At 44.7% G+C, this 115,343-nt stretch carries 108 protein-coding genes, 1 pseudogene and 1 other annotated feature; of the genes and pseudogenes, 81 read left to right on the top strand and 28 right to left on the bottom strand.

What is annotated here, in order from left to right; translation table 11 throughout:
- Positions 1–162 precede the first annotated feature (162 nt).
- The 4 genes from PTQ21_RS24850 to PTQ21_RS24835 all read left to right on the top strand — a co-directional run bounded on the left by PTQ21_RS24850 (position 163) and on the right by PTQ21_RS24835 (position 3,982).
- The gene (locus PTQ21_RS24850) at positions 163–1,230 is read left to right on the top strand and encodes an ankyrin repeat domain-containing protein (RefSeq protein ID WP_274567485.1); all 1,068 of its coding nucleotides are present in this window, start codon (positions 163–165) and stop codon (positions 1,228–1,230) included.
- Positions 1,231–1,528: 298 nt separating this feature from the next.
- Positions 1,529–2,833, top strand: a complete 1,305-nt coding sequence (locus PTQ21_RS24845; RefSeq protein WP_063563132.1) for an SPFH domain-containing protein — start codon at positions 1,529–1,531, stop codon at positions 2,831–2,833.
- Positions 2,833–3,576 (top strand): hypothetical protein, encoded by a 744-nt coding sequence (locus tag PTQ21_RS24840; RefSeq protein ID WP_072733357.1) that lies wholly within the window; start codon positions 2,833–2,835, stop codon positions 3,574–3,576. The genes PTQ21_RS24845 and PTQ21_RS24840 overlap by 1 nt, the downstream gene beginning before the upstream one ends.
- Positions 3,577–3,682: 106 nt before the next feature.
- Positions 3,683–3,982 carry a hypothetical protein gene (locus PTQ21_RS24835; protein ID WP_274567484.1) on the top strand — a complete coding sequence of 100 codons (300 nt, stop codon included), beginning with the start codon at positions 3,683–3,685 and terminating at the stop codon, positions 3,980–3,982.
- Positions 3,983–4,468: 486 nt separating this feature from the next.
- Here PTQ21_RS24835 and PTQ21_RS24830 read toward each other — a convergent pair whose 3' ends face one another.
- On the bottom strand, positions 4,469–6,007 hold the full coding sequence (locus tag PTQ21_RS24830) for a hypothetical protein (protein WP_274567483.1): 1,539 nt from the start codon (positions 6,005–6,007) through the stop codon (positions 4,469–4,471).
- A gap of 165 nt (positions 6,008–6,172) precedes the next feature.
- On the opposite strand from PTQ21_RS24830, the gene PTQ21_RS24825 reads away from it, so the two are divergent.
- From PTQ21_RS24825 to PTQ21_RS24810, 4 genes are all read left to right on the top strand, one after another.
- A complete protein-coding gene (locus PTQ21_RS24825) occupies positions 6,173–6,979 on the top strand; it encodes a helix-turn-helix transcriptional regulator (protein WP_090807291.1) in 807 nt (268 codons plus the stop codon).
- 127 nt (positions 6,980–7,106) lie between these two features.
- Positions 7,107–8,060, top strand: coding sequence for an aldo/keto reductase (locus PTQ21_RS24820; RefSeq protein WP_274570568.1), 954 nt, complete (start codon positions 7,107–7,109; stop codon positions 8,058–8,060).
- Positions 8,061–8,286: 226 nt separating this feature from the next.
- Entirely contained in the window at positions 8,287–8,871 is a 585-nt protein-coding gene (locus PTQ21_RS24815) for a cupin domain-containing protein (RefSeq protein WP_090807289.1), read from the top strand.
- A 170-nt stretch (positions 8,872–9,041) separates the two neighbouring features.
- Entirely contained in the window at positions 9,042–9,713 is a 672-nt protein-coding gene (locus PTQ21_RS24810) for a hypothetical protein (protein ID WP_072733353.1), read from the top strand.
- Positions 9,714–9,821: 108 nt separating this feature from the next.
- On the opposite strand, the gene PTQ21_RS24805 is transcribed toward PTQ21_RS24810, so the two are convergent.
- Entirely contained in the window at positions 9,822–10,709 is an 888-nt protein-coding gene (locus PTQ21_RS24805; RefSeq protein WP_063563125.1) for a LysR family transcriptional regulator, read from the bottom strand.
- A 112-nt stretch (positions 10,710–10,821) separates the two neighbouring features.
- Between PTQ21_RS24805 and zwf the strand changes: the two genes are divergently transcribed.
- The 8 genes from zwf to PTQ21_RS24765 all read left to right on the top strand — a co-directional run bounded on the left by zwf (position 10,822) and on the right by PTQ21_RS24765 (position 21,435).
- The gene (zwf, locus tag PTQ21_RS24800; RefSeq protein ID WP_274567482.1) at positions 10,822–12,339 is read left to right on the top strand and encodes a glucose-6-phosphate dehydrogenase; all 1,518 of its coding nucleotides are present in this window, start codon (positions 10,822–10,824) and stop codon (positions 12,337–12,339) included.
- 42 nt (positions 12,340–12,381) lie between these two features.
- Positions 12,382–13,047 carry a fructose-6-phosphate aldolase gene (fsa, locus tag PTQ21_RS24795; RefSeq protein ID WP_063563123.1) on the top strand — a complete coding sequence of 222 codons (666 nt, stop codon included), beginning with the start codon at positions 12,382–12,384 and terminating at the stop codon, positions 13,045–13,047.
- A 60-nt stretch (positions 13,048–13,107) separates the two neighbouring features.
- A complete protein-coding gene (gene gndA / locus PTQ21_RS24790; RefSeq protein ID WP_064637026.1) occupies positions 13,108–14,526 on the top strand; it encodes an NADP-dependent phosphogluconate dehydrogenase in 1,419 nt (472 codons plus the stop codon).
- Between the two features lie 286 nt (positions 14,527–14,812).
- On the top strand, positions 14,813–15,913 hold the full coding sequence (locus tag PTQ21_RS24785; RefSeq protein ID WP_274570567.1) for a metallophosphoesterase: 1,101 nt from the start codon (positions 14,813–14,815) through the stop codon (positions 15,911–15,913).
- Positions 15,914–16,287: 374 nt separating this feature from the next.
- Complete coding sequence (gene licT, locus PTQ21_RS24780; protein ID WP_062328359.1) at positions 16,288–17,130, top strand: BglG family transcription antiterminator LicT; 843 nt, start codon at positions 16,288–16,290, stop codon at positions 17,128–17,130.
- A 144-nt stretch (positions 17,131–17,274) separates the two neighbouring features.
- Positions 17,275–19,194 carry a beta-glucoside-specific PTS transporter subunit IIABC gene (locus PTQ21_RS24775; RefSeq protein WP_072733348.1) on the top strand — a complete coding sequence of 640 codons (1,920 nt, stop codon included), beginning with the start codon at positions 17,275–17,277 and terminating at the stop codon, positions 19,192–19,194.
- Positions 19,195–19,253: 59 nt separating this feature from the next.
- Positions 19,254–20,717, top strand: a complete 1,464-nt coding sequence (locus tag PTQ21_RS24770) for a glycoside hydrolase family 1 protein (RefSeq protein ID WP_274567481.1) — start codon at positions 19,254–19,256, stop codon at positions 20,715–20,717.
- Positions 20,718–20,841: 124 nt separating this feature from the next.
- Entirely contained in the window at positions 20,842–21,435 is a 594-nt protein-coding gene (locus PTQ21_RS24765) for a 5' nucleotidase, NT5C type (protein ID WP_063563119.1), read from the top strand.
- A 31-nt stretch (positions 21,436–21,466) separates the two neighbouring features.
- Here PTQ21_RS24765 and PTQ21_RS24760 read toward each other — a convergent pair whose 3' ends face one another.
- A complete protein-coding gene (locus tag PTQ21_RS24760; RefSeq protein WP_079693973.1) occupies positions 21,467–22,348 on the bottom strand; it encodes an AraC family transcriptional regulator in 882 nt (293 codons plus the stop codon).
- 137 nt (positions 22,349–22,485) lie between these two features.
- On the opposite strand from PTQ21_RS24760, the gene PTQ21_RS24755 reads away from it, so the two are divergent.
- The 9 genes from PTQ21_RS24755 (at position 22,486) to PTQ21_RS24715 (ending at position 34,167) form a co-directional block, all read left to right on the top strand.
- Positions 22,486–25,197, top strand: coding sequence for an alpha-L-rhamnosidase (locus PTQ21_RS24755; RefSeq protein WP_274567480.1), 2,712 nt, complete (start codon positions 22,486–22,488; stop codon positions 25,195–25,197).
- A gap of 142 nt (positions 25,198–25,339) precedes the next feature.
- Positions 25,340–25,867, top strand: a complete 528-nt coding sequence (locus PTQ21_RS24750) for a GNAT family N-acetyltransferase (RefSeq protein WP_274567479.1) — start codon at positions 25,340–25,342, stop codon at positions 25,865–25,867.
- Between the two features lie 151 nt (positions 25,868–26,018).
- The gene (locus PTQ21_RS24745; protein WP_274567477.1) at positions 26,019–27,107 is read left to right on the top strand and encodes an acyltransferase; all 1,089 of its coding nucleotides are present in this window, start codon (positions 26,019–26,021) and stop codon (positions 27,105–27,107) included.
- A 179-nt stretch (positions 27,108–27,286) separates the two neighbouring features.
- Complete coding sequence (locus PTQ21_RS24740; RefSeq protein ID WP_090807272.1) at positions 27,287–27,847, top strand: DEAD/DEAH box helicase family protein; 561 nt, start codon at positions 27,287–27,289, stop codon at positions 27,845–27,847.
- A gap of 21 nt (positions 27,848–27,868) precedes the next feature.
- The gene (locus tag PTQ21_RS24735) at positions 27,869–28,174 is read left to right on the top strand and encodes a hypothetical protein (RefSeq protein WP_063563113.1); all 306 of its coding nucleotides are present in this window, start codon (positions 27,869–27,871) and stop codon (positions 28,172–28,174) included.
- Positions 28,175–28,861: 687 nt separating this feature from the next.
- Positions 28,862–29,701 (top strand): BglG family transcription antiterminator LicT, encoded by an 840-nt coding sequence (licT, locus tag PTQ21_RS24730; RefSeq protein ID WP_274570566.1) that lies wholly within the window; start codon positions 28,862–28,864, stop codon positions 29,699–29,701.
- Between the two features lie 366 nt (positions 29,702–30,067).
- Complete coding sequence (locus PTQ21_RS24725) at positions 30,068–31,978, top strand: beta-glucoside-specific PTS transporter subunit IIABC (protein ID WP_063563112.1); 1,911 nt, start codon at positions 30,068–30,070, stop codon at positions 31,976–31,978.
- 34 nt (positions 31,979–32,012) lie between these two features.
- Positions 32,013–33,455, top strand: a complete 1,443-nt coding sequence (locus PTQ21_RS24720) for a 6-phospho-beta-glucosidase (protein ID WP_072733341.1) — start codon at positions 32,013–32,015, stop codon at positions 33,453–33,455.
- A gap of 313 nt (positions 33,456–33,768) precedes the next feature.
- A complete protein-coding gene (locus PTQ21_RS24715; RefSeq protein ID WP_072733340.1) occupies positions 33,769–34,167 on the top strand; it encodes a RidA family protein in 399 nt (132 codons plus the stop codon).
- 122 nt (positions 34,168–34,289) lie between these two features.
- On the opposite strand, the gene PTQ21_RS24710 is transcribed toward PTQ21_RS24715, so the two are convergent.
- The gene (locus PTQ21_RS24710; RefSeq protein WP_274567476.1) at positions 34,290–35,450 is read right to left on the bottom strand and encodes a S8 family peptidase; all 1,161 of its coding nucleotides are present in this window, start codon (positions 35,448–35,450) and stop codon (positions 34,290–34,292) included.
- A 245-nt stretch (positions 35,451–35,695) separates the two neighbouring features.
- Here PTQ21_RS24710 and PTQ21_RS24705 point away from each other — a divergent pair, with 245 nt between their 5' ends.
- The 4 genes from PTQ21_RS24705 to PTQ21_RS24690 all read left to right on the top strand — a co-directional run bounded on the left by PTQ21_RS24705 (position 35,696) and on the right by PTQ21_RS24690 (position 37,938).
- Positions 35,696–36,184: a GNAT family N-acetyltransferase gene (locus PTQ21_RS24705; protein ID WP_256337915.1), complete on the top strand. Its 489-nt coding sequence runs from the start codon at positions 35,696–35,698 to the stop codon at positions 36,182–36,184.
- 100 nt (positions 36,185–36,284) lie between these two features.
- Entirely contained in the window at positions 36,285–37,145 is an 861-nt protein-coding gene (locus PTQ21_RS24700; protein WP_274570565.1) for a Cof-type HAD-IIB family hydrolase, read from the top strand.
- A gap of 33 nt (positions 37,146–37,178) precedes the next feature.
- Positions 37,179–37,439 carry a hypothetical protein gene (locus PTQ21_RS24695; protein WP_095205928.1) on the top strand — a complete coding sequence of 87 codons (261 nt, stop codon included), beginning with the start codon at positions 37,179–37,181 and terminating at the stop codon, positions 37,437–37,439.
- A gap of 316 nt (positions 37,440–37,755) precedes the next feature.
- Positions 37,756–37,938 (top strand): YjfB family protein, encoded by a 183-nt coding sequence (locus PTQ21_RS24690; RefSeq protein ID WP_024630505.1) that lies wholly within the window; start codon positions 37,756–37,758, stop codon positions 37,936–37,938.
- A gap of 102 nt (positions 37,939–38,040) precedes the next feature.
- Here PTQ21_RS24690 and PTQ21_RS24685 read toward each other — a convergent pair whose 3' ends face one another.
- The 6 genes from PTQ21_RS24685 to PTQ21_RS24660 all read right to left on the bottom strand — a co-directional run bounded on the left by PTQ21_RS24685 (position 38,041) and on the right by PTQ21_RS24660 (position 44,562).
- Positions 38,041–38,778 (bottom strand): HAD family hydrolase, encoded by a 738-nt coding sequence (locus PTQ21_RS24685; protein ID WP_072733338.1) that lies wholly within the window; start codon positions 38,776–38,778, stop codon positions 38,041–38,043.
- A gap of 71 nt (positions 38,779–38,849) precedes the next feature.
- A complete protein-coding gene (locus PTQ21_RS24680) occupies positions 38,850–39,899 on the bottom strand; it encodes a zinc-dependent alcohol dehydrogenase (RefSeq protein ID WP_079693960.1) in 1,050 nt (349 codons plus the stop codon).
- A gap of 279 nt (positions 39,900–40,178) precedes the next feature.
- Complete coding sequence (locus PTQ21_RS24675; protein WP_024630502.1) at positions 40,179–41,417, bottom strand: aspartate aminotransferase family protein; 1,239 nt, start codon at positions 41,415–41,417, stop codon at positions 40,179–40,181.
- Positions 41,418–41,507: 90 nt separating this feature from the next.
- On the bottom strand, positions 41,508–42,716 hold the full coding sequence (locus tag PTQ21_RS24670; RefSeq protein WP_063563106.1) for an MFS transporter: 1,209 nt from the start codon (positions 42,714–42,716) through the stop codon (positions 41,508–41,510).
- A gap of 272 nt (positions 42,717–42,988) precedes the next feature.
- Positions 42,989–43,621 carry a DUF1963 domain-containing protein gene (locus PTQ21_RS24665; RefSeq protein ID WP_274567473.1) on the bottom strand — a complete coding sequence of 211 codons (633 nt, stop codon included), beginning with the start codon at positions 43,619–43,621 and terminating at the stop codon, positions 42,989–42,991.
- A 71-nt stretch (positions 43,622–43,692) separates the two neighbouring features.
- The gene (locus PTQ21_RS24660) at positions 43,693–44,562 is read right to left on the bottom strand and encodes a hypothetical protein (protein ID WP_256336318.1); all 870 of its coding nucleotides are present in this window, start codon (positions 44,560–44,562) and stop codon (positions 43,693–43,695) included.
- 159 nt (positions 44,563–44,721) lie between these two features.
- Here PTQ21_RS24660 and PTQ21_RS24655 point away from each other — a divergent pair, with 159 nt between their 5' ends.
- Positions 44,722–45,414: a pseudouridine synthase gene (locus PTQ21_RS24655; protein WP_063563103.1), complete on the top strand. Its 693-nt coding sequence runs from the start codon at positions 44,722–44,724 to the stop codon at positions 45,412–45,414.
- A 95-nt stretch (positions 45,415–45,509) separates the two neighbouring features.
- Here the strand turns inward: PTQ21_RS24655 and PTQ21_RS24650 are convergent, their stop codons facing one another.
- From PTQ21_RS24650 to PTQ21_RS24640, 3 genes are all read right to left on the bottom strand, one after another.
- A complete protein-coding gene (locus PTQ21_RS24650) occupies positions 45,510–46,433 on the bottom strand; it encodes a DMT family transporter (protein WP_274567472.1) in 924 nt (307 codons plus the stop codon).
- The gene (locus PTQ21_RS24645) at positions 46,430–47,281 is read right to left on the bottom strand and encodes an AraC family transcriptional regulator (RefSeq protein ID WP_274567471.1); all 852 of its coding nucleotides are present in this window, start codon (positions 47,279–47,281) and stop codon (positions 46,430–46,432) included. The genes PTQ21_RS24650 and PTQ21_RS24645 overlap by 4 nt, the downstream gene beginning before the upstream one ends.
- A gap of 203 nt (positions 47,282–47,484) precedes the next feature.
- Positions 47,485–48,609: an NADH:flavin oxidoreductase gene (locus PTQ21_RS24640; RefSeq protein WP_274567470.1), complete on the bottom strand. Its 1,125-nt coding sequence runs from the start codon at positions 48,607–48,609 to the stop codon at positions 47,485–47,487.
- A 230-nt stretch (positions 48,610–48,839) separates the two neighbouring features.
- Between PTQ21_RS24640 and PTQ21_RS24635 the strand changes: the two genes are divergently transcribed.
- Positions 48,840–49,424 (top strand): TetR/AcrR family transcriptional regulator, encoded by a 585-nt coding sequence (locus tag PTQ21_RS24635; protein ID WP_274567469.1) that lies wholly within the window; start codon positions 48,840–48,842, stop codon positions 49,422–49,424.
- 109 nt (positions 49,425–49,533) lie between these two features.
- Here the strand turns inward: PTQ21_RS24635 and PTQ21_RS24630 are convergent, their stop codons facing one another.
- Positions 49,534–50,787, bottom strand: a complete 1,254-nt coding sequence (locus PTQ21_RS24630) for a cytochrome P450 (RefSeq protein ID WP_072733333.1) — start codon at positions 50,785–50,787, stop codon at positions 49,534–49,536.
- Between the two features lie 97 nt (positions 50,788–50,884).
- Here PTQ21_RS24630 and PTQ21_RS24625 point away from each other — a divergent pair, with 97 nt between their 5' ends.
- The 4 genes from PTQ21_RS24625 (at position 50,885) to PTQ21_RS24610 (ending at position 54,660) form a co-directional block, all read left to right on the top strand.
- A complete protein-coding gene (locus PTQ21_RS24625; protein WP_079693954.1) occupies positions 50,885–52,042 on the top strand; it encodes a YhgE/Pip domain-containing protein in 1,158 nt (385 codons plus the stop codon).
- Positions 52,043–52,112: 70 nt separating this feature from the next.
- Positions 52,113–52,658 carry a PadR family transcriptional regulator gene (locus PTQ21_RS24620; RefSeq protein ID WP_063563098.1) on the top strand — a complete coding sequence of 182 codons (546 nt, stop codon included), beginning with the start codon at positions 52,113–52,115 and terminating at the stop codon, positions 52,656–52,658.
- 35 nt (positions 52,659–52,693) lie between these two features.
- Positions 52,694–52,993, top strand: coding sequence for a Dabb family protein (locus tag PTQ21_RS24615; RefSeq protein ID WP_063563097.1), 300 nt, complete (start codon positions 52,694–52,696; stop codon positions 52,991–52,993).
- A gap of 350 nt (positions 52,994–53,343) precedes the next feature.
- Positions 53,344–54,660 carry a nucleobase:cation symporter-2 family protein gene (locus PTQ21_RS24610; protein WP_063563096.1) on the top strand — a complete coding sequence of 439 codons (1,317 nt, stop codon included), beginning with the start codon at positions 53,344–53,346 and terminating at the stop codon, positions 54,658–54,660.
- 147 nt (positions 54,661–54,807) lie between these two features.
- On the opposite strand, the gene PTQ21_RS24605 is transcribed toward PTQ21_RS24610, so the two are convergent.
- Positions 54,808–55,248: a YhfM domain-containing protein gene (locus PTQ21_RS24605; protein WP_269055284.1), complete on the bottom strand. Its 441-nt coding sequence runs from the start codon at positions 55,246–55,248 to the stop codon at positions 54,808–54,810.
- Positions 55,249–55,471: 223 nt separating this feature from the next.
- Between PTQ21_RS24605 and PTQ21_RS24600 the strand changes: the two genes are divergently transcribed.
- The 5 genes from PTQ21_RS24600 (at position 55,472) to PTQ21_RS24580 (ending at position 60,958) form a co-directional block, all read left to right on the top strand.
- A complete protein-coding gene (locus PTQ21_RS24600) occupies positions 55,472–56,941 on the top strand; it encodes a protein adenylyltransferase SelO (protein ID WP_063563095.1) in 1,470 nt (489 codons plus the stop codon).
- A gap of 48 nt (positions 56,942–56,989) precedes the next feature.
- Positions 56,990–57,466 carry an Imm63 family immunity protein gene (locus PTQ21_RS24595; protein ID WP_274567468.1) on the top strand — a complete coding sequence of 159 codons (477 nt, stop codon included), beginning with the start codon at positions 56,990–56,992 and terminating at the stop codon, positions 57,464–57,466.
- 5 nt (positions 57,467–57,471) lie between these two features.
- Positions 57,472–57,921 carry a DMP19 family protein gene (locus PTQ21_RS24590; protein WP_274567467.1) on the top strand — a complete coding sequence of 150 codons (450 nt, stop codon included), beginning with the start codon at positions 57,472–57,474 and terminating at the stop codon, positions 57,919–57,921.
- A gap of 100 nt (positions 57,922–58,021) precedes the next feature.
- Positions 58,022–58,243: a binding site (T-box leader), on the top strand.
- 119 nt (positions 58,244–58,362) lie between these two features.
- The gene (tyrS, locus tag PTQ21_RS24585; RefSeq protein ID WP_063563092.1) at positions 58,363–59,622 is read left to right on the top strand and encodes a tyrosine--tRNA ligase; all 1,260 of its coding nucleotides are present in this window, start codon (positions 58,363–58,365) and stop codon (positions 59,620–59,622) included.
- Positions 59,623–59,813: 191 nt separating this feature from the next.
- Positions 59,814–60,958 (top strand): IS3 family transposase gene (locus PTQ21_RS24580; protein WP_274567268.1). Its coding sequence is split into 2 segments (ribosomal slippage): positions 59,814–60,087 and positions 60,087–60,958, totalling 1,146 coding nucleotides; the frame shifts between segments, so codons are not numbered across the junction.
- 105 nt (positions 60,959–61,063) lie between these two features.
- Here the strand turns inward: PTQ21_RS24580 and PTQ21_RS24575 are convergent.
- The 5 genes from PTQ21_RS24575 to PTQ21_RS24555 form a co-directional block, all read right to left on the bottom strand.
- Positions 61,064–61,342, bottom strand: coding sequence for a YxcD family protein (locus PTQ21_RS24575; protein ID WP_024630486.1), 279 nt, complete (start codon positions 61,340–61,342; stop codon positions 61,064–61,066).
- Between the two features lie 5 nt (positions 61,343–61,347).
- Entirely contained in the window at positions 61,348–61,851 is a 504-nt protein-coding gene (locus PTQ21_RS24570; protein WP_063563091.1) for a hypothetical protein, read from the bottom strand.
- Between the two features lie 99 nt (positions 61,852–61,950).
- Positions 61,951–62,517 carry a PadR family transcriptional regulator gene (locus tag PTQ21_RS24565; RefSeq protein ID WP_274567466.1) on the bottom strand — a complete coding sequence of 189 codons (567 nt, stop codon included), beginning with the start codon at positions 62,515–62,517 and terminating at the stop codon, positions 61,951–61,953.
- A 186-nt stretch (positions 62,518–62,703) separates the two neighbouring features.
- Entirely contained in the window at positions 62,704–63,267 is a 564-nt protein-coding gene (locus tag PTQ21_RS24560; RefSeq protein ID WP_063563089.1) for a beta-class carbonic anhydrase, read from the bottom strand.
- 15 nt (positions 63,268–63,282) lie between these two features.
- Positions 63,283–63,492 (bottom strand): hypothetical protein, encoded by a 210-nt coding sequence (locus PTQ21_RS24555; protein WP_274567463.1) that lies wholly within the window; start codon positions 63,490–63,492, stop codon positions 63,283–63,285.
- Here PTQ21_RS24555 and PTQ21_RS24550 point away from each other — a divergent pair.
- From PTQ21_RS24550 to PTQ21_RS24410, 30 genes are all read left to right on the top strand, one after another.
- Positions 63,492–65,006: a carboxypeptidase M32 gene (locus PTQ21_RS24550; protein ID WP_274567462.1), complete on the top strand. Its 1,515-nt coding sequence runs from the start codon at positions 63,492–63,494 to the stop codon at positions 65,004–65,006. The two genes, PTQ21_RS24555 and PTQ21_RS24550, sit on opposite strands and share 1 nt — an antisense overlap.
- 146 nt (positions 65,007–65,152) lie before the next feature.
- The gene (locus tag PTQ21_RS24545) at positions 65,153–66,157 is read left to right on the top strand and encodes an ABC transporter substrate-binding protein (protein WP_072733324.1); all 1,005 of its coding nucleotides are present in this window, start codon (positions 65,153–65,155) and stop codon (positions 66,155–66,157) included.
- A gap of 30 nt (positions 66,158–66,187) precedes the next feature.
- Entirely contained in the window at positions 66,188–66,982 is a 795-nt protein-coding gene (locus PTQ21_RS24540; RefSeq protein ID WP_072733323.1) for an ABC transporter ATP-binding protein, read from the top strand.
- Between the two features lie 38 nt (positions 66,983–67,020).
- Positions 67,021–67,812, top strand: coding sequence for an ABC transporter permease (locus PTQ21_RS24535; RefSeq protein ID WP_371129241.1), 792 nt, complete (start codon positions 67,021–67,023; stop codon positions 67,810–67,812).
- Positions 67,813–68,262: 450 nt separating this feature from the next.
- Complete coding sequence (locus PTQ21_RS24530; protein WP_063563085.1) at positions 68,263–69,240, top strand: aromatic acid exporter family protein; 978 nt, start codon at positions 68,263–68,265, stop codon at positions 69,238–69,240.
- A gap of 75 nt (positions 69,241–69,315) precedes the next feature.
- Entirely contained in the window at positions 69,316–69,876 is a 561-nt protein-coding gene (locus PTQ21_RS24525) for an outer spore coat protein CotE (RefSeq protein WP_053780858.1), read from the top strand.
- 112 nt (positions 69,877–69,988) lie between these two features.
- Positions 69,989–71,239, top strand: coding sequence for a putative amidoligase domain-containing protein (locus PTQ21_RS24520; protein WP_244552100.1), 1,251 nt, complete (start codon positions 69,989–69,991; stop codon positions 71,237–71,239).
- A gap of 199 nt (positions 71,240–71,438) precedes the next feature.
- Positions 71,439–74,243 (top strand): DNA mismatch repair protein MutS, encoded by a 2,805-nt coding sequence (mutS, locus tag PTQ21_RS24515; protein WP_072733322.1) that lies wholly within the window; start codon positions 71,439–71,441, stop codon positions 74,241–74,243.
- A 21-nt stretch (positions 74,244–74,264) separates the two neighbouring features.
- Entirely contained in the window at positions 74,265–76,481 is a 2,217-nt protein-coding gene (gene mutL / locus PTQ21_RS24510; protein WP_090807238.1) for a DNA mismatch repair endonuclease MutL, read from the top strand.
- 17 nt (positions 76,482–76,498) lie between these two features.
- Positions 76,499–77,284, top strand: coding sequence for a class I SAM-dependent methyltransferase (locus tag PTQ21_RS24505; protein WP_063563082.1), 786 nt, complete (start codon positions 76,499–76,501; stop codon positions 77,282–77,284).
- The gene (gene miaA / locus PTQ21_RS24500; RefSeq protein WP_371129240.1) at positions 77,268–78,215 is read left to right on the top strand and encodes a tRNA (adenosine(37)-N6)-dimethylallyltransferase MiaA; all 948 of its coding nucleotides are present in this window, start codon (positions 77,268–77,270) and stop codon (positions 78,213–78,215) included. Before PTQ21_RS24505 ends, miaA begins: the two co-directional genes overlap by 17 nt.
- Positions 78,216–78,449: 234 nt before the next feature.
- Positions 78,450–78,671, top strand: a complete 222-nt coding sequence (locus PTQ21_RS24495; RefSeq protein ID WP_064637103.1) for a hypothetical protein — start codon at positions 78,450–78,452, stop codon at positions 78,669–78,671.
- A gap of 234 nt (positions 78,672–78,905) precedes the next feature.
- Complete coding sequence (hfq, locus tag PTQ21_RS24490) at positions 78,906–79,148, top strand: RNA chaperone Hfq (RefSeq protein WP_017687918.1); 243 nt, start codon at positions 78,906–78,908, stop codon at positions 79,146–79,148.
- Between the two features lie 168 nt (positions 79,149–79,316).
- Complete coding sequence (locus tag PTQ21_RS24485) at positions 79,317–81,974, top strand: penicillin-binding protein 1A (protein WP_090807236.1); 2,658 nt, start codon at positions 79,317–79,319, stop codon at positions 81,972–81,974.
- Between the two features lie 283 nt (positions 81,975–82,257).
- Positions 82,258–82,821 (top strand): ribonuclease FAU-1 family protein, encoded by a 564-nt coding sequence (locus tag PTQ21_RS24480; protein WP_076289087.1) that lies wholly within the window; start codon positions 82,258–82,260, stop codon positions 82,819–82,821.
- A 109-nt stretch (positions 82,822–82,930) separates the two neighbouring features.
- Positions 82,931–83,902, top strand: coding sequence for an AAA family ATPase (locus PTQ21_RS24475; RefSeq protein WP_024630469.1), 972 nt, complete (start codon positions 82,931–82,933; stop codon positions 83,900–83,902).
- Between the two features lie 119 nt (positions 83,903–84,021).
- The gene (gene hflX, locus PTQ21_RS24470) at positions 84,022–85,308 is read left to right on the top strand and encodes a GTPase HflX (protein WP_024630468.1); all 1,287 of its coding nucleotides are present in this window, start codon (positions 84,022–84,024) and stop codon (positions 85,306–85,308) included.
- Positions 85,309–85,392: 84 nt separating this feature from the next.
- Complete coding sequence (locus PTQ21_RS24465) at positions 85,393–86,646, top strand: methionine gamma-lyase family protein (protein ID WP_090951241.1); 1,254 nt, start codon at positions 85,393–85,395, stop codon at positions 86,644–86,646.
- A gap of 83 nt (positions 86,647–86,729) precedes the next feature.
- Positions 86,730–87,143, top strand: a complete 414-nt coding sequence (locus tag PTQ21_RS24460; protein WP_063563200.1) for a MerR family transcriptional regulator — start codon at positions 86,730–86,732, stop codon at positions 87,141–87,143.
- A gap of 129 nt (positions 87,144–87,272) precedes the next feature.
- A complete protein-coding gene (gene glnA, locus PTQ21_RS24455; protein ID WP_063562869.1) occupies positions 87,273–88,601 on the top strand; it encodes a type I glutamate--ammonia ligase in 1,329 nt (442 codons plus the stop codon).
- Between the two features lie 546 nt (positions 88,602–89,147).
- Positions 89,148–89,924: a WD40 repeat domain-containing protein gene (locus PTQ21_RS24450; RefSeq protein ID WP_274567452.1), complete on the top strand. Its 777-nt coding sequence runs from the start codon at positions 89,148–89,150 to the stop codon at positions 89,922–89,924.
- A gap of 150 nt (positions 89,925–90,074) precedes the next feature.
- On the top strand, positions 90,075–90,311 hold the full coding sequence (locus PTQ21_RS24445) for a hypothetical protein (protein WP_274567451.1): 237 nt from the start codon (positions 90,075–90,077) through the stop codon (positions 90,309–90,311).
- A 160-nt stretch (positions 90,312–90,471) separates the two neighbouring features.
- Complete coding sequence (locus tag PTQ21_RS24440) at positions 90,472–90,603, top strand: hypothetical protein (protein WP_274567450.1); 132 nt, start codon at positions 90,472–90,474, stop codon at positions 90,601–90,603.
- 108 nt (positions 90,604–90,711) lie between these two features.
- Entirely contained in the window at positions 90,712–91,830 is a 1,119-nt protein-coding gene (locus PTQ21_RS24435) for a phage tail protein (RefSeq protein ID WP_274567449.1), read from the top strand.
- Between the two features lie 438 nt (positions 91,831–92,268).
- Positions 92,269–92,403 (top strand): hypothetical protein, encoded by a 135-nt coding sequence (locus PTQ21_RS24430; protein ID WP_274567448.1) that lies wholly within the window; start codon positions 92,269–92,271, stop codon positions 92,401–92,403.
- A gap of 42 nt (positions 92,404–92,445) precedes the next feature.
- Entirely contained in the window at positions 92,446–92,694 is a 249-nt protein-coding gene (locus tag PTQ21_RS24425; RefSeq protein WP_274570597.1) for a hypothetical protein, read from the top strand.
- 116 nt (positions 92,695–92,810) lie between these two features.
- Positions 92,811–92,939, top strand: a complete 129-nt coding sequence (locus PTQ21_RS31420) for a phage holin family protein (RefSeq protein ID WP_338020295.1) — start codon at positions 92,811–92,813, stop codon at positions 92,937–92,939.
- Positions 92,932–93,144: an N-acetylmuramoyl-L-alanine amidase gene (locus PTQ21_RS31415; protein WP_338020294.1), complete on the top strand. Its 213-nt coding sequence runs from the start codon at positions 92,932–92,934 to the stop codon at positions 93,142–93,144. Before PTQ21_RS31420 ends, PTQ21_RS31415 begins: the two co-directional genes overlap by 8 nt.
- On the top strand, positions 93,074–93,631 hold the full coding sequence (locus PTQ21_RS24415) for an N-acetylmuramoyl-L-alanine amidase (protein ID WP_338020293.1): 558 nt from the start codon (positions 93,074–93,076) through the stop codon (positions 93,629–93,631). Before PTQ21_RS31415 ends, PTQ21_RS24415 begins: the two co-directional genes overlap by 71 nt.
- Before the next feature lie 481 nt (positions 93,632–94,112).
- On the top strand, positions 94,113–94,271 hold the full coding sequence (locus tag PTQ21_RS24410) for a hypothetical protein (RefSeq protein WP_274567447.1): 159 nt from the start codon (positions 94,113–94,115) through the stop codon (positions 94,269–94,271).
- Positions 94,272–94,306: 35 nt separating this feature from the next.
- Here the strand turns inward: PTQ21_RS24410 and PTQ21_RS24400 are convergent.
- The 6 genes and pseudogenes from PTQ21_RS24400 to PTQ21_RS24370 all read right to left on the bottom strand — a co-directional run bounded on the left by PTQ21_RS24400 (position 94,307) and on the right by PTQ21_RS24370 (position 99,976).
- Positions 94,307–95,449 (bottom strand): annotated as a pseudogene (locus PTQ21_RS24400) (IS3 family transposase).
- A gap of 749 nt (positions 95,450–96,198) precedes the next feature.
- Positions 96,199–96,264, bottom strand: coding sequence for a hypothetical protein (locus PTQ21_RS24395; RefSeq protein WP_274570563.1), 66 nt, complete (start codon positions 96,262–96,264; stop codon positions 96,199–96,201).
- A 139-nt stretch (positions 96,265–96,403) separates the two neighbouring features.
- Positions 96,404–96,871 (bottom strand): hypothetical protein, encoded by a 468-nt coding sequence (locus PTQ21_RS24390; protein WP_072733306.1) that lies wholly within the window; start codon positions 96,869–96,871, stop codon positions 96,404–96,406.
- A 617-nt stretch (positions 96,872–97,488) separates the two neighbouring features.
- Positions 97,489–97,821 (bottom strand): zinc ribbon domain-containing protein, encoded by a 333-nt coding sequence (locus tag PTQ21_RS24380; RefSeq protein WP_139295632.1) that lies wholly within the window; start codon positions 97,819–97,821, stop codon positions 97,489–97,491.
- A 150-nt stretch (positions 97,822–97,971) separates the two neighbouring features.
- Positions 97,972–98,655, bottom strand: a complete 684-nt coding sequence (locus tag PTQ21_RS31520) for a hypothetical protein (protein WP_420800344.1) — start codon at positions 98,653–98,655, stop codon at positions 97,972–97,974.
- A 661-nt stretch (positions 98,656–99,316) separates the two neighbouring features.
- Entirely contained in the window at positions 99,317–99,976 is a 660-nt protein-coding gene (locus tag PTQ21_RS24370; protein ID WP_274567446.1) for a CatB-related O-acetyltransferase, read from the bottom strand.
- A 556-nt stretch (positions 99,977–100,532) separates the two neighbouring features.
- Here PTQ21_RS24370 and PTQ21_RS24365 point away from each other — a divergent pair.
- The gene (locus PTQ21_RS24365; RefSeq protein ID WP_274567445.1) at positions 100,533–101,834 is read left to right on the top strand and encodes an aldehyde dehydrogenase; all 1,302 of its coding nucleotides are present in this window, start codon (positions 100,533–100,535) and stop codon (positions 101,832–101,834) included.
- 112 nt (positions 101,835–101,946) lie between these two features.
- Here the strand turns inward: PTQ21_RS24365 and lexA are convergent, their stop codons facing one another.
- The gene (gene lexA, locus PTQ21_RS24360) at positions 101,947–102,573 is read right to left on the bottom strand and encodes a transcriptional repressor LexA (protein WP_024630400.1); all 627 of its coding nucleotides are present in this window, start codon (positions 102,571–102,573) and stop codon (positions 101,947–101,949) included.
- Between the two features lie 305 nt (positions 102,574–102,878).
- Between lexA and PTQ21_RS24355 the strand changes: the two genes are divergently transcribed.
- From PTQ21_RS24355 to PTQ21_RS24320, 8 genes are all read left to right on the top strand, one after another.
- Positions 102,879–103,256, top strand: a complete 378-nt coding sequence (locus tag PTQ21_RS24355) for a LysM peptidoglycan-binding domain-containing protein (RefSeq protein WP_063562863.1) — start codon at positions 102,879–102,881, stop codon at positions 103,254–103,256.
- 96 nt (positions 103,257–103,352) lie between these two features.
- Positions 103,353–103,562 carry a DUF896 domain-containing protein gene (locus tag PTQ21_RS24350; protein WP_024630398.1) on the top strand — a complete coding sequence of 70 codons (210 nt, stop codon included), beginning with the start codon at positions 103,353–103,355 and terminating at the stop codon, positions 103,560–103,562.
- 126 nt (positions 103,563–103,688) lie between these two features.
- A complete protein-coding gene (locus PTQ21_RS24345) occupies positions 103,689–104,201 on the top strand; it encodes a hypothetical protein (protein ID WP_072733301.1) in 513 nt (170 codons plus the stop codon).
- A gap of 27 nt (positions 104,202–104,228) precedes the next feature.
- Positions 104,229–105,035, top strand: a complete 807-nt coding sequence (locus PTQ21_RS24340; protein WP_072733300.1) for an HAD family hydrolase — start codon at positions 104,229–104,231, stop codon at positions 105,033–105,035.
- 575 nt (positions 105,036–105,610) lie between these two features.
- Positions 105,611–106,540: an ABC transporter permease gene (locus tag PTQ21_RS24335; RefSeq protein ID WP_371121626.1), complete on the top strand. Its 930-nt coding sequence runs from the start codon at positions 105,611–105,613 to the stop codon at positions 106,538–106,540.
- Between the two features lie 12 nt (positions 106,541–106,552).
- A complete protein-coding gene (locus PTQ21_RS24330; protein ID WP_024630394.1) occupies positions 106,553–107,422 on the top strand; it encodes a carbohydrate ABC transporter permease in 870 nt (289 codons plus the stop codon).
- A 69-nt stretch (positions 107,423–107,491) separates the two neighbouring features.
- The gene (locus tag PTQ21_RS24325) at positions 107,492–109,123 is read left to right on the top strand and encodes an ABC transporter substrate-binding protein (RefSeq protein WP_274567442.1); all 1,632 of its coding nucleotides are present in this window, start codon (positions 107,492–107,494) and stop codon (positions 109,121–109,123) included.
- A gap of 104 nt (positions 109,124–109,227) precedes the next feature.
- Complete coding sequence (locus PTQ21_RS24320) at positions 109,228–109,902, top strand: GntR family transcriptional regulator (protein WP_063562858.1); 675 nt, start codon at positions 109,228–109,230, stop codon at positions 109,900–109,902.
- 89 nt (positions 109,903–109,991) lie between these two features.
- On the opposite strand, the gene PTQ21_RS24315 is transcribed toward PTQ21_RS24320, so the two are convergent.
- On the bottom strand, positions 109,992–110,537 hold the full coding sequence (locus tag PTQ21_RS24315; protein WP_063562857.1) for a cupin domain-containing protein: 546 nt from the start codon (positions 110,535–110,537) through the stop codon (positions 109,992–109,994).
- A 178-nt stretch (positions 110,538–110,715) separates the two neighbouring features.
- Here PTQ21_RS24315 and metH point away from each other — a divergent pair, with 178 nt between their 5' ends.
- The gene (gene metH, locus PTQ21_RS24310; RefSeq protein ID WP_072733297.1) at positions 110,716–114,156 is read left to right on the top strand and encodes a methionine synthase; all 3,441 of its coding nucleotides are present in this window, start codon (positions 110,716–110,718) and stop codon (positions 114,154–114,156) included.
- Positions 114,157–114,229: 73 nt separating this feature from the next.
- Positions 114,230–115,168, top strand: coding sequence for a ribonuclease Z (gene rnz / locus PTQ21_RS24305; protein WP_090807555.1), 939 nt, complete (start codon positions 114,230–114,232; stop codon positions 115,166–115,168).
- Positions 115,169–115,343 lie beyond the last annotated feature (175 nt).

Below are 115,343 nucleotides of genomic sequence, written 5' to 3'. Positions count from 1 at the left end.
GAACTTTATGTTTCGGGGTTGGTTTGTTTGAAAGGCTTTGGACTGGAATCATGATTTTGGTAGAGGTTTGTACAAATGAAAAGGATAGCAGGTATACTAATTATAATGAGCATCACAGGACTAGTAATCATGAGATATTTAACCAGAAGGAGGTTACATCTTTTGTTCAAAATCGGAAATCAAGGTACGTTTGAAACGTTGCCTGATCACGCCATAGCGATTTACAAGGGAGATGTTATTGCTGTAGAAGAATTTATTAAACAGGGCATGGATCTCGAAAGAGAGATTACGCTGAGTAAATACATAGCGTTGACGCCATTGGATATTGCTCTAATTACCAATCAACAGGCAGTGGTCAAGCTTTTGGTAGATAACGGAGTAAACCTAAATGTGAAGGATAATCCAGCAATCCTCAAGGCGGTCAGATATGGCGGGGAAGAGATCATCCGATATTTGCATCAGAAGGGTGCCAAATTGAACGGTTTGAGCAAGGTGAAGTCGAATGCGTATGATGAAGCCTATTACAGTAACAAAAAGAACATCACAGTGCTGAAGGGCCTCGGACTGGATATTCGAAAATATGGTGGAAAAACATTAAGAAAAGCCGTTTCAAATCACGATATGAAGATGGTTCAGTATTTGCTAGACGAGGGCGTGGACATCAATTACAACGAGTCCGATATGGTGTATCCATACAAGGCTACACCACTTACGGTAGCGGCTCGCAACAACAATATGAAGATGGTTCAATTTCTGGTGGAACAGGGGGCGGATGTGACCATTCAGGAGAAGGACGGGGAACGAGCATACACGATTGCGATCAGTCAGAAGAATGCGGAAATGGCAGAGTATTTGAAAGCTCATGAGCCGCAAGACTTTCACAATCTGAGCAATAAATTGCATGTGCTCAAATCGTACAAGCTGCCGGATGCATTAATCCGTTTTCTAACGGAAGGTCCGCGAAGAATCGACTTGCCGAACAAATCGTCCGGCGTGGGATACATCGAATTCTTCCATCTGGTCGATACGGTTGAAATGAAGATGGGCAGACAGAAACTGCTGCGTATATCCTCTGACGTGGATCAGTACTCCCATATCCTGATCGTCTGGAATCCAAGCAAAAAAATGATTGGCTACGCAGATATTGAACATCAGGTGATTGGAACGATTTCGACGTTCGAAGCGTTCATGGCCGATCCCGCATCATATATGGATAATCTCCTGAATTAACCAGAGGGACTCCACTATCACAAGAACCTCTTGTATATTGTCGATATACAGGAGGTTTTTTAGTGTCTATACCATTCATCTATAGGAAAAATATCTCATGAAATATGAACTATACTAGTGCGAAAGGAGGTTATAAATGGTAAAATAGCAATGCCTAAACATGAAAAAACATTTTTGTTGAAAGATTAGCAGATAAATTAGATTTAAAATGGTTTAACTTTAGATTGTTAGAAATCGATTGTTAGTACAATTGTTTCAATGAAATTATAGTATTCTACTACTGGAGTGAGGAAGAGAAATGGCCATTATTGATGTAATCAAGTATGACGGTTCACCAGATGTATTTGCTTGGAAACATCCTGAGAATGAATTGGGAACATGGACCCAGTTGATTGTGAATCAATCCCAACAGGCGATCCTCTTTAAGGATGGAAGGGCGCTTGATATGTTCGGGCCAGGAAGACATACGCTAAGTACAGCGAATATCCCGATCTTAAACCGGCTCGTTAACCTTCCGTTCGGAGGTAAATCACCTTTTGCAGCAGAAGTGTGGTACGTCAACCAAGTAAGCGCACTAGACGTGAAATGGGGAACAGCAAATCCAATTCAGATACAGGACCCAAAATATAATATTATCGTTCCCGTGAGAGCATTTGGACAGATGGGAATAAAAATAGCAGACTCTCGCAAATTTCTGGTCAAACTTGTGGGAACACTGCCTGAATTTAACCAGGCTAATATGGTCAATTACTTTCGCGGGCTAATTATTATGAACATTAACTCCATGCTGTCTTCCTATCTAATACATAGAAAAGTAAGTGTACTGGAAATCAATGCTTATATCGCAGAAATATCACGACATTTTGCTGATACGATTGCATCTGCTTTCGAAGAATTTGGTATTGAGTTAATCAACCTGTATATCCACAATGTCAATCTGCCTGAAGAGGACCCTTCGGTCATTCGTTTGAGAGAAGCGTTGGCACGCAAAGCCGAAATGGATATTATCGGGTACACCTATCAACAGGAGCGTTCATTCGATACGCTTGAAGGTGCAGCCAAAAATGAAGGAAGCATGCAATCGGATATAATGGGTGCAGGGCTTGGTATGGGGATGGGTGTTGGACTGGGAGGATCATTCAGCAGCGAGATGTCCCAGATGTCCAAAGTGATGGCTACAACGGAAACACCTGCTGTACGCATATGCAAACATTGCAGTCATCCGAACCAGGAGCATAGTTCTTTTTGCAGCAAGTGTGGGAATTCAATTGCCGAAAAATCAGCAATGACCGGTTGTAACAACTGTGGACATGCCTTGCAAAAAGGGACCAAATTTTGTCCTAATTGTGGTGACAAATATTATGCCTGCCCATCCTGCGGGGCAGATAATGCGGAGAATGCTTTGGAATGTGTTCAGTGTCACGAACCGATGCCTAGCCCATGCCCTAAGTGCAATCATATGAATTCGGGTCAAACTAAATTTTGCGGCAATTGCGGCTCCAGTCTGTCCTTGAAATGCAGTCAATGCCAACACGAAGTGAAGCCCGGTCAGAAATTCTGTCTGGATTGCGGAAACAATCTGCAAGATGGAGGGCAGGGATAGTGATAATTAAACGGAGCAACCTTTTCATTTTGGATGCCATCTATCTGATCAGCATGCTTGTAGCCTCAGTCGTTTCTTTTACAGTGTTTAATCATGCCATTGTATCGTTTTCTTTCTGGATGAATCTTGTGGCTTCTTATGTCGCGATTACGGCGATTTGGATTTATATAAGGTATGTCATGCTACATATGGATCGCTTTAAACAATTGGTTCCTGGTTACACAGCGTTAGGCATCGTGTTGGTGATGTATCTGATTTGTGTAATGATATATTCTCTGTTTACAGGTTTAGCAGATCATGGTCTACGCTGGTTCGTTTTGTTACATACGGTAACTTTAGCTATCGCCCTCATTCTGTGTGGCATCATTTTGATCTTTATTCAAAGTACACGTCGTAATGAAGCCGTTGAGCAAACGAAATTGGTCAATCTACATTTGATTGAAAACGCTTTGCAGCAGCTGCTTCACACGATGGAGCGCCATTCCGTTCTGACTGCGGAAGAAGAGAGGAAGACCGTTCAAACATTAATAGAACTTGTGAAATATAGTGACCCGATCACTCCACATTCACTTGAATATAATGACCGCCAGATTTTGATGGATATTGAAAAGATAAATAGTGAGCTTTCAGCTCATTACGAAGCAGGGGAACTGGTGAATAGCGAGCATCTTGCTTCACAACTATCCCGATTAAAGTCCCGTTTGAAAGAGCGGAATCAACAGATCGTGACAAGCAAATCATAAATTCATAGGAGGAAAAGCTGTGAAGAAATTTTTTGGAATTATATTCATTATACTTTCATCTCTGACCATCTTATTATCTATATTATTAATATCCCAGGGAACCGAAATGGCTATTATTAGTACGATTATTCTTTTTATACCTGGCGTTATCGTACTTGTTACAGGAATTAAAATGTGTAGTCGACCTAAATTCCATCCCAAGGCTGATCATTATCACTACCATTATGACAATGAAGAGGAATATGATGATGAAGGGTATTATGAAGATGAGTACCACGATCATGAATACGAGAAACCGCAAGAACCTGTATCTGTGAATTGTTCGGGGTGTGGAGCCAAGGTAAAGGTATATCCGAATTTGTCTGCGGACTGTGAGTATTGTGGAACAACGATGAGGATCTCCTAGCTAACATAATAGACACCATGACCATTTTGTTGATTCCCGATGTGATAGAAGCCGGTTATAAAGATTTGTTTTTGAAGGAATCTTGATGTTGAGAAAGTTTTTTGGATCATTTTTATGATTTATGCAATTGGCATACCCTTTGCCTTATTCAAGTTACAATAGCAATACCGTTAGTTACACCAGTCACAATACAATCCACTATACAGAGATTAATATATCCGATGAAAAAGACGCTGAAGAAAAGGTCGAGGAACCACAAAGGAAGGTTTCGGTGAGTTGTCCGGGATGTGGTGCGAAGGCGAAGGTATATCGGAAGTAAACCACGGATTGTGAATATTGTGGAACAACTGTTGAAGCTCCGTAAAATAGTTCTGAATGGACACGAAAAAGATAAAAGCCTGATTCCTATGGAGTCAGGCTTTTATCTTAAGCTCGTTTTGCGGATAAAAGTAAGAGAAAGAACCTCTTATCTCACACATCCTGAATCTAAAAATCTCTCCTGTGTTCAAACACTTCATCCAGCTCCTTGCGATTAACTTTAATAGCACTTGTCAGGTCAATTTCCGGTTGTGATTCCAATTGATCCAACAATTCAACAAGGGCGTTATAAATTTCTTCACGTTCGATTGTTTCAATAAAGTTGGCTTTGGCCTCCATTTGGTTAAACGTCTCGGTGTACTTCTCCACTAATAACATCAGTTGTTTCTGTATAAGGTCCAAATCGCTCATATTTTGACTTAATCTTCGAATTTCTTTGAGGTGTTGTTTGTAGGTTTGAGCTGCTTTTTTGGCATACGCTGCTTTGATGTGATCCCTCCCGTCCCAATCCCGAAAAGGATTGTTGAGATTTTCGGCAAGCCATTCCGGTTTGCGTGGTTTGCCAATCTCCAGAGCGATTCGGGTTTGAGCTGCCTTTTTATAGTTTGCCTTAATGGATTTGGCGGCGTCTGAGGGAAGGCTGGTCAGCCTGAGTGTACTTAGTTCGGGAAGCTGCTCGGGGCCTGGGAAATCTTTTCCTTTAAATCCAAAAAGATCGTTCATGGATAAGGTCTGCAAAGAGGTCAATTGCTGAATTGACTGTATATTGCTTACGTTGCCGGGTTTTCCCCACAATCTTAATTCTGAAAGCTCAGGATAAGTATGTACAACAGGTTGCAAATCAAGCTCCGTAATCTCTCGAACATACAAACCTCCAAGCCGAGATAACGCTGTAATCTGAGGTACGGTCGCTGCTACATTCAACGTCATTTGGTGACCTTCTTCATAAGCATTCACATGCAAGTCAGGGGACACGTCTCCCATAAAGCTTAAAAACTCGATCCTGGAATGAAGAGTCAAGCTGTTCACACGGTTCATATCCAGCACAAGTTTGGTTAGATGTGTTTTGCTTAAATCCAGCGCGGTTTGTCCATGTTCATGAATATGAAGTTCATATATAAAGGGATTCTGCTCCAAAAAAGGAATAATGTCTTCCGTATATCCACGCATTTCGATATGTGTAAGACAAGGAAACTGGGCAAGTGCGACGACATCCTCGGCAGAGGTTGGTCTGAAGTTGCGCAGGATACTGGTGTTTTTTCTCACCATTGCATCACCTAGTGGAATTTCACTATAGTCTTCGGCAGCTTGTTTGAAGTGTTCCCTTCGTGATTCATCGATGGCATCCCATTGATGTTGCCGATACAGACTCTCTCCGATCTGCCATCCTGCGCTATAACTTCGGGTTTCTTCCGTTATGAGTGGAGCCCGATTACCTGCAAGAACATAATGCGGTGGAACCTCAGCATTCACGAAGCTGTGATTCCAAGTGCCTTTCCAAAAATAGTAATTGCAGCTCAACGGTTTCATATCCAGAAGTTCCGTTTCATCGGGCGGCTGATCTCCTGTCCAGTCCAATTGCAGGATTGCGGCAAGCTGGCGGGACCCCTTACTCCCGGTTTCTTTCAGATCAGTTACCTGGCAGGCAGCATATTGTTGTAAACTTTCGACGTATACACAGTAAATGTCTCCGATCGTTGGGACCATGTTGTGCTCCTTTCGTTCTGTATAAATCAATGCTAAGCTTTTTGTAAACTAAGGATCTTGCAAAATGATGATAAAAGAATTATATCAAAGGCGTTCAATCACATCCATTTTGGATAGAGCCGTATTTGAATTCATAGAAATCTGAATATCTAAGGGGGGTTATTTATGATTACAGGTATTAGCCGAAGTAAAACACTTGGTGAATTTTTGAAATCTCGGAGGAGCCGAATTCAGCCAGAGCAAGCCGGGATCACCGGATCGTATGGACAACGGAGAACGCCGGGATTAAGACGTGAGGAAGTTGCCGTGCTTGCGGGTGTCAGTGCAACTTATTATACGTGGCTTGAGCAGGGGAGAGAGGTTAACTCGTCTCGAGAGGTGATGGAAAGTATAGCGGGTGCACTCCAGTTAAGTGAGGAAGAGAAGGGACACCTATTTCGTTTATGGGACCCCAATGCAGAGCATGAATTCCCTGCCTCCTATTCACATCTCGAAGCGGGATGGCAGAGTATCATTAGTCAACTTGCATACCCTTCATTTATTACGAATGAAAGGTCTGAAGTACTTGCATGGAATGAGGCAGCGAATGAGAAGCTTTTTGACTTTTCCTCGATGAACGTGAACGACCGTGTCATGATGCGAATGTTATTTCTAGATGCAACGCTCCGGGAACGTATGCATAATTGGGATGAATTTGCACGGCATTCGGTAGCGGTGTTTCGTACGTACTATGACAAGTACCCGGGTGAACCTGAGTTTTACCAGATAGTGCAACAATTGATCGAAGACAGCACGGATTTTCAAAATATTTGGAGCCTGCACCAGATTAAACAGAAAAAAGTCAACCGGATCTTTCTCGAGACAACAGATCGGACGGATGGTATTGCCCATGCCTATGATATCTTTTCCATGAGCAATCTTAACGAACAGTCAGGTATTCATTGTTGTGTGTACATCCCCGTTGTGGAGTGACAAAAACGATCAGGGTGGTAATTCTAGTACTAGCATAAACAGACTGTGGTTGGGTCTTTGTTCGTGAAATAGAATGAATACAAGTTCAATATCTTTCTATTTATTAACGAAAAGAGGGAACCACATGATTAAGACAAGAACGTTGGGAAGCGATAAATTGCAGGTATCCGGGCTTGGGCTGGGCGTGATGATGATGCCAGACAACCAAGAATCCGTTCATACAATCCAGGGTGCACTGGATGCGGGAGTAACGATGTTCGATACAGCTGATCTGTACGGTGAATATGAAAAGCAGCGATTTGGAGGCAACGAAAAATTGCTTGGGCGCGCGCTCAAAGGGCGAAGAGCCGATGCTATTGTAGCGACCAAGTTCGGTATAACACATACCCAGGGGCCCAAGGGAGATCCGGCGTATATCAAAAAATCAGTAGATGCCAGTCTGTACAACCTGGGCATGGATTATATAGATCTCTATTATCAACATCGCCCTGATCCCAATACTCCCATTGAGGAAACGGTGGGAACACTTGCCGATCTGGTACAGCAGGGAAAGATCCATTATATAGGTCTGTCTGAAGCGTCTGCAGTGACTATTCGTCGTGCGAATGTCGTTCACCCCATCACAGCACTCCAAACGGAGTATTCATTGTGGAGTCGTGAGCTCGAAGATGAGATATTGCCATTGCTCGGCGAGTTGAACATTGGGCTCGTACCCTATAGTCCATTAGGGCGCGGCTTCTTAACTGGTCAGATCCGATCGATAGACGATCTGCCAGAGGACGATTATCGTCGTCATTATCCACGTTTCCAGGGTGAGAATTTCGAGAAAAATCTGGAGGTGGTGCGCCTGATCCAAGAACTGGCTATGCAAAAAGAATGCACTGCTTCTCAGCTTGCACTCGCCTGGTTACTCGAAAAGGGAGAACATATCGTTCCGATTCCTGGTACTCGCAGTTTGGAGAGAGTTCATGAGAATCTTGGTGCCTTGCACGTTTCTTTCACCAATGATGAATGGGCTGAGATTGAACGGATATCTCCCAAAGGATTTGCCGCAGGGGGAAGATACCCTGGCCTTGCTTAATATAAGCCAAGCCTATAGATAAAACACTTAACGCCCCAGACCTGTTTTAACAGGAAAAGGGTGTTTTTGTGTTCTACTTACGAGTGGATGATCTTCACCTAATTGACAAATGAAGTTACACGGTCGGATAAAAATTGCATTGGAACCGTGTCCTCGGTATTATCTCCGCTAATTAGCGCATACAGTACAACAATGAGATGTACGCCTACAAGGAGGAAACAGCGGTATGACTAATCCGATTCTACAAGCCCCGAATGTTCAGTTGGCGGCCGATTCGACAGCGGTGTTGAATTATCAGCGTGATTCGCGCAATTATATTACCCAGTTATTTGGACCGCAGCTGCCTACGATCAAAAATGGTTTCTTCAATGTACACATGAGCAAAGGAATTATTGTGCAGCCACACTGGCATACAAATGTCACCGAGATGGTCGTTCTGATCAACGGGGAAATTACCACCTCTGTCTACGATCCGTTCAAGCGGGAGCGGATAAGTTATCACTTGAAGCCAGGTCAGGTTTCGATATTCCCTCAAGGATGGTTTCACTGGTTTGTGGCGGAGACCGATGATGTGCACTTGTTGACGATTTTTGACCAACCTACACCGGACATTGTGCTGGGGGCTGACTTCCTGGCTGCAACACCGCCTGAAGTTGCCCATCGTGCATACTGTATTGATGAGGAGGCGTACAGGACGGCGGTGGCATCCATCAAAAATGACGCGATTTTGGGACCGCCGATTGGATGTGTGGATTCTGTTTCCGATCAGGCGATCAAAGCTACTAAATCATCCAAAAACTCAAAGGGATAACGTTATCTCGTTCTCCTATCAAATGACCGATTTTAGGCCCGTGACCGGAAAATTTTCCAGTTACGGGCTTAAATTTTGTTCCAATTAACACATTCCGGATTCTCTGTTAAGATAGGCATAACATTGGCTTGTTACAGTAGTAGCACTCAAAGAATGTGGAGGGACGATCCATGACTATGACTGAGCAGGAAATGCTGGAAACCGCGATGAGCTATGCACCTGTATTGATGTTTGATCGAAATGAACCCTTTTACCCGGATTTTGTAGGCGTTTCCATTCTGGATCAATCAGGACCTTCACCGTCATTTCAACGGGAGATTCATTTTCCGGTTGAGGCGGTCCAATATGTGATTGAATTTTCGATTTGGTGGGATTATGAAATTGGGCATTTGTACGAAATGGAGCATGTGTGGATATATGTGGGCCATGACGGTGAAGTCGTGGACTGTGAAGCCAGCTTCCATGGGAGAGTACTTCGGGGATTGTTGAAGGATCGAGTTAATGTGGTTGGACGCCATGTGTGTCTATACTCGCAGCCAGGCAAACATGCTTTTTCTCCAATCCCTGTGGTGTTTGAATTGTTGCCGGATTTGTATAGTGCAGCAGGCGCCAATGCGGGTTGTGACGGACTGCTCGTGAACGAGATGTTCAAAGGTTATTTCCAGACCAATGAAGAAATTGACGCCAGCGTGCGGAGTTTTCTGCAGACCAAGGCGTTTGTTCCCTCTATGGAGTTTGAGGAGTTTTTGCTTGAGCCGAGTCTATTCATGCCTTGGCAGCAACTGTTTACTATGATTCCTGAGAGAATTGAGAGCAGATTGAGAGAACTTGAATTAAGATGAGAATTGGTAGGTTGTCTACTTAGAAAAATGAATATAGCAAAAAAAGTGCTTCATCATCCTTTTGGGGTGACGAGGCACTTTTTTTGTAGACCAGTAGACCGACGAATCTTAATCCGCCTTGAAAATCAGATCCATAAACCGGTTGGCTGCCAGTGAAATTGGCATATTACGCTTTGTCATGATGCCAACATGTGAAGGGGGCAGGGCTACATCCAGCTGAATTTCGAAGAGAGAGCCTTCTTCCAGCTCTTTGGAAATAAATTCACGGGTGACATACGATATGCCCAATCCCCTACGTGCAAATTCGATTAACAAATCCACACTGCCGACCTCAATCTCAGGTTTGAGCGTGTAGCCATAGCTGTTAAAAAGCTCCGTAATTGCCATTCGAACCCGGCTGTTTCTGGAGAAAAGAATCAGTTGATGCTCCAGCAGCATTTCCAATGTCATAACTTTATCCTTCAGTTGAGCATAACGTTCGCCCGCGACAAAGCAGTCTTTGAGCTGGATACTTTCCCTGACCTCAAGTTGCGGATCAACGATGGGCATCCGTACAACACCCAAATCAATTTTGCCTTCTTTCAAAAACGTGATGACTTCCGGCGTTGTCCCATGACTTAGATGCAGCTTGATGTTAGGGTAGAGCACATGGAATTCTTCCAGATAGGAAAGCATGTAATGCTTGAACAGCGAATCACTGCCACCAATCCTTAGCTCTCCGTTGTCTAAACTCTTCAATGCAGCCATTTTCTCCTCGGCCAGCGAGATCAGAATCTGGGATTGTTCAATATAGGAATACAAACTCACACCTTCCTGTGTTAACGCAACTCCCTTGGAATTCCGGTAAAACAACGTGAGACCAAAGCTTTCTTCCAGCTGTTTGATGGCGTGGCTGACACTTGGTTGAGTAATATATAGCGCTTTGGCGGCTTGGGTCAAACTTCCTGTTTTGGCAGCCCAATAAAATACCTTATATAATTCATAATTTGTTGTCATAGATATCGTCTATAGCTCCTGTGAAATATATTAATTACTTGTATGGCTATGAAACGTATTATAGTGTAACTACAGCAAAGAAACCAGAGTTACTTGGAAGGAGAATAGTGAGATGGAACCAACGAGCATTATTTTATTTGGTGCGACTGGCGATTTAGCCAAAAGAAAAATATATCCAGCCTTATATAATTTATACATTGAGCAGAAACTTCCGGAATCCTTCTCGCTGATTGGCTTAGGACGCAGAGAATGGTCTGATGAATTCTTTCAGGCACAAGTTGAAAAATCATTAAATGAATTTTCCAGACGCCCTGCTGATCCTGAAGTTGTGAAATCATTTGTGCAGGCTTTCCGTTATAGTGTATTGAATATAAGCCATAAGGAAGATTATATAGAGCTGTTAAATTTAGTGGAACAAAGAGAGGCTGAACTTGGCATTCCATCCAATCGTCTGTTCTACCTTTCGGTTGGTCCAGAATTCTTCGAACCCATTGCAGAGAACATTCAGGGTAGTGGACTTGGATCAACTGAGGGCTGGAAACGCCTTGTGATCGAAAAGCCATTTGGACATGATCTACAATCGGCTCGTGATCTCAATCGCAAATTAAGCGAGGCGTTCACAGAAGAAGAAATTTATCGGATTGACCACTATTTGGGAAAACCGATGGTGCAGCGTCTTGAAACCTTGCATCAAAGCAATCCGATCATGAAGGCTTTGTGGAACAACCGTTATATCTCCAATGTGCAGATCACCGCTAATGAGACTGTTGGCGTGGAAGAACGGGCATCCTATTATGATCATGTAGGCGCCGTGCGTGACATGTTCCAGAATCATATGCTGCAATTGCTTATGATGATGGCGATCCAGCTTCCATATAACAGCACCACGGAAAAAGTCGGTTTGAAGAAAAAACACATTATGGAATCGATTCAGCCACTGCAAAAGCAAAACGTGGGTGCAAGTGTCATTCGCGGACAGTATGCTGCAGGAAACATTCAAGGTAAATCCGTTAGCGGTTATGCAGCTGAACCGGGTGTTGCCGAGAATACGATGAATGATACCTTTATTGCTGCCAAATTGCAGATTGATGACTTCTTCTGGCGCGGAGTACCTTTCTATATCCGTACCGGTAAACGAATGAAGGAAAAATCAACTCGCATCGTCATCGAATTCAAGGAACCATCTGGACAGGCTAACGTGGTTAACGGTTCCAAACCGAACCTGCTTGTGATTGAGATGAGTCCTGACCAGAGCATGACGCTGCAGCTGAATGCCAGCGACCCGCAAAACAAAGGGGAGTTCAAACCTGTTCATATCGATCTGTCACCAGATCGTGAGGATCTGGCCGAGGCTTATGAGAACTTGATTCATGACGCATTGCATGGTGATCCAACGTTCTTTGCCCATTGGGATGAAGTAGAACTGTCTTGGGCTTGGGTACAACCTATTCTGGATGCATTCCAGGAGAATTTGCTCCCACTTCATCTGTACCCTGCGGGAAGTTATGGACCAGCAGAGTCGGATGAGATGCTCGCTGCGGAAGGGCACCACTGGTGGTTTGACCAACCTGCCGATCAGCAGGCTGAAGTTGATATTGAAGTTCCTTTGGCTGTTAATGCAAATCTGTAACATAAAAAAACAATAAAACATATCCCTTGGAGGTAATTGAATATGAAATTTTTCATCGATACAGCAAACTTGGTAGACATCAAAAAAGCATACAAAATCGGCGTCCTGTCTGGTGTAACAACGAATCCTTCTCTGGTAGCCAAAGAAGGCGTGAAATTCGAAGACCGTATTGAAGAGATTTTGCGTGAAGTACCTGAAGTTGAATCCGTATCTGCGGAAGTAACACCAGATGCGATCACAGCTGAAGAGATGATTGCTCAAGCAGACGAACTGATCAAAATCAATAACAACGACAAAAACATCACAATCAAGCTGCCAATGACACTTGCAGGACTGGAAGCTTGCCGATACCTGACTAAAAAAGGTGTGAAAACCAACGTAACGTTGATCTTCACAGTGAACCAGGCGCTGCTAGCTGCTCGTGCTGGTGCAACATATGTATCCCCGTTCCTGGGACGTCTTGATGACATCTCCGAAGATGGTGTGCAATTGGTTGCCAAAGTTGCTGAGCTGTTCCGTACACATAACCTGGATGCACAGATTATTGCGGCTTCTGTAAGACATCCGGACCACGTTACACGTGTAGCAATGGCAGGAGCACATATTGCTACTGTTCCATTCTCCGTCATTGAACAAATCTCCAAACACCCGCTGACAGATCAAGGCATGGAGAAATTCGCAGCAGACTGGAAAAAAACAGTTCAGTAATAACGGATTGTTGATCTGGAATTTTAACCTACTATATATAAAGAGTATTGGGAGGACATAATGAGTAAACAACAGATCGGTGTCATCGGACTTGCAGTAATGGGTAAAAACCTTGCCCTTAATATTGAAAGCAAAGGATTCTCGGTATCGGTATTTAACCGTTCCCCGGAGAAAACGAACGATCTTCTCAAAGAAGCCGAAGGTAAAAACCTGACAGGCGCATTTACGATTGAAGAGTTCGTAGCTTCCCTGGAATCTCCGCGCAAAATCCTGATCATGGTTCAAGCGGGTAAAGCAACGGACGCAACCATTGAACAACTGCTGCCACACTTGGACGAAGGCGACATCATCATTGATGGCGGTAACGCATACTTCCCTGACACCCAACGCCGCAGCAAAGATCTGGAAGCCAAAGGCTTCCGCTTCATCGGTGCAGGTGTATCCGGTGGGGAAGAAGGCGCTCTGAAAGGTCCGGCAATCATGCCAGGCGGACAAGAAAGTGCGTATGCGCTCGTTGAACCCATTCTGACAGCCATTTCCGCTAAAGTAGGCGACGATGCTTGCAGCACATATATCGGACCAGATGGTGCCGGACACTATGTGAAAATGGTGCACAATGGTATCGAATACGGTGATATGCAGTTGATCGGAGAAGCGTATCATTTGCTCAAATCCGTGCTGAATGTTTCCGTTGAAGAATTGCATGCAATCTTCTCTGAATGGAACCAAGGCGAGCTGGATAGCTACCTGATTGAAATCACGGCAGACATCTTCTCCAAATACGATCCGGAAACCGGCAAACCAATGGTTGATGTCATTCTGGATGCAGCTGGACAAAAAGGAACAGGCAAATGGACGAGCCAAAGCGCGCTGGATCTCGGCGTACCATTGTCCATGATTACGGAATCCGTATTCTCCCGTTTCCTGTCTGCAATGAAAGACGAACGCGTAGCAGCAAGCAAAATTTTGAACGGACCAGCAACTGAAGCATTCTCTGGCGACAAAAAAGCGTTCATCGAAAATGTGCGCAAAGCGCTGTTTGCAAGTAAAATCGTATCTTACGCACAAGGTTTTGCTCAAATGCGTGCAGCTTCAGACGAATATGGCTGGGATCTGAAATACGGCAACATCGCCATGATCTTCCGCGGTGGCTGTATCATCCGTTCACAGTTCCTGCAAAACATCAAAGAAGCATATGACAAGGATGCAGAATTGAAAAACCTGCTTCTGGACCCATACTTCCAAAACATTGTTGAATCCTACCAAGGTGCATGGCGTGAAGTCGTGGCAGCTGCGGTAACTCAAGGAATTCCAGTTCCTGGATTCTCCAGCGCGTTGTCTTACTATGACAGCTACCGCACTGAACGTTTGCCTGCGAACCTGTTGCAAGCACAACGTGACTACTTTGGCGCTCACACATTCAAACGTGTGGACAAAGAAGGTTCATTCCACTTCCAATGGATGGACACCAACGAGTAATATGTAATTCGAGATCATTCAGCATTCCTGTGCTCGTTCATGATGTTAGTTAGTCATGAGCGGACGCAGGAATGCTTTTTTATTCAGATGACAGGCTATGGGTCGATGTATCGCCTAATATATGATTGAAATTTAAGTATTCCAAATTGTAATAAATTGTACGCATCTGAGGAATGGAAACAGATGTCCTCACCCCTTTAACTACGTTATACTTGTGCAGATGGACTGGAATTTGGTTAAGAGAAAATTCAGCAATCAACTTATTGACGTGGAGGTTAACGGAGGCATGTTCGTACTTGCAGGCATCTTGTTTTTGGTAGTGTACGGTTTATTAGTGTTTTACATAGGACGGAGCGGATGGAGCTGGATGAAGCCGGTTGTATCTGCGAGATTTCGTTGGTTTTACATCGTTGCGCTCGTATTCCTTTCAATTTCTTTCATACTGGCAAGGTTGTTTGGAAGTATTTCCTTCCTGAGTGTTATTGGTTCATACTGGCTTGCAATCTTTTCTCTGCTGTTATTAATTCTGCCCGTGGTTCATCTAACGCTATGGTTGCTTAGACTAACCCGTATTCCAAGACATTACGCTCATAAATGGGCAGGGGTGGTCACTCTCGTGCTCTTGCTGTCCACGTTGGGCTACGGTATCTATAACGCCTATAGTCCAGTCGTAAGACAATACAGCATTCAGATTGACAAAAAAGTGGAAGGTGTCAACAGCCTCAACATTGTGATGGCTGCGGATATGCACTTTGGCCTGCTGTCCGGCCCTGCTCACGCTAAACGCATGGTGGAAGAAATTAACGCACTGAAGCCGGATTTGGTGCTGTATCCTGGTGATATTATCGATGATAACCTGGATATGTATCTCAAGAGTGGGATTGCGGATATTATTAGCGACATTCAGGCTCCTTACGGGGTGTACGCCTCACTGGGCAATCACGACAAGTATAATGGTCCGATCGAGGATTTGATTGCTGCTCTGGAGAAGAGTAATATGCAAGTTCTGTATGATGATAAAATTACATTGGACGATAAGATTACGCTGATTGGACGGAAAGACCGGACAGAGAAGGATCGTGCAGAAGTAGAGACATTGATGGAGGATACCGACTTGAGTAAGCCTGTGATCATGATGGATCACCAGCCTTATGATTTGGATATTGCGGAGCAAAACCATGTAGATTTGGTTGTGTCTGGTCACACCCATCGTGGTCAGATCGCACCCGCTCAGTTTATTACTAAGGCCATCTACGAGAATGATTGGGGTTATCTGCAAAAAGGGTCCATGCACTCTATCGTGACCTCTGGATTTGGCTTCTGGGGACCTCCGATTCGTACAAGCAGTCGTTCGGAGATTGTACAGATTAATGTGACGTTTCAATAATAATTATCGATATAAATAACAGTGAGCCCTTCGGAAGAAGGGCTCCTATTTGTGCTCAAGGCAGATGAGTTTACCCCAAACGGAAAATATTTCCATTTTGAGTAGAAGACTTCTCCAGTTTGTTTCTGTATTAACATGTACATATTAAGACTGCATACCCTCCAACGTGGAACTGTAGGGAAATATTTCTTGAAAGCAAGACGAAGTAAAATAGCAGTGGTAGCATTTTGGGTTGACACCGTTTTCAGGTTGTGATAGATTATACCCGAGGCTTGTTACCGGTAATGCGGGCAAAACCACTATGGAAATGATTTTATTATTTCTATTTTGGTTTTGCCCTTTTTTAATCCTCAAAAAAAACAGGTGGGTCCATAATGATTATTAAACAGATATTTAATAACAATATTGTCAGTACCGTGGATGACAAAAACCAGGAACTGCTGATCCTCGGCCGGGGTATCGGGTTTAAGTTCAAGGCAGGCGATGAGATTGATGAAGAACGGATTGAGAAAGTATTCCGGCTTCAGGATGCATCGATCTATGAGAAGTTCAAGTCCATCGTCACGGAAGTGCCGATTGAAATTCTGCAGGCGACAGATGATATTGTGACACTGGCACGTACGCAATTGAACAAAACCATCAGTGACGGGATTTATGTCTCACTGTCGGATCACATTCATTTTGCTGTCCAGCGCCTGGAAAAGGGAATGATTACACGCAATCCGCTCTCCTGGGAAGTGCAGCATTTCTACAAGGCCGAGTTCGACGTGGCCCGGGAAGCGCTCACCCTGCTGAAGGAAAGACTGGATGTGGAGTTTCCGAAGGATGAAATATGCAACATAGCGCTGCATTTCATCAATGCGGAAGTCAATGATTCCATGAACGATGTGACTCATTTGATGCAGCTGCTTCAAGAGATCATGAACATTATCAAATATCACTTCAATGTCGAATTGGATGAAGATAGCGTCAACTATTTCCGTTTCATTACTCATTTGAAGTATTTCTGCCAACGGGTAATTACTCACTCGTCACATGACGATGCGGAGGAGTATTTATACGAGGTTGTACGGAAAAACTATCCCGAAACCTTCAAATGTATCGGCAAGATTGAGACTTTTATCCATAAGAACTATCAGTATGATATGACGCATTCGGAACAGTTGTATCTGACCCTTCATCTGGAGCGGTTAATGAAACCGAAGCGTGACCAATGAAATATCAGCACATGAACCAGAACCTAACTAAATATCAAATGGGCTTGTTACTGTTCAGTCAGGCAATACCCGAATGAATGGCACGTAGAAGACGTGGCTATTTGTTCGGGTATTTTTTATTGGAAAAATGAGGAGGGAATGATCATGAAACATCAGGAAACGGCACAGGAAATCATCAAAGCCGTTGGGGGAACAAACAATATCAACTCAGTGTATCATTGCGTCACACGACTGAGATTTGATCTGAAAAATAACGATAAAGTGGATAATAATTCACTTAAGAAACTGGATAAAGTCATGGGAACAAATATCTCAGGAGATCAATTCCAGGTGATTATCGGGAATGATGTGTCCAAAGTATTTGATGCTATGGTGAAGGAACATCCGGCAATACAGCAAAGTACAGAAAATAAACAGCCTAAACCGGAAAAAAGTAAAAATGTAATTCTTAATATTTTTGAGACGATTGCGGGTGTCTTTGCACCAATGCTTCCAGCGATTACAGCTGCGGGTATGCTCAAGGGATTGCTTGCATTATTCGTATCCCTGGAGTGGATGTCAGCAGGCACTGACACGTACCGTATCCTTTCCGCCATTGGGGATGGCGTATTCTACTTCCTTCCGCTGCTAATCGCAGTTAGTGCCGCTCGTAAATTCGGCAGTAATCCGTTTGTAGCCATTGCGCTAAGTACTGCGCTGATGTATCCCGATATGGGCGCATTGCTATCCAGCGGTGAATCGGTTGCGTTTATTGGTATTCCGGTAACGGCTGTCAGCTATGCCTCATCGGTTATTCCGATTTTGCTTGCCGTATGGCTGATGTCTTATGTTGAGAAATGGGTTGACCGCGTTATTCCAGCAGCATTGAAGTTGCTGCTTGTGCCACTGATTACCTTGCTTGTTATGGTTCCGGTAACACTGATTGCGATCGGTCCACTGGGAACATTTGTAGGTAGCGGCTTGTCCGGTGGTATTAACTGGCTGCTGAACGAAGGCGGATTAATTGCAGGGATTGTTCTGGGCGGCGCGATGGCGCTCATTATTATGACAGGTATGCACTATGCGCTCGTACCGATCATCCTGAGCAATATTGCTACATTAGGCTTCGATAAATTCTTGCCACTGACGTTCATCTCCAATATGGGACAGGCAGGAGCGACGTTAGGCGTATTCTTCCGTGCAAAAGACAAAAAGCTTAAAACCGTTGCATTGTCCACCAGCTTCACAGCTCTGATGGGTGTAACCGAGCCAGCCATGTACGGCGTAAACATGAAATATAAAAAACCGTTTGCCGCTGCGATGATTGGTAGTGCAGTGGGTGGCGGATTCGCGCTTGCTTTTGGAGCCAAAGCTTATGTGCTTGCAGGTAACGGTGGTCTCCCGGGTCTGCCATCCCTGATCGGACAAACCTTCTGGTACTCCTTTGGCGGTATGATTCTTGCCTTTGTCGTGGGTGCAATTATGTCAACTGTGTTCGGGATCAAGGAAGAAGAGGGCGATGCCGAGGCATTGGCTCAATTCTCACCAGGCGCTTCTACGACACCAGCGGCAGCACCTTCCAACAATGCTGCAACTGTGAACGTGGACGATATGGGGGCTCCAACACCAACAAGTGATGCGGTAGCCATCGCACCGATGACGGGTAAAGCGATTGCACTCAAAGAAGTTAATGATCCAACGTTTGGCGATGAATTGATGGGTAAAGGTGTGGCATTTGTTCCAACGGTTGGCGAACTGGTGTCACCAGTTACAGGTACCATCATGAATGTGTTCAAAACGAAACATGCGATCGTGGTCCGCAGTGATAACGGAATGGAGCTTCTGATCCATGTGGGGATCAACACTGTGAAACTGCGCGGTCAGTATTTTGAGGCCCATGTCGCTACGGGAGCACGTGTACAGGCCGGAGATAAGTTACTCACGTTTGAACTTGATCAAATCTCCAAGGAATATGACATTACAACGGCGATGGTCGTTACGAATACAGCAGATTACAAGCAGGTTCTGCCTGTGAAATTGGGTGCAATTACAATCGGTGAAGAAGTATTGAAAGCTGAAATTTAAAGTCTAAAGACGAACTTAAGAAGAAATAGACGACATCAATAAGAAGAGGAGAGATACGCATGATCAATCGACAAGGGTTTCCAGAAGGTTTTTTGTGGGGCGGCGCAATTGCTGCCAACCAGGCTGAAGGTGGATTTGATGCAGGGGGCAAAGGTTGGTCCACAGCGGATATGGTTCCTTATTTTGAGAAAAAGGATTACACCAACCTTAGAGAACTGATGCACGTGACCAGTGCAACGGTTGAGAAAGCGATGGCTCACCACAGTGCGAAGGGATACCCGAAGCGTTACGGTATTGATTTCTATCACCGCTTCAAAGAGGACATTGCGTTATTCGCCGAGCTGGGCTTCAAGACATTCCGTCTTTCCATCAACTGGCCGCGTATTTTCCCGAACGGGTACGACGCAGAGCCGAATGAAGAAGGATTGCGTTTCTATGATGAAGTATTCGACGAATTGCGTAAACACAATATCGAACCTCTCGTGACGCTCTCTCACTATGAAATGCCGATGTCATTGGTATTGAATTACAACGGCTGGGCAGGTCGGGAAGTTATCGGACATTTTGTAAAATACGCCGAGACCGTAATGAATCGCTACAAAGACAAGGTGAAATACTGGCTGACGTTTAATGAGATCAACACAACCATTATTGAGCCATTCACGGGTGGAGGCATCATTGAAGATCGTGTCGATAATGTGATGCAAGCTTCCTATCAAGCACTTCACCATCAGTTTGTTGCCAGCAGTCTGGTAACGCAGAAGGCGCGTCAGATTAACCCGGACTTCCAGATTGGCTGTATGCTTGCGCGCATGATTCACTACCCGGCCACGTCGAAGCCGGAGGATGTATTGCAAGCTCAGATCGATAATCAGCTGAACCTGCTGCATACTGATGTACAAGTGCGAGGAAGTTATCCAACCTTTATGGCTCGTTATTGGGCTGAACATGACATTTCCATTGCGATGGAAGCAGGAGACGAAGCGATCATGAAAGAGCATACGGTTGATTTCATCTCGTTCAGCTATTACACATCGCTGGTATCCGCAGTGAATCCGGAGGAATATGGGGTAACTGGAGGCAACCTGTACAGCACGATTAAGAACCCGAACCTGGAGCGTACAGAATGGGGCTGGCAGCTTGATCCGATCGGACTTCGTGTGGCGCTAAAAGAGCTGTATGATCGTTATCAATTGCCATTGTTTGTCGTGGAAAACGGACTTGGGGCCAAGGATACCGTAGAGGCCGATGGTTCCATTAATGATGATTATCGGATAGATTATCTGAGAAAACATATTACACAAATGAAAGAAGCAGTCATGGATGGGGTAGACCTTATGGGTTATACCAACTGGGGTGCGATTGATATCATCAGTGCGTCCACTTCGGAAATGTCCAAGCGTTATGGCGTAATCTACGTCGATCAGGACGACAACGGACAAGGCACATTGAATCGCTATAAGAAAAAGAGCTTTGGTTGGTATCAGAACGTCATCGCTACGAATGGCGAAGATTTGGGTTGATTTCGGGGGCAGTCCTTGCGCAGCAGTTATTGCGGCGCAGGGGCCGCTTTTTATTTTGAGCTCAAAAAGGATAGCGCTGTTACAACGATGATGATATACTGTGATCCTATTGGAGGGGATAAAGATGAAGAAACCTATTATTGCTGTAGATATGGATGACACCATATGTCATCTGGTCAAGCGAGCCATCTATCATAACAACATCAACTTCCCAACCCATCCGCTGCGATATGAGGATATGATACATTGGGACACATCCCATATGCGCCATCCGGAATGTACACATGATGTATTTTACGGTCGGCCAGGGCTGTTTGAGGAACTGGAGATTTACGATGAATATGTAGTAGAAGAGGTGGAAAAGCTCCATCAAGCCTATGATCTGCTAATCCTAACGGCGGCTGAGCCCAAAACGGTTGTGGAGAAGTGGAATTGGCTTCAGAAGCACATGCCATACATATCTCCAGAACAGTTTATAACCTGTAAACGGAAAAACTTGATTAACTTCGATCTGTTAATTGATGATGGAGCACATAATCTGATACCCGCGATGAATGACGGAAAAAAAGTCATCTGTATCCCTCATCCTTGGAATATAAACGAACGGGAGCAGCATCAGTTTCCGTTAATGACCTCTTGGAAAGGTGCAAAGGCTTATGTAGATCGTCTGCTTGAAACAGAACATGCAGATAGCAAGCTTGATTCGCTACAGAGATGATTCCTGGAAAAGGAACGGAAGGCAGGAACACTTAATTCAATGGTTCAGTTCTGAAGTTCCTGCGATAGCTCTGCGGGGTTTCTCCCGTAATTCGTTTAAAGACAGCGTAAAATGAATCTACATCCCGGTAACCTACAAGTTCAGCAATTAAACTGACTTTATGTTGTGAATTCTTCAGCAATTCACAGCTTTTTTGTATGCGCAAATGTTGTAGATAAGCACCAAATGTCCGCCCGGTATGGGTCACGAACATGCGCCCAATATGTCTTTCGCTCCAACCAGAAATACTCACCAGTTCGCTTAGACGGATTCGTTCGTTAACATGTTGGTCCAGGTAATGAAGGATATGTTCCATATCAGTCGCATTTTCCTTCTCTTTGCAGGTAGCTTGATGGATCTGTCTGTAAGTCGTCACGACGAGTTGGCTAACAAGCGTATACAGGATCGTGGAAGAGCCGATTCCCGGAACGGCAGATTCGCGGTACAGTTTTACCATTAATTCTTCCATCCGTTGGCTGTAATCTGTGATGGATACATAAGGAACCCGATTCTTTTCCAGGTCTGTCAGATGGTTTCGAATCTCCTGCTCCTGAATAATAATGGACAGGGTGTGGATCAGTTCGGAATTGAACAGACAGTTATAGATAATGAGTGGATGCTCTGATACATTCGCAGTAGCTGGGCGGAATACATGAGGAACGCCGACTGGAATGACAAATAACATCCCTTTGTGTACCGGAATAATATCGTCACCAATGTGATGAAAGCCCTTTCCTTCTGCCACATAACTATACTCAACAAACTCGTGTGCGTGAAAGGGAACCATAAAATCCTCGGAACATCGGTTCACGAACAGCTTCAGATTATTCTGGAAAAAGGATTCACTCTTGAACAGCTGTATGGTTGGATTCACGGAATAGCCTCCTTAGTTGGAATGACCAGATTACCGGGTTAAACTGTCCTCATTACCGGGTATTTCCGATCACAGAATCGATATAATTATATCGTAACCTTGAATTGGAAAACACGATGGAAAGGGATGTTTCTCTGATGTTGACCGTAAGTCATCTGCGTTGTGAGTATAGAGTAAATCCGATTGGACTAGATATCACGTCACCCAGATTAAGCTGGCATTTGCAATCCGATCACAGAAATTGTGTACAGTCAGATTATCAAATTCAGTTGTCACGGACGGAAGATTTTGCTCAGATGGAGTGGGATTCCGGCAAAAAAAGCTCTGATCAGTCCATTCATGTTGAACTGGAGCACTGGGTGCCCGAAGCACGAACCCGCTACTATTATCGCATTCGTGCCTGGGAACGTGCAGGAGATGAATCAGACTGGTCGGAGACAGCGTATTTCGAGACGGGATTCATGGGTAGTGAAGATGCCTGGCAGGCGGAGTGGATCACAGTCGATCCTTCCTCTCAGCAGGATGAGTCTTGCCCACGACTGCGTACCTCGTTTGAATTGAAAAAGCCTGTAGCTTCGGCCAGAATATATGTGACTGCACTTGGATTGTACGAACTTCATCTGAATAATCAGCGAGTGGGCGAAGCGTACTTCACCCCGGGCTGGACCAGTTATAGTAAGCGGTTGCAATATCAGGTTTATGATGTTACCGATCGGCTTCAGAATGGACAGAATATACTCGGTGCTTATCTGGGAGATGGCTGGTACAAAGGACATTTGGGATGGGAGAAAAAGCAGAAGATATACGGAACGAATGCAGGTTTGCTGCTGGAACTTCATATTCATTATACCGATGGTTCAGAAGAACGTATTATTTCGGATCGAAACTGGAAGAGTTCCCCCAGCGCTATTCGCAGTTCGGACATTTATATGGGGGAAACGTATGATGCACGTATGGAATCCGAATGGCAAGATTCATCCTCAGTCCAATGGTCGCCAGTACGTGTGCTGGATTACTCGAAGGAGATTATTGTTGCACAAGAGAACGTTCCCGTAACGCCAATAGAGCAAATTAAACCTATCGCTTTGCTTACAACTCCACTGGGGGAACGTGTGCTGGATATGGGACAGAATATGGTCGGTTGGGTGAGATTCAGAATTCAGGGTGAAACGGGGCATACGGTTGAGTTGCTACATGCCGAGATATTGGATCATCAGGGTAATTTCTACACTGAAAACCTGCGTGGGGCAACTCAGTGCATTCGTTATACCCTAAAAGGCGGTGCAGTAGAGACGTACGAGCCACGTTTCACATTTCAGGGATTCCGTTATGTGAAGTTGATTGGATTCCCGGATGAGATTCGGCATGAGGATTTCACAGGTGTAGTTCTGCATTCCAATATGGAGCGAACCGGTGATTTCAAAAGCTCCAGTCCACTCGTGAATCAGCTTCATCACAATATATTGTGGGGGCAAAAAGGGAATTTCGTTGACGTACCGACAGATTGTCCGCAGCGTGATGAGCGGCTGGGCTGGACGGGAGACGCGCAGATGTTTATACGAACATCCTCATACCTGATGAATACGGCGCCTTTTTTCACCAAATGGCTGAGGGATCTGCAGGCGGATCAGGGGGAGGATGGAGGCATTCCTTTCTACGTTCCTGATTTGAGAAGTTCCACGTCAGACGGATGGGGGGATACGAATCATTCTTCCGCTGCCTGGGGGGATGCCGCGGTGATCTGTCCATGGACGATCTACGAGATGTACGGTGATGTCAGGCTGTTGGCCGAGCAATATGACAGCATGAAGCGCTGGATTAATTACATTCATGCTCAAGGAGAGAATCCTTACTTGTGGAATACTGGCTTCCACTTCGGGGATTGGCTCGGGCTGGATTCCAAGCCGGACAGCTATATTGGGGCTACAGATAAGGATTTCGTAGCAACTGCATTCTACGCCTATTCTGTTTCTCTAACACGGAAGGCGGCTGAGGTGTTAGGGCAAGCGGAAGATGTAACTTATTTTGATAATCTGCATGACAACATTGTTGCTGCCTTTCAAGATGAATTTGTGACACCTGCGGGCAAACTTGCAGTTCCCACTCAGACTGCCCATGTACTTGCTTTGCATTTTGACCTATTGGATTCTGCAGCTCGGAAACGTACCATTGATCAGTTGGGAAAACTGGTTGCGGACGCTGGAAACCACTTAACCACCGGATTTGTTGGAACACCTTATCTGAATCCGGTATTGAGTGATACGGGAAATCATGATCTGGCCTATACGCTGCTCTTTCAGGAAGACTATCCATCCTGGTTATATCAAGTGACACAAGGTGCAACTACGGTTTGGGAGCATTGGGACGGAATCAGGGAGGATGGCAGTCTGTGGAGTGCAGACATGAATTCCTTCAACCATTATGCATACGGCGCCATAGGGGAGTGGTTATATCGTTATGTTGCCGGAATTAACACAGATGAGCAACAGCCCGGGTTCCGCATCGTACACATCGAGCCCAAACCAGGACCAGGACTGGAGTGGGTCGAAGCGAGTTTCGAGACCATGTACGGTTCTGTCACATCCAACTGGTATCGCCGCGATAATAACGAGATGGAGGTTCGTGTGACCATTCCTGCCAATACGACAGGCACGCTCCTTCTTCCTGGAGCAGATGTACAGACAGTTCTGGAGAACGGAAAAGCTGTGGACCAAGTAGCGGACATTCACGAAATTCAAACGCAGGGATCAGATGTACGAATTGCTCTGGGATCAGGAAGCTATCAATTCACATACAAGGTAATTAAAGCAGATCAGGAAGTGCACGCACAACAGGTGGAATCAGTATAACTGGTGTGCATTAGAGGAATAAGCAAGCAGGATCGTGAACTAATATAATAGCGAAAGCTGGACCGAGTAGAGGATCTGCACACGCAGGTTCTCTTTTTTTTACTTGGACAGAGACATTATGAGTAAGGAGGACGTATTTAGAATGAGCAAAGAAAAAGTTAGACTAGTCAAACCTTCAGCTGAATATAAAGAAACGTATGCAGCATTTTATGAAGACTGGGTTGCAAGCGGAGAATCAATGGTACCGTGGGTCATTTCGAAAGAGCCCTATCCTTTTGAAGAGATGTTAGCTTTTTTGGAACGCAGTGAACAAGGCATCGATATTCCTGAGGGCTGGGTTAGGGACAGTACATACTGGCTCGTGACGGAGAGTGATCGAGTTGTTGGAGTCGTAAATATACGACATGAATTGAATGAGAAGCTGTTCCATAGCGGAGGGCATATTGGTTATGGAATTCGTCCAGGCGAGAGGCAAAACGGATACGGTGCAGAGATCCTCAAGCTTTCCTTGGAAATTACCAAAGATCTTGGGATTCCCAAAGTATTAGTCGTATGTGACGCACATAATGAGGCATCCAGAAGAGTTATTCTTCGTAACGGGGGCATCCAGGATCAAGACTATGTAGAACCTGACGGGAATATCGTTGAGCGGTTCTGGATAAGTAAATAGCTAATGTCGAATAATGCTGAATCTTGTTGTAATTTAACAAAAATAATATAGATCATGATTGTAATACCCACGTCTGCTGATTAAAATAAAGGTTAGAATCTGGATTGCGGCCGGAAACTATCATCCTATCAGGCATAAGTGAGGTTTTATTATGAATCAACCGGTTAATCGGCCCCGGCGTATTGAGTATCTGGATCTCTATCGTGCTTTTGCAATTATGGCAGTGGTCGCCATTCATGCGACTTCAACAGCAGTTGCACATTATCCCAAGCACACGTTGGATCATAACTTTTATTATTTTTGGAACAGCTTTCTGCAATTCGCCGTACCTGCATTCCTGTTTCTGTCCTCATTGGTGTTGTTCTACAATTACAGCTCCAAGATAAAGGAAAAGGGCTGGATGCCCGCTTTTTATAAAAAGCGATTATTTTATGTTTTTGTGCCTTATCTGGCCTGGTCACTCATTTATTTTATCGTCAAACAATGGCTAGCAGGCAAAGAACCTCTGGCACATGTGAAGCAGTTCTCGGAGCAATTGTTAACCGGTACTGCACACACGCATTTATATTTTTTTCTGATTATTTTGCAATTTTATGTGGTGTTTCCAATACTTCTATCGTTAACACGTTATCGTTTGTTTAATCGATATTTACCTTTGTTCTTTATTGCTACGCAGGCTGTTTTTTACGCGTTGCATTTGCAGTTTCATTTCTCACGGATGGGGAGTTTGCTGCCCAGTTACCTAATTGTTATTGGATTCGGTGCATGGATTGGGTTGAACTTCGATGCGGCTTTGAAGAAATTGTTCTCGTACCGTTATGTGCTGATTGCTGCATTGTTGAGCGGAGGAGCAGTGTTTATTTACGGTAATACTTATATAAAAACGGCTTTCGCCGCAACTCCGGCGCTAACCTATACGTTGCTATTTCTATTCCGTAATCTGTTTACTCTCTCAGCCTGCTTACTCTTACTGATCGTATGTGAACGAATAGGTGCATGGAAACAGAATGGATCTAATCGGACAACTCGCATTCTGAACTCTTTGGGTACGGTGGCGTTTGGTGTATTCTTAATACACCCATTAGTGCTCTTGTTCTGGAGAAGAGAACTCACCGTGGAACTCGCCCCACACTTCAGTCTTGGTATTATGCTGTCTTATGTTGTGGCGATTTTGCTCTCATGGATTATTGCCATGGGACTTCGTCGAATGAAGTGGGGATGGGTTCTGATCGGACGTTAACGTTTGGCAGACTGTGTAACGATGAATATAAAGTAAAACCGAAAAAGAGATTTCAAGCCCTGAACATTCAGCGGGTGACTTGAAATCTCTTTTTTATTTGTCGAAGAGGCGTTATTATGGACTAATGTCCATAAAATTCAAGTAATGGAATACATGTTGTTAATGTCAGGAGTGGTGGAATGAAGTTCATCATTATTTTTGGTCCACAGGCTGTAGGGAAAATGACGGTGGGTCAGGAATTGGAGAAGATCACCGATCTGAAATTGTTTCACAATCATATGACGATTGAATTGGTGTCACCTTATTTCAGTTATGGTACACCTCAAGGAAAGAGACTTGTTAATCTGTTCCGTCAGGAGATTTTTGAAGAAGTGGCGAAGAGCGAGCTGCCCGGTTTGATTTTTACATTTGTGTGGGCATTCGATATGAAAGAGGATTGGGAGTACATTCGCAAAGTCTGTGCGTTGTTTGAGTCCAGAGGTGCAGAGGTATGTTATGTTGAACTGGAGGCTGATCTGGCGGAACGATTGGAGCGTAACAAGAGCCCATATCGGCTGCTGCACAAAGCAACGAAGCGTAATGTCGAATGGTCAGAGCAGGATCTGCTTTCGAGTATGGAGAAATATCGATTGAACTCCGAGCCTGGAGAAATTACGCATGAGCATTATATTCGGATTAATAACACTGACAAGAGCCCGAAAGACGTGGCACAGCTAATCCAAGAACGATTCAAACTGTAATTGAAAGTGGAGGGGAAAAGCATGTATATCATTTTGGCTTTAATAGTAGGATTTGTTCTGTGTCTTCTGATGCCATATGGTACGATTCTGGCAGGCGCGATTATATTTGCACTTGTTGCAGACAATTATCGTCAGACCATGAGTATGCGCGAGGATATTCGATCCATCAAGCATCATCTAGGATTGATGCACAAGGGCGAAGCGGAAGAGTACCAGATCGATAAACAGTTAACGGATATCGAACACTTGGATTCGGACCAGTTGAAGATCATTAATCGAAGAATCGAAGCAGAACTGGAGAAGGAAAGCAAAAAGAATAAATCATGATGAACCGACTACACGAAAAATGAAGAAATAGAGTGCCAATGGATTCGAGAGATGATATATGTCTGCAAAAAAGTGAGAAAAGCGTGACGAAATAATGATAATTAATTTTTTTTGTATGCAATTTTTCATCATTCGGACACATTAAGTCCTCCTCTAAGGAGGGCTTTTTTGTTTATTTATGATCCGAATTCAACAGAATTTCAAGAAGCATATTAGCCAAAATATAGTGAATAAGTGCAAGCACTTTTTATCTGAACTGGCGCGAAAATGTTCATGAACGTATCTATAAATTTTGGTTTATTAATGGACGAAGTGGAAGGCGAGGAGTAGGCTGAATGATACAGATCTAATACAGACAGGTATTGAAATTCTGGATCTGGAGCTCTGGGTGCAAGTATAATTCCCTGGATAAGGCGTCATGCTAAGGGAGTGCTTATAATGGGAAGGTAGATAGATACAGAATGATTATTCGCAAACAGAAAAAAATACAAAGCAGATAAACAGATTCATTTATGCAATCAGAAAGTGTTTTTTTAGGTGGAAAGCATCATCGATTTTTTTGTTGCACAATGTAGAAAAATGTAATACCATGAACGCACATATAGTTAACATTGAAGTGAAATGGGCAAGGCCAGTGACCTCATGGAAGGCACGGTTTGCCTTTTTCTGTATATTGGAGTGGATAAAGTGAAGATCGAGAAGGTGTTAAACAATAATGCTGTAGTTGCGATTAAAGATGAACGTGAAGTCATCGTTATTGGCCGGGGAATTGCTTTTCAGAAGCGAGCCGGCGATGAGGTGTCGGAGCAGCATATTGATAAGATATTTACTTTACAGAATGAAAATATTCAGGAAAATTTCAAGGCATTAATCGCGAGCATACCACTGGAATACATGAAAGTGTCTGAAGAGATTATTGCCTATGCCAAGCTGAAGCTTGGGAAAAAGCTAAACGAGAGTATCTATCTGCATCTGACGGATCATATTCATTTTGCCATTGAACGTTATCGTAACAATCTGCCCATCCGTAATGGACTGCTGTGGGAGACCAAGCAACTCTACAAGGACGAATATGAGGTAGGGCTGGAAGCGTTAAATATGATTTGTGATCAGTTTGGTGTGCTTTTGCCGGAAGATGAGGCGGGGTTTATGGCACTTCATTTTGTAAATGCAGCACTTAACGAAGAGATGCCTAACATCCGAAGCATGACTCAGGTCATGCAGGAGATTTTGACGATCATCAAATATCATTTCAAAATGGACTTTGACGAGAACTCATTGAATTATTATCGATTTGTGACTCATCTGAAGTTTTTCGCCCAACGGCTGGTAAAAGGCAATCATTATAAGAGCAACAACGACGATGAGTTATTCGAGATGATTCAGAAAAAGTATCCTGAAGCGCACAAGTGCTCGGAGAAGATTAGAAAATTCATTGAAAATAACTACACGTATCAACTGACTAACGAAGAAATGATGTATTTAACCATTCATATTGAGCGTGTGGTGCATGCCACTTCAGAGTAACGATATTACAAAATAAAGATTCTTAAAAAAACGCTTGCAAAAGATTAGAAGTTATTATATTATGAATCCATAAAGTAAGCGCATACATCAATCGGATTGTAACTGTTCAATCAGGCAATTCCGATACTTCCGACCACTCTGGGTCCGTAAAGATGGGTTGCAACTTACTTTAAGATGAAGTTGTTAATGCTACAACTGAATATCGCTGTGTACAGCCTTACAGGGTTGCAACCGTTAAGGGCAAAACCTGAATTGCTGAATATCACGACTTGTTTCCGGATTTTTCGGTGCGTTGTGTATGTTCAGTAGTTCAGGTTTTCTTTGTTTCACAAGCATCGGGAGTCTACTTAGAGAGGGAGAATTACTATGAACTACGATCAACTGGCCAAAGACATCTTGTCTGGTGTAGGCGGAGCTAAAAACGTAAACAGTGTATTCCATTGCGTAACGAGATTGCGCTTTAAACTCAAAGATGAAAGCGTTGCTAAAACGGAAGAACTTAAAAATCTGCCGGGTGTCATTACCGTCATGCAGAGTGGTGGACAATATCAGGTCGTAATCGGCAATGAAGTGCCGGATGTATATAAAGCTGTTGTAAAAGCTGGTAATCTGCCTGCTGAGGGCCAGGTTCCAGAAGAACAGGAAAGTTCTGGTAACAAGGGGAGTTTGTTTAGTCGCTTTATTGATATGATTTCTGGTGTCTTCACTCCGCTGCTTGGACTGCTGGCTGCGACGGGGATGATCAAAGGTTTTACAGCCATGTTTTTGTCCTTCGGATGGATAGCGGACACATCAGGTACGTACCATCTGCTGAATGCAACGGGCGACTGTCTGTTCTACTTCTTCCCGGTATTCCTGGGTTATACGGCCATCAAAAAATTTGGCGGCTCACCGTTCCTCGGTATGGCGATTGGAGCTACACTCGTATATCCTACGCTGTCCGGTTTGACTGCGGGTGATCCACTGTATACGTTGTTCGCAGGTACATTATTTGAATCACCAATTCACATTACGTTCTTGGGTATTCCTGTAATCCTGATGAATTACTCATCATCAGTTATTCCGATCATTATCGCTACATTCTTTGCAGTGAAAATAGAGAAATTCTTCAAAAATGTTATTCCTAAAGTGGTTAGTACGTTCCTGGTTCCATTCTTCACACTGCTGGTTATCGTTCCTGCAACATTCCTTGTAATTGGTCCAATATCCACATGGGCAGGTCAATTGATTGGTGCGGGAGCAACAGGAATCTATGAATTAAGCCCACTCGTTACAGGTTTGGTCATTGGCGGTTTGTGGCAAGTGTTTGTATTGTTTGGTCTTCACTGGGGACTCGTACCAGTCATGCTTCTGAACCTGAGTACGTCCGGTTCTGACCCAGTGGTTGCGATGTCTTTCGCCGCTTCCTTTGCCCAAATTGGTGCAGTACTCGCCGTTATGTTAAAAACCAAAAATGCCAAATTGAAATCATTAAGTATTCCAGCTTTCATCTCGGGGATCTTCGGTGTAACTGAGCCAGCCATCTATGGTGTGACACTTCCACTGAAAAAACCATTTATCATGAGCTGTATCGCAGGTGGTATTGGAGGCGGAATTCTAGGATTATTCGGATCGAAAATGTACATGTTTGGCGGACTTGGCGTATTCGGCTATCCGACCTTCATCAACTCAAAAACAGGCGTTGATTCCGGGTTCTACATGGCTCTTGTAGCTACAGCGGTTGCGTTCATCCTTGGTTTTGTTCTTACGTATGTTGTTGGTTTCAAAGACAAAGCAGACGCAGTTCCAGCGCCAACACCTGTACTTGATCCAAACCCGAACAACAGATATGAAATTTTCAGCCCAATGGCTGGTGAAGTGGTTGAACTGAAAGAGATCAATGATGTTACCTTTGCAGGAGAGCATATGGGTAAAGGGATTGCGATTCGTCCAACCAGCGGCAGAGTCGTATCTCCAATCATGGGTGTCGTACAAACGGTATATCGCACCAAACACGCCATTGGACTTGTCACTGATGATGGTGTTGAGATGCTGATTCATATCGGACAGGATACTGTGCAATTGAAAGGTCAGCATTTCACAGCTCATGTAAAAGATGGCGACCGCGTTAATGTGGGCGATCTGATCATGGAATTTGATCTGCAAGCGATCAAGGATGCCGGATATGAGACGGTTACACCGATTATTATTACGAACACGTCCAATTATCTGGATGTAGTAGGCACGAAGGATGCATCTGTGAAAGAGAAAGACAAATTGCTTACAGTGCTCGGTTAAATGAACGTTCATTATGGATAGGAGGTAGACGTGAATGTATGAAAAATTAACAGCCTTCCCGGAGAATTTTCTCTGGGGAGGAGCAACGGCCGCGAACCAGCTTGAAGGAGCCTATCTTGAAGGTGGCAAAGGGTTAACTACGGTTGACCTGATCCCCACGGGGGCTAATCGCTTCCCGATTGCTTTGGGAAATCTCAATTCATATGAGCCCAAAGATGGCGAGTTTTATCCTTCGCATGAAGCGATTGATTTCTATCATCGATACAAAGAAGATATCGCACTATTTGCGGAAATGGGATTCAAGTGCTTCAGGCTCTCTGTAGCCTGGGCACGGATTTTCCCTAATGGCGATGACGCTGAGCCGAACGAGGCGGGATTGCAGTTTTACGATGATGTCTTCGACGAATTATTGAAGTACAATATTGAACCTGTGGTCACAATCTGTCACTTTGATGTCCCTGTACATCTGGTCGAAACGTATGGCGGGTGGAAGAACCGTAAGATGATTGGTTTCTTTGAGACTTATGCCAAGACATTGTTCGATCGATACAAGGACAAGGTGAAATACTGGATGACGTTTAATGAAATCAATATGCTGCTGCATCTTCCGTACATTGGAGCGGGTATTGTTCTCCAGGAAGGTGAGAATAAAGAGCAGGTTCTCTATCAGGCAGCGCATCATGAATTGGTTGCTAGTGCTTTGGCTGTGAAAGCCTGTCACGAGATCATTTCAGGTGCACAGATTGGTTGCATGCTAGCAGCAGGCATGGTCTATCCGTACACTTCCAATCCAGACGATGTATGGAAAGCCATGGAGCAGGATCGGGAGTCGTTCTTCTTTATCGATGTTCAGTCCAAAGGAGCGTATCCTGGGTATACGAAGCGTTTCTTCAGAGAACACGAAATTGTGATTGATATGCAGCCGGAAGATGCAGATATTCTCATGCAGAATACAGTCGATTATATCGGATTCAGTTATTACGCCAGCCGCTGTACAAGTACCGATCCGGAGATTTTGAAGGATTCGACCGAAGGTAATGTGTTTGGTTCAGTGAAGAACCCGTATCTTCAAGCTTCCGAATGGGGCTGGACGATTGATCCGAAGGGTCTTCGAATTACCTGTAACCAGCTGTATGATCGCTATGGCAAACCATTGTTTATTGTGGAAAATGGGCTTGGTGCAACGGATGTTTTACTAGACAATGACATCGTTGAAGACGATTACCGCATTGATTATCTGAATCGTCATTTTGCCGAGATGGCTGAAGCCATTCAGGATGGGGTTGAGCTTCTGGGTTACACGAGCTGGGGACCAATTGATCTGGTCAGCGCGGGTACAGGGGAGATGAAAAAACGTTACGGTTACATTTATGTAGACCGGAACAATGATGGAAGCGGCTCACTTCGCAGAGTGAAAAAGAAAAGTTTCCATTGGTACAAAGAGGTTATTGCCAATAATGGAGCGCAATATTTTTAACTCCAGGTGTAGTCCCTTTCGAATATTACAAAGAGCAGTCTCGTTGACACGGGATTGCTCTTTGCTTATGAGGGATGAATTTGACTCATAATTTGTTTCATATATATAATGAAAAGATCAAGAGAATCTTGTCACTTAAGAAGGGAGGAGCATCCAATCATGAAGAAAAAATCACTTGCGTTTATATCTCCGGGATATGGATACTCCACTGCTGTCTTTTTCTAGAATCTATTCCAAGGGAGAAGTGTGCCCAAATGAGGAAGAAAACTAGGGAATATCGCAGAAAAATCTTAAGAATGACGAGGTAATCAACATGAAAACCGACAAAATTACTAGAAAAAATCCAGCTAATATGCCAGCTCCTGTAGGACAGTACACGCATATTACAAGAATTCCGAGGAATGCAGAGTTATTCGTGACATCGGGTCAAATTGGAGCAGATCGTAGCGGACACTTTCCGGACGGTCTGAATGAGCAAGTCACGAATACATTCAATAATATTAAAACAGTACTCGAATCCGAGCATTTAGATGCTGAACATATTATCAAAGTTAACGTATGGGCAACGGAGAAGATCGATTGGGATTTCTTATACGCTGAGTGGGGACAATTATTTAGTCAGGATTATCCTGCGATGACAATTGGATATATTACGGAGTTAGGTCTACCCGAAATTAAAATTGAAATCGAAATATGGGCAGCAAAAGTGTAGAACCAAATAAACTTCTTTAAACCATGGAGCTTCGATAGAAGCCCCATGGTTTTTTTGATTTCTTTATACGTGAGAAACGGAAATGGCGATGATCCATGCCATCAAGAGTGAATGTAATTGTGTTATGGCACTTGCAGACTCTGATAGGCATTCAGTCGCCCATATGTCCAGTAGACACCAGAGCCGGATACGGGATCGGATGCGAAGCATAAGGCATCACGAATCTGCGCATTAGTTTTCCCACGGGAAGCCAGCAATGCAGCTACTCCCGCTACATGGGGAGCGGCCATGGACGTTCCGCTTAGATAGGCATATGAGCCACCCAGGTATGTGGACAGAATGGTATCACCCGGTGCAGCCATATCTACCCACGATCCGTAGTTTGAGAAATTCGATTTGAGGTCGGAAGGATTGGTTGAAGCTACCGCAATGACATTGGGATAAGATGCAGGTACAATCGGATACGAAGTATTATCATTACCTGCTGCCGCGATAATGACAGCGCCCCGATCCCATGCATATTGCACGGCAGCCTGAAGAAAGGCTTCTCCCGTTGGTCCACCGAGACTCAGGTTAACGACTTGAATACCGTTGTTGGCTGCATAAACAAGTCCGTTTCCGACGTTACCCGTTGTACCTTGTCCATTGTTATCCAACACACGCAGCGGGACAATCGAAGCGAGTGGTGCCACACCTGCAATGCCAACTCCGTTATTGGTTATAGAAGCCGCAATTCCAGCTACATGGGTACCGTGTCCGTTACCGTCTTCGGGAATATTATCATAATCAACGTAATCGTATCCGGGAAGGAGCTTGCCAGCGAGCTCTGGATGGTTTAACTGCACACCAGTGTCAATGATCGCGATTTTCACCGAACTGTTACTTTGGGAAATATCCCAGGCAGCAGGAGCATTGATTTTTTGCAAGTTGTATTGGTAAGGGAAAAACGGGTCACTTGGTGTAAACGATGCCTGAAGGTAGTAGTTAGGTTCAGCGTGCTCAATGAGCACATGATCCTTGTAGTGTTTTAACATACGTTGCATTTTCTTTCTTGATTCAAGGCGATACCAGCCCAGATCTTCATACGTTTCGGCTACGTTGCATTTTGCTTTTTTATGCAGAGTGTGCATCTCGTCAGCTGTCGTACCTTCCTTGAACTTGATTAACAGCTGCTTGGGTGCGTGGGGATAAAACTTTTTGGCGGCAAGTTTATCTTCCACATAACGATAGACGAACCCAATTGCCAGCAGAGCTGCAGCAGACATTCCAAGCGATAACCACATATGTTCTTCCCCCTCGAATTTGATTGATGACACGCCTTATCGTATGCGAACCCTATCAAATCGCGCGGGCTTTCTGCTATTTTGGTTAGGAGTTTAGATAGATTGATAGGAAGAGTTTATTTCGGTAGAATTGTAAGCAGAGAGCGAACTTGCGTTTCGTTGGGTTCGTATACGGAGCTGAAACGGGCTCGAATCTAAGAATAAGGAATGTGGATTTTGTGACACAGCTTCAGGCGGTCCCGAGAGTGATAGCTATTCAAGAGCACCAAATGAAAGATGCAATTGATTTTGCCATGCGTGTACGCAAAGAAGTATTTCCAATGCTGGATCATGAGGAATTACCTGTAGATCTGGAGCAATTCAAAGAACATTATCTGGATTCAGCCGTTACTGTCTTTCTAGTTGCGGTCACGGAAGATAATGAGATCGTGGGTTCCATCGGTATCCTGCCTTATGATGGGCGTATCGAAGCTGTGAATGGACAATATCCTGAGCAGTCTGCCGCCGAAATTGTAAAATGTTATGTGGATTCTAAATATCGCAGATACGGTATCGGTTCACTCCTCGTAAGAGAACTGGAGAAAGTGGTGGCAGAGCTGCACTACACAACCTTGTATTTGCATACACATCGCTTTTTGCCTGGTGCCGTGGATTTCTGGAAACGTCAGGGATATGTGGTTGTAGTGGAGCAGGACGATGATTGGCAGACGGTGCATATGGACAAATTGCTATAAAATAAGTGATTATGACTATGATTACTTTGATGTACGAACTGCGGATACCGAAGGGGAATATAGGGTGATGCGTTTGGATTACTTTAATGGGGGATACGAGATGAGTACAACGAATCGAAAGATTGTTTTTATAGATATTGATGGCACATTGGTAGATGATGACGGCAACATTCCGGTTTCCGCACAACAGGCATGCAAACAGGCACGTGAAAATGGACATCTGCTTTATTTATGTACAGGACGATCGAAGGCGGAAATCTATGATTCTATTTGGGACGTAGGATTTGACGGTCTGGTCGGTGCTGGTGGTGGATATGTTGAATTCGGTCAGGATGTGCTGTATCACAAAAGGGTAACGGCAGAAGATGTACGACATATGGTCGATTTTTTCAATGAACACCAGATTGACTTCTACCTCGAATCCAATTCGGCTTTGTACGCCAGCGCCAATCTTCAATCTCATCTGGAACGTCGCATTTATGGGGATGTAGAGAATGATCCCGGTGCCAGAGCGAAAAAAGAACAAAAGCCACATCCGTTTATTGCTGGTTTGACATATGGTGAAGCCGATTTATACAAGGACGACGTAAACAAAGTTTGTTTTCTGGAAAGCTCTACGATTCCGTTCAATCGAATCAAGCAGGAGTTCGAAGGCAAATTTGAAGTCATTCAGTGCACAGTGCCCATCTTCGGTGAAGGAAGCGGTGAACTGATGATCCCGGGCATTCATAAAGCCATTGCTATTGCAGATTTATTGGAGCATCTGGGTATGTCACGTGAAGATACACTTGCCATTGGGGATGGCATGAATGATGCGGAGATGCTGGAGTATTGTGCTGTAGGGATTGCGATGGGCAATGCCAAGCCAGGTCTCAAAGCCATTGCAGATGATATAACAGGAACTATTGAAGAAGATGGCTTGTACCACAGTTTTGTGAAATATGGATTGATTGAGTCCTAATCAACTTCAAACGAGTGGGAAGAGGTGAAACCAATGTCGGAAGGAATAAAAGTTGAGCTAGAAATAAGTGCATTCGGTCAGGAAACAGTTCCATCGTACGATGATTCGTTTCGTAAACATGAGATCGCAAGAACTCGTACTTTACCTAAAGAGACTACACTAGCGCAACTGGAAGAGATGTTGAAGGAAATGATGGCAGAGATCAAAGAGGATTTTCAGCAGCCGGAACAGTTATTAGCCAAAGTAACCCTGAGAGCGAAGGAAACGGAGGGGGTATTAAAATACTTGGGTTAGGGACTCTTTTTCATAGAAATGTTCTAGACTCCGGACAAGGCCCAGTAGATAAATCCACCAAATAATCCGATGCAAAGTCCGGCGATGACTGATAAAAGGATAACAAATTTTTTCCCGTTCATAAACAACCCTCCCCCATGATTTTAACATATACGTATTGGTTGATGTTTTGTATTGCTATAGCATCTTCGGGGGGATTTAGGGTGGGGCGAATGTTAAGCTGATGGACATGAAGGAGAGAATTACATATTTCCTCCCACCTGACCGATATAAAATAGGTATGCCTATTGACCAGAAAACGAAAGGAGTGCAGAACATGGATATTGCAGCATTATCAATGGCTATGAGTCAAGTCTCAGTGGCGCAGTCGGCGAGCTTGCAAGTTATGTCAATGTCGAAAGACATGGCAGAGCAGCAAGGTCAACAACTAACAGAAATGTTAAAGTCGGTTCCGGCTCCTCATCCTAATTTGGGTGGAAGTCTGGATATTTCGGTCTAGACGATATTTGAGTTTGCGTTCTCGCGTTAAATTTGCAGCAAGCAAAACCCAAACGGCTCCAATTCCATTGAATTGAAGCCGTTTGGGTTATTTATTTTCGTCTTAGTTTATTTCCGACAAGCTTGGCGATCTGCCTTCCAACGGAAGTGTATCCTTGAGCGTCCATAACTCATCGTAACTGGAAATCTGAAGATCGGCTTTGGATAAGTCCTGGTCACCTGATCCCGGATTACGGTATCCGATGCAGCGCATGCCTGCACTTTTGGCGGCCTGAACACCATTGCGCGAATCCTCAATGACAAGACAGTTCGAAGGCGATGCTCCAATCATTTCAGCTGTAGTCAGGAAAATATCTGGAGCCGGTTTGCCGTTCGTGACTTCCTCACCTGTCATTCGGACCTCAAAGTATTTTCCAAGTCCGGTCTTGTCCATGATCAGATCGATCAGTGCACGTGGAGATGAAGAAGCAACGGCTATCGGAATGTGCTGCTCATGCAGCCAGCTTAACCAGCGTTCCACAGAAGGCATGGCTGTCAGCTTCGGGTGAGCCAGCATCGTCTGCATCACATTATGTTGATGGTAGGCGAGGGCTTCTTCCACGGTAGCCGTCAACTGGTGCTTGTCCAACACTTGCCGCCACATCGATTCCAGCGTAACTCCAACATAGGTGTGATGTTCTTCCTCCGTCATTTTTGCGCCAAAATGGGCAAAAGAGCTGCGTTCAATCTCGAAATAAATCGGTTCGCTGTCAATCAGTACGCCATCCATGTCAAAAATGACCGCCTGAATGCTGTCATCCTTCGACTCTCCCAGCCCGTCAAACTCCTTGTTTGCTACCATGTTGTATTCCTCCTCCAGGATTCTGTAAGCAATTATCTCTAATTTATCTCAATCATGATTAACTTGCTACATTAGATACTGGAGCCGCTGGATTGCAGCACCACTTTGATGGCATGTGAAGAAGCTTGAAGTGTGCGCCCCTGAATATCGCAGCCGAGTGTGCGGAATGCCTCTTCGTAATCCTCCAATGGGAACGAATGGGTGATAATTTTTTTCGCCGGGATAATCTGTTGCTCAATCATGTAATGTGCTGTTGCGAATGTACCCAGGGAGTCGATGGAGCCAATGATTTTCAGACTGCGGTCCACAACTTCCTTGGGATTGAACGATGTGTTTCCATCTCTCAGACCGACCAGCATGAGATAACCGCCGCTGGCGAGTTGCGAGAGCACTTGTGTGCCCACAACGCCTGTCGTATCCACAATCATATCAACCTGATTAGTTGTTGGTGCCAGCGACTCTATCGCATTTTCAAAGGATGAATGAACCTCCCAGCGATCCGGTGCAATCGAACCTGCAATAGCCAGGCGTTCTTCGGAGATGTCGACGAGACAGCCAGTGACACCTTTGGAAGCGAGGGCGTAGCTGTATAGAATACCAATCGGCCCTGCGCCGAGGATAATCGTTCTAAAATTCGGCAGCAGATGGATCTGATTAATGCCTGTAAGCATGCAGCTCAGTGGTTCAGTCAAGGTCGCTTCCTCATAGCTCACATGGTCCTTCAATTTATACAAAAAGCGATCCTCGGTTACATAATAATCCGTAAATGTACCGTCAGCACTCACACCTGTCTCTGTAACCGACTTATGTGTGCAGTGATTTTGTCTGCCTGTTCTGCACATGTCGCATTGCCCGCAATAATAGGTAGGATCGATGACAACCCGGTCGCCCGGTTGCAGTGTCGTTACAGCAGAGCCCACGGCAATGACTTCCCCGGCAGACTCATGACCCAGAATAACGGAAGGAACCGCATGATATTTACCGCTAACAATACCAAGGTCGGTACCGCACACACCCGTTGCCCGGATTCGAACCAGCACCTGATTGTCTCTTGCGATTTCTGGAACAGGCCGTTCCTCAAGCACTACATCCCAAGCCGATTTGTATACCAATGCTAACATGTTAAAACCTCCTTATAATAATATGAAATGTAACTATAGCGATTCATTTTAAAAACAGTTTCTGACAAGATACGTAAGTAGTGAAGGAGACGAAATCGATTCTGGAGAAGCGGAGCGTTCGCCTTAAAGCTTTCTGAAAGAAAGCTGCTTCGGAAGCATACGCTATCAACGGATTTTTCCCTCGGAAAAGGGAAATCAAATAAAAATCCGGGGATAACAGCGATCAGAAGAACGATTCGTAACCGAAACTACCACTTCGAGCAATGGCATTGAAATGTTTTAATGGACGCTGGCAAGTACTGAATCGAGTCGCTCTACAATTTCAACCAACTCATCTTCTGTTGTGGTAAGCGATGGTCTGACCTTAACTACGTTCCCGAAGCCGTAACGTGATCCTCTTAAAATCAGATGCTCATCCGTGAAGGCACGGTCGATAATGGCGTTGGTTTTATCCGTATCCGGTTCGTTATTGTCACCCACCATTTCCAATCCCCACATCAGGCCGACTCCGCGAGCTTCACCAATGCTTGGATATTTCATGGCCAAATCTTGCAGTAATCCACCTAAAATTTCACCTTTGCGTTTCACGTCATCCAGGAATCCGGGTTCGGATACAACCTCCAGGGTAGATTTGGCTGCGGTTACAGAGATCAGATTGCTTCCTGAGGTGAAGGAATGTTCATGCTTTTCCAGTACATTTAATCGGGACTGCATCAATACCGCAGCAACAGGCACACCGATACCACCGAGACCTTTGGCAAGGGTAATCATGTCAGGCTGGATATCGAACAGTTCGCTGGCAAACATATACCCGGTACGTCCGATTCCCGTCTGTACTTCGTCGGCAATAAGAATGATATTGTACTCATCACACAGTTTACGCAGGCGCTTGAAATAACCAGCAGGAGGAATGATATTGCCGCCATTGCCGAGGATCGGTTCAATAATCATGCAGGCGACTGAGCCGGAACTCGCATATTCTATGGCATCGGAGATAGCTTCAACGCATTGATATCCGCAGTCTCCGCTTGAGGATTTGAATGGGCAACGATAGCAGTATGGTGCAGGCACATGAACGGAGTTGGCAACAGCCGAATTTGGAAACCGTTTCCGCCGGAAGGCATTTCCCGAAATCCCTGTTGCAAACTGGGTCTGACCATGATGGGACAGGTACAGGCTGATAATGTCTGTGGATTGCGTGTATTTCTGTGCAATTTTGGTGGCACATTCATTGGCGGTTGAGCCCGTAATATCCCGCATCCATCCGGCATTAATGTCGTTTGGAGCATATTCAATCAGATGATCGAGCACTTCATCCACATACGGTTCTGTGAAGGAGGAAGACATATGCGTCAGATTGCCGACTTGTTCCTGAATTTTGCTCACGACATGCGGGTGATTGTAGCCCAGTGACAGGTTGAACGTACCGGACACACCATCCAGATATTCAACGCCTGCATCGTCAATCAACTTAATCCCTTGTCCGGTTCTGAAACGGTTTTTGGTTAAGGTTTGCATACGATTCCCTCCATAAATGTAATGTACTAGCCTGAACGAAGATCAATAATTCCGGATTACGCGGGCATCACCCCTCTCAAGAAGCAACGTTTAAATCTCTTTACTCTGATGTGCGAGAGTTCCACTTACGGCGCTGTTCCTTACATTCCAGAGATGAGAGAGTACGAGAGTGAGTAGCAAAATCAGACAAAATCCGGCCAAAATCCAGATCGTGTTCACTACAGGCCACGCACTCATGCTCCATCCGGTTACATACTGCAGAATGGCGCCACCGATACCCCCTGATGCAATCAGGATGCTAGTTGTGCGCTCAGTCATGCCCGGAATCAAAATGTTGGCATAGACCAGTGCAATACAGAACAGCCCTGACATGAACAATCCGGTTCCGAAGATTAGCAGGTATGTAGCCCATTGGCCCGTAACGAACACCATGGCAACGGCGAACAGAAGTGTACCTACCGTACTCCAGATCAGGAAAGGCATGTAGTTGACAGCTTCAGCAATTTTTCCGGAAAAAAGACGACCGATAATCATGGCAATCCATAGGATGGATACGCTGAGTGAAGCGACAGACTCCTGTAACTGCAATCGTTCGACCAGGATGGAAGGCAGGAAGTTCATCAGGCCTAACTCCAGACCCATGTAAACGAAGAAAAAGATGACGAAGATGGTGAGCAGCCCCATATGTTTTCTGGAATACTGGGCCCTGCCCGTTGCATGTCCAACGGTGTTTTCACCAGCTTGTTTCAGATAAGAAGCGGCGGAGGTGGGCATGGTCACCCATAACAGCATGAGAATAAGGGATAACGCGGAAACGGTATAAAACGTAAGATGCCAAAGATCCAGCCAAATGTATAAGGCAGCGACTGCCGGAATGAGAAGTGCTCCGAGGGCAAAGTACACATCAAGCTTGGACATTGCGACTGCTTTCTGATTTTCCGTGAATTCTATCGTAAACGCACCAACGGAGGGCTCAATGATACCAGACCCAAACCCGACAATAATGGTTAGAAGAAGAACAACTGTCCAGGATGGCAAGAATCCGAGAACGGCATAGGCGGCCACAATACAGATCAGTGCGATGGTTAACATGGATTTTCTGCCGATGCGGGCAGTCATGGAAGGAGCAACGAGCACCCCGACAAGAAAACCAAGGAACTGCAGAAACAACAAAAATCCGCCATCACTATAACCACGCTCATAATGTGTCAATAAAACGGGTAGAAGTGCACCGAGTACAACGCTGGTTATGCCGATTAACAGATAAAAACCGCAGCTTAAAGCGAAAATTCTTCTCATAAGTTGTCCTCCTAAGATGGATATAAATTTTATATTATGTAAATAATGTTTCTTTCGTATATAACTTATACCATAATTATGCAATTGTACATGCTTTTTATTGTAAAATAATGTTAAATTTTGACGAATGAATGATCTTTCTCACACAATGTTCAACCTAAAACGATTTCGTGTCGTAGCAAAAAAAAGTTTCCTTGTCTGTAATAGACAGGAAACTTCTTGACGTTCGGGAACATTAATCCGAATATGATTTAACTTAAGCTGTCGTCCTACTAAGCAGTCTGCACAAAGAAAATTCCATCCAAGGGTGCCTGAGCAGATGCGGGGCCAGTTCGTAATAACAAATATCCGTTTGCATCGGAAAGTCCCAGTATATCCTGATAGGGATGGGGGAAATCCCCGGAATAAATCTGACCAACGAATTGATAGTCCTCTAACAAATGGCTAATTCCGTTCACACCGTTTGGTAGCATGGAAGAGAAAAATGAAAAGGCAGGGAAATCCTGTTCCTCTATCTCTACTTCCGTCAATCCTACTCCGCATAAAGGAATGGATTGAATGGGACATACGGAAGTTAGTGGCTCTGAAGATACGGATACATATGTACATCCAGCGAGAATATTCTCCTTCCATTCCAGCTCATCCCCCGTATAGGTTACCTGGTCCAAAAAGTATTCCGAAGCGGAATAGGTGGAGAAGACCGAAATGTACTTCCCGGGTGGCAACGAAGGGACATGCATCTGTTGGAAAAGTGTATTGCAATCAATGGAGAACAGATGCAACAAGGGTTGGCTCTCCTGATTAAGCGGCCAATCTGTAACATATGCGATTTCTCCGCCAATCCATATGCCAGTATTCTGGTTCAGAACATCAGGGTCAATTGAAAGCTGGTTAACTTTGTGCATGGTAAACTCCTCTTTGTGTCTGGATTAAGCTGTTTAAACGGACAACACATTAATTATGACGGGCTGACCGTTCAGTCTTTGACTTGAATCGCATTTCCAAACAGCTTGCGTGCTTTGTCCCAATCGACGCCTAGTTTACCTTGCCAGCCAGCCCAAGGCATCTCCATATCAGAGCGGCCTTTGGTATTATTAAGCAGCAACTCACCGTTCAGGATATGCTCGTTGTTGGTCCAATGGTCTGTACTGAGGGAGAGAACCTGATTGGGCAGTACACCTACTCTGGACAGCGCTTGAAGAATACTTCGGCGAATCCCGGCGTGTCCTTTGACTAATTTCTCTGCAGTGAGTCGTTTCTCAAATTTCCCCGGAGACTCTTCGTCTTCAGCCTGATCCAGCATGCGAAGCAGTTGATTGAATGTGGTGATATCCTCGGGAGTCGGTTTAATTGGTCCTTGCTCAAGTATGGTGACAAACTCTGTCAGATCGGCGTATGCACCTACGCTTGTGCCACTGTAATCATAACCCTGGTGAAGGGCGTAACGGATATTGGATAAATTCTTCCAGCTCTCATCGCTATGACTGAAACCGCAAACTCTGCAAGCCAGGAACTGTTCAGTCTCTTCGTAAGCATGTGGCTCTGAGTGAATCATCATATGGTAGCTTGCGAGCGTAGATATGCCTCGAGGATAACTGCCCCCGACACCTGCAATAAATGCTTGGGTAATCGTTGACCAGGATAGACGTTCATTCTGCTGGAAAGCGATTAGTCGTTGAATGATATCATCATGGTGGACCATCTCCAGATCATTAGCCACCCAGCCCACTGAAGTCAGTATATCTTGTTCGGCAGGAGTTAGTGTATCCGTTTGATAGATCATTACTTCACGTGCTCTGTCATAATCACCATTGGCGTGAAAATATAACTTTTTAAGGACTCTCATACACTTTTTGTCCATGGTTAACTCCTTTCCATAGTTTATTTTGGATTACCTATGTACCTCCGAATAACAATTTATTTGCTTCGTTTCATTATAAGTGAGATGATGTGTGATGAAAATCAGTACAAGGTACTAACCTATTGAACAAAGTGGTGGTGGAGCATGCGAATTAACAAATACATAAGTGAAACGGGATACTGTTCCCGCAGGGAAACGAACCGATTAATTGCAGCCGGGCGCATTACGATTAATGGTAAAGTATGTGAAAAAGGAGCGGACGTGGAGCCTGAGGATATTGTGCTCATTGATGGCCAGGAGATTCCTTACAATGATCGCGAGCCTGTTTACCTTGCTCTGAATAAACCCATCGGCATTGTCTGCACCGCAGCCGAACAGGTGGAGGGAAACATCATTCAGTATGTGAATTATCCCTCGCGTATCTTTGCGATTGGCAGGCTGGATAAGGCGTCCGAGGGATTGATTTTTCTGACGAACGACGGGGACATTGTGAACAAGATGATGCGTTCGGAGCATAACCACGACAAGGAATACGTAGTAACCGTAGATAAACCAGTGACAGACGAATTCGTACGGGCGATGTCGCAAGGGGTTGAGATTATGAATGTGGTGACGAAACCGTGTGAGGTATATAAGCATAGTGAGAACGTATTTCGTATCATTTTGACTCAGGGGCTTAATCTGCAAATCCGCAGAATGTGCAAAGCCTTGGGATACAGAGTGCTCAAGCTGGAGCGCATCCGAATTATGAATGTTACGCTGGATGGACTGGAACGTGGACAATGGAGACATCTGGAGAAGCAGGAGCTGGTGAATCTTCTGTCCATGTTGAATTAGAAGTTGCATCTGCTCAATGTCCTGGCAAAATGAAGAGGCACTAATCCGTAATGGATTAATGCCTTTCTTTGAGTTTTGGACGATGAAACCATATACTATTCAAGTTCTGGCAACGTACTACGGTGGTCTTTTCTGTGCACTTTCTTCTCTGAAATAAATGATCCGAGCAACGTTAATAGAGCGCCAAGCAGCGTTATCCAGGTAATCCGTTCATGTAGAATCAGTGCAGAAGCGACGACAGTAATGACAGGCACCAAATATATGTACACACTTGTTTTGACGGCTCCCAGCAGACTCACTGCCCGGTTCCAGGTTACAAAACATAAGGCCGAGGCACCCAGTCCGAGAAAGAGAAGGTTCGAGAGGTTGGTCATGTTGGCGAAGCGCCCGAGATCGAAGTGGAATTCGAACAGGAACAAAGCCGGCAGCATGAATAATAGTCCATAAAAAAATACTTTGCGTGTAGCACCGATGGTGTGATAGGGAAGTTCACCTATTTTGCGCATGAGAACAGAGTAGATCGCCCACACAGCAGGTGCCACGAAAGCGAGCAGATCCCCCAGGGGATTCAGTTGCAGAATGAAACTGCCGTTGAATCCAATAAGGATAATGCCAGACAAGGCAATGGCGAAGCCCAAGATAAACCGCTTTTGCAATCTCTCTCCATCCAGAAAGAAATGTGCAAGGACTGCGGTAAAGAAAGGGGCAATCGATACAATAACACCTACATTAGAAGCTAAGGTGTACACCAGGGCAATATTTTCAATGAGAAAATATAACGTAACCCCGCATAATCCAGCACCGATAAACAGCATTTCTTCTCGGAGTGAGGTAATTCGCATTAACCGCGGATAGATCAGGAAGAGCACCACATAGCCAATCACGAAACGGAAAAAGAGAATCTCCACCGGCGTGAAATCGATCAGTAGCACCTTGGTGGAGATAAACGTTGTTCCCCAGATCAGGATCGTAAGTAAGGCTAGCAGGTGTCCAGTGGAAATTTTGTTCTGACCTGTCATGACAGATCATCCGCTGTGCGCTTTGGATCCACTTCATGGTTGAAGATGCGTCTGTATTGCTTGGGGGTCAAGCCAATTAGCTTTTTGAAAAAATTCGTAAAGTGACTCTGGTCACTGAAACCGGTCTGCGCTGCAACCTCAATCGGGAGCTGGCCTTGTTCCAATAGCCGTTTGGCCTGATTGATGCGAATCGTTTCCAGGTAGCGGTAGGGAGATATCCCTTTTTGACGAGTGAACAAACGCAATAGATGGTACTTGCTCAGCCCTGTTAACTCGACTAATTGGTTCAACATAATGCTCTCCATATAATGAGTCTCTATGTACTCGCATATGAGTCTAATCTCGATGGTGACGTCCTGGGCGGAAATGGGCGGTTCGGCATCGGCATATTCTCTCATCAGCTGTTCCAGCAGAAAGAGCAGCAGTTCTTCTTTGTGAAAGTCAGCTTGCTCTTCCAAGATCATCTGATGCAGCTCATGCAAAGAAGTAACATGTTCGCTCTGATAGAGAACAGGGGAAGTAAACCGTGGCAAATAATCTTGTCCGGTAATTTCCAGCACATATTGGCGCATGACCTCAGGTTGAATGTTGATGCAGCGATAATCCAGAGTTCTGCCGTCCACCTGTTCGCAGGCATGGGGATCATGCGGATTAAAAATAATCATGTCTCCAGTGTTTAGGATATATTCTTCGTTATTACATACGAGATGTCGCTTGCCTTGCTCAATAAATCCAATGACGTAATAGTCATGAAAATGATTGGGGAATTTCTGCATAATACCTTCAAATTGATAGGCTTCGAGCTGTAAATCGGTATCGAACACGACGGTTCGCACTTCGCGAGTCACCTGCTGCACCTTCTTTCTGGTAAGTTAAATGTCATTATAATATGAAAAGAAGGAACTTTCTTGGACGATATTGCTCGCTCTGTTTTGTCAAACATGTAAAAAACCAAAATACCCGCTGTCCCTAACTAGATGGATGACGAGTATTTTGGTTCAATTATAGCTCATTTAACGGATAACAATATTAATTTGAACCTAAATTATTGTTATAGCAACGTAGCAAGTGCTTCTGGCGAAAAAGCCTGAATTTCATTCACACGGCCATCACGGATTTTCACAGCCCACGCCGGATCAGCCAGTAGTGCGCGTCCAACGGCAACCAGATCAAATTCCTGCTGGTCCAAACGAAGGAGAAGATCATCTAAATCCTTGTGTCCTGCACCTTTACCTTCCGTATAGAGACTTGTAAATTCATCATCCAGACCGACAGAACCCACGGCTATCGTTGGTTTGCCTGTCAGTTTTTTCACCCAGCCGGCAAATCCAAGTTCCGAACCTTCATATTCCGGCTCCCAGAAACGTCGTGTTGAGCAATGGAATATATCGACGCCGGCCTCTACCAACACATTCAGGAATAACTCCAGCTTATCTGGTGTGTCCAGCGGTTTGACGTAATAATCACTCATTTTCCATTGCGACAAACGAATGGCAATCGGGTAATCGGGACCCACGGCAGAACGGATTGCTTGAATAAGTTCGGTAGCGAATTGCGTACGCTTGATAAGATCACCGCCGTAGCGGTCTGTCCGTGTATTTGTTCTGTCCCAGAAGAATTGGTCAACCAGGTAACCATGTGCTCCTTGAATTTCAATGCCGTCAAACCCAAGCTGTTTGGCATGAACTGCTGCGTCCACAAAAGCCTGAATGATGTTGGCGATTTCTTCGTCTGTCATCGGTTCACCCGTCAGATTTCCCTCGAGATCAATACCCGACGGTCCAATGGATGGAGCTTCCTGATGAGGCTGCGATCCCGCTGGACGAGCCATACCCATATGCCAGAGCTGAGGAAAAATCTTGCCCCCTGCTTCATGAACTTGTCTGACGACTTCTGCCCAGCCGTTCAATGCTTCTTCACCATGAAAACGGGGAACACGCGGTTCGCTGGTTGCCGCCGGATGATCAATGGTTACACCTTCGGTAATAATAAGTCCGACGCCATTTTCGGCACGTCTGCGATAATAAGCCGCTACATCGGTACCCGGTACACCATCGGGTGAGAAAGCCCGACCCATAGCGGGCATAACGATGCGAGACTGCAGGGTTAAGTTATGAATCGTATAAGGTTGAAACAGATTTTCCGTGGATTGAACTTGTTGTTGATGATTACTCAAGTCAAACACCTCCATAATAGTGCACCTCCAAGCGGGGTACGAGTGCAATATTATCAATGGAGAGTGGCTGCATCAACCGACGATTTATCCAATGTGTTGCTTAAGCGAAGCGACCATAATAATGTTGGTTTAACCCCGGATTACTTGTTGAGCTAACAGGAGCTATTTATAATAGGAGCAGAGCATTAAGAAGTTTGATTACAAGATCGATTAGAAGGGACACTTTGTATATGTCAGGTGAGTTTTCTCCAAATCCCAATGATCCACGGGTGATCCGAACCCGTCAATTAATTCAGGATGCGTTTTTTTATCATTTGAATAAAAAGGATTTCTCAGCCATCACAGTTCAGGATATTACACAAAAGGCGACGATTAACCGGGCCACATTCTATGCCCATTTTGCAGACAAATATGAACTGCTTGAATCCGTTTTGTCCTATGCTTTCCAAGAATATGTGCTCAAACAGATTGATGCAGAGGCACATTTGACAGAAGAGACCCTGAAGCAACTGGTGATCTCGTTATGTAATTATCATGATTCAAGTAACCAATGTATTAAGAAATATGAGTCCGTAGCGCCAATCTTTGAAGAAAATATTAAGGCCCAGTTAGAGAAGCTCGTTCTGGAGCTTGCCATGAGTCAAACAGATGGAGCAGAGCCACCCAAAACATTGGCGTATTTGGCAACGATGCTGAGCTGGTCCATCTATGGGGTGACGTATCGCTGGAATTTGGAGGAGAGACAGGAATCCCCGGCTGAATTGGCCGAGCGAGTGGTGCCATATATGATGAATGGAACAGGTTTACTGAATTAACGAATGTAGAAAGAAAGAGCAGATGAGATCTGCTCTTTTTGTTTTGATTTTATCCATCGAAAATATAGTGAAGATTATCAATTCATAAATGAATTTACGTCAGATGAATTTACGTATATAGCTTCAGCGGAAGGGTCGTTAAAGATTGTCCGGCCGCAGAGGCAGTCAGGTTTTCCTCCAGATTGAATCCTTCCACGGGTTCAATGCTGGTGAAGGTTTTTAAAAATGTGGTCAGTACAATTTTGGCCTCCAGACGCGCCAGTGGTGCCCCCAGACAGAAGTGAGTACCAAAACCAAATGCAAGCTGTTTATTATTGTTCGATCGATGAATATTTAAGGTGAACGGGTCTTCGAACATGTTCTCATCCATATTGGCTGCACTCATCCACGCTACGATAGCGTCTCCCTTTTTCAGTTTAACACCAAGCAGATCGTTATCCTCTTTGACCATCCGGTCCATTTTGCTGATGTGAAAGCGATATCTCAGCATTTCCTCTACCGCGGCTGGAACAAGCTCAAGGTTATCCCTGAGTTCGGCATACAATTCCGGTTGATCATACAGAAGGGCATAGAACGAGTTGGCCAGCAGGTTGCTTGTTGTTTCTATGCCAGCACCCAGAATAAACATGGTGGTTCGCACAATCTCTTCATCCGTAAAGTGCTCGCCATCCACTTCCACCTGGATCAGGTCGGATATGATATCTTCTCCCAGATTGGATCTTTTGGACACAACGAAGGGATACAAGTATTTAAAATATTCTTCGCCGGCAATCTTTTTCATTTCGTTAATTTGATCAAAGGTGGCATCGGTAGTGGGCATAAACATGGTGTCCACCCAACCCTTGAACAAATGACGATCTTTGGAAGGAACGCCAAGCAGGTCAGACATGATAATGACAGGAAACATGCTCGTATAAGCTTCAACAATGTCCACTTCTGATTGATGCTCAAACTCTTTAATTAGCTCTTCGGCCACTGCCTGTATTCTCGGTTCCCAAAGCTTGAGACTTCTCGGTGTAAACGCACTTGCCAGCAATGATCTCCGCTTGCGATGATCCGGCGGATCTACATTGTGAATATCCAGCTTGTCCGGCATGTGATGCTCGCTGTCCGCACCTTTTTCTTCACTTGAATATCCGACGTTCACAATTGATCTTTTTCTCACACTGGAGAAGTGCTCGTGATCATTAAGCACGGTTTTGACAAGATCATACTTGAATATATGCCAGGAATCGGTCTCTTCATTGTAGATGACAGGTTCCTGATTCAACATGCTGCGATACCAACGGTAGGGACTGAATTCTTCTTCTTTCGATTGGAAATTCGTGATTTCTGACAGAGAAATAATAGAGCTCTTCGTCATTCGTTTCGCCTCCTTGGTTGGTCTCATTGACAAATATAACAAATAAGAGTACTTTAATTCAAGTAGTTTAAATTAAAACAACAAGGTGGAGTAAAGAGTGAAGAACATACTGAAGCACGGCGGAGTCAAGGCAGGCATATTCATGATCGTTTTTTATCAGATTGTAATGTTGACCGTTTTTATGTCGGGATATAGTGCAATCCCCAAAAATGTAACCAATCTTACGGTGGCCATTGTCAACGAGGACCAGCAATCCGGTACTGAGTTTGTACAAAAATTGCAAGAACAATTGCCATTTAAGGTAGTAACCAACGAATCATTGCAACAGGCAAAGACAGGGCTTGAAGATCGGGATATTCATATGATCATACGTATACCGGGTGATTTTACGGAGAAACTGTCTGAACAAGGCGGTAAAGCTCAGCTCCAGTACCTGATTAATGAATCGAACCCAACAACGATCACCAGTTCAATGAAAAATGTAGCTGCTCAAATCACTGCGCAGATCGGTGCTCAGGTTCAGGCACAGAGCTTTGAGGGTGTGCTGAGCAGTATGCAGGTTCCTGCGGAGCAATCGAAACAGATTGTGGAATCGACCATGGACAAAGTATCATCCGACATCGTTCTGAGCAACCCGCAACCAGCAGGCATGCAAAATCAGATGGCACCGATGTTTATCACCATGGCGCTCTATGTTGGAGCCATGATCTATGCGATGCAAAGCATTGGCGGCATGAAACAACTGCAAGGACAGATGGGGAAATGGAAAGCATTCTTTGCAATGCGAGGAGTCAACCTGCTTGTTTCCATCCTTGCTCCACTTGTAGGGATAGGCATTTATTTTATGGTGCAAGGGTATGGCGTGGAAGCGTTTTTGAAACTGTGGATGGTGCATAGTTTGCAGTTGTTTGTGTCGATTGAGTTTACAAGTATCTTTATCATGCTTCTGGGTCAAGGCGGAATGCTGATCAATATGATATTCGTACTCAGCCAATCCATTGCAAACGGGACGTCCATGTCACCGGAGATGATGCCAGGATATTTCAAATTCGTAAGTCAAATCACACCGATGTTCTATTCAACGCATCTGGATTACAATATTCTCTTCGGTGGGGGACGAACGGTGCATTATGCTGTTGGGCTGGCATTGGTTGGTGTGGGAGCCTTTGTTATCAATACAGCCATTCATCATTTCAAAAAAGCCAAGCAAACTAGTACCACACAGGAGTCTGTACAACAGCCCGTTATGATATAAAATAGAAGATATGAGGGTAGGCGATGAAGAAGAAGCTATGCCCTTCGATTAGCAGAATGGGGGCAGTCACATGTCGATTCAAATATTTATACTCGGTGCACTAAGTGAAGGGAATTATTATCCCTATGATATTAAGAAGCGAATTGGGAAACATCTGGATCAAACGGATGCCAAGATTACCGAAGGTACCATTTATTATAATTTTGAAGTGTTGCTGAAGAAGGGTCTTATTGAGAAGGTAGAAACAATTCAGAGTGAAAATCGACCAGACAAAACGACATATGGAATTACCGAAAAAGGACGTCAGTCCCTTGAACAGAGCATATATAAGGTGTTCCAGAAGTTTACGAATGTACAGTCCTTATACGCTGCGTTGGTCCATTTGGATAAGGTGGATAATCAGAAGATCGCGTATTTGATTGAGGATATTATTGAGAAGATGAATAAGAGGCTGGAATATATTGAATCTCATACACCTCAGGAGATTGATGTGGAGGAGGATCTGAAAGATGCACTGTTGTTGATGCGAGATCACGCGTACCACTCCATTCAGAGTGATATGATCTGGCTTCAGAAACTTCTGCATCATGTTCAGAGCAGAGTATTAAAAAGCTAAATCACTACTCGTTAAAGGAATGAGGTGAAAAGATAATGTATGAACATTTGGTCGCATTCAAATTGAACGATAAAATCACTACGGTCAAACAGCAAGAATTGGTAGCTCAATTACTCGCGTTACAGGAACAGATTCCTGGAATTGTGGATCTCACCGCAGGTATTAATGTAACAGAGGAGACGGATCATATTCAGGGCTTCACACTTGGCCTGAGAGTGACATTTGAAGATCAGGAAGCGCTGCGTGCTTATGGCCCGCATCCTGCACATCAGGCATTTGTAGCCTCCCTGAATGAGTGGCTGGAGAATGTAATTGTGGTCGATTATTCGATTTGAGTCTGCATATTGTCCATATTATATTATGCATAAGAAGTCGCCATGGCGGTGGCTCTGAAATGATTAGGTTAGCCAGAATTTTCTGGCTGGCCTTTTTACGTTTTTCGATGGGGATGATCGGGAGAAGTAAAGGTGTTTCGGGATTTCATGTGAGGTAATATAACGTTAAAAGAAGCTGTGCTCATCCCTTTTTTGTACAAAATGCCCAATATAATGAGGTCTCTTTATAACCTGCAACAATTCTATGTTATGGATAATGGAACTTCCCGCAATTGTTTATATAATGTGAATCAACATAACATGATTTTTGCAGCGGTAAAGTGATTCTAAATTACAGGGGGCAGGTAGGGATGAGAGAAACCAAGAGAATGAGGATTTTTTCACTGGGAATTCAGCACGTATTGGCGATGTATGCCGGGGCCATTTTGGTTCCGCTGCTTGTGGGAAGAGCGTTAAACCTGACTGCGGAACAATTGGCGTATCTGGTATCGATTGACCTGTTAACCTGTGGTATCGCGACATGGCTTCAAGCACGTAAAGGGAAGTATTTGGGGATTGGCTTGCCAGCGGTTCTTGGAAGCTCATTTGTTGCTGTGACTCCCATGATTGCGATTGGATCACAATATGGAATTCCGGCCATTTACGGTTCCATCATAGCAGCAGGGATATTCATCGTTATATGTGCTGTTTTCTTTAGTAAAATCGTCAAACTGTTTCCTCCCGTTGTGATTGGAACAGTCGTAACCATTATTGGTCTGGCGTTAATTCCAACGGGCATCAAGAACATGGCAGGTGGAGCAAACAGTGAGAATTTCGGAAGTCTGGACAATCTGGCGCTCTCATTCGGGGTATTGCTCTTCATTCTGGTGCTGAATCGATATGCTCGCGGCTTTGTCAAATCCCTCGCAGTTCTCCTCGGTATTATTGTGGGTACCCTCGTCGCTGCCATCATGGGGAAAGTGAATTTCAGCTCTGTACAGGAAGCCTCTTGGTTTCATTTGCCCCAGCCCTTTTACTTTGGATGGCCTACCTTCGAAATCGGTCCGATCATTACCATGATTATTGTCGGCACAGTTGTCATTATCGAATCTACAGGTGTGTTTATGGCCTTGAGCAAAATCTGTGATCAACCGATTAACGAAAAGGATTTGGCACGAGGATACCGCGCAGAAGGTCTGGCATTTGTACTTGGTGGTATCTTCAATGCTTTTCCGTATAACACATTTGCTCAGAATGTCGGTTTGGTTCAGCTCTCCAAAGTGAAAACGACCAATGTGGTTGTTGCAGCCGGAGGTATTCTGATTTTTCTTGGACTGATCCCCAAAGTTGCGGCATTCGCAACGATTATTCCCAGCGCGGTACTCGGCGGGGCAACGGTTGTTCTGTTCGGCATGGTAGTCTCATCCGGGATTAAAATGCTGCAACATGTGGATTTCAGCAAGCAATCCAATCTGTTAATCGTTGCTTGTTCGGTTTCACTCGGTCTTGGCGTCACGGCTGTGCCGGATCTGTTTGCCCAGCTGCCTCAAAGTATCCGCATTATTGTTGGTGATGGTATTATCACAGGCAGTCTGTGTGCCATCCTGCTCAATGTTTTCTTTAACCTCGGATTTAAAAAAGAGAGTCTGCCCGTACAGCCTGTACAAGCTCAAGAAGCACATACTTAAGATTGTCTTGTAACAGGTATGCGATCTGAATAAATGGAACAGACCCAAGATGTATTGGTTGAGGTGGAATGATCGGAATGACTCCCCTTGCCAATGAACCTCTTGGGTCTTTATTTTGGGTAAACTGCAGAGTACAATTGGATATTTTTACTCAACATACCCCGGAAGCTTTTCACCTGTGATGAGTTCGAAAAGTTTTGCAGATTTCTTCTTAGTTAATTGAACATAAGTAGGTTTACTTTCAATGATGATTTCAACCTGATCCTGATGGGGACTGATCCAGAGGTTATAGATGACACTTTTATCTGAGGAATCTGTGTTCTTTTTCTCGAAAAAGAATTTATAATCCGGAGGTCGCACCATATCCGCTATAGTATTGTTCGACGGGATAGAGGCGGTGATGTTCCTGATGGCTTGCACCTGTGCTGGATCGGTAATTTTTCTATACAGGGTATATTGATTGGAGCTCTCAACCGGTTGTTGAACGATAACCTGATTTCCCTTTGATTGTATGTTGTCCGCTGAACAACCCGTAAGGCACATAAACAAAAGTGTTATAGACCCAATCCAATAGATGTATTTTCTCAATTTGATCACCCCTTGATCTCTAAACGGTGTCCCGGGTATGAAAGTTACAGCAGGATGAATGCAAAAGGGATATAAATATGCTAAAGTTTCATCATGAACATGCTACATGTTCTTTCCGTTGAATTTCCATGCGACTACATAAATGAGCATTGGTTCACAAGGCTAAAATAAAACGAAGGGATATCATGATATCGCTTGGTTACAGAAAAGGAGTTGTGATCACATGCAACAAGAAACGCTGAAAAAAGGGTGGCACTTCGACAACAGTTATGGACGTTTGCCACAGACCTTTTTTACAAATCAGGGTGCGGTACCTGTTCAATCACCGAAGTTGATCATCTTCAATACATCGCTTGCAGCCAGCCTGGGGCTGAATGCTGAGGCTCTTAACAGTGATGAAGGAGCGGAGGTGTTTGCAGGTAACCTGATTCCGGAAGGTGCCGAGCCTCTCGCTCAGGCCTATGCGGGTCATCAATTCGGTAATTTTAACATGCTTGGTGATGGACGGGCTTTGCTGCTGGGAGAACAAATCACGCCACAAGGCGAGCGAGTGGATATCCAGCTGAAAGGTTCGGGAAGAACCCCATACTCTCGCGGAGGCGATGGACGTGCTGCCGTTGGGCCAATGCTGCGTGAGTATATTATTAGTGAAGCGATGTATGCACTCGGCATTCCAACAACGCGAAGTCTGGCGGTTGTATCTACTGGAGAAAACATTACACGCGAAACAGAGCGACCTGGTGCAATCCTGACTCGGGTGGCTTCAAGTCATTTACGTGTAGCAACCTTCCAATACGCAGCCAGATGGGGATCGATTGATGAGCTCAGAGCATTGGCTGACTATACACTGAAACGGCATTTTCCCGATATTGCCGAAGCCGATAATCGCTATCTCCAGTTACTTCAGGAAGTCATTCGTCGACAGGCTTCACTTATCGCCAAGTGGCAACAGGTTGGTTTCATTCATGGCGTAATGAATACAGATAATATGGCCATCAGTGGTGAAACCATCGATTATGGGCCGTGTGCGTTTATGGATGCCTACAATCCAGCGACGGTATTTAGCTCCATTGACACGCAAGGTCGGTATGCATATGGAAATCAACCGTATATTGGCGGCTGGAATCTGGCTCGGTTTGCCGAGACGCTTCTGCCACTGCTGCATGAGGATGAAGAACAGGCTGTACAAATCGCTCAGGATGCGATTGCACAATTCTCTGAATTGTATCACCACCACTGGCTCTCGGGAATGCGGAGCAAGCTGGGCTTGTTTAATGAAGAGGCTGAGGATGAAGCGCTAATCAGGGATCTTCTTGAATTGATGGAGAAGCATAGTGCAGATTACACAAATACGTTTCTCGCACTGACCTTTGATACGCTCAACGGAGCTCCTTTATTCGATACTTCAGAGTTTGCGGAGTGGAATGAGCGTCGCCAGGCAAGATTAGGCAGACAGCAGGAAGGGAAAGAAGAATCGCAGCAATTGATGAGAACTAGCAACCCAGCGGTGATTCCTCGTAATCATCGGGTGGAAGAAGCACTGGACCGAGCGGAGAATCACGGAGATCTTAGTGTGATGGAGAAACTTCTTGCTGTTCTTTCAAACCCGTTTGCACATTCTACCGAACAAGCTGAGTACGCGGAACTGCCTACGCAGTGCGATACCTCCTACCGGACTTTTTGTGGAACCTGATTGAAAACTTGTTATGAAGAGGCTGCCATTGGCAGCTTTTTCATTATCATGTCAAAAGGAGATTTTATTTCCAACATACTAAGCAAAACAGAGATTGCAAAAACTCTTTTTCAGTTGCTTGAGCGGACATCCTTCCGCAGGCAGCAGATTGAGGACTATGTTAACCGCTTGTTTGAGAGCTTTAAAGGGGAAGGAGTTCCATATGTAGAGATTGAAAATGATGCATATATAGTTCGTATATACGAGCGTGGCATGGTTATGTTGGAAAAAAGAATGGAACAGACGGAAGAAGTAATCTACTGGCTGCTGGAGGATATCATTTTTACGGCAGCGCATGTGGAATTGCTGAAACGATATGGTGTGGATAATAAACAGACACACTTGAATTACACAAACGCAGTGACGCAAGAATTGACCCAAAGTGTTGAGAAGGCTTTCCAACAGCTTGGAGATCCTTACTTGTATTGGCATCAGACGGGTAAACGGCAAGATCTGGAGAGGCTGGAACCAAGAAAAGAGAGGTGATTGACATGAGTGAACAGGATATTAATGATGTGTGGTATGAGTATGCGTTCACCTTTGTGGGGAAAAAGAATGAATCCGCTCAGGGCTGGGCTGCGTTAACAACGAATGAACAGGAAATTGCTGCTTTATGGCTGCTAGAGATGGACGTCTTTAACGGTGGTTTTGTTCAATTTTTCTGCAACTGGGGCGAAGAGGTATACCTATACGCGTTGCAGGCATTACATACCATTGGTGCGACTCAAGTAATGGACATCATAAAGTCAGCATATGTCTGCATTAAGCATTTGGGAGAGGATGAAAGACTTGCTGAACTGTGGGATATTCCTACGTTTCTAACAGTAGAGGAGGAGCAACATCTTGATGTGCTGGATCAGCAATTTTGGAACAATGAAGATCAGATTGCAGAAAAGGCTTATGCATATTACCACGAGAAGTTGAACAAGATGTCTTTATAAACTTTGGCGTAGGCATTCATCTGTTGCTCTATATAAAGATTAAATACTTGGCCTTGCAATGATATTAACGTTCGGCTATACTGGCTATAAATTGAATACATGAATTACGTTGATAGAGCGCAGTAGCGGCTTTGTCCCTGTTACAGAAAGTCAGGGGTTGATGGAACCTGATACATACAAGGGCTGCGAATTACACTCTGGAGTACTTGGGTAATGCCAAGCGGAATGGCAAACGATATTTTGCTGAAAGCGGTATGGACAGCGTGTGAGTTGTTGTCTGTGCAAGTTGGGTGGTACCACGGTTATGATAATCGTCCCTATGTCTATTGAAGACAAGGCGGCGATTTTTTTGTGTCCAAAAAAGCCTCGCCCGGCTTAGCTCCTTGTGAATTAACGTAGATCATGGCCTAATACCAATGCATAGAGAAGGGGTTGTTTGTTTTGAATATTATTGATGAACTGGAATGGCGCGACGCCATTAATCAACAGACAGATGCGGAGGGTCTGCGTGAGCTGACAGAGACCACGTCGGTTTCATTGTATTGCGGAGTTGACCCTACAGGAGACAGCATGCACATCGGACATTTGATTCCGTTCATGATGCTGAAACGTTTCCAACTCGCTGGGCACCGTCCAGTCATTCTGATTGGTGGGGCAACAGGAACGATTGGTGATCCAAGTGGTCGTCAATCGGAACGTTCCCTGCAAACGTTGGAAGAGGTACAAGCCAATGTAGATGCTCTGACTGCACAAATGAAAAAGCTTTTCGTAACGGATGGCGACAATCAGGTACGTATGGTCAATAACTACGACTGGACACACAAAATCAATGTGATTGAATTTTTGCGTGACTACGGTAAGAACTTTAACCTCAACACGATGCTAGCCAAAGATGTGGTTGCGAGCAGACTGGAAGATGGAATTTCGTTTACCGAGTTCTCCTACCAGATTCTCCAATCGCTCGATTACCTGCACCTGTTCCAACATGAGGATGTACAGCTGCAAATCGGCGGTTCCGATCAATGGGGCAACATTACAAGCGGTCTGGACCTGATCCGTAAAAAAGAAGGGCCAGAAGCTAAAGCTTACGGTCTGACGATCCCGCTGATGCTCAAATCCGACGGAACGAAATTCGGTAAATCCGCAGGCGGGTCCATCTGGCTTGATGCGAATAAGACGACTCCATTCGAATTCTACCAGTTCTGGGCGAACACGGATGACCGTGATGTAATCAAATACCTGAAATACTTCACATTCCTAAGCAAAGAAGAAATTGAAGCTTTGGCTGAAAAGGTAGAAACGGAGCCCCACAAGCGTGAAGCACAAAAGGCACTCGCTGAAGAAATGACGAAATTTGTTCACGGCGACGACATGCTGGAGCAGGCGAAACGCATTACCGCAGCACTCTTCAGCGGAGACATTCGTTCCCTTACAGCTGACGAAATCGAGCAGGGCTTTAAAGAAATGCCGACCTTCGAAACCGATGGTGAAGCAAAAAATATTGTAGACTGGCTCGTGGATCTTGGCCTGGAGCCATCCAAACGTCAGGCGCGTGAGGATGTCACCAAAGGGGCCATTTCCATGAATGGTGAGAAAGTTACGGAACTGGAATTCACGGTCTCTGCAGAGCACGCAATCGGTGGTAAATTCATCATTATCCGTAAAGGCAAGAAAAACTACAGTCTGGTGAAATTGAAGTAGCCATAAGATTACATTATGAATCTTGGGAAGGTAGATGCAAAGGTTTCATCTTCCCAAGGAACACAAAAAAGGACCGTCTCCAATCATGTCAATGACGGAACTGACCCCATAACGAGAGACAAATTAAAACACCTTCAAGTGAATGAAACCTTGTCGTAAGATAAGGAGATCATCTTGGAGGTGTTTTTGCATTGGCAACTAGAGTAAGTTATCCCGTGGAACTAAAGATGAAAGCCATAGAAATGAGATTAGCAGAAGTACCCGTAAAAGAAGTTATGGAGAAACTGGGGATACGGAATGAATCACAGCTGAAAACGTGGATGAGGTGGTATCGAAAAGGAGAAGTTCATCGCCTGGAGCAACCCGTAGGCAAGCAATATAGCTATGGAAAAGGCCCAGGTCACTCCACAGAGCTCGAAAAAGTTAAAGCAGAAAACCGTTTCCTGAAGCAACAATTGGAACTGCTAAAAAAGTACAAGGAATTGGAACGGAGGTGGAAGCTGAGGTCGTCATCGCCTGGATTGAATCCATTCGAGAAGAAGTAACTATATCTGAGGCTTGTACATGGCTTGGAATTGCTCGTGCGACCTACTACCGCTGGAAGGCAGCCGTTGAGAGGAAGCGCCCAGATCCAACAGTGGAGAAAGTCATCCAACTTTGCACTCAACACAAGTTTCGGTATGGGTATCGAAAGATCACTGCCTTACTTCGATCAGAAGGTCCAATTAATCACAAGAGAGTTCAGCGAATCATGCAGTGCGAGGGATTACAATGCCGAGTGAGGATCAAGAAGCGAAAAACGACTGGGCAACCGGCACAACCAGCGGAACATCTGCTTAAACGAAAGTTTCATGCAGAAGCTCCGTTGCAAAAATTGGTGACTGACATTACGTATTTGCCGTTTGGTAACAAAATGTTGTACCTTTCAAGCATTTTGGATCTGTACAACGGAGAAATTGTCGCTTACAGTATAGCGGACAAGCAGGACACATGCTTAGTTCTGGATACATTGAATCAAATTCCAGAGCGAAGCAATATGCTGCTCCATAGCGACCAAGGTAGCGTGTACACGTCCCAGAATTACCAGGCTGTAGTAAAGGGAAAGGGCATTATCATGAGCATGTCCCGAAAAGGAACGCCCGCTGATAATGCCCCCATAGAGTCGTTTCATTCCACACTAAAGTCTGAAACGTTCTACCTCGAAGATCTGATGTCTACAACGACGGCCATCGTTGAACAGACCGTTCGAAACTACATTACTTACTATAACTCAATTCGAATTCAAACAAAACTAAATAACCAGTCTCCGATGGATTTCCGAAGACTGGCTACTTAACTTGCAAGGTGTTTTGATCCCTGTCTCACAAAAGGGGTGCAGTCCCGACATCATGGAGACGGTCCTTTTTATATTCCATCCGCAAATGGCTTATTAGTTATTCATTTATTGATTCACAATCGCTGTGATCTCTTCATCCAGATCCAGTCTTACATTCTCACGGTAAGCCCGAATGTCGTATTCACTGTGCAGATAGCGCAGGATCGCTTCAATCATGTTGGATTCGACCAGATACTGACTGCGGCCTTGAATCCAGACTTCTGCGGAATATCCCGTATCTTCTTCCCAGCTCAGTTCCACATTGACATCGGTTGGGCGAACACCCTTGCGTTCAGCCATGTGAATACAGATCGCGTTGACAATTTCATCCATGCTCAGAACCATAGAGATTAGTACCGTCCGTTTCTGTTACGGTCATCATCATCACGATCATTTTTGCGGTCATAACGACCATCTGCTGCTGGTTTACGACGATTCGTAATGGCTCTGAACAGGGCCATCGCGAGCATCACGATCAGCATAATTGCAGCTACGTTTACGAGCAATCCAAGAATGTTACCCAGAGCGCCCATGCCACCGAACAATCCGCCGAACATCATGCCAGCAAGACCACCCAGCATCATACCTTTCATAAATCCACCGCCACCGCCGAAGAATCCGCCACGGTTCGTTGTAGCTGCTCCATTGGAGTTATTATTCGTATTAGATTTGCTCACATTGCTGTTGGAATCGGATTTCTTAGGTGTGTTGGTATAGCTTTTTGTTCCCGATTTGAAACCGCCACCACGTCTAGCATCAGCAGAATCCGGATTCGCAACTCCAACTGTTGCAAACAGTAATGTAAAGGCCATGAAAACCATCATGAGATGTTTAATTCCGAATTTTTTCTTCATTGTAAAGATCGTAACCCCCCGATTAATTTGTTTGATTCGCCCAAAAATGGGCCTTACTCAAGTAATACGGTCAACTTACAGGAACGTTTCAAATTTTGTTTATCTTTCTGAAATAATTGGACAAGGGTCCTGAATTGCCGCCTGACCATCGAGTAATTGGGTTACCCAGTTACACCATTCGATGCCCGTTTGTGCGTTCATTAACCCTTTTTGTACCAGAATGTAACTTCCGAATTCCCGACTGCCTACTCGCAGATTATCCTGAGGGATACGGGACTTCAAATCCTCGAAATAACGGATGCGTTCCATGAACCAGTTTTTGCGCTCATTCAGAATGCGTCTCATGCTTCCGTCTTCTGCAATGCCGACACATAAAATGCGCAGATTGAACTCGTCACGCGTAACCGGAGCGGTAACGGGAGTGATCATCCATCCCAGCAGTTTTTCAATACCTTTCTCCGTGACTGCATACATTTTTTTGTCTGGTTTGTCAGACTGTTGCACCCAGCGGGAGGCTAAAAGCTCATCGTTTTCCATTTTGGAGAGGAGCGGATAGATCTGACTGTGCTTAGCCTGCCAATGCGGCTGGATCTTCAGCATTAGATCATAACCTGATGACTCCTCGCGGGTAAGAAGCCCGAGCAATCCGTAGGAAAGTATGTTCATGCACATGTCTCCTTAATATTAGGGCTGGGCCAGCAAAAACAATGTAAATTGCTTTCTTTGACCGCTTTCATAAAAGTGTACACTGAAACTGTATGGTTTGACAACCTGACAGAACAACTGCCTCAATTTAGACAAAAAAAGAGTGCGGACCCTGAGGTCCGCACCCGAAACCATTTAGAGAGATGTCTATTGCCCATACCCATCTGCGACAAGATCAAGTTCACCTGTGTAGGAGTCGATGACCATGCCGTGAACGGGTACAGTAGGTGGAAGCAATGGATGTTTCTTGATCACTTCCACAGTATGTTTTACCCCTTCTTCAACGCTGTCAAACCCGCGTAGCCACTTTTGTAAACGTATGCCGGAGTTCTCCAGTGTGCTCATGACTTCCTCAGATACACCCCGTTCAACCATATGTCCAATCATGGTCTCTGCGTGTAGGGAAGCCATACCGCATTCCGTGTGTCCAACAACCAGTACTTCGTCGGCACCAAGCTCATAGATGGCGACGAGAACACTACGCATAACAGACCCGAAAGGTTGAGAAATGATTGCGCCAGCGTTTTTGATGATTTTCACATCGCCATTCTTCAGGTTCATGGCCTTGGGCAGCATTTCCACCAGACGAGTGTCCATACAAGTGATGATGACCATCTTTTTGGTTGGAAACTTGCCTGCCGTATACTTTTCGTATTCTTTAGTCTCGACAAATGATTTGTTGTAAGCCAGAATCTCTTGAATGTTGTTCATGTCTATTGCCTCCTGTTATCCAATACGATGAGCACGGCCACTTGCATCAAATGCAGCTTGTCCTACGCCCTTTGGTATTTTTATTATACCACGGTCAGCAAATTGCATTATTCCTCGGTTTGGAGGAATAATGCAATTTGCATCTGTTAAAAGTTGATTATACGCATTGCAAAAAGTATCATCAATAGGAAACCAACATTTTTTTGAAGAGGTGAACGTTAACAATGGAACAACACACACAGGAACAGCTGGAATCCTTCCGTAATCTGGCTCGCAAAATCAAGAGTTATCATGAAGCCATTGGTTTGCTTCACTGGGATCTGCGCACAGGTGCGCCCAAAAAAGGTGTCCCGACACGTTCGGAAACACTGGGAATGCTGTCAACCGAAGCATTCAAACTGCAAACTTCAGCTGAGATGAAATCCTACCTGGATACATTAACAAATCCAGCCGTGCTGGAACAGCTGGAAGATATCGACCGTCGTCAGGTGGAAGATTGCCAGAAAGAATATAATCGCAGTCAGTCCGTACCACCAGAAAAAGTACAAGCGTATACCGTACTTACCGCAAAATCAGAAACGGCTTGGGAAGATGCCAAGCATAACAGTGATTTTGCAGGTTTTTCGCCCTACCTCACCGATATTGTGAAGCTCAAACAAGAGTTCATTGACTATTGGGGTGTGAAAGATACTCGTTATGATACCCTTCTGGACATGTATGAACCGGAACTGACTGTAGAAAAGGTGGATGCGGTATTTGCCCGTCTCAAAGCCCGTTTGGTTCCGCTGCAAGAGAAGATCAATGCTTCGGCGAACAAGCCGAACACGGAGTTCTTGAACCAGCTGTTTGACAAGGATCAACAGGAGAAATTCAGTCTGTTTATTCTGGGACAAATGGGTTATGACTTTGAAGCCGGAAGACTCGATGAGAGTGTTCATCCGTTCGCAACGGGCCTGAATCCAGGTGATGTGCGGATCACGACGAATTATTTGCAGGATGATGTGACGAGTGCGGTCTTCAGTTCACTACACGAAGGCGGACACGCTCTGTATGAGCAAAATATTGACGATAGCCTGGCTGGTACTCTTCTTGCCGAAGGAACGTCCATGGGTATCCACGAATCCCAGTCGCGTCTTTGGGAAAATATGATTGGCCGCAGTCTTGCATTCTGGACGCGTTATTATAAAGATTTGCAACAGCACTTCCCTCAATTAAATGAGGTTGGGCTGGAAGACTTTTACCGGGCAATTAACCGGGTTGAAAGCTCTCTGATCCGGATTGAAGCCGATGAGCTGACGTACAATTTGCACATCATCATTCGTTATGAAATTGAGAAAATGCTGTTTAACGAAGGTCTGGAAGTCAAGGACCTGCCGGAGACTTGGAATGCAAAATACAAGGAATATCTTGGCATTGTGCCGCCGAATGATGGTATGGGTGTGCTTCAGGATGTTCACTGGTCGGGTGGTGACTTTGGTTACTTTGCTTCTTACTCGCTCGGCAATATGTATGCTGCACAGATTCTACATACATTGCGCAAAGAAATGCCTGAGTTCGATGCCCATATTGCCGGAGGTAACCTGATTCCCATCAAGGAATGGTTGACTGACAAAATTTATCGTTATGGCAAAAGCCGTACACCTTCCGAACTGATTGTGGCCGTAACGGGTGAAGAGTTGAACCCAGACTATTTGGCTGATTATCTGGAAGCGAAATATGCCGAGATTTACAAGCTGTAGACAGCAATAACATCATCATCAAATTCTTGAAGAGCGGGGCATCATTGCCCGGCTCTTCTTTTTCATGCAAGTTCTTAACCTTTTGCTGGGCATCAGCATATCCATAGTAGAGAGAACAGCTGAAACCAGTGAAGGAGGGAAATATCATGAAATACACGCCCTGGTTCATCCGGGCCATCGTCATTTTGCTCATTATCATCGTGGCTCTCACCAGCTGCAATAAAGATAAGGATGAAACCAAAATTACGATTGGTGAGGTCACACGTTCTGTGTTTTACGCACCGGAGTATGTGGCCGTGGCCCAAGGTTTTTTTGAAGAACAGGGGCTTGAAGTGGACATTCAGACGACGGCTGGTGGAGACAAAACGATGGCCGCATTGCTTGCAGGCTCAGTAGATATCGCATTGGTCGGAGCAGAGACGTCTATATATGTCTATCAACAAGGCGCAGAAGATCCGGTCATTAACTTTGCTCAGCTTACACAAACGGACGGAACGTTTCTGTTTGCCCGCAATCCTGAAGGTGACTTTAATTGGGATCAATTGAAACAGAGTACATTTCTCGGACAAAGAAAAGGCGGAATGCCTCAAATGGCAGGCGAATTCACGCTGAAAAAACATGGCATTGATCCGCAGAATGATCTGGAACTGATTCAAAATGTGGATTTTGCCAACATCGCTTCTGCATTTGCTTCAGGTACGGGGGATTACGTGCAGCTGTTTGAACCTCAGGCGTCCATTTTTGAGAAAGAGGGTCGCGGCAAGGTTGTAGCCTCGTTTGGAACGGAAAGTGGTCATCTGCCTTATACGGTCTTCATGACCAAACAAAGCTATATTAATGACAACAAGGACATCGTTCAGAAGTTCACTAACGGCTTGCACAAAGCCCAAGCTTGGGTGGATTCCCACACCGCTGAAGAGATCGCTGAAGTCATCAAGCCTTATTTCAAAGATATTGATCCAGCTATTCTGGTAAGCAGTGTGAACCGTTACAAGGAACAGGGCACATATGCAACCGATCCAATCATTGATGAGGACGAATGGAATAACTTGCTAGACGTCATGAGTGCTGCGGGAGAACTGAAACAGCGTGTGGATTCTCAAACGATTGTGGATAATTCCTATGCAGAACAAGCAGCATCAGCGAAGTAACCAGGTATTCAGGAAAGGACGTGAGCATGTATGCCTGAATCCGAAACGGTGATCAAACTGGAAGGGATTTCGCAAGTCTATGTCAGCGAACGTGAAGCATCACTGGTTATTGAAAATCTGAATCTTCAGGTCGAGCAGGGAGAATTCGTTAGTCTTGTTGGCCCAAGCGGATGTGGTAAAACGACATTGCTGTCGATCATCGCCGGGCTGCTCACACCAACCGCAGGCGAGGTCAAGGTAAAAGGAAAACGCATCGAAGGTCCGTCTGCCCAGATTGGCTATATGCTGCAACAGGATTATCTGTTTCCATGGCGTACCATTTTGGATAATGTCCTGATCGGACTTGAATTGACAGGTGGGCTCAATGACGAGAGTCGCGAGCGCACACGTGAGCTGCTGGCAGGTATGGGTCTAGCTGGAACCGAAAGCCAGTATCCTTCCGAGTTATCCGGGGGCATGAGGCAACGGGTGGCTTTGGTACGTACACTAGCTACGGATCCGGGAATACTGTTGCTGGATGAACCCTTTTCCGCACTTGATTATCAAACCAAGCTGCAGCTGGAGGATCTGGTCTCAGACACACTGAAGAAATCCGGCAAAACTTCGGTGCTTGTCACCCATGATCTGTCCGAAGCTATTGCCGTCAGTGACCGCGTCATCGTGCTTGATCGTAATCCGGGGCGCATTCGGAAGGAGTTTATCATTCCCGAAGATCTGCGGAACGCACAGCCTTTTCACGCGAGGGAGCAGCCAGGGTTCAATGAGCTGTTTCAGGCGTTATGGAGTGAATTGGATCAGTCCGGTGGAGGTGAGAAGAACGGGTGAATCAGACGAACCAGAAGCAGGAAATGCGTGATGATTGGATGAGACAGCTGCACCAAAGTCATATTCAGCAGGTTGCCAGATGGCGACATAAAGTGCTGACGGTGCAGCTGTCCATGTTGGTGTTTATGTTTTTGCTGTGGGAACTGGCGGGAAGGCTGCGCTGGATTGATGTGCTTCTGTTCAGTTATCCCAGCAAAATTTTCAATCAGATCTGGAAGGACATCGTCAGTGGAGAACTATGGGCGCATGTTGGGGTAACCGTAGGGGAAACGGCAGTCGGCTTTTTGCTGGGGACACTCGTCGGAACACTGCTTGCGGTTCTGATCTGGTGGTCTCCTTTTTTGTCCAAAGTGCTTGATCCTTATATGGTTGTGTTCAACAGCATGCCCAAAGTAGCGCTGGGTCCAATCTTTATCGTCATGTTTGGTGCAGGATTTACGGCCATTGTCATGACGACTTTGTCAATCACAGTCATTATTACTACACTTGTCGTGTATAACAGTTTTAATGAAGTAGATCAGAACTATATTAAGGTTATCCGTACGTTTGGTGGTGATCGCTCCGAGATTTTCAGCAAAGTCGTATTACCCGCTTCCTTTCCTGCCATTGTCTCTACCCTTAAAGTAAATGTGGGCATGGCCTGGGTCGGTGTAATCGTGGGTGAATTTCTGGTCGCCAAGCAGGGATTGGGCTATCTGATCATCTACGGATTTCAAGTGTTTAACTTTACCCTTGTTTTATCGAGCCTGTTGATTATTGCGGCTGTAGCTACAGCGATGTACCAGCTCGTTGTATATGTAGAACGCAAGCTGCTGGCAGGACGCAGGTAATTCTGCAAAACATGCGTGTGCAAAATAAATGCTTCATGATATGTATACAATTTCACAAGAGGTGTCACGTTGCCCGAACCCGAAAAATCAAGTACCATACTAATACGAATATTCCGCGCAGTCCGGAATGAATGCGACGATTGGAGAAGAGGGCCTAGAGGCTTCTGTCGCATCAATCAAATTGCCAGCGTCCCTCATCCGGGGCGCGTTATTGAGACCGACATGCATATGCATGTCGGTTGATGCCGTTTATGACTGTAGCAGCGAATTCCGATATGCGGTTCTTCCTGAATGATTCTTTTGATTAGATAAGAAATGGTTTTTGGCAGGATGTGTAATACTAGGGATATGATATGACCATACACGCTGTCAGGCATTGGACAAGCGCTCACTTGGATAGGTATGGCTCGCTGGCTTTGACATTTTTGCAGCTTAGAGGAGAGGGAGTTAATGGGTTTTAGGGTAATTAAAACCGCAATAGCCGCGCTGATGGCCGTGCTGATTGCGGACTGGTGCGGCTTGCCCGGACCAACATCGGCGGGCTTGTTAGCCATACTCGGCGTTGATGTGACACGGAAAAGAAGTATTCGCACCATATCTGCGAGATTTTTCGCTTCCGTAGTGGGGCTTTTATTTGCAAGTGTACTTTTTCACTTTCTTGGCTTCCATTATTGGGTGCTGGCGTTCTACATACTAATTGCATTTCCGGTTATCGTTCGGGCCGGATTCAAGGAAGGCATTGTGACGGGTTCTGTCGTGGTGTTCCGGGTATTTGGCGGCGGTGAAATGGACGTACATGTGGTTTTGGTCCAAATTGGGCTATTGCTGATTGGTCTCGGTTCCGCGATGGTTGTCAATCTGGCGTATATGCCGGCTGCGGACCCGCAGATGCTGCGTATTCGCAAAAGAATTGATGAGTTATTCTCGGTTATCTTTAAGGAGTTTGCAGCTACGCTACGTAATCCGAATGAAGTGTGGGCAGGGAAAGAACTGATCGAAGCTGACAAAGCTGTACTGGGCGGCATTGAAGCAGCCAAACGTTCATTGGAGAATCAGGTCATCCATCCGAACGAGGGATGGAGTGTTTACTTTTATATGCGCAAAACGCAATTGGATTCCATCCAGCATATGATGCATCTGGTATCCCAGATCTATCAGAAGATGCCGCATGCGGAAATGGTATCGGAGCTGTTCGACCAGCTCAGTCAGGATGTACTCACTGAATCTTACACCGGACGTACAGAAAAACTTCTCGCAGATGTGCAAGAAGAATTCAAGCGAATGGAGTTGCCGGATACAAGGGAAGAATTCGAGATTCGTTCAGCTATTCTCCAGCTGTGCCGGGAACTCGCGCTGTATCTGAAAATAGCCAAGAAGGACAAAGCTCCGTCTCCGGTATCGGACCGGTCCCAATCTACAAATGAATAATAGAAAATAGTTGTCACCCTAGACGGATGCCCTGCATACACTTGTAAAGAATGATTGTATGGAGGAGGTTTAAAGATGTCATTGAGTCATAAACATCAATGTAGAGAGATCATCACGAAGGCGATCTGCGGGAAAGGTCGTAAGTTCTCTACCGTAACACATACCGTGACTCCGCCACATGGTCCGACCAGTATTTTGGGGGCTTGGATTATCAACCACCAATATGAAGCCGTATCAGCGGGGGACGGAATTGAAGTTATTGGTACTTACGATATCAACATTTGGTATTCCTATGACAAAAATTCACAGACGGATGTAGCCAAAGAAACGGTGTCGTATGTAGAACATGTGCCTTTGTCCTATCTGGACCCGAAACACCGGGCCGCCACTGTAGAGGTATCTGCGGATGCAACGCAGGAACCGAGCTGTGTGGAAGCCACGGTGTCGGCAGGTGGAGGCAGCGTAATTATCCGGGTAGAACGGGAATTCGCTGTTGAACTGGTCGCCGAGACCAAAGTTTGTGTGAAAGTGTGCACGGATGGCTGTGGAGATTATGAAGACAAGGATTATGACTTCGGTAGTGGTGATGGAGATTATGACGATCTCGATCCCGACCTGCTTGACGATGAGCTGTAAGCTCAGCGATCTGGATTCATAAACTTAAGGTATCATATGCGCCGCAAGCGGCAGTGAAGAGGGCGTAAGCCCTCTTTTTTCATTTTGGGCGAGAATTGGGAGGAGGGACAGGATGAATGTGATAGATGAGGCCGAGGAGGCGGTGCGCCGATATGAACGCATGCTCCCTCGTGAACGAGCAGATCGCCTGAAACGATCCGGGATTGAAGTGCTGGCTTCGCAGGACAGGCGTGACCGGGAGTTGGGTCTGCGTGTACGTTATGATGTAGAGATATGCTGTCTTCAAGCGATTCGCATCAAACGTAGGGACACCAGTGGCATGGGTGGAGCGCAAGAAAGTGTGCTGGATCGTGAAGCAGCATCAACGTTATTCAAACGTATTGAACGGCTTGCCACCAAAACATTGTATACGGTTGGACTGGATCACGGCGCTGTAAGACTGGAAGCATCAGGAAAGAGCGGTTGTTCTGTCATCTCGATTGACCCAAGGCCATGGAAGGGCATGACAGATCTCTCTGCCATGTACCGTGCAGGCTGGAAACAGCTTCAGTCCGAACTGGATGAAGAGCGGCATCGTAATGCAGCCCCCATACTTGGAATGGACCCTGAATTCCTACTTGTGCAAATGCCAGAATCCAAAATCGTGCCCGCCTCTAGATTTCTTGAACGAACAGGCGTAGCCGGCTGTGATTCCGTGACGATCGGTGGACGACGAATATATCCGGTAGCCGAACTGCGACCCGCTCCCAGCTCTGAGCCGCGCGAACTGCTGGCTCATCTGATGAGAGCCTTTGCGGCCGCATCTCGTAGTATTAGTGATCACTCGCTGATCTGGCAGGCAGGGGGAATGCCCCAGCGCGGATTGCCGCTCGGCGGACATATCCATTTCAGTGGCGTTACACTAAACGGGGAACTGCTGCGCGCATTTGACAATTATCTAGCATTGCCGCTTGCCGTTCTTCAGGACCCACGAGGTTCAGGCCGGCGTCCACGTTATGGGGCATTGGGTGATTTTCGGCTGAAATCTTACGGTGGATTTGAATACCGCACGTTACCCAGTTTTCTGGTATCTCCTCTGGTTGCCAAAGGTGTTGTTGCTCTAGCTGGTCTTATCGCGAGAGGTTATAATCAGCTGCGTCAACGTCCTTTGGCGAAGGCTGCTATTCATACTGCTTTTTATGAAGGAAACCGTGAGGTAATGCAGGCGCATATTCCGGCACTGCTGGATGACCTGACGCAAATGGACGGTTATGAGCGTTATGAACGTTACGCCGCTCCATTAATTAGCCAGCTAAGACAGGGTAGAACATGGGACGAGAGTCGGGATATACGTAAACTCTGGAATATTCGAGCAGGTTCATGAAGAGTGGACACTTTTTTGGTATAATGAGAAATAAGTCGATTTTAATCATCGTTACGGAAGAAATGGAACAGCAACCTGTGAGGGAAGCGGCGGCAGCCGAAACATGAGGCGGTGGCACGAATAAGGTGCCTGACCGCCTTATTGTTCCTTCCGAGACAGCTTCTCTTCCTGACAACATTGGAACGGATGGAGGATACTCATGGCTCAGTATACGCCAATGATTCAACAATATTTGCAAGTGAAGGCCGAAGCGCAGGACGCTTTTCTTTTTTTTAGATTAGGTGATTTCTATGAAATGTTCTTTGAGGATGCAGTTAATGCTTCCCGTGAACTAGAAATTACATTAACAGCACGTGCAGGTGGGGGAGAAGATAAAATCCCGATGTGCGGTGTGCCTTATCATTCGGCTGACAATTACATACAGCGCTTGATTGAAAAAGGATACAAAGTAGCCATCTGCGAACAGATGGAAGATCCAACGGTAACCAAAGGCATGGTGCGGCGTGAAATTGTACGAGTTATAACACCCGGAACGGTAATGGAAGGCAAGACCTTGGGGGACAAGTCCAATAACTATATGGTTTGCCTGACAGGGAATCAGAACACACTTGCACTGGCTGCCTGTGACTTGTCCACAGGGGAGCTCTACGTGACCTCTGTTCCATACTCACAAGAGTGGCTCAAGGATGAGATCGGAATCTACGAACCTTCTGAAATAGTGGGGGATGCTGCGTTGCTTGATACGGTGGCTACCCAGGCATCTCCAATTGGTCGACCTGTGGTGTATACACCATGGACGAAGAGTAAGGAAGATTTGGTGCGTCAGCAATTCGGAGAAGCGGTATGGGCACGTCTGGAGCCTGAACGTCAAGCCTGCATAGCGCGTCTTTTCTCCTATTTAAGTGAGACACAGAAACGTTCACTTGGACAATTGACACAGGTTTCAACGTATGAGCCGGATCACTTTATGATTCTGGACCCCTTTACTCGGCGTAACCTGGAACTGGTGGAAACCGTACGTGAACGTTCGAAAAAAGGATCGCTGCTCTGGCTGCTGGACCGCACAGAAACGTCTATGGGTGCTCGCATGCTGCGTCGCTGGGTTGATAAACCCTTGCTGCAAAAAGGAAAAATCAATGAACGTCTGGAAGCGGTAGATACGCTGTATAACCAGTTTATATTGCGGGAAGATCTGCGTGCAGAACTCAAAGACATCTACGATCTGGAACGTCTGGTGGGACGAATTGCCTTTGGTAATGCCAACGGTCGGGATCTGAATGCACTGAAGCTGTCACTAGACAAAATTCCGGGGCTTCGTCAGTATTGTGCAGGCTCGCCTTCCACGACGCTACAGCACATTGCTGGCATTATGGATGATTGCAGTGATCTGCGAGATGCAATTGGTCAGGCTATCGTTGATGAGCCGCCTGTGTCCGTGCGTGATGGTGGCTTAATTCGTGAAGGATACCACGAGAGGCTGGATGAGCTTCGGGAAGCCTCGGTGAATGGCAAGCAGTGGATTGCTGAACTGGAGGCCAGAGAACGTGAAGCGACTGGCATTCGCTCGTTGAAAATTGGCTACAACAAAGTATTTGGGTACTATATTGAAATTACCAAGTCGAACTTGGCTTCTCTGCCAGAAGGCCGTTATGAGCGGAAACAAACCCTTGCGAATGCTGAGCGTTATATTACACCGGAGCTGAAAGAAAAAGAGACGCTGATTCTGGAAGCTCAGGACAAGATGGTCGATATTGAGTACGGCTTGTTCGCGGAACTGCGGGAACGGCTTAATCAGGAGATCGCCAGGTTGCAAAAACTGGCTGAGCTGGTCGCGGAGATTGACGTGTATCAATCCTTTGCCGTCATCAGTGCAGAGCGTAATTTCGTACGGCCTACATTGACCGATGGTTACGATTTGGTTGTGGAACAGGGGCGCCATCCGGTGGTTGAAGCGGTGATGCGAGATGGTGCTTTTATCGCCAACAATACTGCGATGCAGAAGGAAGAGGCGCGCATTCTGCTGATTACCGGTCCGAATATGGCGGGGAAAAGTACGTATATGCGGCAGGTGGCGCTGATTTCGATTCTGGCTCAGATCGGCTGTTTCGTGCCGGCAGGACAAGCTGAAGTACCGATTATGGATCGTATTTTCACACGGATTGGTGCGGCAGACGATCTCATCGGTGGACAAAGTACGTTTATGGTGGAGATGGCCGACATTCAGGTCATGACGGATAAAGCAACACCACGCAGTCTGATTATTATCGATGAACTGGGTCGGGGAACGTCTACCAGTGAGGGAATGGCGATTGCCCAGTCTGTCATTGAATATGTGCACGATATCATTGGGTGCAAAGCGCTGGTATCAACTCATTTCCATGAGCTTGCTCATCTGGAAGAGAGTTTGGACAAGTTGGCGAATTACTCCATGGCCGTTCAGGAGAGCGGGGACAAGGTCAATTTCCTACGTAAATTGATTGCCGGGGCTGCCAGCAGCAGCTACGGGATCTATTGTGCACGGCTTGCAGGACTGCCGGACAGTATCATTGAGCGGGCGAATGGCTTGCTGCACGGTTTCGAGCATGCGGCGGCTCAGGTTGCGGTTGGCAGCGAATTTGCCGGGAATGACAAGCAGCAATCGGGTGATCATGCTCGAGTCGGTGCAGAGTTCCAGTCCACAGATCATTCATCGTTGATTCGGGAGCAGGAATCTACAGAACCTGTCGAACTCACTGCTGCGACTGAAGCTCCAGTACAGAAACAACAGGACAAAAAACAAAATGGCAAGCAGCAGGCAGTCTCCAAACATGCTGATGTGGTTCAATTGTCCATCTTTGGAGATGAAGAGCCAAGTGTAACTCCGAAAATGGAGGTAGTTGCCCTTGACAAGCCTGCTCGGGAGTTTATTCGTAATATGAAGGATATTGATGTAATGAACATGACACCGCTTCAGGCGATGCAAATACTGAATGATCTCAAATTAAAGGCACAGCAATTATCCTGAGTATAGGGGAGGGGAAAACCTGTGGCGAAAATTCATGTGCTTGATGAACATATTGCCAACCAGATTGCAGCAGGTGAGGTGGTCGAACGGCCTGCTTCAGTCGTTAAGGAGCTGCTCGAAAACTCGGTGGATGCAGGCGCCTCCAAGATTGATGTTACGGTGGAAGAGGGCGGACTGCTCCGTATTCGGGTCAAAGACAATGGTTCCGGTATCGAGCCGGAAGATATGGAAAAGGCCTTCTATCGTCATGCAACTAGTAAAATAGCTCATGGCCGCGATTTGTTCCAGATCACAAGTCTTGGATTCCGGGGAGAGGCCTTGGCGAGTATTGCCGCTGTCTCCAAAGTGGAAGTGTTATCGGCCAGCGGGAATGATGGGCGAGGAAGACGAATCGTGATTGAGGGAGGCAAACTTCTCTCACATGAGGATGAAACCTCACCCCAAGGCACGGACTTTGAGGTGAAAGAACTATTTTTCAATACGCCAGCCAGGCTTAAATATATGAAAACGATCCAGACCGAGCTGGGACATATCTCGGATGTTCTCTATCGTATGGCAATGTCTCATCCTAACATCTCGTTCACGCTGCGTCATAATGAAAATACACTGCTTCAGACGCTGGGCAATGGGGATCTGCTGCAAGTGGTTGCAGCGATCTATGGTACTAGTGCCGCCAAAGCGATGCTCCCCATTCAGGGAGAGAGTCTGGACTATCGAGTGAGCGGGCTGATCAGTTTGCCGGAATGGACTCGTGCCAATCGTGGTGGCATGTCGACCATTGTGAATGGACGCTTTATTCGGAATTACGGGCTCAACCAGGCTATTCTGAAGGCGTATCATACGTTGCTGCCCATTAATCGGTTCCCACTTGTCGTGGTGCAATTGGAAATGCATCCATCCCTGGTCGATGTGAACGTGCATCCGGCGAAGCTGGAGGTTCGTTTCAGCAAGGAAGCGGAGCTGTATGAGTTTGTGGAAACGACACTGCGTGGAATTTTGCGGAAGGAAGTGCTCATTCCACAGGTAACCAAGCAGCAAATCAGACGTGGAGATAACAGTTCCTTTATCCAGGAACAGTTCCTGTTCCCGAGAGGTCCTCTAAAGGAGGAAACGGAATCCGCAGGGTATGGGCAACAGGGTCCATTGGGGAAATATGCTGGACTCACTAAAATGACTTCAGAGGACGATGATCTGGATGCTCCAGCTGATGTGGCTCCGGCTGATGTGCAATCAGAGCCTGATGGTAACGGTGAGGGTCAGACGCTGCCGTTGCCTGAAGCTCCACCCGAGATACCACCATCCTATGATCCATTTGGGATGTTGAGCGGGGACTCAGGATCTAATGTTTTGAAGAATTATAGTGATGACGAAAATTCCCATAGCGATTCAGCTTCTGCTGTGAGTGGAAGTACCGGTGCTGCTACAGATCGTGCTGCGCAAGATGCCTTACCTTCAACTGAAGATAAGGGGCTATCGACTTCACAGGCTCCGACTTCTGCGTATCGTTCCAATTCGATGAATTCTCCGGTTAGAGAAGGGCGTTCATCTTATAATCCATCTGCGGTGGCTGCAAAAGGAGAGCGGAGCTGGAAAGCTCCAAGTTTACCTGACCCGGCAAGGCTGGCATCTGCCGTTAAATCGGATGTTTCTATGCCTGCGTTTCCTGAACTAAGCCTGATTGGGCAGCACCACGGGACGTACTTGATTGCACAAAATCAAGATGGTCTATATCTGATTGATCAGCATGCAGCCCATGAACGGGTGAATTATGAGTATTATTACGAGCAGTTTGGCAATCCGGCTCAGGCTTCGCAGGAGTTGCTGCTGCCCATTACACTGGAGTTCACACCATCCGAGACGGAAAAGCTCAAAACAAGACTGGCTTGGTTCGAGCAGGCGGGTGTCTATTTGGAACATTTCGGTGGGCAGACCTTCCGGGTGCGTTCCCACCCGTTCTGGTTCCCCAAGGGGGATGAGAAAGACATTATTGAAGAGATGTCTGAATGGGTGCTGAGTGAACGTAGTATTGATGTTGCCAAGATGCGAGAAGCGGCGTCGATCATGTGCTCTTGCAAGGCATCCATCAAAGCCAATCAGAAATTGACGGATCAGGAGGCGGAAGTGTTGATTCAGCGTCTTGGTTCTTGCCGTCAACCGTATACTTGTCCACACGGGAGACCGATTGTGGTGTCATTTTCAACCTATGATCTGGAGAAATTGTTTAAACGGGTCATGTAGCTATTTAGGAGGAAATTATGTATATTACAACCGGTGAAAAGGAAGCAGGCCACCTTGTGGAACGTGCACGAAACCTTGCTGAAACAACGGGAGGAACCTATGTACCACGCAAAAGGATGTCTTTACCTGCAATGATTGCACATTATGAGATTGATGAGATTATAGTTGTGCTTCAGGGTAAAGTTCGTTTGTTTCGTCCGGATTCACCGCTGCTTGAGTTTCACCCCAGTATGGGATTTGTTCGGGCCAAACGTGTGTTAAAAGGAGAAGCTGATCCGATGCTGGACGCGGGGGCGATCCTTGAAGGGGATACCGTTATCGATTGTACGGCAGGATTGGGTACAGATGCACTGGTATTCTCGGTTGCTGTAGGCAAAAGTGGTCGGGTCATCGCCTGTGAAAGCTCCCTGCCACTGTATACGTTATTAGTAGAAGGCATGTCTCAGTACGAGAGCATTAAGCCTGCGGTAAACGAAGCTTTCCGGCGCATTGAGCTGCGGCATGCGAATCATCTCGATTTGCTGCGTTCCTTGCCAGACCGAAGCTGTGACACGGTATATTTCGATCCGATGTTCCGTGAACCAATGCTTGATTCAAGCGCCATTCAGCCTTTGCGAGATTATGCGAATCCAAATGCACTGGATGAACAGAGCATTATTGAAGCGAAAAGAGTTGCTCGCAAGCGGGTAGTTATGAAAGAGAAGCGCGGCAGCGCGGAGTTCACAAGACTCGGTTTTGAAGTACATGACCGGGGCAATGCAAAAACACTGTACGGAGTGATTAATGTTGAAAGCGGAAGTTAAACCGAAGCTGCTTGTGCTGGTTGGACCAACAGCGGTAGGCAAAACAAGAATGAGTATTGAGCTTGCACAGGCGTTCAATTGTGAGATTGTTTCGGGGGATTCCATGCAGGTATATCGCGAAATGGATATCGGGACGGCCAAAATTACTCGCGATGAAATGAAGGGTGTGCCTCATCACCTCATCGACATCCATGAACCGGAATACCCCTATTCCGTGGCGGAATTTCAGGAGAGCTGCACACGTCTGATTGGGGAAATCCATGAGCGCGGCAAGTTGCCTTTTATTGTTGGTGGCACCGGTCTGTATGTGGAATCGGTATGTTACGGCTTTCAATTCTCGGACAGCGGCTCAGATGAAGCGTTCCGGGATGAACAGTTCCGTTATGCAGAGCAACATGGCCCGCAGGCGTTACATGATAAGCTGAGGGTCATTGATCCGGTTAGCGCAGAACGACTGCATCCGAATGACCAGCGCCGAATTGTTCGTGCACTGGAGATCTATCACCTTACAGGTGAGAAGTTGTCCGAGCAGCTGGCTTCCCAGAAGAAAGAGTCTCCATATGACCTGCTTATTGTGGGTTTGACAATGGATCGTCAGAAACTGTATGCCCGAGTGGAAGAGCGAATTGATCTTATGATCGAGCAGGGTTTGGTAGATGAGGTCAAGTCTTTACTGGAGCGCGGCGTAGCGAGAGGACATATCTCCATGCAGGGGCTCGGTTATAAGGAAATTGCGGCTTATCTTCAGGGTGAAGTAAGCTGGGAGGCTGCGGTAGAGTGGCTGAAAAGGGATACACGTCGTTTTGCCAAGCGACAATTGTCCTGGTTCCGGCATATGAAAGACATTGAATGGGTGGATATGACGGATACCGAAGATTTTGCAGGGAATTATGCCCATGTATGTGAGATGATCAAACGTAAGTTTGACTGAATATCGAAGGTGGAATTTGCCACCGATTAGGACTTTAGAACCTCTATCTTTTAGAAATAAAAGGTAGAGGTTTTTACTTTTTTTATATGAAATGATGTTATTAAAAGAGGGAATATTCGGAGTTCTATGTAGATTTAAGCAAAGAAATGCATTGTAAAAAAATAACATAAATATTAAAATGAATTCACATGACAGGCCATTTGATTTTGTTTGTAAGGTGAAGGGGGAGATTTTATGAGTGCAGAACCGAGCGGAGTAGCGAGTTTATATCTCTTTTTCTCAGGATTATTTGGAATTGGTTTTGCCATTGGAGGTCTTGTCGCATTAATTTGGTTAATTATTGTTCTCATCAATACCAATACATACCTCAAACTCTTAATCCATGATAGAAAGAATCGGAAAAATATGACGTTGGCCAGAGAAGAAGGGAAAACATATACAGATCCAGAAAAGTAGAAGGGAAACGTGGAAAAGGGTAGAATTTGTCCCTCTTTTGCAATTCTGACAAGCGGTGTATAATGGATAAGTCTTCTAGTTGCAAGCGAAGCTCAGGCATAGGTGCAAAATAGCAGGCAAGGGGTTTTTGTGGATTATATGAATCCGTTCATGATATAATAGCACGAAAGCTACTCAGCGATATTGAATATTACTTATAACACGAATTCAAATGAACCAATGGGGGTACGGCTAATGAACAAGTCCATCAACATCCAAGATACGTTCTTGAACCAACTGCGGAAAGAAAACATTCCAGCTACGGTCTATCTGACCAATGGCTTTCAAATCCGCGGAACGATCAAGGCATTTGACAATTTTACGATCGTCATTGACAGCGACGGACGCCAGCAAATGGTCTACAAGCACGCCATCTCCACGTTCACGCCGCAACGCAGCGTATCGCTGATGCAGCAAGATAATAGCGGCGAAGCTTAAAAAATTACGAAACCTTTTTATCAACCATTTCGTCTACATGTATAGGAATCGAAACAGAGCAACCTGAATAAGGGTTGTTCTTTTCATTCCGGGCAAAATAAGCTCAATAGGAGCTTGAGCCAGTAGACGAATAGAAATTATGCAACTGAAAGGGAGTCAGGAGGTAACATGCCAAACGATCCGTTGTCGAGGTCTAACAATCGCAACAGTAATAACAAGTCAACCAAAAAAGCGAAGCCAAAGACCTCTAAAAAGAAAAAAATTACGGGTAAACGCGTTGGATGGACACTGTTTTTCACCATGGCAATCGCCATATTTTGTGCACTGGGTGGATATTTATTTATTATGGTGAGTGGGGAAAATCTGCTCAAAGCCAACAAGGACAAAACAACAATCAATGAAACTTCAAAAGTATATGATCGTAACGGACAGTTAATGGGCGAGTTGTCCATTCAAAAGCTGGAGCCGGTCAATGAAGAAGATATTCCGGATCTAGTAAAGGAAGCTTTTGTTGCTACGGAGGACAAACGATTCTACGAGCATCAGGGCGTGGATATCTGGTCCATCGGACGTGCAGCGGTTAAAGACGTCATGGCCCGCTCCATGGTGGAGGGTGGCAGTACGCTGACTCAGCAGCTTGCGAAAAATATGTTCTTGTCCCGTGACAAGACCTTCTTCCGTAAAGCGACAGAGGTTTCCATTGCAATGGCATTGGAGCGCAAGTACTCAAAAGACGAAATTCTGACGATGTATCTGAACCGGATTTTCTTCGGTCATCAGCGTTATGGAATTAAGGCTGCGTCTGAATTTTATTTTGGAGTGTCTGACCTTAATGAGTTGAAGATCTGGCAAATTGCCACATTGGCAGCGATGCCTAAAGGGCCTTCTGCCTATAACCCGCTGAGCAATCCCAACGATTCCAAGGCACGACGTGCTGTGGTATTGCAGCTGATGTATGAGCAAGGTTACATCACCAAGGCGGAAATGGATGAAGCCAAAGAAGTAGATTATGACTATACACCGCCTGAGAAAGATCAAAAGTACCAAGCCTTTATCGACTATGTTCTTCGTGAAGCGGAAAAAGTGACTGGTAAAACGGAGGATGATCTGAATATCGGCGGGTACAAAATTTACACGACTATGGATGCTCAGGCTCAAACAGCCATGGAAAGTGCTTTCTCGGATGACAGTTTGTTTGAGTCAAGTAAAGACGATCAGCCAGTTCAAGGTTCCATGGTAATTATGAACCATGAAAATGGCAGTCTCGTCGCCTTGATGGGCGGACGGGATTATCAAACAAAAGGCTACAGCCGGGTAACACAGAGCCGCAGACAGCCTGGATCGGCATTTAAACCGATTGTGACTTATGCACCGGCTCTTGAATCAGGTAATTACAATGCAAACTCAGCTCTTAGTAATGAAAAGCAATGCTTCGGAAATTACTGCCCGGGTAACTTGCATGGTTATTCTTCAACCATTAGTATGACGGATGCCATTACAAAATCGGAGAATATCCCGGCAGTATGGCTCCTAAACAAAATTGGTGTGAATACAGGTGTTCAGTTTGCAAAAAGCGTAGGTATCCAACTTACGGATGAAGACAAAAACCTGGCGATTGCGCTGGGTGGTCTTAGCAAAGGTACGAATACGCTGGAAATGGCGCAAGCCTATAGTGCATTCGCCAATCTGGGTGAGTACCAGCAGGCGTATTCCATTAAGGAAATTAAGGATAGCGCGGGAAAAACGACCTATAAACACGATAAATCGGAAACGACACGTGTTATGAGTGAGCAAAATGCTTATTCCTTGACTAAGATGCTGCAAAATGTCGTGAATGACGGTACAGGTCGTTCAGCACGTCTGGATCGACCAGTTGCCGGTAAGACGGGAACCGTTCAAAGTGGTATCTCCGGCAACAGTGCCAACCGTGATGTTTGGTTCGTCGGATACACGCCAGAATGGACTGCTGCAGTATGGATGGGTTACGACAATCCTGATGCAACCCATATGCTCAAAAATAGCAGTAAGCTATCAGCGGCGTTCTTTGCCAAAGTTATGGGGGATGCGTTGAAAGGAGTTCCTGTGAAGGACTTCGAAGCTCCAGCAGGAGCCCAGACACCTCCACCGGAGAAAGAACCAGAGAAACCAACACTTTCAGTGAGTGGTTTGAATGGTGCGTATGATTCATCTACGCAAACTGTATCATTGAATTGGACTGCAACGGGAGATTCCTCGACACAGTATCGGATTTACAGAAAAGAGACATCTGAGGGACAGTTCACCCATCTATTAGATGCGGTTGGTTCGACCAGTGCGCAGGATCTAGGTGCACTCCCGGGTCTCACCTACGAATACTATGTGACAGCTGTTGATTCAGCTACGGGACTGGAGACTGATCCGTCCAATATCATATCGCTGATGATTGAAGCGGAGGAATTGGAACCGGAACAGCCAGATACGGGCACGGAGCCAGGGACGGAACCGGGCACAGAACAGCCTGGAACAGAAAATCCAGACAACGGTTCGCCGGGGAATGGAAGTTCTGAGGGTAACAATGGCAACGGAAATGAAAATGGCAACACTGGTAACGGCAATAATGGAAACAACGGAAACAACGGCGGGACAGGTCAAGGGAACGGACAGACCGGAGAAGGAAACACACCGCCTGGACAGGGAACAACAGAACCTGGAGGTACGGGTGAGGGTTCCAATGATGGATCTGTGACGACACCGGGCGAAGTGGTCACGCCACCAGATAGTGGAAACAACGGCAACAATGGAGAAACGAATGCACCGACAGATTCTCAAACTGGAACTGGCGGTTAACAAGAATAAGGCGCATTAAATCATTACAACCTAAAACCTGCTCCCTCATATTGGGGAAGCAGGTTTTTTGGTTTGTATAACCATTGGAGTGGAACCATAACTCTCTAATAGATGGGGCAAAGCTTGATTTTGAGTGTATAACTTAAATATGGTAAGCTGTAACTATTCGTAATACGTTGTGCAAAGCGGATTCAGGCACTTGTGGAATCGGTAATGCGGACGTTATTCGCTGTTCACCAATATCAGCAGGTCACGGACCTGTGGTCGGCAAAGAGGGGTTCGTATGAAACGGAAATTCGGGGACCGCGCGAACTGGCGCCGGATTACGAACCGACAATTTACATGCCGGTTCGTTCAATCCAAAATTTTTACGGGTTACATTACGTTGTATACGATACAAGATTTGAAAGAGCCTTTGTGGAAAACCTATGGAGGAAGCACCTTCTGCATTGCGGATAAAGGTTATTCCTGGTTGCAGTATTATCCGAAAGGCGAGCACTTTGTTGTTACGGCCATGTTTGACGATCAGGAGCGAATTGTTGAATGGTACATTGATACATGCCGCAGCCAGGGCATAACCGATCAAGGTGTTCCGTGGTTTGATGATCTGTATCTGGATGTCGTTGTCCTGAAGGATGGAGAAATATTTTTGCTGGACGAAGATGAACTTGAAGATGCTCTTTCACGTAAGCACATTACGACGGGGGATTATGATCTGGCGAACCGGACAGCCAAGGAATTGTTGCATGCCATTGATGCTCATGTGTTTCCGTATTTCCAACTGTCCTTGAAGCATAGACAAACCTTGTTTGAGAATGGGGAGTTCAGAAAAAATATTCAGATTTAAGTCATGGAAAAGTCGCAGAATTCTTCGCCATCCTTCTAATATTAGAGCACCTGATAGAATACATTAATAATCAGGAGAGTTCAGCCCGATAAAATAGAGGTGATGGCGAATGAACGGACGGGTCATGGCTGCAGGAGGGCAACCGGGAGGCAGACCATCCAGACAAATTAATGTTGTTTTGCGTAACCAGGAACCTCAGATGCTGGTCAAAGAAGAAGAGACGGCAATACAAGCGGCAAAAGGTTTAGCCAAACATGCGCATTTTCAGGAGATTCAAGGTGAATTGGAGCAGCTGGTTGGACTCGAAAATATCAAGGATTTAGTATTTGAAATCTATGCTTTCTTACAGATTGCCCAAATGCGTACCGAAGCTGGACTGATAAGTGGGGCGCACGTGTATCATATGATTTTCAAAGGCAATCCGGGAACCGGAAAAACAACGGTAGCACGAATCGTTGCGAAGCTGTTTCAGAAGATGGGTGTATTGAGTAAGGGTCATTTGATTGAAGTGGAACGTGCAGACTTGGTCGGGGAATACATCGGGCATACGGCACAAAAAACGAGGGATTTGGTCAAAAAGGCATTGGGTGGAATCTTATTTATTGATGAGGCGTACAGTCTGGCTCGCGGGGGCGAGAAGGATTTTGGGAAGGAAGCTATCGACACACTTGTGAAGTCAATGGAAGATAATAAGAATCAATTTATCCTCATCTTGGCGGGATACTCGGAAGAGATTGATTTTTTTCTGCAGACGAATCCCGGATTACCTTCCCGTTTTCCGATCCAGGTTGAATTTCCGGACTATAGCATTGATCAATTGATTCAAATCTCCGAGATTATGGCTAAGGAACGTGACTATATTCTCATGCCACAGACCATACTCAAACTAAAGCAGCATCTGCTTCAGGAAAAAAATGAATCTCTTCATGCGTTCAGCAATGCCCGATATGTCCGAAATGCCATTGAACGATCGATTCGCCATCAGGCAGTTCGACTATTGGAACAGTATACCCAGGGAAATCCGGGAAAACTAGAGCTGATGACCATCCGCACAGAGGATTTGAAGTTTGAGCAAAAGTAAGCGATAATATAATTTTTAACGCAGCCGGCCGGGTTAACCGGTTCGGCTTAAAGCATGCCATGGAACCATGGTGGCACAGAATATATGCGGAAACGTAATAGAAGGAGTGAATATACACGATGACAAATGGAACACATGATACAGATATGGTGAAGAAGGATCGCGCCGTGTTGGTGAGTCTGGTTACCGATGAGGTCAAACGTTCGGGTATTAACCCGGAGTACTCCCTTGAGGAGTTGGTAAAACTGGCCGAGACGGCAGGCGTGGAAGTGCTGAGTGTATTGTCACAGAACCTGAAAACCCGGGACACCAAATGGTTCATTGGTAAGGGGAAAGTGGAAGAACTTCGTGCAGTGGCTGAGGAAATGGGAGCAACAACAGCTATTTTTGACCAGGAGCTGTCCGGTGCTCAAGTTCGTAACCTGGAAGAAGCGTTGGATCTCAAAATTATTGACCGCACCCAGCTGATTTTGGATATCTTTGCGCAGCGCGCCAACACAAGAGAAGGTATTATCCAGGTTGAGTTGGCTCAGTTGAGCTATTTGTTACCACGTTTGTCGGGTCACGGAAAGAATTTGTCCAGACTTGGTGGCGGAATTGGAACGCGGGGTCCAGGTGAAAGTAAACTGGAGACGGATCGTCGACATATTCGTGGCCGCATAGATGACTTGAAGCGTCATTTGGAAGAAGTGACACGTCATCGCAAGCTGCACCGGGAACGTCGCAAGAAGACGGGGATCGTTCAGGTAGCCCTTGTAGGTTATACGAATGCGGGTAAATCCACCTTGCTTAAACAATTAACGGCCGCAGATGTGTATATTCAAGACCAGCTGTTTGCCACACTGGATCCAACCTCACGGACGATGGAACTGCCAAGTGGTAAAGAAATCGTACTCACAGATACGGTTGGGTTTATACAAAACCTTCCTCATGATCTGATTGCGGCTTTCCGGGCAACGCTGGAGGAAGTGAATGAAGCGGACCTTATATTACATGTGGTCGATGCATCATCTGCAATGCGTGAAGACCAGATGAGAACTGTACACACGATTTTGCAGCAACTGGGTTCAGGGGACAAGCCTCAATTGGTATTGTATAACAAAAAGGATGCTTGTACACCGGAGCAGCTTGAGATGCTTCCTTTGGATAAAGAACATATCAAAGTGAGCGCTCTAGATGCAGATGACTTGCTGAAAATTCGTGAGCTTATCCAGGCTGAATTGACTGGCGCTACCAAACGGTTCCGTATTCCGGCTGAGCGTGGCGATCTTACATCTGTACTTTACAAAATAGGCGATGTTGTTGAGACCACATTTGAAGATAATGATGTAATTTATGAAGTGGAACTGCAAAAAGGCGAATATGAGAAATTCGGTTATTTACTTGAAGATTTCATACAACTGTAACATCGATGACATATTTGTATGATAAGTTGACACGATAATTGATGTTTGACGTCAGATTCGTGCTATGAAGGGGAATGAAGCAAGATGGCAAGCTTTGATTCAGAGATTATTGAACTTCAACGACAGGTTGAACGTCAGATTGAGGGGCAATTGCAACAGATTGACCGGATCACCGATCATAACCAATGGAAAGTAATCAATGCTTTTCAGCGTAGAAAAGTCAGTGATTTTCACTTTGCGGGTTCAACGGGGTACGCTTATAACGATCGCGGGCGTGAGGTGCTTGATGAAGTGTATGCCGATGTGTTTGGTGCAGAGGCGGCACTGGTGCGTCCCCATTTTGCATCAGGTACACATACTATTGCTACAGCTTTGTTCGGTGTACTTCGTCCAGGTGACGAGTTGTTGTACATTACGGGTAAGCCCTATGACACATTGCATAAAGTCATTGGCAAGCCTGGTGATGGAACAGGATCATTACGGGATTTCGGAATTGGCTATCAAGAGACGGCTCTGTTAGAAGATGGCGGAGTAGATTGGGCGGCGGTAGAGAAAAGTATCAATGCAGCGACAAAAGTCATTGGTATTCAACGCTCCAGAGGATATGATTGGAGATCTTCCTTCTGTATTGAAGAAATCGCTGATATGGTTACACGTGTAAAGGCGATCAAGGAAGATGTCATCATATTTGTGGATAACTGTTATGGTGAATTCACGGAGGAACGTGAACCAACTGAAATCGGGGTAGACCTGATGGCAGGTTCACTGATTAAAAATCCCGGTGGAGGTCTAGCGGAAACCGGTGGATACATATGCGGGAAGGAAAAGTACGTGCAATTGGCTGCCTATCGTTTGACTGCTCCTGGAATTGGCGGTGAGGTTGGCGCGATGTTGGGAACAACTCGTGGCATCTACCAAGGACTTTACATGGCTCCGACAATTGTAGGACAGGCCGTTAAAGGGAGCACATTCGCTGCGGCGATGTTTGCTGCATCCGGATTTGTAACCAAACCGGCATGGAACGAGATGCGTACAGATCTGATTCAGGCTGTTCAATTCAGTTCGGCCGAGCATTTAATTGCCTTTGTACAAGGGATACAGCGGGCTGCTGCAGTAGATAGCCATGTAGTTCCTGAACCTTGGGACATGCCGGGTTACGAGCACCCTGTCATCATGGCGGCAGGTACGTTTATACAGGGTGGGAGCCTTGAATTGTCGGCAGATGCGCCTATCCGTGAGCCTTTTATTGGCTATATGCAGGGCGGTTTAACGTACTCTCATGTTAAATATGGCGTTTTGATGTCATTACAGACCATGAAAGAACGCAAATTATTGTGAGTTTATCTAACACATCATTGACACTTAGTAATAACTAAATGTACAATAGAGTGAAGAATAGATGACTGGAAGGTTGATGAATGATGGGTGACGAAATTCGCAGAAATATGGCCTTATTCCCGATAGGTATTGTAATGAAACTTACGGATCTGTCCGCGCGTCAGATTCGTTATTATGAGCAGCACAGTTTGATTGTTCCTGCGAGAACGTCAGGTAATCAGCGTTTGTTCTCTTTCAATGACGTAGAACGATTGCTGGAAATCAAGGCTCTGATTGAAAAAGGAGTTAACATTGCAGGCATTAAACAAGTGATGAATCCTGTATCTAAAGAGTCAGAAGAAGCGACTGTTATTACAGCCGATACGGAAGTGAAACGTAGAGAACTATCGGACTCCCAACTACACCGTCTGCTTAAACAACAACTGGTGTCAGGTAAGAGACCTGGACAAGTATCTCTCATCCAGGGAGAGCTTTCCCGTTTCTTTAATAAAAAATAAGTTCGTATAACCTCGTAAGTCAGGGGAAATCCTGCTTTTGGGTAGGAGGACTCCTTGACCCATGCAATATTCTAATGTACAAATATAACAGGCAAGCCAAATACGCAGAGAAGAAAGGGAGAGGGTATCGTGAGTTTTACTAAAGAAGACATACTACGTATCTCAAAAGAAGAAAATGTACGATTCATTCGTTTGCAATTTACCGATTTGCTTGGAGCAATCAAAAACGTTGAGATCCCTGTGAGCCAGCTTACTAAGGCTCTGGACAATAAAATGATGTTTGATGGATCTTCCATTGAAGGTTATGTGCGTATTGAAGAGTCCGACATGTACCTCTATCCGGATCTCGATTCTTGGCTGATTTTCCCTTGGGTAGCCGAGAACCGTGTTGCTCGACTGATTTGCGACGTATATCTTCCGGATGGTAATCCGTTTCCAGGAGATCCGCGTGGCATCTTGAAACGAAACCTGAAAGAAGCCGAAGAAATGGGATTCACTTCCTTCAACGTCGGTCCTGAACCAGAGTTCTTCTTGTTCAAAACAGACGAAAAAGGAAACCCGACTAACGAACTGAATGACCAAGGTGGATATTTCGACCTAGCGCCTACGGATCTTGGTGAAAACTGTCGTCGTGACATCGTTATCACACTTGAAGAAATGGGCTTTGAGATCGAAGCTTCCCACCATGAGGTAGCTCCAGGTCAGCATGAGATCGACTTTAAATATGCTGATGCTCTAAAAGCAGCAGACCAGATCCAAACGTTCAAACTCGTTGTTAAAACGATTGCACGTCAGCATGGTCTACATGCTACCTTTATGCCGAAACCGCTGTTTGGTATGAACGGTTCCGGTATGCACTGTAACCAATCCTTGTTCCAAGGCAAAGTGAACGCATTCGTAGACGAGTCGGACGAGCTGGGTCTGAGCAAAACTGCACGTCACTTCATGGCTGGAACTTTGAAGCATGCGCGTGCGTTTGCTGCAATTACGAACCCAACTGTGAACTCATACAAACGTCTTGTACCAGGTTACGAAGCACCTTGTTATGTAGCTTGGTCTGCTAGTAACCGTAGTCCAATGATCCGTATTCCAGCTTCCCGTGGTCTGAGCACACGTGTTGAAGTACGTAACCCGGATCCGGCTGCGAACCCTTACCTTGCCTTGGCTGTTTTGCTGAAAGCAGGTTTGGATGGAATCAAACGTGAGCTGTCCTTGCCAGCTCCGATTGACCGTAACATCTACATCATGTCAGAAGAAGAGCGCGTGGAAGAAGGCATTCCAAGCTTGCCGGCTGACCTGAAAGAAGCATTGAACGAATTGATCCGCAGCGAAGTCATCTGTGATGCTCTCGGCGACCACGCCCTGGCTCACTTCTATGAGCTGAAAGAAATTGAGTGGGATATGTATCGTACACAAGTCCACCAATGGGAACGCGATCAATATATCACGTTGTACTAATTGAATAAACCTTATACCTTTGGGGTTTTTTGAGGATTTAAATGGGGGACGTTTGAATGGGGATTATACTTCTATTGAGGAGTGTCCCCCAAACGTCCCCCATTTTGATTTTTCGAACCAAGAATGTTGGCGATATACTGTTCATACTTCTCAATATTGCGTTGCTCTAACTTTTTGGAGATGTGAGCATATATATCAGAGGTGATTTGCACACTTCCATGACCAAGCCGTTCTCGAACAAATCTTGCCGAACTACAGACAACGGAAAAGGACAAACTGGTTGATGCGCTCAACGAGGTTTTTACACATGTCGATGAGGGGAAAGAGCTTGTCAAAACCGCCGTCATCGTCAAAAGGGGAACGGTAGCAGGGACTTCCCCGCATTCATTCCAGCATCTCGCAGATGGCATTGAAACCATCGAAACGTCTACGGTGATTAACGGCTAACAGAAGGTATCGCGGACATACGCGGAGAGTATCGCGGCTAATGACCCGGTGTATATGTCGAAAACGTTTGAGCTAGATGTAACTATATCGGAGCGACCGATGAATGCTGTATATAAACTGTCTTGGAGTCCTGGTGGTCAATATCTTGCTTGTCCTTTCCAAACAGCTCCCTATCTCTCTATATATAAACGTGTAGGTAAGTCCTTAATCAAGTTGCCCGATCCAGATGTTAAGCCAAATGGGAGTGCAAATAGCGCAACTTTCAGTCCAGACGGAAATTATCTGGTGGTTGCTCATACCGCGTCGCCATTCGTTACTATCTACAAGAGATCGGGTGACGTTTTTACCAAATTAGCCAATCCTGCGACATTACCGACGTCCTCAGGTCGGTCGTTAGCTTTCAGCACAGATGGAACGTACTTGGCAGTCACTCATTTCTCATCACCTTATCTTTCTATCTATAAGCGAACAGCTGATACATTTACCAAATTAGCTAATCCCACCACTTTGCCATCATACATAGGTAATTCAGTTGCCTTTAGCAGAGACGGAAATATTTTAGCTCTAGGGAGCAGCAGCACTGCTCCGAATAATTTGATTTTGTATAGTCGAAATGGTGATGTATTTACTAAAGCTGACTTGACCTACACAGTACCGAGTACAACAGTTTATAGTGTAGAGTTTATAAACGTCGATGACACCGTTTATTTGGCTGCAGGTATTGCTAATGCTCCTTACGTTATTCTGTATCGACTTGTAAACAAGGAACTCGTGAAACAATCTGATATTATAGGCTTGCCCGGGACTGGCAACGGCTTGTCTGCTACTGGTAACGGAGAGTTATTAGCTGTAGGCACCCGGGAGTGCTGTACCTAACCGTGTATAGCGGTAACTACGACTACGTCAGGAAAAGTACAAATGCAGTTGCTGGCTTGGCAAAATATATGACTGGCGTAGGATATGCGCTGGAAAGCGGGAACCGAGGAGAATCAAAAGAGATTATGACGATATGGAGGTAACGATTTTATGACGAAATTTTATTTTCAGCTTGATGGAGACATTATCCGTGACGTAATCACCTATCAACATGAGGGATATACAGAAGCAGAGCTTGAGAATACATTTTTGCCCGTAGGTATTAACGCAGGCTATTACCGTTTAAAGGATGGCGTGCCGGTTCTGGATCAGGCGCTCAAGGAAGAAGCGGACCATGCCAGTCGTCCGGCAGATTACGTTGAGTTGGAACGTAGACTTGCGGCATAGGAAGCACTAAACAAGCAACTGGCCGAGGAAAGCAATGCGAACCAACTGGCACTTATGGAGCTGCACATGCTTGTGCTGAGTGTGGTGTCGCCTGATGAAGGTTAGGCTTGCAAGTCTACTGATCCGCTGGGCTGTAGCACTCATGAGGGGAGGTGAGATAATGTTAGTTGTATACGTGATGATGATCCATAAAGGCTTGATTAAGCTGGAGAAAGTACCAGCAGACAGCCGTGATCAAGTGGCAGCGGCTTTGCAGGCTGAAGACATGGACCAAAACGGCAATATCGTGTAACAGGCGTTCCGAAATCGGAGCGCTATTTTTATGCCCTTTTTCAGACCATTTAACAACCTATGAACTAAATCGTATAGACCTAATAACAACAAAATGGAGGAATTAATCATGCCAATTGAAACAAATCGTTTAAAACTGCCCCTGCCTTTGGGGAATGAAAGTGTAAGCCGTGTAGGAATCAATGCGATCTTTGAGAAGATCGATGAGGGTGTTGCAACGCGGGAAGATGTAGAAGAGCTTCGCCAATTAGTCAACCAGATGGATATTCCAGACGCGTCCTTAACTCAGAAAGGGCAGGTCCAGTTATCGAGCAAAACAGACGGCGATAGGGAAGAGGTTGCTGCTACTGAGAAAGCGGTAGGACTGGCTTTTCAATCTGGAGTTGAGCGGAAAGCGGAAGTGGTTGCCGCTCTCAACTCCATAGGAGTAACGGCATCCACATCCGAAACATGGGCGCAGCTCATACCCAAGATTAAAACAGTAATCCGAGCAACAGGGAACGCTACTGGGGCACAAGTGCTGTCAGGAGCAACATTTAGTAACACTTCAGCAAATGGATTGACTGGAACAATGGCGAACCGAGGTGCAGGAGGAACTGTGACGCCCGGTACTGCTAATCAAGCGAAAGCAGCCGGGTACTACAGTAGCGCCATCACGGTAATGGGTGACGCCGATCTGGTCGCCGAGAATATCCTCAAAGGTATTAATATATTTGGTGTCGCTGGAACGCTGGTTCCTGGTCTACTTCAACAGTTCGCTTCTAGTATCGGTGTAAACGGTACAACCAATGGCGCATCTGTCAAAAACATGGTAGCCGATATACCCACAAATAAAGTAACCATCTTTTCATCCAGCACAGGTATGGTCTTAGAAGCAATGACAGGTAACTCATCCCTATCATCGGACAATACAACGTTCAGTGGTCTTACCATAGCGGATGCCGCTAACAGCGCGGTTTCCGTAGGTCAAGCGTATTCGTCAGGTTCTGGTCAGTCCGTTCTGACTTATATTTTGACCTTAGTGATTGAACCAGCGAACCGCCGTTATCGGTATTCCTATTACACCCAAACCGATAGAACCATTCGAAACAGCGGGTGGACTAACATGCAAGCGGGTCAGGACATGAACACGTTAAAACTGATACACACTGCAGTGGTTTCAGGCACAAACTCATACCTAAGTCGCTCCCTGATCAACTTCCCGGACACCTACATGACTCAAGTATAAAGGAGGACACAGCATTGATTTTAATCAAGCACGTGCCAGCAAAGGACCAGGCAATGGTGCTGATCATCACAAATTCACCGACCCAGGAAACCCCTGGTGAAAATGAACTCCTAACAAACAGTTAAGTCCCTATTGCTGACGAAATTAGATGAGTGGCAGCTCATCATCAAAAAGGCTATGGATAGCTTGATTATGGGAGGTGCGTTGTAATGGGTGCTTATATGGGATAACGAACCATAGAGGGTGCGTTCACATATAGGTATGTAATATCTGAAAGAAACCAGACCTTCAAGAAGAGAGAATAGTATCAGTACCTAGAGGATCAGGGGAGACAGGAGTTAATTCAGGATTAAACTCACTTAGCAATATGTACTATACAAGCCCTCTGGAGTGGTCAGGGGGCTTTTCCATATTCAGATAGAGACGGGGGATTGGCGTATGGAAGCCATACCAGGAGGTGTGAATGACATGCAGGTGCAGGATGTGAATACGATTGTGGATTTGAAGGTCCAACTGGCCCAGATTGAGGAAGCATTGAAACCTTTGGCTGCTTTGGCTCCAGGATTGGCATAGGTCAGAGAAATTTCCAAAGAAGCACTGCAGACGGCACAGCAGATGGCCATTCGTATTGTTGAGGTCGAAGCGGAGCTGAAGAAGGTCGCTGACGTTGCTCATGACGCCAAGCGTAATGCAGCGGATGCATTGTCACGATTAGATAAGCATGACGCGGATCAAATATGGTTGAAACGTACGGTGTACGGTGCAGTATTAACTGTAATAACTGGTCTTCTTATTGCGGCTGTTTGGGCCGGAATCAAGTTAGGGGGGGATGTAGTGAGGAATGGGACATTATTCAAGGTTTAATTGATGGCAGGCTGCTGATCGTATGGGCGGCCTGCTGGGTGATCGGGTATGTGCTGAAGAAGACTCCACGGATACCGGACTGAACTATTATTTACATCGTTACTGGCGTTGCAATTTTGTTTTCAATCCTAATGCTCGGGCTGGCGGTTGATAGCGTAGTACAGGGCATTCTGGTTGGCGCCGTGGCGGTGTTTGGCAATCAGCTTATTAAACAGACTAAGAAAGGGGTTGAGGAAAATGTTTAAAGTTTGGATTGATGCAGGTCATGGGGGCAAGGATCCGGGAGCAGTGGCTAACGGACTTCTTGAAAAGGATATCGCGCTGAAAGTGTCGCTTGGTATCAAGGCCTGCCTGGGAGCAGCAGGATGTACAGGTGATTTTGTCGAGATCCACAGATGTATTCCTGGAGCTGAAGGAGCGGACGAACAAGGCGAACGCTGCAGGTGCTGACATCCTGGTATCCATTCACTGTAATGCTGGCGGTGGAAAGGGTGGCTTTGAGACGTTCCGTTACACGTTAGCATCTCAGGGAAGCATCAAACTGCAGGAAGCTTTGCACAAGGCTATCATGAGCAAGCTAGGCGGCACAGATCGTGGACAGAAGGCGAAGAAACTTCACATGGTTCGTGAATCCAATATGCCGGCAGTTCTGACAGAAAACCTGTTTGTCGATGTGGTAGCTGACGCAGATCGACTCAAGCAGGCCGCTGTGATCGATGCGATTATTGAAGGTCATGTCCAAGGGATTTCTGCATACTTGGGGCTGACCAAAACGAAGGCGGACAAGCCGGTGATTCAGGAAAGAGACATTAAAGTGCCAAGTAAGTGGGCTGAGACAACTTGGAAGGAAGTAACGGAGAAGGGTTTCTTCGATGGTACGCGTCCAGGTGCAGCGGTTGCACGCGAGGAGCTTGGGACCGTGGTCAGTTGTTGTTGAAATACTTTGATCAAAGAGGATAATTATGGTACTATGAATTAAAATCCGAAAGAATCGGCATGTGTCCCCACTGACAATAGCTAGCGGGGACTATTAGTTGTAGATTGACGGGGACGATGGTCTCTGGTGTAGCGGGACTGCCAACCGTCTTGTGTGCAGTAATCATAGCCCTTTTGGTTGTTATGCTTCTAAGTATCGTAAGATACGCAAGTATAAAACTAACTGAAAAGGGGGAGATGCCTATGAATAAAGGAATCTCTAAAATGAAAACATATTGGTCTGTTATGCTCGAAACAATTTGGGCTATGATAGTCAGTTATACTGCAGGCATAGTCCCCCTCCCCGTGAGTCCGCAACTTAAATTGAATTTAATACATCCGAAGTAATCGGTAAAAAGGACTCTACTGGCATAACTGGTCGAGTCCTTATTTAATGATTTGAATATTTACATAGAAGAATTGAGAAAACTTGGAGGATGGTTGTGATAACTGATTTAGCAAATTTCTTCAATTCATATTCTGCAGTATTCGGACCCCTTTTAACTGGTGCTATTGGGGGTCAACTGGTAAATAATTTAATAATATCAAAAAGAGATAAATTAAAGAAAAAAGAAGAGGCAATTAATAGATACTGGTCATAGTCCCGTGAAGTAGACAATAAAAAAGAGAAATTCCATTAAGCGGCGACTTTTTCCCTGAATTCAATCGGGGAGAGGTCGCCGAGTTTGTTTTTGAAACGTTCCTTGTTGTAAAACAAAATATACTCTGTAATTTGGTTCCTTGCTTGCTCCAGATTCTAAGGCTTCTCCAAATACAACTTCTCCGTCTTTAAGTGGGAGAAGAACGACTCAATACATGCATTGTCATAGCAGTTCCCACGCCGAGAATGGCTTCCTGTTAGCTTCTTCTCTTCAAGCAACTTGGCATAGCTCTGTGTTGTATACTGGAACCCCTGGTCGGAATGGAGCAAGGTAGGTCCACATTTCAGTTTCTTCACCGTGTCCATAACGAGTTTAAATCATTTCGCTCGGAGAGTTCACAAGCTACAATCTCGTTGTTGTATAGATCCATCACAACCGAGAGATAAGCAAAATCATCCGGACATACGTAATATCCGTCACGAGCTTCTGCAGAGGAGCTGCCGCCGAGAATTCTCTATTTAAGACATTACGGAACAGAACGGACGGTTTCCGGCCAGCAAATGGACGTTTCTTGCGAATCACGGAACGAATCTGGAGTTCTCTCATTAAGCGGCGTACCTTTTTGTGATTCACCACGAGGCCTTCCTTTCCTAACGCAGTTCGCATACGTTTGTAGCCAAAATAAGGACGAAGTCGGTGAATGCCTAAAATATGTGCTTTTAGATCCGCATCCCGATCTGCCCGTTTCTCTCTGAGGACGATATTCTTCTTCCATTTGTAGTAACCTGCACGAGAAATTTCAGCCATTTTACACAACCAAACCACAGGTGCCCACTCGCTTATTTCTCGAACGGACTGGCACCGGGTTTCGAAATCCAGCTTCCCTCTCCGTGCAAATTCGGATTGAGCTTTTTTAGATATTCTACCTGCGCTTTCAGATAGGCATTTTCTTCTTCTGCACTGCTAAAATGCTTCTTTGTCCAACGTCCAGGGTAATCCTCAAAACTCTCTCCATTTTGGCTTTTCCGTACCCAGGTAATAATCTGGCTCTCACTCTTAATACCAAACTTCTCCATGATCCGACTGTATGTCCAACCTTCTTCCAATCTCAGACGAACAGCCTCTTACTTCGTTTCTTCACTATATTGATTAAAGGTTTGGCCTTTTTTAGCTGGCATAGCAAAAATCCCCTCCGGTTTTCAGTGTTGAGTTCATTTTAACATGACCTCTTTTTTCACTGTCTACCTTGAGGGGATAATACCAAAAATCAATATTGTAATGTTTCAAATATGGATGGTATGTATTGAATTAAATCTTCCAATCCCTGAGGGAGCAATGTCTAACAAGTATATTTTGATTATGATAAAATTGCTATTCAGTGCAGTGTTAATGATATTGAAAGCCAGCTTAACGAATCAGATTCGATCCAGAAGAGAAAATTTCTTGAGTGGTTTTTAAAAAAGTATGTAATGAAAGAGTATTACGCCCAAGTCTATAGTGAGTTCTTTGATCCAGAGCATATTTGGGAAGACTCACAGGCAATATCTAAGTACTATCTATTGAGAAATATAGTTGATAACACAGAATTGGGTTACGTATTGGAGTTTGGAGAACGGCAACAGCTTAGGAGTTTACTACTTAATGATATTTACTTATCGTATTTCTCACCAAATACTACCCTGAAATATAAATACTCTATACTCAAAATGAATATGACAGTTTTCATCTTGAGAAACGTTTGGCACTTGAGTATCTTTTGGACAGTGGAGAAATCAGAAGATCAGATAACGAGTTGATAACATTATCCCTACAAAATTAGGTATTGATTTGGTCGAAAAAATAGAAACAGAATTAGATCTCTGAATATATATTGTTGATAACCAAAAGAGCCCTGTTAACCTTCAATGGTTTTCAGGGCTCTTTTGGTTTATCTACTCAATTTGTACAGGCAATACTGATTTAACGACACATCTTCCGCAGCGGCCCGCTCCACCAAATGCTGGTGCAGACTCTGGGGTATCCGCAAATTGAATTTATCTCTGTTCTCATCTCGCCGACAAAATACTACATATAAAAATGGCCCTCCTGCAAATTAAGCGGGGGAGCCATTCGAACATCTACTATAATATTATTTAGCTGTGTTTTGTAAATTGAATTGTATAAGGTTGGTTGTAGTTATTGATCCCGTTATCCATAATTCTGAAGTAAACTTTCTCACCAGGTTTAGCACTCATACCAATTGCCTCAGCGTATCCAGGCCCATTCCAGTTATCCATTTGAATGGACAGGATCGCACCGCTTGCATCCATTTTAATTACACCCATAATAATATCGAAATTAGGTGGCGGAGTAGCAATAACGCCAAATGAGATTACAGAAGATCCATTTGTGTTGTCTACAAGATAATAATCATTATCACTCATGCTATCTAAATACTGTGTTGCGCTAAATCCAGAATTCTGATTAACACTTGAGTACATCACTTCTGCTGTCTCAAAGGTATCAGCCCAACCGGTTTTAGCGAGTGCAGAACTTGAACCAAATGCCAATAAACAAGCGGTTGCCATAACAGAAATAGAGAATTTTCTTAATCTTTTCATATTCAAACCTCCCAAATATACTAGAACCAATAAAGTAGATTCTGTTTTATGTTGTTATTTGAACTTAAAGATGTCGAAGAGCCTCTTACATAATTAGGTCGGCCAACCATGGATAAATATACCATATGTAAGTTATATTTGTAAATGATATTGTTGTTAAATGTTGGATGAACAAATATTATTATGGAATTTGTGGTTTATAAGTTATTTTGTGTAGGAAGTACATGTCTTTTGTCGAATTGGTAGATTTGGTGATGAGATGAATTATACATATAAGATATTATCCACAGATATGGATTTCTTCGCAGCAAGTCCGTGTTTCTGTCTGGCATGTCCTAGGTGATCACGAACACATCATTGACTATGGGGGACAGGTAGAAGAGTATAGTCCAGTATCCATTAAAATCATGGGCGGGAGATACTTTCGAGAACAGTATGAATTTCGGGTACAAAAATAGGAGCCATTTATAGGCTCCTTTTTGATGTCAAAAATCTTTTAATATATCCAACATTGCTGACACAGTTATCATGGCAAGAGGTGTCATTTCAACAATCATAAAAATGCATCCGTGTCTTCCAATCATTTCCTACATCTATGTAATCAATCAAACTCATTTCTACCTCCTCCCCATAAAATCAGGGAGAAACTCTATTAATGCTCCTATTCCTGCTCCAAGCGTAAATACTCCTAATATAAAACAAGCTATTATAGAATCATAAATACTACTCTCTTTTCCGTAACTATGTCCGCAATTAGGACACAAAAGAGCAGATCTAGAGATGGAATGTCCACAAGAAACACAAGGTCTCAATTTTGAATTTTCACCACTGATTCTTCTCTTAATATTAATAAACATATTTAAAAACAATACTAAACTGAATCCAAAAATAATCAACAGAACACAAGCGGCCATAGAAACTACAACAATATACTCAACTTTTTCTTTCATATGTCCTCCAGTTTTGTAATCAATCCAGAATAGTCTATCAGACCTATTTGGTTATTTCCATATATTTCTTTAAAGAAAAGACTCCGTGCAATAAGCACAGAGTCGTGTAATTAGTTGGTCGTGTATTCACTTACTTCAAATGTCAAAATCTTATCGAATATCACGTAATCTGTACGCTTTGTTGTTGCCATATTTGTTTATGGCGAACTTGGCCGGGCCAGCGCCTGCATCACGAGCATCGTACCAGTTGAGGAATGCATTTACATCACTCATTGGGAGATCAAACTCTTTTTCAAGGCCTGTTGTCATCGTTACAACTAGAATGGCACGATCTGCAGCTGGATCTACTGGATCTACTGGATCAACCGGATCAGTAGGGTCAGGTGATGTATTCGGATCCTTACTATAGAAGAAGTCAAGTTCGTTAATATTAATGTCTTCTCCAGACATTGTGTACAAAGTAATGTATCTTACTTTACTTATAACTTTTCCGTTGGGTAGTGGTTCGAGTGTTCCAGTCCCACCTTTTAGGGTGAACTCACTTAAATAACCAGTCGATCTATCGTAAAAGTTAATTCTCATATTTTTTAAATCGCTGTTAATTTTAAAGGAATCAATTGTTCTATCTGTTCCTAAATCAATCATTACCATTTTATTTTTAGGAAGTAAAGCTCCTGTCGTTTCATTATTATCGGTAATTAATGTTGTTACAACTTTAGAGTCATGTGGCTTTGTAATAAAGTAGATATCAGGAATCATAATTGTGGAATCTTTGCCATTAGCATAGCCACCCGTATAAGCACTTACAGAAGATAAAGGGATAAACACAGACAAAATAAGCGTGAAAATTAATAGTAGATTGATCTTTCTTTTAATTGGTTCTTATTTCCTCCTCAGGGTTAATAAAGAATTAATATTACAAAAATTAACAAATGTTGTCTAAACAATAAATCCTACATATTCAATTAAATATGTAAAAGTGAATGAATATTTTTTCGTTACCCAGAACACCGCGAAGCATACTTGGTGCAAGAAGGACTACAAAGGAGACGGGGCAAGCCGATAATTGATAGAGCTCCAAGGGATTACTCAAGGAGCTCAGTTTTTTCCTTCTATTATATAGGGTTGTTTCGGACATATGATTTGCGATCCATCGGAGCTGTACTAACGGTTAATTTGAAGTTTAGGGGACGTCCCCCAACTCGTCCCCCAAACATCCCCCAAGTCGTGAAAAGCTATGATTATATACGAACGTTAGTTCCTGTTAATTGTCGTATATAGCGCATATATATTGAAAGAAACAATAAATATGAAGGGATCGTACATAAACCGTACACAAGTCCACACAATGGGAACGCGATCAATATATCACGTTGTACTAATAGCTGAATCCCTTGGCGCTCTAGCGCTGAGGGGTTTTTCTTTTCTGTGGGCAAGGAGATATAAAAAAAGCTAGGTAGAATATTATTCTACCTAGCTTTATGTCTATAGGAGCTCAGTCCTTAATTTCTAATAAATAATGCTCATATAACTTGTTAATTGAAGAGCTCGAAAGCAAGTGAGTGACTGCTTCAATTGATTCTCTTTTCCAATCAAACCAGCGCATTTCTTTTAACTTCATGATTTCTTCTTCTGAGAAACGCTTCTTTACCTCTTTTGCAGGATTTCCACCAACTATCGTGTAAGGGGAGACATCTTTTGTTACAACTGAGCCTGCTGCAACAATCGCACCTTCACCAATGGTAACACCAGGCATAATCATGGCATTCATGCCGATCCATGCATCGCTTTCTATAATGGTATCTCCCTTGGGTGAGAATGAACGGCTAATTTGATTAGCGAACGGATAAACCGTGATCCACTCCGCATGGTGATTGTTATTTCCTCCCATAAGAATAACGACACCGGCTGCGATACATACATAATTACCAATAATTAATCGATCTATTTGCCAACCAAATTCCTCAATCGGGTTGAATAAGCTCCTCGATTTTTCATCTCCCCATAAATATCTCACGCATCCATCTTCAAAAGATGAATGGTTATCGTAATAACCAGAGTAATAGGAGTAATCGCCAACATCAATTAATGGATTGGTTACAATGTCCTTTAAATACTTAATTTCGGACCAGTGATTAAAGTGGTTTATATTCATTTTAAATTCCTCGCTTCTAAGTTATATTTCTGAGTAACTTAGAAGCGTGATGCGGTAGCCACATTCTTTAGTTTTTTTAGACGACGAATCATCTGAATCATCCTTCCTTAAGATATGAGGGCCATTGTAGCAATGACCTCTTTTTTTGTCAATCCTATTCTCGTAAACATATGCAGTAAGTATCCTGATTCCAAGTATATATCAAGTGTATTTAATGAAGAGAAAATTCAGGAAGAAATAACATAGGCAGAAACCGTGTGCGCTATCGAGAACGATTACTATCTCACGTTGTAGTAGATCAGGGACCGAAACAAAAAAGGTAAAGGGAAAGGTATTCGTAGTGTAGATCTTGGCATCTTAGCATTGAGGTTTTAATGTAGTCAATAAGAAATAGAATGGTTAATTAAATTATGATCATATCGTTGAAGCGAGAGTGCGTTTTAATTGTTTGCTCTGTTTTTACAGTATCTATATGTTGATAGTTTCATATAATTGCGTTATAATTCATTTATGTTTTTAGAAATTAAATTTTGGACAATTAATTGGAGATGTTAATATGGAACAAGAGAAGCAACTGGTTGCCGAACAGCGGACATTTTTTTATACAGGTCAGACTAAGTCTATTGAGTACCGTATTCGTGCTCTTCAGCAATTAAGACAGGGAATTGAGAAATATCAACAACGTATTCTTGACGCACTTCGTGCGGATCTAAATAAATCTGAAGCAGAGGCTTATGGCTCTGAGATTCGGATCGTGTTGGGTGAACTAGATTTTGCATTGGAACATTTGGAGGAATGGGCTACACCAAAACCTGTGCCTACAAATTCTGCTATACCTGATGGAACAAGCTTTATTTATCCTGAACCTTATGGAGTTGCTCTTATTATTGCACCATGGAACTATCCGTTCCAACTGGCTTTCGGCCCTCTAATTGGAGCCATTGCTGCGGGTAACTGTGCCATTATTAAGCCGTCTGAATTAACCCCAGCCGTGTCACGTCTGACTTATGATTTGATTCATGAGATATTTCCTAGTGAGTACCTGGCAGTTATGGAAGGGGAAGTCGAGACGAGTACGGCATTGTTGAAAGAAAAGTTTGATGATATTTTCTTTACAGGCAGTACAGGTGTTGGCCGCATTGTTATGAAGGCAGCTGCTGAGCATTTGACTCCAGTTACGTTAGAACTAGGTGGTAAGAGTCCGGTCATTGTCCACCAGGATGCAGATTTGAAGCTGGCAGCTCAGCGCATTGTGCGCGGTAAATTCCTGAATGCTGGGCAAACCTGTGTCGCTCCAGACTATTTGCTTGTGCACGAGGAAGTACATGACAAATTATTGGAATTGATCGGTGCAGAAATTCAGGATAAATTTGGAGACGATGTGATGAGAAATGCTGATTTCCCGCACATTGTCAACGCACGTAACTTTGATCGTTTATCGGTGTTACTCCAAGATGGCAAAGCAATGATCGGTGGACGTTCTGAACGTGATCAGCTGCTCATTGAACCAACAGTACTGGGGGAAGTGGATTGGAAATCCCCAGTGATGCAAGAAGAGATCTTTGGTCCAGTTCTTCCTGTATTTAAGTATACCGACCTCAATCCCATGCTAGATGAGATTGTTCGCCGTCCAAAACCACTGGCATTATATCTCTTCACTCAGGATGAGGATCTGCAGAATCAGGTTCTGAATCAAGTATCTTTTGGTGGTGGTTGCATTAATGATACATTGTCTCATATGACATCACATTATCTTCCGTTTGGCGGCGTAGGAGAAAGTGGAATGGGTTCCTACCATGGTCAACAGAGTTTTGATGTGTTTTCTCATCATAAAAGCATTCTTAAACGCAGCGAATAATCTACTAACGTAGAACAATATAAGTTGTATAAGAAAAAAGAGGTTGTCCCGTTGAACGGGACAACCTCTTTATGTATCTTATTGTGAGAGCTCTGTACAACTTCAATACATATTAATGAATATCACGGAAAAGGCCAATGACTTTGCCCAGGATGCTAACGTGTTTCAAACGCAACGGTTCAAAAGTCGAGTTTTCCGGTTGAAGACGAATATGATCTTTCTCTTTGTAGAACGTTTTAACCGTTGCTTCATCGTCTTCAGTCATGGCTACTACGATATCGCCGTTATCTGCAGTTTGCTGCTGACGTACGATAACATAGTCTCCGTTAACAATGCCTGCTTCAACCATACTGTCTCCCACGACCGAAAGCATAAATACTTTCTGTTCGCCTACATAATGCGTAGGAAGAGGGAAGTAATCTTCGATATTTTCTGTTGCTGTGATTGGAACCCCTGCAGTAACTTTACCCACGACAGGAATGCGAGCAACGCTGTGAGCAAACTGATGTGAATGCTCTGACTCTTCCTGGCTGAGAAGTTCAATGGCTCTTGGTTTGGTTGGGTCACGTCTAATCAGACCTTTCTTCTCCAAACGATCCAGATGTCCATGTACTGTAGAGCTGGAAGCCAACCCAACGGCTTCACCAATTTCACGTACGGAAGGAGGATACCCCTTCAACCGGACTTCATTGCGTATAAACTCCAGAATAGCCTGTTGCCTGCTGGATATCTTCGACATACCGTATCAACCCCATTTTAGTAACGTTTGGGAAAATTATAACATAGAACCTCCGTTCGTACAAACATAAGTTCTAAATAAAATGCCATAAAATCAATGTTTTTTTGCAAATTAAGATGAAAATTTTCTTTTGGTCTAATCAAATACTGCAAATGACAATTCCAATACAATAGAAGAAAGATAATAGAATGTAGTATCAACAAAAAAAAGCGAACAATTGTTCTAAAAAGTTATTGTACAAAACATGTGTTCGTGTTATATTAATTTCAACAGGATAGGAACAAACGTTTGGAGGTCGATATTTAATGAGATATTCTACTTATCAAAGTATTTACGAACCGGTGCATTCAGAAGTGGTTGAAACTAACATAAGGAATTTTAAAAAGGTTTTTGCAAAAGGTAATGTCCCAACTTGGGTCTTGAAATTAATAATCGTAAGCTTAATTATACTGGTTGGATGCAGTACAGTATTGACTGTGTTCGCTGGCAATGAGAACGATCTGTTGCCTGGGGGGAAGATGGCAGTTTCACAAGGAGATACGCTATGGAGTATATCATTGGATCACAAACCTGAAACAATGGATACACGTGTATATATAGAAGCAATCAAGAAAGTGAATCAACTTCATTCAACTTCAATACAGGTGGGGCAAGTCTTAATACTGCCTCAATTCACAGATTAAAGCTGCATATCCACACGCGCTAATGCGTGTCAGCTTGACAAGCTGCCCTTAACATGTCAAAGTTAATATGACTTTGTATTTTTGGAGGGGACAAGCTTGGATATAGATAGTCTGGTAGCACGTATTAATGAATTGGCCCGTAAGCAAAAATCCACTGGATTGACAGAGGAAGAGCTCGCTGAACGTGCCAAACTTAGAGAAATCTATTTGAATAACATTCGAAGCAATTTCAGACAACAACTGGATACGATTGAAATTGTAGATGATGAGAACGATCAAGGCCACCAAGGCAAACTCAAACATTAAGGAAACCTAATGATATCATTATGATATTTAGGTTTTTTCCTGTTATCTAGAGGTTGCAAATTATAGGGGGAAATGTTGGTTTGCAGTTATGTAAGCCGATACAAAGAACATCTAAGGGGGATTCTCATGTCGCGTTCGTTCGAGAGAACGGTTCGAAAAAATTCTAAGCAGTTGAATCAGCAACGTAAAAAAAGCGGTAAACCGGTTTCTGGCACACCAGGTGAGGACGTATTTAAAGGACGCAGTCTTCTGTTTCCTATTTTTCTGATCGGACTAGCATTCCTGTACCTCTTTATGAGTACATTTCTTGTCAAAGCTCCGATGACCACTTGGGACTGGGTGACCTTGTTGCTGTATGTATTTTTGGCAGTCATCTTCATGCTCCGTCGTCCTTATGTCAAAATAGGAAGTAACCGGATTTTGACGACAAAAGGGAACCGTGAGCGTTCAATTGGAGTCGACGATATCGTGAAATTCAGAATTGAGCCAGGTACGGTTGTGATTGAGCATAATGCACGAGGTAAGAGATGGGTATTTACCAAACTACTGAATCGTTATGATACTGATGCAATTACTGAACGTCTTCTGAAATTCGCCAAAGCACATCAGATCACTGTGGAAACATACGAGAAAAAGTAATTTTGCATAAAGGGGAAGATGACCGAAATGGCGTTAAAAGCGATTTTGTTCGACCTAGATGATACTTTACTGTGGGATGAGCGCAGTGTTCGAGAGGCCTTTCATGAGACTTGCTTGATCGCAGCTCAAGAGACGGGCGTTAAACCCGAAGACCTTGAAGAAGCTGTTCGTAATGAGGCACGTAATCTGTATGAGTCTTATGAAACTTTTTCGTTTACCAAAATGATTGGGATTAACCCGTTTGAAGGTCTTTGGGCTAACTTCACGGGTGGGGATCAGCCGGAGTTTCGCCAGTTGGAGCAGCTTGCACCCGCATATCGTAAAGAGTCATGGCGTCGTGGCTTGTTAAAGTTGGGTGTTGATCGTGAAGATCTGGCGGAACAACTCGCCTTACAATTTGGGGCGGAGCGGAGATCAAGACCCCATGTCTATGAAGAAACGATGGAAACGTTGAGTCATCTACAAGGGAAGTTCAAGCTTTTGCTTTTAACCAACGGCTGTCCTGCTTTACAACAAGAGAAGCTTGACGGCGTTCCTGAATTGGCTCCTTTTTTTGACGAAATTATTATCTCGGGTTCGTTCGGTAAAGGCAAACCTGATCCTTCGATCTTCGAGCACGCATTGAGTAAGCTGGGAGTGCAACCTGAGGAGAGTATGATGGTTGGAGATAAGCTTACGACTGATATTCGTGGAGCATTGTCTGCAGGTATTCAGTCTGTTTGGATTAACCGTGAGAATAAAGAGAATACCGAATCGTATGTGCCTGACCATCAAATCAAGCATTTATCCGAATTGGAACGAATCATTGCTGAATTCTCAATGAGTGCATCATAAATCGTATTTTTAGTGTACTACACAAACATTGTTAGGTTTTATGAGATGTATTTTATCCATAAAACCTAACAATGTTTTTTTGTGTTGGGACAGCTTGAACTATATCGTAATAACAAAAGATGAATTTTTTATTAAAAGTTATTGAAATTATAGAACTGCTGATTTAGAATATAACTAACATACTAGTATGACTAGTATGCGAATGAATGTAGCGAATATCTGTTGACTTACTTGAATGAAGTGGAAGCGGGAGTTATTCGCTATAATTTTCACATTTTTTGTAAGCGCTTTACATAATCGAAGTAACCATTTAGTTCTGGAAATACAACATGAAGTGGTTAGTAAGAAAATGAGGATAAGCATCTTAACCAATATGTGTCTCTAGTGATCTCCATAATTGATATCGCTTACATTATTTGTTTTATTCTACTGGTGGGGGTGAAGTTCATCTGATTACTTGTCTTCTACAAAAAGAAGAGATGATAAGAATTGATCGAAAACGCTTTTATTTTATCAAGCTTAGGATCGGAGTGAAATAACATATGGAGTCGGAAACCTCTAAAACCACGCTAACGATGACATCTTTACGTAAAGAAAGCAGGTTAAGAACTGTTACAGCTCTGCTTCGCAAAGATTGGCAGCTGTACTCACTGTTAATTCTTCCAATTATCTATCTTATTATTTTCAAATATGGGCCCATGCTCGGTAATGTAATCGCATTTAGACGATTTGTACCGGGAGGCAGTATTTTTGGAGAGACATGGGTTGGATTCAGGTATTTTCAGATGTTCATTCAAGACCCAACCTTTTGGAAAGTATTTGGGAACACACTTATGCTTGGTGGACTTGCGTTACTTTTCACCTTCCCAGTTCCGATTATTTTTGCATTGCTGCTGAATGAGGTGAAAAGCAAACGTTTCAAAAAGTTTGTGCAGACCGCATCTTATCTTCCGCACTTCTTGTCCATCGTCATCGTTGCCGGAATGATTCTGCAATTAACGGCAGTTAATGGCTCCATTAATGGAATGGTTTCATTCTTTACTGGTGACAGCATTCCTTTCATGCAGCGTGCGGAATGGTTCAGAACAATCTATATCACCTCTGAGGTTTGGCAAGGTATGGGGTGGGGAGCCATTCTATATTTAGCTGCATTGACAACAATTGATGATTCTTTGTATGAGGCTGCGCGGATCGATGGTGCGAACCGTTGGAAGCAAACCCTCCATATAACCATACCGGGCATTTTGCCAACGATCGTTACATTGCTGATTTTGAATATGGGTAATTTCCTCGCGGTTGGATTTGAGAAAATCTTGCTCCTTTACAATCCGCTTATCTACGAGACATCTGACGTGATTTCTACTTATCTGTACCGGGTAGGTTTGCAGTCGAGCAATTTCAGCTATGCTACCGCCATTGGTTTGTTCGAATCCATTATTGGACTGATCCTGGTATTCTCGGTTAATGCCATTTCACGCAGACTGACACAACGAAGCTTGTGGTAAAGGAGGAGCAATATGCTGGAATCAAAATCATACAAAGTATTTAAAGTTTTCAATGCTATCTTTTTGCTGCTTGTGGTATTCATCACGCTCTATCCGTTTCTGAATGTCGTGGCCCAATCTTTCAGTAGCGAGGCTTATATCAATTCAGGCAAGGTAAGCATTATCCCAAGAGGATTTAATGTAGAAACCTACAAGACCATCTCTCGCGACAGCATGTTCTGGACCAACTATAAAAACACAATTATATATACCGTTGTAGGTACTTTGATTTCCATGTTCATGACGACCATCTTCGCTTATGCCCTATCCAAGAAAAGATTGATGGGACGAAAATTTTTGACGATGTTCGCCGTGTTCACGATGTTTTTCAGTGGCGGCTTGATTCCTAACTATGTCCTGATTAACTCTCTGGGCTTCAATAACACGATGTGGGCACTGGTTGTGCCTGGGGCAATCAGCATTTATAACATGTTAATTATGAAATCATTTTTCGAAAACATGCCTGAGGAGCTTGAGGAAGCGGCAGCTATTGACGGTTTGAATACGTATGGCATTTTGTTACGGATCATTCTACCGCTGAGTAAAGCTGTCATGGCAACGATGGTTCTGTTTTACGCTGTGGGACACTGGAACTCCTGGTTTCCTGCCTTCCTGTATCTCGACAAAAAGGAACTGTTTCCCGTTACGATCTACTTGCGCAACATGATTGCAGGTGCAACGGGAGGTGCTTCGGCTGGTGCTTCAGCGGATAATTTGACTCAAATTTCTGCAAATATCAAATCGGTCACGATGGTACTCACCATTTTGCCTATTTTAACGATTTATCCATTTGTTCAAAGATACTTTGTAACCGGTATCATGTTGGGATCTGTTAAACAGTAATCCTAACCCGATATAGTTCAACATCTTGATTGTAAGGCCAATCTAAACCACATGCAGGGGGAGAATTGAATGAAACATAGACCACGTAAGCTTGTAGGCAAGATGGTATTGGCAACAATGATGAGTGTCGTTCTGGCAGCATGTAGCAACGGTGCTGGTGGAGAGAAAGTTGAACCAGAATCCAAGGGGGCCATGGAATCCTATGGTGTAGGAGAGACCTTCAAAGCGGCTGAACCATTTAATCTATCTATTCTGTACAGCGACCAGCCAGCATACCCGTACAAAAAGGATTGGCTCCTGTTCCAAAAAATCACGGAAAGAACAGGAGTCACGCTGGAGCCTACCATCGTTCCGATGAGTGACTATCCCCAGAAAAGATCCCTTCTGATCAGCTCTGGAGATGCCCCTCTGGTTATTCCGAAAACTTATCCGGGTGAAGAATCTGCTTTTGTATCCTCTGGTGCGATTTTGCCAGTGAGTGACTATGTTGATTTGATGCCCAATTTCAAAGATAAGGTTGAGAAATGGGGACTTCAGGATGAACTTGAGGGTCTTCGACAAGAAGATGGGAAATATTATGTACTCCCAGGTTTACATGAAGAGGTTTGGCCGGACTATACCCTTATTGTGAGAACTGATATTTTTGAGAAAAATAACATTGCCATTCCAAAAACATGGGACGAATTGTATGATGCCGCCAAAAAGCTGAAAGAAATCTATCCAGATTCCGTTCCGTTCTCAGATCGTTTCCAATTTAACAGTACCTTGAATATTGCTGCTACCAGTTTTGGAACGAAAGCTGGGTGGGGATTTGGTAATGGTTTAACGTATAAAGAAGATAAGGATGAATTTGTATACACTTCGACTACGCCAGAATACAAGGAAATGTTAACTTACTTTAACAAGCTAGTATCGGAGGGACTCTTAGATAAGGAAAGCTTCACCCAGGACGATGACCAGGCTATTCAAAAATTTGTTTCTGGAAAATCCTTCATTATTAATGGTAACTCGCAAACGGTAGTGCTTCATCGAAATGACATGAACAAAACGTTGGGAGAAGGAAATTTCTCCATCGCTAAAATTACAGTTCCTGGTGGTCCAAAAGGTCAATTGATGTCCGGCTCCAGACTTGAAAACGGTGTCATGATATCCGGCAAAATTAAAGACAATGAGAATTTCAAAGCAACCATGCAATTTATTGACTGGTTATACTATAGTGATGAAGGTCAAGAATTTGCCAAATGGGGTGTAGAAGGTGAAACCTTCACCAAACAGGATGGCGTTCGTAAGTTGGCCGAAGATGTGAACTATAACGGATTGAATCCAAAAGGCACGAAGGACTTGCGCATCGATTATGGATTCTCCGGTGGTGTGTTTGCCTATGGAGGAACGACAGATTTGTTGCACTCCATGTTTAGTGAGGAAGAACTGAAATTCCAGCAAGACATGAAAGATATCAAAGAAGTGGTTCCTGCGGAGCCTCCAATTCCTTACTCGGATATCGATCGTGAACAGGTGACACTGCTTAGCACACCGCTTAAGGATTTCTCGGATCAAAATACGCTTAAATTCATTTTGGGAGAACGCAAACTTTCTGAGTTTGATGCATTTGTAAAAGAGCTGGAGAGCCAAGGCTTGCCTCAGTATATGCAGCTTTCCAATGACACATATAAGAAGTACAAAGAAAACAAGCAACAATAGATATAAACTGAAATTTGCCCATTGCCGTTTCATTTATGGAATTTAAGTGGAACGGCAAATTGTGCTAAGATGGATGAATATGGCTGAGAGGAAGAGGTTAAGGAATGTCACTTAATCAAAAGATTAGAGGTTCGACCCGGGCTTATTCATACAATCTGATAAAGGAACGAATTCTGCACCTTGAACTTGAGCCTGGTACCAAGATTTCCGAGAAGGAAATTGCGGATGAGTTGCAAGTAAGCAGAACGCCAGTACGTGAAGCTTTCATGAAGCTTGCCGAGGAAGAATTACTGGATATCATTCCACAGAGTGGAACTATTGTCTCCCATATTAATCTGGAGCATGTTGAAGAAGGCCGGTTTATGAGAGAGAAGATGGAGAAGGAAATTGTCACTCTGGCTTGTGCTTCTTTTCCGGAAGAATTCAGATTCAGACTTGAAACCAATATTGCAATGCAGGAAGTATGTATAGGGAAAAATAATTTCTATCGGCTTTTTGAACTGGATGAAGAGTTTCATCAGATATTGTTTCAAGGCACAGGAAAAATGAGAAGTTGGAAAATGCTACAGCAGCTCAATATTCCCTTTAATCGCCTTCGTTTATTACGCTTGTCTGAAGATTCCGATGCAGAGGTTATTATTTCACAACATAAAGAAATATACCGACTTATCACGGAACGTGAAACCGAGCGAGCTGTTGAGGTTATGGAAGCTCATCTCAGACTAGTTGTTGTTGAACAAGAGAAGATGAAGGCAAAATATCCACATTATTTTATATAGAACATCTAATGTTGTATACTATCTGAATATGCAGAAACCCCTGTTCGAATTGAACAGGGGTTTGTTGAGCAAATAATAGAATTTGCTTATTAGGCTTGTTTGATAAACGTTGGATCTGGGTAAGGATCTGCGATCCAGCCATCTTTTTCAATAAATAGACGCACGGCAATGATTTGTTTGTTCTCCATCAAAGTGAAGAAGTGTGGGGTGTTCTCAGGTACCGAGATAACGTCTCCAGGAGACAATTCTACATTAAAGTAACCTACATCATCTGTAGCTTTGATGACAAAGATTCCTTTGCCGGCTACAATTGCGCGGATTTCATCTTCAGCATGAGTATGAATCTCTTCAAATTTAGCAAGCTTCTCTTCAATATCTGGTGTTTGTTCAGACAGCGTGATTACATCCCAGATTTGGTACCCGCGACGTGCAGCCAAGTCTCTGATTTCATAGTCAAATGTGTTTAGTACTTCTTCTTTTTGTTCATCGGTGAGTCCAAAGTTGTTTTGCAGATCAGTTTTTAATTTGGACGCGTCCCATTTTTCAAATAGTACTTCATATTTGTTTAAGAAATTTCGAACATTTTCGTCTCCAGTGATACGTTCGTTCGTATTTCGGATTACAATTTCAGCCATGTTCTTTCCCTCTTTTCCACTTGGTTTAATCGCTATTATATCGGATTCCGCTATTTTTGTCGATTCACAAATTCATTCTACCTTCATAAAAACCGCCAGGGGACTGATCAAACCCGATCTTTCACATTAAGTTAGTTTCTGTTAAACTAAGATTTAACGTTTTGCGGAGGTGACGATATTGGATAAGCTTAGCCTACATGATGCATTAAAACAACGAATATTGATCCTCGACGGTGCAATGGGGACCATGATTCAACAAGTAGATCTCACAGGCGCAGATTTTGGCGGAGAAGACCTGGATGGTTGTAATGAAATGCTTGTACTTACACGTCCAGAGCTAATCCAGCGTATTCATGAGGAATATCTGGAAGCCGGTGCTGACTTAATTGAAACAAATACGTTTGGTGCAACTTCTGTTGTACTTGCTGAATATGACATTCAGGACCGTGCACGTGAAATTAATCTCGAAGCAGCCAGAATTGCAAAAGCAGCCGTGGATCGATTTTCGACACCGGAGTCTCCACGTTATGTGGTAGGTGCCATGGGACCTACAACCAAAACGCTGTCAGTAACAGGCGGAGTAACTTTTCAAGAGCTCATCGACAGTTATTTTGAGCAAGCGCTTGCTTTAATTGAGGGAGGCGTTGATGCGCTGCTGCTCGAAACCTCACAAGATACGCTTAATGTAAAAGCAGGTAGCATTGGAATTCAACAGGCATTCGAACAAAGTGGTATCAAGCTTCCTTTGATGATCTCAGGAACGATCGAACCGATGGGTACAACCCTCGCTGGTCAGAACATTGAGTCTTTTTATATATCCTTAGAACACCTTAACCCAATTTCAGTTGGACTAAACTGTGCTACAGGTCCGGAATTCATGCGTGACCATATTCGCTCGCTTTCCGGAATGGCTTCAGTTGCAGTAAGTTGTTATCCAAATGCAGGGCTTCCGGATGAAAATGGTAATTACCATGAATCGCCTGAATCGCTTGCTCAGAAGATCGGTGCTTTTGCCGAACAGGGCTGGTTGAACATCGCGGGTGGCTGTTGTGGAACAACACCTGCACATATTCGGGCAATGCGGGATACACTTGCCAAGTACCCTCCAAGAGAAATGAACGGAACACATCCACCAGCATTGTCGGGAATTGATCCAGTCTACGTTGAACAGGACAATCGCCCTTACATGGTTGGGGAACGTACAAACGTACTTGGATCACGGAAGTTCAAGCGTCTTATTGTTGAAGGGAAATATGAAGAAGCTTCGGAAATTGCTCGGGCTCAGGTGAAAAATGGGGCACATGTTGTCGACGTTTGTGTTCAAGACCCGGACCGTGAAGAAGCCGAAGACATGGAGAAGTTCCTTGAACTTGTTGTCAAAAAAGTAAAGGTGCCACTGATGATTGATACGACAGATGCAGCCGTCATCGACCTTGCACTGCAATACTCTCAAGGTAAAGCGATAATTAACTCCATTAACCTTGAGGACGGCGAGGAAAAGTTCGAGCTGGTCACTCCGTTGTTGCATAAATACGGCGGTGCTGTCGTTGTCGGAACGATTGATGAACGCGGTCAAGCCATTAGTCGTGAGGACAAGCTGGAGGTAGCCAAGCGGTCTTACGATTTGCTGGTGAACAAATATGGATTAAAAGCCGAAGACCTGATTTTTGATACCCTGGTGTTTCCAGTAGGGACGGGCGATGAACAGTATATCGGTTCGGCCAAAGAAACAATCGAAGGTATTCGTGTCATTAAAGAAGCGATGCCTGAATGTCATACGATACTGGGAATCAGTAACATTTCATTTGGATTGCCTGAAGCAGGGCGTGAAGTGCTAAACTCTGTATTTTTATATGAGTGTACCAAAGCAGGTCTCGATTATGCCATCGTTAACACAGAGAAGCTAGAGCGTTATGCATCCATTCCGGCAGAAGAGCGCAGACTCTCGGAAGAGCTGTTATATAATACGAATGACGAAACACTAGCTGCCTTCGTAGCGGCGTTCCGTAACAAAAAGGTTGAGAAAAAAGAAAAGATTTCGAACCTGTCGTTGGAAGAACGTCTCGCATCGTATGTTGTTGAAGGAAGCAAAGAAGGTTTGCTGCCCGATCTGGAGCAGGCACTCGCCAAATATAAAGCCCTTGAAGTAATCAATGGCCCGTTGATGCGGGGCATGGAAGAAGTAGGGCGACTGTTTAACAATAATGAGCTGATCGTAGCAGAAGTGCTTCAGAGCGCGGAAGTTATGAAGGCTTCGGTAGCTTATTTGGAACAATTCATGGAGAAGAATGAGACGTCAGTTAAAGGAAAGATTATTCTAGCGACGGTAAAGGGCGACGTACACGACATCGGCAAAAACCTGGTGGAGATCATCCTTTCCAATAACGGTTACCGGATCATTAATTTGGGTATAAAAGTACCACCAGAGCGAATTATTGAGGCATACAGAGAAGAGAAAGTCGATGCGATCGGTCTATCCGGTCTGTTGGTAAAATCGGCGCAACAGATGATTCTTACAGCTCAGGACTTACGCACAGCAGGAATTGATGTACCTATTATGGTTGGTGGAGCGGCATTGACACGCAAATTCACCAAGAATCGTATACGCCCGGAATATAACGGCATGGTTGTATATGCAAAAGATGCGATGGACGGACTGGATTTGGCCAACAAGCTGATGAACCCAAGCACTCGAGAAGTGATGCAGTTGGAGATGGACGCTGAAAAAGAGGCTGACGCAGCTGGCGCAGAAACTGTTAAATCCCTTCCCGAGCTAACTCGGGTAGAGCGTTCGGATATCGCAATAGACAACCCGGTTCTCGTTCCACCGGATCTGGAGCGACATGTTATGCGGAACTATCCGCTATCACACATATTACCGTATGTGAACATGCAGATGTTGCTAGGTCACCATCTTGGTTTGCGTGGCTCAGTAGAGCAGCTACTTGCTTCGGGTGATCGGAAAGCCACTGACCTGAAAGCGGTAGTGGATGATATTATGCAGGAAGCTGTTCGTGACGGGATTATTCAGGCGCATGCGATGTATCGTTTCTTCCCGGCTCAGTCCAGCGGTAACAGCGTCATCATCTATGACCCGGAGAATACAAGTAATATCTTGCATACATTTACGTTCCCTCGTCAAAAAGTTGAACCATACCTGTGTCTGTCCGATTTCTTGAAGCCAGTGGAATCTGGACAAATGGATTACGTTGGTTTCATGGTCGTAACGGCTGGGCACGGTGTACGGGAGTTATCGACAGCTTGGAAGGAGCAAGGTGATTATCTTCGCTCACATGCTCTGCAATCCGTAGCGCTTGAAGTAGCAGAGGGATTAGCTGAGCGGGTTCATCATATGATGAGAGATATCTGGGGATTCCCGGATTCAGCACAGATGACCATGAAGCAACGTCATGGAGCACGCTATCAGGGAATCAGGGTATCGTTTGGATATCCGGCCTGTCCCGATTTGGAAGACCAAGGGCCACTGTTTAAGTTGTTACAGCCTGAGGATATTGGTGTGGAACTGACTGAAGGTTTCATGATGGAACCTGAAGCATCCGTATCGGCGATGGTATTCAGCCATCCGCAAGCGAAGTATTTTAACGTGGAGAAGGCTTAAAAGTAAAAGGTCAGGCAAAGCCCTCCGCATTGTCGGAGGCTTTTTGCTGGCAGCAGAAAGAGGTGCGATCCAGATGGAACTATATTTCCTGGGAACTAACGCTGGTGTACCTACGCTTCAGCGGAATGTAACTTCCATAGGGCTGCGCATGTTGGATGAGCGCAGAGCATTGTGGTTGTTTGACTGTGGGGAAGGAACCCAGCATCAGATTTTAAGTTCTCCGCTTAAATTGAGCAAATTGGAGAAAATATTTATCACCCATTTACATGGAGATCATGTATTTGGACTTCCAGGTCTGCTCTCCAGCAGAGCATATCAGGGTGGCACTACACCGTTAACGGTGTATGGTCCGCCAGGAACTGAACGAATGATCATGACAACTATGGAGCTGAGCCAGTCACGTCTAAACTATGATCTAAGCATTGTAGAACATACAGGCGGAGTGCTTTTCGAAGATGAGAGCTTCATTGTGGAATCTGCGTTGCTGGAACATCGTATCGACAGTTACGGGTATCGGATTACCGAAAAGGATCGTCCAGGCAGCTTGGACCCTGCAAAACTGGCTGAGTATGGCTTGAAGCCGGGGCCGCTATTTGGTCGCTTGAAGCGGGGAGAAACGATTACCCTCGACAACGGGGACTTCCTTCGCCCAGAAGATGTGTTGGGTGCACCCAAGCGAGGGATGGTCATTACCATCTTGGGAGATACGCGCCCATGTGACAATGTACAGCCACTTGCACTAAATGCGGATGTTCTTGTACACGAAGCCACGTTTCTGCATGATTTGGCTGATACGGCTCATGAGTACTATCATAGTACTTCGAAGCAAGCGGCTGAGGCGGCGAGAGCGGCAGATGCAGGACAGCTGATCATGACCCATTTTAGCTCTCGCTACAAAGATGAGGATCAGTTGCAGCCACTTCTGGAAGAAGCACAGTCGATATTCCCAAATACGAAACTTGCGATTGAACACGAGCTGATTCCAGTTGTTCACCGTAAGAGCGAATCCTAATGGTGGATGTGCGAAACAGTACAGCCAAACAAGACGGGAGAACAAGCCGTTAATTGCACGGGACTGAGGGGAAGTTACTCCCGAGGTCCCTTTTGCAATCTGGCCGGAAAGCGTGTAGGATGGGCAATATGAGCAGGGAAATGATTCAATTATTTTCCGGGAAAGCGCAGGAAAT

This window comes from Paenibacillus marchantiae (assembly GCF_028771845.1).
Classification (GTDB): domain Bacteria; phylum Bacillota; class Bacilli; order Paenibacillales; family Paenibacillaceae; genus Paenibacillus; species Paenibacillus marchantiae.
This window is presented reverse-complemented; position numbering and strand designations above follow the sequence as displayed.

What these genes read in the sequence shown, in the direction of transcription:
- PTQ21_RS24845 (WP_063563132.1), top strand. Translation starts at nt 1,529, where the DNA reads ATGGCCATTATTGATGTAATCAAGTATGACGGTTCACCAGATGTATTT.
- PTQ21_RS24835 (WP_274567484.1), top strand. Translation starts at nt 3,683, where the DNA reads ATGGCTATTATTAGTACGATTATTCTTTTTATACCTGGCGTTATCGTA.
- PTQ21_RS24830 (WP_274567483.1), bottom strand. Translation starts at nt 6,007, where the DNA reads ATGGTCCCAACGATCGGAGACATTTACTGTGTATACGTCGAAAGTTTA.
- PTQ21_RS24825 (WP_090807291.1), top strand. Translation starts at nt 6,173, where the DNA reads ATGATTACAGGTATTAGCCGAAGTAAAACACTTGGTGAATTTTTGAAA.
- PTQ21_RS24815 (WP_090807289.1), top strand. Translation starts at nt 8,287, where the DNA reads ATGACTAATCCGATTCTACAAGCCCCGAATGTTCAGTTGGCGGCCGAT.
- PTQ21_RS24810 (WP_072733353.1), top strand. Translation starts at nt 9,042, where the DNA reads ATGACTATGACTGAGCAGGAAATGCTGGAAACCGCGATGAGCTATGCA.
- PTQ21_RS24805 (WP_063563125.1), bottom strand. Translation starts at nt 10,709, where the DNA reads ATGACAACAAATTATGAATTATATAAGGTATTTTATTGGGCTGCCAAA.
- zwf (WP_274567482.1), top strand. Translation starts at nt 10,822, where the DNA reads ATGGAACCAACGAGCATTATTTTATTTGGTGCGACTGGCGATTTAGCC.
- fsa (WP_063563123.1), top strand. Translation starts at nt 12,382, where the DNA reads ATGAAATTTTTCATCGATACAGCAAACTTGGTAGACATCAAAAAAGCA.
- gndA (WP_064637026.1), top strand. Translation starts at nt 13,108, where the DNA reads ATGAGTAAACAACAGATCGGTGTCATCGGACTTGCAGTAATGGGTAAA.
- PTQ21_RS24785 (WP_274570567.1), top strand. Translation starts at nt 14,813, where the DNA reads ATGTTCGTACTTGCAGGCATCTTGTTTTTGGTAGTGTACGGTTTATTA.
- licT (WP_062328359.1), top strand. Translation starts at nt 16,288, where the DNA reads ATGATTATTAAACAGATATTTAATAACAATATTGTCAGTACCGTGGAT.
- PTQ21_RS24775 (WP_072733348.1), top strand. Translation starts at nt 17,275, where the DNA reads ATGAAACATCAGGAAACGGCACAGGAAATCATCAAAGCCGTTGGGGGA.
- PTQ21_RS24770 (WP_274567481.1), top strand. Translation starts at nt 19,254, where the DNA reads ATGATCAATCGACAAGGGTTTCCAGAAGGTTTTTTGTGGGGCGGCGCA.
- PTQ21_RS24765 (WP_063563119.1), top strand. Translation starts at nt 20,842, where the DNA reads ATGAAGAAACCTATTATTGCTGTAGATATGGATGACACCATATGTCAT.
- PTQ21_RS24755 (WP_274567480.1), top strand. Translation starts at nt 22,486, where the DNA reads ATGTTGACCGTAAGTCATCTGCGTTGTGAGTATAGAGTAAATCCGATT.
- PTQ21_RS24750 (WP_274567479.1), top strand. Translation starts at nt 25,340, where the DNA reads ATGAGCAAAGAAAAAGTTAGACTAGTCAAACCTTCAGCTGAATATAAA.
- PTQ21_RS24745 (WP_274567477.1), top strand. Translation starts at nt 26,019, where the DNA reads ATGAATCAACCGGTTAATCGGCCCCGGCGTATTGAGTATCTGGATCTC.
- PTQ21_RS24740 (WP_090807272.1), top strand. Translation starts at nt 27,287, where the DNA reads ATGAAGTTCATCATTATTTTTGGTCCACAGGCTGTAGGGAAAATGACG.
- PTQ21_RS24735 (WP_063563113.1), top strand. Translation starts at nt 27,869, where the DNA reads ATGTATATCATTTTGGCTTTAATAGTAGGATTTGTTCTGTGTCTTCTG.
- PTQ21_RS24725 (WP_063563112.1), top strand. Translation starts at nt 30,068, where the DNA reads ATGAACTACGATCAACTGGCCAAAGACATCTTGTCTGGTGTAGGCGGA.
- PTQ21_RS24720 (WP_072733341.1), top strand. Translation starts at nt 32,013, where the DNA reads ATGTATGAAAAATTAACAGCCTTCCCGGAGAATTTTCTCTGGGGAGGA.
- PTQ21_RS24715 (WP_072733340.1), top strand. Translation starts at nt 33,769, where the DNA reads ATGAAAACCGACAAAATTACTAGAAAAAATCCAGCTAATATGCCAGCT.
- PTQ21_RS24710 (WP_274567476.1), bottom strand. Translation starts at nt 35,450, where the DNA reads ATGTGGTTATCGCTTGGAATGTCTGCTGCAGCTCTGCTGGCAATTGGG.
- PTQ21_RS24700 (WP_274570565.1), top strand. Translation starts at nt 36,285, where the DNA reads ATGAGTACAACGAATCGAAAGATTGTTTTTATAGATATTGATGGCACA.
- PTQ21_RS24695 (WP_095205928.1), top strand. Translation starts at nt 37,179, where the DNA reads ATGTCGGAAGGAATAAAAGTTGAGCTAGAAATAAGTGCATTCGGTCAG.
- PTQ21_RS24690 (WP_024630505.1), top strand. Translation starts at nt 37,756, where the DNA reads ATGGATATTGCAGCATTATCAATGGCTATGAGTCAAGTCTCAGTGGCG.
- PTQ21_RS24685 (WP_072733338.1), bottom strand. Translation starts at nt 38,778, where the DNA reads ATGGTAGCAAACAAGGAGTTTGACGGGCTGGGAGAGTCGAAGGATGAC.
- PTQ21_RS24680 (WP_079693960.1), bottom strand. Translation starts at nt 39,899, where the DNA reads ATGTTAGCATTGGTATACAAATCGGCTTGGGATGTAGTGCTTGAGGAA.
- PTQ21_RS24675 (WP_024630502.1), bottom strand. Translation starts at nt 41,417, where the DNA reads ATGCAAACCTTAACCAAAAACCGTTTCAGAACCGGACAAGGGATTAAG.
- PTQ21_RS24670 (WP_063563106.1), bottom strand. Translation starts at nt 42,716, where the DNA reads ATGAGAAGAATTTTCGCTTTAAGCTGCGGTTTTTATCTGTTAATCGGC.
- PTQ21_RS24665 (WP_274567473.1), bottom strand. Translation starts at nt 43,621, where the DNA reads ATGCACAAAGTTAACCAGCTTTCAATTGACCCTGATGTTCTGAACCAG.
- PTQ21_RS24660 (WP_256336318.1), bottom strand. Translation starts at nt 44,562, where the DNA reads ATGAGAGTCCTTAAAAAGTTATATTTTCACGCCAATGGTGATTATGAC.
- PTQ21_RS24655 (WP_063563103.1), top strand. Translation starts at nt 44,722, where the DNA reads ATGCGAATTAACAAATACATAAGTGAAACGGGATACTGTTCCCGCAGG.
- PTQ21_RS24650 (WP_274567472.1), bottom strand. Translation starts at nt 46,433, where the DNA reads ATGACAGGTCAGAACAAAATTTCCACTGGACACCTGCTAGCCTTACTT.
- PTQ21_RS24635 (WP_274567469.1), top strand. Translation starts at nt 48,840, where the DNA reads ATGTCAGGTGAGTTTTCTCCAAATCCCAATGATCCACGGGTGATCCGA.
- PTQ21_RS24630 (WP_072733333.1), bottom strand. Translation starts at nt 50,787, where the DNA reads ATGACGAAGAGCTCTATTATTTCTCTGTCAGAAATCACGAATTTCCAA.
- PTQ21_RS24620 (WP_063563098.1), top strand. Translation starts at nt 52,113, where the DNA reads ATGTCGATTCAAATATTTATACTCGGTGCACTAAGTGAAGGGAATTAT.
- PTQ21_RS24615 (WP_063563097.1), top strand. Translation starts at nt 52,694, where the DNA reads ATGTATGAACATTTGGTCGCATTCAAATTGAACGATAAAATCACTACG.
- PTQ21_RS24610 (WP_063563096.1), top strand. Translation starts at nt 53,344, where the DNA reads ATGAGAGAAACCAAGAGAATGAGGATTTTTTCACTGGGAATTCAGCAC.
- PTQ21_RS24600 (WP_063563095.1), top strand. Translation starts at nt 55,472, where the DNA reads ATGCAACAAGAAACGCTGAAAAAAGGGTGGCACTTCGACAACAGTTAT.
- PTQ21_RS24595 (WP_274567468.1), top strand. Translation starts at nt 56,990, where the DNA reads ATGTCAAAAGGAGATTTTATTTCCAACATACTAAGCAAAACAGAGATT.
- PTQ21_RS24590 (WP_274567467.1), top strand. Translation starts at nt 57,472, where the DNA reads ATGAGTGAACAGGATATTAATGATGTGTGGTATGAGTATGCGTTCACC.
- PTQ21_RS24575 (WP_024630486.1), bottom strand. Translation starts at nt 61,342, where the DNA reads ATGGTTCTGAGCATGGATGAAATTGTCAACGCGATCTGTATTCACATG.
- PTQ21_RS24570 (WP_063563091.1), bottom strand. Translation starts at nt 61,851, where the DNA reads ATGAAGAAAAAATTCGGAATTAAACATCTCATGATGGTTTTCATGGCC.
- PTQ21_RS24565 (WP_274567466.1), bottom strand. Translation starts at nt 62,517, where the DNA reads ATGAACATACTTTCCTACGGATTGCTCGGGCTTCTTACCCGCGAGGAG.
- PTQ21_RS24560 (WP_063563089.1), bottom strand. Translation starts at nt 63,267, where the DNA reads ATGAACAACATTCAAGAGATTCTGGCTTACAACAAATCATTTGTCGAG.
- PTQ21_RS24550 (WP_274567462.1), top strand. Translation starts at nt 63,492, where the DNA reads ATGGAACAACACACACAGGAACAGCTGGAATCCTTCCGTAATCTGGCT.
- PTQ21_RS24545 (WP_072733324.1), top strand. Translation starts at nt 65,153, where the DNA reads ATGAAATACACGCCCTGGTTCATCCGGGCCATCGTCATTTTGCTCATT.
- PTQ21_RS24540 (WP_072733323.1), top strand. Translation starts at nt 66,188, where the DNA reads ATGCCTGAATCCGAAACGGTGATCAAACTGGAAGGGATTTCGCAAGTC.
- PTQ21_RS24535 (WP_371129241.1), top strand. Translation starts at nt 67,021, where the DNA reads ATGAGACAGCTGCACCAAAGTCATATTCAGCAGGTTGCCAGATGGCGA.
- PTQ21_RS24530 (WP_063563085.1), top strand. Translation starts at nt 68,263, where the DNA reads ATGGGTTTTAGGGTAATTAAAACCGCAATAGCCGCGCTGATGGCCGTG.
- PTQ21_RS24525 (WP_053780858.1), top strand. Translation starts at nt 69,316, where the DNA reads ATGTCATTGAGTCATAAACATCAATGTAGAGAGATCATCACGAAGGCG.
- PTQ21_RS24520 (WP_244552100.1), top strand. Translation starts at nt 69,989, where the DNA reads ATGAATGTGATAGATGAGGCCGAGGAGGCGGTGCGCCGATATGAACGC.
- mutS (WP_072733322.1), top strand. Translation starts at nt 71,439, where the DNA reads ATGGCTCAGTATACGCCAATGATTCAACAATATTTGCAAGTGAAGGCC.
- PTQ21_RS24505 (WP_063563082.1), top strand. Translation starts at nt 76,499, where the DNA reads ATGTATATTACAACCGGTGAAAAGGAAGCAGGCCACCTTGTGGAACGT.
- PTQ21_RS24495 (WP_064637103.1), top strand. Translation starts at nt 78,450, where the DNA reads ATGAGTGCAGAACCGAGCGGAGTAGCGAGTTTATATCTCTTTTTCTCA.
- hfq (WP_017687918.1), top strand. Translation starts at nt 78,906, where the DNA reads ATGAACAAGTCCATCAACATCCAAGATACGTTCTTGAACCAACTGCGG.
- PTQ21_RS24485 (WP_090807236.1), top strand. Translation starts at nt 79,317, where the DNA reads ATGCCAAACGATCCGTTGTCGAGGTCTAACAATCGCAACAGTAATAAC.
- PTQ21_RS24480 (WP_076289087.1), top strand. Translation starts at nt 82,258, where the DNA reads ATGAAACGGAAATTCGGGGACCGCGCGAACTGGCGCCGGATTACGAAC.
- PTQ21_RS24475 (WP_024630469.1), top strand. Translation starts at nt 82,931, where the DNA reads ATGAACGGACGGGTCATGGCTGCAGGAGGGCAACCGGGAGGCAGACCA.
- hflX (WP_024630468.1), top strand. Translation starts at nt 84,022, where the DNA reads ATGACAAATGGAACACATGATACAGATATGGTGAAGAAGGATCGCGCC.
- PTQ21_RS24465 (WP_090951241.1), top strand. Translation starts at nt 85,393, where the DNA reads ATGGCAAGCTTTGATTCAGAGATTATTGAACTTCAACGACAGGTTGAA.
- PTQ21_RS24460 (WP_063563200.1), top strand. Translation starts at nt 86,730, where the DNA reads ATGGGTGACGAAATTCGCAGAAATATGGCCTTATTCCCGATAGGTATT.
- PTQ21_RS24450 (WP_274567452.1), top strand. Translation starts at nt 89,148, where the DNA reads ATGAATGCTGTATATAAACTGTCTTGGAGTCCTGGTGGTCAATATCTT.
- PTQ21_RS24445 (WP_274567451.1), top strand. Translation starts at nt 90,075, where the DNA reads ATGACGAAATTTTATTTTCAGCTTGATGGAGACATTATCCGTGACGTA.
- PTQ21_RS24440 (WP_274567450.1), top strand. Translation starts at nt 90,472, where the DNA reads ATGTTAGTTGTATACGTGATGATGATCCATAAAGGCTTGATTAAGCTG.
- PTQ21_RS24435 (WP_274567449.1), top strand. Translation starts at nt 90,712, where the DNA reads ATGCCAATTGAAACAAATCGTTTAAAACTGCCCCTGCCTTTGGGGAAT.
- PTQ21_RS24430 (WP_274567448.1), top strand. Translation starts at nt 92,269, where the DNA reads ATGGAAGCCATACCAGGAGGTGTGAATGACATGCAGGTGCAGGATGTG.
- PTQ21_RS24425 (WP_274570597.1), top strand. Translation starts at nt 92,446, where the DNA reads ATGGCCATTCGTATTGTTGAGGTCGAAGCGGAGCTGAAGAAGGTCGCT.
- PTQ21_RS31415 (WP_338020294.1), top strand. Translation starts at nt 92,932, where the DNA reads ATGTTTAAAGTTTGGATTGATGCAGGTCATGGGGGCAAGGATCCGGGA.
- PTQ21_RS24390 (WP_072733306.1), bottom strand. Translation starts at nt 96,871, where the DNA reads ATGAAAAGATTAAGAAAATTCTCTATTTCTGTTATGGCAACCGCTTGT.
- PTQ21_RS24380 (WP_139295632.1), bottom strand. Translation starts at nt 97,821, where the DNA reads ATGAAAGAAAAAGTTGAGTATATTGTTGTAGTTTCTATGGCCGCTTGT.
- PTQ21_RS24370 (WP_274567446.1), bottom strand. Translation starts at nt 99,976, where the DNA reads ATGAATATAAACCACTTTAATCACTGGTCCGAAATTAAGTATTTAAAG.
- PTQ21_RS24365 (WP_274567445.1), top strand. Translation starts at nt 100,533, where the DNA reads ATGGAACAAGAGAAGCAACTGGTTGCCGAACAGCGGACATTTTTTTAT.
- lexA (WP_024630400.1), bottom strand. Translation starts at nt 102,573, where the DNA reads ATGTCGAAGATATCCAGCAGGCAACAGGCTATTCTGGAGTTTATACGC.
- PTQ21_RS24355 (WP_063562863.1), top strand. Translation starts at nt 102,879, where the DNA reads ATGAGATATTCTACTTATCAAAGTATTTACGAACCGGTGCATTCAGAA.
- PTQ21_RS24345 (WP_072733301.1), top strand. Translation starts at nt 103,689, where the DNA reads ATGTCGCGTTCGTTCGAGAGAACGGTTCGAAAAAATTCTAAGCAGTTG.
- PTQ21_RS24340 (WP_072733300.1), top strand. Translation starts at nt 104,229, where the DNA reads ATGGCGTTAAAAGCGATTTTGTTCGACCTAGATGATACTTTACTGTGG.
- PTQ21_RS24335 (WP_371121626.1), top strand. Translation starts at nt 105,611, where the DNA reads ATGACATCTTTACGTAAAGAAAGCAGGTTAAGAACTGTTACAGCTCTG.
- PTQ21_RS24330 (WP_024630394.1), top strand. Translation starts at nt 106,553, where the DNA reads ATGCTGGAATCAAAATCATACAAAGTATTTAAAGTTTTCAATGCTATC.
- PTQ21_RS24325 (WP_274567442.1), top strand. Translation starts at nt 107,492, where the DNA reads ATGAAACATAGACCACGTAAGCTTGTAGGCAAGATGGTATTGGCAACA.
- PTQ21_RS24320 (WP_063562858.1), top strand. Translation starts at nt 109,228, where the DNA reads ATGTCACTTAATCAAAAGATTAGAGGTTCGACCCGGGCTTATTCATAC.
- PTQ21_RS24315 (WP_063562857.1), bottom strand. Translation starts at nt 110,537, where the DNA reads ATGGCTGAAATTGTAATCCGAAATACGAACGAACGTATCACTGGAGAC.
- rnz (WP_090807555.1), top strand. Translation starts at nt 114,230, where the DNA reads ATGGAACTATATTTCCTGGGAACTAACGCTGGTGTACCTACGCTTCAG.